Source organism: Sphingomonas kaistensis, from assembly GCF_011927725.1.
Classification (GTDB): domain Bacteria; phylum Pseudomonadota; class Alphaproteobacteria; order Sphingomonadales; family Sphingomonadaceae; genus Sphingomicrobium; species Sphingomicrobium kaistense.
This window is the reverse complement of record NZ_JAATJC010000001.1, coordinates 1,226,003-1,332,528: the sequence shown is the minus strand read 5'-3', so window position 1 is coordinate 1,332,528 and position 106,526 is coordinate 1,226,003. Positions and strand designations below refer to the sequence as shown.

At 66.9% G+C, this 106,526-nt stretch carries 124 protein-coding genes, 3 tRNA genes and 3 pseudogenes (2 of these 130 running past the window's edge); 62 read left to right on the top strand and 68 right to left on the bottom strand.

All coding sequences use genetic code 11. The features are described 5' to 3' along the window. Positions 1–592 carry the 3' end of a geranylgeranyl diphosphate reductase gene (locus GGQ97_RS06695; RefSeq protein ID WP_168068217.1) on the top strand. It extends 596 nt beyond the left edge of the window, so 592 of the gene's 1,188 nt are visible here — the last part of the coding sequence; the start codon falls outside the window, past its left edge; the stop codon is at positions 590–592. Positions 593–779: 187 nt separating this feature from the next. Here the strand turns inward: GGQ97_RS06695 and GGQ97_RS06690 are convergent, their stop codons facing one another. Continuing rightward, on the bottom strand, positions 780–1,307 hold the full coding sequence (locus tag GGQ97_RS06690; RefSeq protein ID WP_168068216.1) for a c-type cytochrome: 528 nt from the start codon (positions 1,305–1,307) through the stop codon (positions 780–782). Positions 1,308–1,440: 133 nt separating this feature from the next. Here GGQ97_RS06690 and GGQ97_RS06685 point away from each other — a divergent pair, with 133 nt between their 5' ends. Beyond that, entirely contained in the window at positions 1,441–2,682 is a 1,242-nt protein-coding gene (locus GGQ97_RS06685; protein ID WP_168068215.1) for a DUF3422 family protein, read from the top strand. A gap of 3 nt (positions 2,683–2,685) precedes the next feature. On the opposite strand, the gene GGQ97_RS06680 is transcribed toward GGQ97_RS06685, so the two are convergent. The 7 genes from GGQ97_RS06680 to cyoA are packed head-to-tail and all read right to left on the bottom strand — an operon-like array spanning position 2,686 to position 9,417. After that, positions 2,686–3,219 carry a response regulator transcription factor gene (locus tag GGQ97_RS06680; RefSeq protein WP_168068214.1) on the bottom strand — a complete coding sequence of 178 codons (534 nt, stop codon included), beginning with the start codon at positions 3,217–3,219 and terminating at the stop codon, positions 2,686–2,688. Then, on the bottom strand, positions 3,216–4,523 hold the full coding sequence (locus tag GGQ97_RS06675) for an ATP-binding protein (protein WP_168068213.1): 1,308 nt from the start codon (positions 4,521–4,523) through the stop codon (positions 3,216–3,218). Before GGQ97_RS06675 ends, GGQ97_RS06680 begins: the two co-directional genes overlap by 4 nt. Continuing rightward, entirely contained in the window at positions 4,523–5,218 is a 696-nt protein-coding gene (locus GGQ97_RS06670) for an SURF1 family protein (protein WP_342448464.1), read from the bottom strand. Before GGQ97_RS06670 ends, GGQ97_RS06675 begins: the two co-directional genes overlap by 1 nt. Further along, on the bottom strand, positions 5,215–5,592 hold the full coding sequence (gene cyoD, locus GGQ97_RS06665; protein WP_168068211.1) for a cytochrome o ubiquinol oxidase subunit IV: 378 nt from the start codon (positions 5,590–5,592) through the stop codon (positions 5,215–5,217). The genes GGQ97_RS06670 and cyoD overlap by 4 nt, the downstream gene beginning before the upstream one ends. Further along, on the bottom strand, positions 5,589–6,230 hold the full coding sequence (gene cyoC / locus GGQ97_RS06660; RefSeq protein ID WP_168068210.1) for a cytochrome o ubiquinol oxidase subunit III: 642 nt from the start codon (positions 6,228–6,230) through the stop codon (positions 5,589–5,591). The genes cyoD and cyoC overlap by 4 nt, the downstream gene beginning before the upstream one ends. A gap of 6 nt (positions 6,231–6,236) precedes the next feature. Continuing rightward, the gene (gene cyoB / locus GGQ97_RS06655) at positions 6,237–8,285 is read right to left on the bottom strand and encodes a cytochrome o ubiquinol oxidase subunit I (protein WP_168068209.1); all 2,049 of its coding nucleotides are present in this window, start codon (positions 8,283–8,285) and stop codon (positions 6,237–6,239) included. Positions 8,286–8,307: 22 nt separating this feature from the next. Then, positions 8,308–9,417 carry a ubiquinol oxidase subunit II gene (gene cyoA, locus GGQ97_RS06650; protein ID WP_168068208.1) on the bottom strand — a complete coding sequence of 370 codons (1,110 nt, stop codon included), beginning with the start codon at positions 9,415–9,417 and terminating at the stop codon, positions 8,308–8,310. Between the two features lie 144 nt (positions 9,418–9,561). Between cyoA and GGQ97_RS06645 the strand changes: the two genes are divergently transcribed. Then, complete coding sequence (locus GGQ97_RS06645) at positions 9,562–10,920, top strand: MFS transporter (protein WP_168068207.1); 1,359 nt, start codon at positions 9,562–9,564, stop codon at positions 10,918–10,920. On the opposite strand, the gene GGQ97_RS06640 is transcribed toward GGQ97_RS06645, so the two are convergent. Both GGQ97_RS06640 and GGQ97_RS06635 read right to left on the bottom strand, forming a co-directional pair. Then, positions 10,917–14,057, bottom strand: coding sequence for a helicase-related protein (locus GGQ97_RS06640; RefSeq protein ID WP_168068206.1), 3,141 nt, complete (start codon positions 14,055–14,057; stop codon positions 10,917–10,919). The two genes, GGQ97_RS06645 and GGQ97_RS06640, sit on opposite strands and share 4 nt — an antisense overlap. A gap of 42 nt (positions 14,058–14,099) precedes the next feature. Beyond that, the gene (locus tag GGQ97_RS06635; RefSeq protein ID WP_168068205.1) at positions 14,100–15,494 is read right to left on the bottom strand and encodes an FAD-binding oxidoreductase; all 1,395 of its coding nucleotides are present in this window, start codon (positions 15,492–15,494) and stop codon (positions 14,100–14,102) included. Between the two features lie 169 nt (positions 15,495–15,663). Between GGQ97_RS06635 and GGQ97_RS06630 the strand changes: the two genes are divergently transcribed. Genes GGQ97_RS06630 through GGQ97_RS06620 form a run of 3 tightly spaced genes read left to right on the top strand, consistent with a single transcriptional unit; the run spans position 15,664 to position 17,014 of the window. After that, complete coding sequence (locus tag GGQ97_RS06630; protein WP_168068204.1) at positions 15,664–16,302, top strand: methyltransferase domain-containing protein; 639 nt, start codon at positions 15,664–15,666, stop codon at positions 16,300–16,302. After that, positions 16,287–16,535 carry a hypothetical protein gene (locus tag GGQ97_RS06625; RefSeq protein WP_168068203.1) on the top strand — a complete coding sequence of 83 codons (249 nt, stop codon included), beginning with the start codon at positions 16,287–16,289 and terminating at the stop codon, positions 16,533–16,535. The genes GGQ97_RS06630 and GGQ97_RS06625 overlap by 16 nt, the downstream gene beginning before the upstream one ends. Further along, positions 16,532–17,014 carry a dihydrofolate reductase gene (locus GGQ97_RS06620; RefSeq protein ID WP_168068202.1) on the top strand — a complete coding sequence of 161 codons (483 nt, stop codon included), beginning with the start codon at positions 16,532–16,534 and terminating at the stop codon, positions 17,012–17,014. Before GGQ97_RS06625 ends, GGQ97_RS06620 begins: the two co-directional genes overlap by 4 nt. Here the strand turns inward: GGQ97_RS06620 and GGQ97_RS06615 are convergent. The 36 genes from GGQ97_RS06615 to GGQ97_RS06440 form a co-directional block, all read right to left on the bottom strand. Next, positions 17,011–17,544, bottom strand: a complete 534-nt coding sequence (locus tag GGQ97_RS06615; protein WP_168068201.1) for an ATPase — start codon at positions 17,542–17,544, stop codon at positions 17,011–17,013. The two genes, GGQ97_RS06620 and GGQ97_RS06615, sit on opposite strands and share 4 nt — an antisense overlap. Before the next feature lie 40 nt (positions 17,545–17,584). Continuing rightward, positions 17,585–18,235 (bottom strand): adenylate kinase, encoded by a 651-nt coding sequence (locus tag GGQ97_RS06610; RefSeq protein ID WP_168068200.1) that lies wholly within the window; start codon positions 18,233–18,235, stop codon positions 17,585–17,587. A gap of 63 nt (positions 18,236–18,298) precedes the next feature. Next, complete coding sequence (secY, locus tag GGQ97_RS06605) at positions 18,299–19,669, bottom strand: preprotein translocase subunit SecY (protein ID WP_168068199.1); 1,371 nt, start codon at positions 19,667–19,669, stop codon at positions 18,299–18,301. Between the two features lie 145 nt (positions 19,670–19,814). Then, a complete protein-coding gene (gene rplO, locus GGQ97_RS06600; protein WP_168070792.1) occupies positions 19,815–20,375 on the bottom strand; it encodes a 50S ribosomal protein L15 in 561 nt (186 codons plus the stop codon). A gap of 120 nt (positions 20,376–20,495) precedes the next feature. Next, positions 20,496–20,672, bottom strand: coding sequence for a 50S ribosomal protein L30 (gene rpmD, locus GGQ97_RS06595; protein ID WP_168068198.1), 177 nt, complete (start codon positions 20,670–20,672; stop codon positions 20,496–20,498). A 5-nt stretch (positions 20,673–20,677) separates the two neighbouring features. Further along, positions 20,678–21,466, bottom strand: coding sequence for a 30S ribosomal protein S5 (gene rpsE, locus GGQ97_RS06590; RefSeq protein WP_168068197.1), 789 nt, complete (start codon positions 21,464–21,466; stop codon positions 20,678–20,680). A 2-nt stretch (positions 21,467–21,468) separates the two neighbouring features. Continuing rightward, positions 21,469–21,822: a 50S ribosomal protein L18 gene (rplR, locus tag GGQ97_RS06585; protein WP_168068196.1), complete on the bottom strand. Its 354-nt coding sequence runs from the start codon at positions 21,820–21,822 to the stop codon at positions 21,469–21,471. Beyond that, positions 21,822–22,358: a 50S ribosomal protein L6 gene (gene rplF, locus GGQ97_RS06580; RefSeq protein ID WP_168068195.1), complete on the bottom strand. Its 537-nt coding sequence runs from the start codon at positions 22,356–22,358 to the stop codon at positions 21,822–21,824. The genes rplR and rplF overlap by 1 nt, the downstream gene beginning before the upstream one ends. A 1-nt stretch (position 22,359) precedes the next feature. Continuing rightward, entirely contained in the window at positions 22,360–22,755 is a 396-nt protein-coding gene (rpsH, locus tag GGQ97_RS06575; RefSeq protein ID WP_168068194.1) for a 30S ribosomal protein S8, read from the bottom strand. A 12-nt stretch (positions 22,756–22,767) separates the two neighbouring features. Further along, positions 22,768–23,073, bottom strand: a complete 306-nt coding sequence (gene rpsN, locus GGQ97_RS06570; RefSeq protein ID WP_168068193.1) for a 30S ribosomal protein S14 — start codon at positions 23,071–23,073, stop codon at positions 22,768–22,770. A 21-nt stretch (positions 23,074–23,094) separates the two neighbouring features. Continuing rightward, a complete protein-coding gene (rplE, locus tag GGQ97_RS06565) occupies positions 23,095–23,679 on the bottom strand; it encodes a 50S ribosomal protein L5 (RefSeq protein ID WP_168068192.1) in 585 nt (194 codons plus the stop codon). Continuing rightward, positions 23,672–23,992 carry a 50S ribosomal protein L24 gene (gene rplX / locus GGQ97_RS06560; protein WP_168068191.1) on the bottom strand — a complete coding sequence of 107 codons (321 nt, stop codon included), beginning with the start codon at positions 23,990–23,992 and terminating at the stop codon, positions 23,672–23,674. Before rplX ends, rplE begins: the two co-directional genes overlap by 8 nt. Then, on the bottom strand, positions 23,992–24,360 hold the full coding sequence (rplN, locus tag GGQ97_RS06555; protein ID WP_168068190.1) for a 50S ribosomal protein L14: 369 nt from the start codon (positions 24,358–24,360) through the stop codon (positions 23,992–23,994). The genes rplX and rplN overlap by 1 nt, the downstream gene beginning before the upstream one ends. A 28-nt stretch (positions 24,361–24,388) precedes the next feature. After that, positions 24,389–24,664 carry a 30S ribosomal protein S17 gene (gene rpsQ, locus GGQ97_RS06550; RefSeq protein WP_168068189.1) on the bottom strand — a complete coding sequence of 92 codons (276 nt, stop codon included), beginning with the start codon at positions 24,662–24,664 and terminating at the stop codon, positions 24,389–24,391. Positions 24,665–24,675: 11 nt separating this feature from the next. Further along, positions 24,676–24,885 carry a 50S ribosomal protein L29 gene (gene rpmC / locus GGQ97_RS06545; RefSeq protein ID WP_168068188.1) on the bottom strand — a complete coding sequence of 70 codons (210 nt, stop codon included), beginning with the start codon at positions 24,883–24,885 and terminating at the stop codon, positions 24,676–24,678. Positions 24,886–24,887: 2 nt separating this feature from the next. Continuing rightward, on the bottom strand, positions 24,888–25,319 hold the full coding sequence (rplP, locus tag GGQ97_RS06540; RefSeq protein ID WP_168068187.1) for a 50S ribosomal protein L16: 432 nt from the start codon (positions 25,317–25,319) through the stop codon (positions 24,888–24,890). Positions 25,320–25,331: 12 nt separating this feature from the next. Then, positions 25,332–26,045: a 30S ribosomal protein S3 gene (rpsC, locus tag GGQ97_RS06535; protein ID WP_168068186.1), complete on the bottom strand. Its 714-nt coding sequence runs from the start codon at positions 26,043–26,045 to the stop codon at positions 25,332–25,334. Further along, entirely contained in the window at positions 26,045–26,422 is a 378-nt protein-coding gene (rplV, locus tag GGQ97_RS06530; protein ID WP_168068185.1) for a 50S ribosomal protein L22, read from the bottom strand. Before rplV ends, rpsC begins: the two co-directional genes overlap by 1 nt. Beyond that, positions 26,422–26,697, bottom strand: coding sequence for a 30S ribosomal protein S19 (rpsS, locus tag GGQ97_RS06525; RefSeq protein WP_168068184.1), 276 nt, complete (start codon positions 26,695–26,697; stop codon positions 26,422–26,424). Before rpsS ends, rplV begins: the two co-directional genes overlap by 1 nt. A gap of 3 nt (positions 26,698–26,700) precedes the next feature. Next, positions 26,701–27,537 (bottom strand): 50S ribosomal protein L2, encoded by an 837-nt coding sequence (gene rplB / locus GGQ97_RS06520; RefSeq protein WP_168068183.1) that lies wholly within the window; start codon positions 27,535–27,537, stop codon positions 26,701–26,703. A 7-nt stretch (positions 27,538–27,544) separates the two neighbouring features. Next, a complete protein-coding gene (locus GGQ97_RS06515) occupies positions 27,545–27,862 on the bottom strand; it encodes a 50S ribosomal protein L23 (RefSeq protein ID WP_168068182.1) in 318 nt (105 codons plus the stop codon). Continuing rightward, the gene (gene rplD / locus GGQ97_RS06510; protein WP_168068181.1) at positions 27,855–28,481 is read right to left on the bottom strand and encodes a 50S ribosomal protein L4; all 627 of its coding nucleotides are present in this window, start codon (positions 28,479–28,481) and stop codon (positions 27,855–27,857) included. The genes GGQ97_RS06515 and rplD overlap by 8 nt, the downstream gene beginning before the upstream one ends. A 3-nt stretch (positions 28,482–28,484) precedes the next feature. Then, positions 28,485–29,234, bottom strand: coding sequence for a 50S ribosomal protein L3 (rplC, locus tag GGQ97_RS06505; protein ID WP_168068180.1), 750 nt, complete (start codon positions 29,232–29,234; stop codon positions 28,485–28,487). A gap of 211 nt (positions 29,235–29,445) precedes the next feature. After that, a complete protein-coding gene (gene rpsJ / locus GGQ97_RS06500; protein ID WP_028969184.1) occupies positions 29,446–29,757 on the bottom strand; it encodes a 30S ribosomal protein S10 in 312 nt (103 codons plus the stop codon). 224 nt (positions 29,758–29,981) lie between these two features. After that, positions 29,982–31,016, bottom strand: coding sequence for an NERD domain-containing protein (locus GGQ97_RS06495; protein WP_168068179.1), 1,035 nt, complete (start codon positions 31,014–31,016; stop codon positions 29,982–29,984). 201 nt (positions 31,017–31,217) lie between these two features. Continuing rightward, the gene (gene tuf, locus GGQ97_RS06490; protein ID WP_168068178.1) at positions 31,218–32,408 is read right to left on the bottom strand and encodes an elongation factor Tu; all 1,191 of its coding nucleotides are present in this window, start codon (positions 32,406–32,408) and stop codon (positions 31,218–31,220) included. 71 nt (positions 32,409–32,479) lie between these two features. Next, a complete protein-coding gene (gene fusA, locus GGQ97_RS06485) occupies positions 32,480–34,573 on the bottom strand; it encodes an elongation factor G (RefSeq protein ID WP_168068177.1) in 2,094 nt (697 codons plus the stop codon). A 66-nt stretch (positions 34,574–34,639) separates the two neighbouring features. Then, a complete protein-coding gene (gene rpsG / locus GGQ97_RS06480; protein WP_168068176.1) occupies positions 34,640–35,110 on the bottom strand; it encodes a 30S ribosomal protein S7 in 471 nt (156 codons plus the stop codon). Between the two features lie 62 nt (positions 35,111–35,172). Continuing rightward, the gene (gene rpsL, locus GGQ97_RS06475) at positions 35,173–35,544 is read right to left on the bottom strand and encodes a 30S ribosomal protein S12 (protein WP_168068175.1); all 372 of its coding nucleotides are present in this window, start codon (positions 35,542–35,544) and stop codon (positions 35,173–35,175) included. Positions 35,545–35,768: 224 nt separating this feature from the next. After that, positions 35,769–37,043, bottom strand: a complete 1,275-nt coding sequence (locus GGQ97_RS06470; protein WP_168068174.1) for a metal-dependent hydrolase family protein — start codon at positions 37,041–37,043, stop codon at positions 35,769–35,771. Positions 37,044–37,103: 60 nt separating this feature from the next. Further along, complete coding sequence (locus GGQ97_RS06465) at positions 37,104–37,526, bottom strand: cupin domain-containing protein (RefSeq protein WP_168068173.1); 423 nt, start codon at positions 37,524–37,526, stop codon at positions 37,104–37,106. Then, on the bottom strand, positions 37,523–38,104 hold the full coding sequence (locus GGQ97_RS06460) for a DUF4142 domain-containing protein (protein WP_168068172.1): 582 nt from the start codon (positions 38,102–38,104) through the stop codon (positions 37,523–37,525). The genes GGQ97_RS06465 and GGQ97_RS06460 overlap by 4 nt, the downstream gene beginning before the upstream one ends. A 64-nt stretch (positions 38,105–38,168) precedes the next feature. Beyond that, the gene (locus GGQ97_RS06455) at positions 38,169–39,455 is read right to left on the bottom strand and encodes a Xaa-Pro dipeptidase (protein WP_168068171.1); all 1,287 of its coding nucleotides are present in this window, start codon (positions 39,453–39,455) and stop codon (positions 38,169–38,171) included. A gap of 25 nt (positions 39,456–39,480) precedes the next feature. After that, entirely contained in the window at positions 39,481–40,893 is a 1,413-nt protein-coding gene (lpdA, locus tag GGQ97_RS06450; protein ID WP_168068170.1) for a dihydrolipoyl dehydrogenase, read from the bottom strand. After that, positions 40,886–41,269, bottom strand: coding sequence for an acyl-CoA thioesterase (locus GGQ97_RS06445; protein ID WP_168068169.1), 384 nt, complete (start codon positions 41,267–41,269; stop codon positions 40,886–40,888). The genes lpdA and GGQ97_RS06445 overlap by 8 nt, the downstream gene beginning before the upstream one ends. Position 41,270: 1 nt before the next feature. Further along, complete coding sequence (locus GGQ97_RS06440; RefSeq protein WP_168068168.1) at positions 41,271–42,581, bottom strand: pyruvate dehydrogenase complex dihydrolipoamide acetyltransferase; 1,311 nt, start codon at positions 42,579–42,581, stop codon at positions 41,271–41,273. Between the two features lie 94 nt (positions 42,582–42,675). On the opposite strand from GGQ97_RS06440, the gene GGQ97_RS06435 reads away from it, so the two are divergent. Both GGQ97_RS06435 and GGQ97_RS06430 read left to right on the top strand, forming a co-directional pair. Further along, positions 42,676–43,146, top strand: a complete 471-nt coding sequence (locus tag GGQ97_RS06435) for a universal stress protein (RefSeq protein ID WP_168068167.1) — start codon at positions 42,676–42,678, stop codon at positions 43,144–43,146. Between the two features lie 121 nt (positions 43,147–43,267). Beyond that, entirely contained in the window at positions 43,268–43,765 is a 498-nt protein-coding gene (locus GGQ97_RS06430) for a hypothetical protein (RefSeq protein ID WP_168068166.1), read from the top strand. A gap of 20 nt (positions 43,766–43,785) precedes the next feature. Here GGQ97_RS06430 and GGQ97_RS06425 read toward each other — a convergent pair whose 3' ends face one another. Genes GGQ97_RS06425 through GGQ97_RS06415 form a run of 3 tightly spaced genes read right to left on the bottom strand, consistent with a single transcriptional unit; the run spans position 43,786 to position 46,234 of the window. Continuing rightward, complete coding sequence (locus GGQ97_RS06425) at positions 43,786–44,265, bottom strand: GAF domain-containing protein (protein WP_168068165.1); 480 nt, start codon at positions 44,263–44,265, stop codon at positions 43,786–43,788. A 23-nt stretch (positions 44,266–44,288) separates the two neighbouring features. Then, on the bottom strand, positions 44,289–44,711 hold the full coding sequence (locus GGQ97_RS06420) for a DUF4112 domain-containing protein (RefSeq protein WP_168068164.1): 423 nt from the start codon (positions 44,709–44,711) through the stop codon (positions 44,289–44,291). A 5-nt stretch (positions 44,712–44,716) separates the two neighbouring features. Then, entirely contained in the window at positions 44,717–46,234 is a 1,518-nt protein-coding gene (locus tag GGQ97_RS06415) for an ABC transporter substrate-binding protein (RefSeq protein WP_168068163.1), read from the bottom strand. A 115-nt stretch (positions 46,235–46,349) separates the two neighbouring features. Between GGQ97_RS06415 and GGQ97_RS06410 the strand changes: the two genes are divergently transcribed. From GGQ97_RS06410 to GGQ97_RS06395, 4 genes are all read left to right on the top strand, one after another. Beyond that, a complete protein-coding gene (locus GGQ97_RS06410; protein ID WP_245197903.1) occupies positions 46,350–48,512 on the top strand; it encodes a transglycosylase domain-containing protein in 2,163 nt (720 codons plus the stop codon). Between the two features lie 150 nt (positions 48,513–48,662). Next, positions 48,663–48,833, top strand: a complete 171-nt coding sequence (locus GGQ97_RS06405; protein ID WP_168068162.1) for a Flp family type IVb pilin — start codon at positions 48,663–48,665, stop codon at positions 48,831–48,833. A gap of 206 nt (positions 48,834–49,039) precedes the next feature. Further along, entirely contained in the window at positions 49,040–49,210 is a 171-nt protein-coding gene (locus GGQ97_RS06400) for a Flp family type IVb pilin (RefSeq protein ID WP_168068161.1), read from the top strand. 140 nt (positions 49,211–49,350) lie between these two features. Beyond that, a tRNA-Ala gene (locus GGQ97_RS06395) sits at positions 49,351–49,426 on the top strand. A gap of 127 nt (positions 49,427–49,553) precedes the next feature. On the opposite strand, the gene GGQ97_RS06390 is transcribed toward GGQ97_RS06395, so the two are convergent. Beyond that, complete coding sequence (locus tag GGQ97_RS06390) at positions 49,554–49,880, bottom strand: TIGR02300 family protein (protein WP_168068160.1); 327 nt, start codon at positions 49,878–49,880, stop codon at positions 49,554–49,556. A 100-nt stretch (positions 49,881–49,980) separates the two neighbouring features. Here GGQ97_RS06390 and cmk point away from each other — a divergent pair, with 100 nt between their 5' ends. The 4 genes from cmk (at position 49,981) to GGQ97_RS06370 (ending at position 54,935) form a co-directional block, all read left to right on the top strand. Next, complete coding sequence (cmk, locus tag GGQ97_RS06385; RefSeq protein WP_168068159.1) at positions 49,981–50,619, top strand: (d)CMP kinase; 639 nt, start codon at positions 49,981–49,983, stop codon at positions 50,617–50,619. 10 nt (positions 50,620–50,629) lie between these two features. Continuing rightward, positions 50,630–52,300, top strand: a complete 1,671-nt coding sequence (locus GGQ97_RS06380) for a thiamine pyrophosphate-binding protein (RefSeq protein ID WP_168068158.1) — start codon at positions 50,630–50,632, stop codon at positions 52,298–52,300. A gap of 19 nt (positions 52,301–52,319) precedes the next feature. Then, positions 52,320–53,651 (top strand): M24 family metallopeptidase, encoded by a 1,332-nt coding sequence (locus GGQ97_RS06375; RefSeq protein WP_168068157.1) that lies wholly within the window; start codon positions 52,320–52,322, stop codon positions 53,649–53,651. Between the two features lie 201 nt (positions 53,652–53,852). Beyond that, positions 53,853–54,935: a M24 family metallopeptidase gene (locus GGQ97_RS06370; RefSeq protein ID WP_342448463.1), complete on the top strand. Its 1,083-nt coding sequence runs from the start codon at positions 53,853–53,855 to the stop codon at positions 54,933–54,935. 10 nt (positions 54,936–54,945) lie between these two features. On the opposite strand, the pseudogene GGQ97_RS06365 reads toward GGQ97_RS06370, so the two are convergent. Continuing rightward, positions 54,946–55,710: pseudogene (locus tag GGQ97_RS06365) on the bottom strand (sulfur carrier protein ThiS); the annotation flags it as partial. 70 nt (positions 55,711–55,780) lie between these two features. Here GGQ97_RS06365 and GGQ97_RS06360 point away from each other — a divergent pair. After that, a complete protein-coding gene (locus tag GGQ97_RS06360; RefSeq protein ID WP_168068155.1) occupies positions 55,781–56,176 on the top strand; it encodes a hypothetical protein in 396 nt (131 codons plus the stop codon). 3 nt (positions 56,177–56,179) lie between these two features. On the opposite strand, the pseudogene thiS reads toward GGQ97_RS06360, so the two are convergent. Then, a pseudogene (gene thiS / locus GGQ97_RS06355) lies at positions 56,180–56,395 on the bottom strand (sulfur carrier protein ThiS); the annotation flags it as partial. Positions 56,396–56,433: 38 nt separating this feature from the next. On the opposite strand from thiS, the gene aroQ reads away from it, so the two are divergent. Genes aroQ through aat form a run of 4 tightly spaced genes read left to right on the top strand, consistent with a single transcriptional unit; the run spans position 56,434 to position 59,480 of the window. Further along, positions 56,434–56,865 carry a type II 3-dehydroquinate dehydratase gene (gene aroQ / locus GGQ97_RS06350; RefSeq protein WP_168068154.1) on the top strand — a complete coding sequence of 144 codons (432 nt, stop codon included), beginning with the start codon at positions 56,434–56,436 and terminating at the stop codon, positions 56,863–56,865. A gap of 35 nt (positions 56,866–56,900) precedes the next feature. After that, on the top strand, positions 56,901–57,386 hold the full coding sequence (gene accB, locus GGQ97_RS06345; RefSeq protein ID WP_168068153.1) for an acetyl-CoA carboxylase biotin carboxyl carrier protein: 486 nt from the start codon (positions 56,901–56,903) through the stop codon (positions 57,384–57,386). Between the two features lies 1 nt (position 57,387). Then, positions 57,388–58,743, top strand: a complete 1,356-nt coding sequence (accC, locus tag GGQ97_RS06340; RefSeq protein ID WP_168068152.1) for an acetyl-CoA carboxylase biotin carboxylase subunit — start codon at positions 57,388–57,390, stop codon at positions 58,741–58,743. A 47-nt stretch (positions 58,744–58,790) separates the two neighbouring features. Next, the gene (gene aat, locus GGQ97_RS06335) at positions 58,791–59,480 is read left to right on the top strand and encodes a leucyl/phenylalanyl-tRNA--protein transferase (protein ID WP_168068151.1); all 690 of its coding nucleotides are present in this window, start codon (positions 58,791–58,793) and stop codon (positions 59,478–59,480) included. 35 nt (positions 59,481–59,515) lie between these two features. Here the strand turns inward: aat and GGQ97_RS14640 are convergent. The 5 genes and pseudogenes from GGQ97_RS14640 to GGQ97_RS06310 form a co-directional block, all read right to left on the bottom strand. Next, positions 59,516–59,749, bottom strand: a pseudogene (locus GGQ97_RS14640) (DUF2155 domain-containing protein); the annotation flags it as partial. Between the two features lie 142 nt (positions 59,750–59,891). Continuing rightward, on the bottom strand, positions 59,892–60,275 hold the full coding sequence (locus GGQ97_RS06325; RefSeq protein WP_168068150.1) for an NADH:ubiquinone oxidoreductase subunit NDUFA12: 384 nt from the start codon (positions 60,273–60,275) through the stop codon (positions 59,892–59,894). 41 nt (positions 60,276–60,316) lie between these two features. Further along, positions 60,317–60,811: a DUF192 domain-containing protein gene (locus GGQ97_RS06320; protein ID WP_168068149.1), complete on the bottom strand. Its 495-nt coding sequence runs from the start codon at positions 60,809–60,811 to the stop codon at positions 60,317–60,319. Continuing rightward, entirely contained in the window at positions 60,808–61,425 is a 618-nt protein-coding gene (locus GGQ97_RS06315) for a cold-shock protein (RefSeq protein ID WP_342448462.1), read from the bottom strand. Before GGQ97_RS06315 ends, GGQ97_RS06320 begins: the two co-directional genes overlap by 4 nt. Positions 61,426–61,490: 65 nt before the next feature. Continuing rightward, complete coding sequence (locus GGQ97_RS06310) at positions 61,491–62,054, bottom strand: regulatory protein RecX (RefSeq protein ID WP_342448461.1); 564 nt, start codon at positions 62,052–62,054, stop codon at positions 61,491–61,493. A 139-nt stretch (positions 62,055–62,193) separates the two neighbouring features. On the opposite strand from GGQ97_RS06310, the gene GGQ97_RS06305 reads away from it, so the two are divergent. Further along, on the top strand, positions 62,194–63,960 hold the full coding sequence (locus tag GGQ97_RS06305; protein ID WP_342448460.1) for a fatty acyl-AMP ligase: 1,767 nt from the start codon (positions 62,194–62,196) through the stop codon (positions 63,958–63,960). Positions 63,961–63,994: 34 nt separating this feature from the next. Here the strand turns inward: GGQ97_RS06305 and GGQ97_RS06300 are convergent, their stop codons facing one another. After that, a complete protein-coding gene (locus GGQ97_RS06300) occupies positions 63,995–64,498 on the bottom strand; it encodes a helix-turn-helix domain-containing protein (RefSeq protein WP_168068147.1) in 504 nt (167 codons plus the stop codon). Between the two features lie 180 nt (positions 64,499–64,678). Here GGQ97_RS06300 and GGQ97_RS06295 point away from each other — a divergent pair, with 180 nt between their 5' ends. The 5 genes from GGQ97_RS06295 (at position 64,679) to nusG (ending at position 66,726) form a co-directional block, all read left to right on the top strand. Continuing rightward, entirely contained in the window at positions 64,679–64,837 is a 159-nt protein-coding gene (locus tag GGQ97_RS06295; RefSeq protein WP_168068146.1) for a hypothetical protein, read from the top strand. Between the two features lie 93 nt (positions 64,838–64,930). Next, positions 64,931–65,758, top strand: coding sequence for a sterol desaturase family protein (locus GGQ97_RS06290; protein WP_168068145.1), 828 nt, complete (start codon positions 64,931–64,933; stop codon positions 65,756–65,758). Continuing rightward, a tRNA-Trp gene (locus tag GGQ97_RS06285) sits at positions 65,749–65,824 on the top strand. Before GGQ97_RS06290 ends, GGQ97_RS06285 begins: the two co-directional genes overlap by 10 nt. 152 nt (positions 65,825–65,976) lie before the next feature. After that, a complete protein-coding gene (secE, locus tag GGQ97_RS06280) occupies positions 65,977–66,174 on the top strand; it encodes a preprotein translocase subunit SecE (protein WP_168068144.1) in 198 nt (65 codons plus the stop codon). A 12-nt stretch (positions 66,175–66,186) separates the two neighbouring features. Continuing rightward, on the top strand, positions 66,187–66,726 hold the full coding sequence (gene nusG / locus GGQ97_RS06275) for a transcription termination/antitermination protein NusG (protein ID WP_168068143.1): 540 nt from the start codon (positions 66,187–66,189) through the stop codon (positions 66,724–66,726). Positions 66,727–66,855: 129 nt separating this feature from the next. Here the strand turns inward: nusG and GGQ97_RS06270 are convergent, their stop codons facing one another. Then, the gene (locus tag GGQ97_RS06270; RefSeq protein WP_245197902.1) at positions 66,856–67,629 is read right to left on the bottom strand and encodes an alpha/beta fold hydrolase; all 774 of its coding nucleotides are present in this window, start codon (positions 67,627–67,629) and stop codon (positions 66,856–66,858) included. Positions 67,630–68,038: 409 nt separating this feature from the next. On the opposite strand from GGQ97_RS06270, the gene rplK reads away from it, so the two are divergent. The 11 genes from rplK (at position 68,039) to rplL (ending at position 76,577) form a co-directional block, all read left to right on the top strand. Next, positions 68,039–68,470: a 50S ribosomal protein L11 gene (gene rplK / locus GGQ97_RS06265; protein ID WP_168068142.1), complete on the top strand. Its 432-nt coding sequence runs from the start codon at positions 68,039–68,041 to the stop codon at positions 68,468–68,470. A gap of 4 nt (positions 68,471–68,474) precedes the next feature. Next, positions 68,475–69,170, top strand: a complete 696-nt coding sequence (gene rplA / locus GGQ97_RS06260; protein ID WP_168068141.1) for a 50S ribosomal protein L1 — start codon at positions 68,475–68,477, stop codon at positions 69,168–69,170. 87 nt (positions 69,171–69,257) lie between these two features. Next, on the top strand, positions 69,258–69,518 hold the full coding sequence (locus GGQ97_RS06255) for a hypothetical protein (RefSeq protein WP_168068140.1): 261 nt from the start codon (positions 69,258–69,260) through the stop codon (positions 69,516–69,518). A gap of 80 nt (positions 69,519–69,598) precedes the next feature. Continuing rightward, on the top strand, positions 69,599–70,780 hold the full coding sequence (locus GGQ97_RS06250; RefSeq protein WP_168068139.1) for a BaiN/RdsA family NAD(P)/FAD-dependent oxidoreductase: 1,182 nt from the start codon (positions 69,599–69,601) through the stop codon (positions 70,778–70,780). 76 nt (positions 70,781–70,856) lie between these two features. Further along, positions 70,857–71,354 (top strand): hypothetical protein, encoded by a 498-nt coding sequence (locus GGQ97_RS14180; RefSeq protein WP_209022799.1) that lies wholly within the window; start codon positions 70,857–70,859, stop codon positions 71,352–71,354. Positions 71,355–71,559: 205 nt separating this feature from the next. Next, entirely contained in the window at positions 71,560–71,985 is a 426-nt protein-coding gene (locus tag GGQ97_RS06240; protein WP_168068138.1) for a UrcA family protein, read from the top strand. Positions 71,986–72,257: 272 nt separating this feature from the next. After that, positions 72,258–73,271 carry a 3-deoxy-7-phosphoheptulonate synthase gene (gene aroF / locus GGQ97_RS06235; protein ID WP_168068137.1) on the top strand — a complete coding sequence of 338 codons (1,014 nt, stop codon included), beginning with the start codon at positions 72,258–72,260 and terminating at the stop codon, positions 73,269–73,271. Beyond that, positions 73,268–74,767, top strand: coding sequence for an anthranilate synthase component 1 (locus GGQ97_RS14635; protein WP_168068136.1), 1,500 nt, complete (start codon positions 73,268–73,270; stop codon positions 74,765–74,767). Before aroF ends, GGQ97_RS14635 begins: the two co-directional genes overlap by 4 nt. After that, positions 74,764–75,336, top strand: coding sequence for an anthranilate synthase component II (locus GGQ97_RS06225; RefSeq protein ID WP_168068135.1), 573 nt, complete (start codon positions 74,764–74,766; stop codon positions 75,334–75,336). Before GGQ97_RS14635 ends, GGQ97_RS06225 begins: the two co-directional genes overlap by 4 nt. Before the next feature lie 290 nt (positions 75,337–75,626). After that, positions 75,627–76,142 (top strand): 50S ribosomal protein L10, encoded by a 516-nt coding sequence (rplJ, locus tag GGQ97_RS06220; RefSeq protein WP_168068134.1) that lies wholly within the window; start codon positions 75,627–75,629, stop codon positions 76,140–76,142. Positions 76,143–76,205: 63 nt separating this feature from the next. Then, a complete protein-coding gene (rplL, locus tag GGQ97_RS06215) occupies positions 76,206–76,577 on the top strand; it encodes a 50S ribosomal protein L7/L12 (protein ID WP_168068133.1) in 372 nt (123 codons plus the stop codon). Positions 76,578–76,766: 189 nt separating this feature from the next. Here the strand turns inward: rplL and GGQ97_RS06210 are convergent, their stop codons facing one another. The 5 genes from GGQ97_RS06210 to GGQ97_RS06190 all read right to left on the bottom strand — a co-directional run bounded on the left by GGQ97_RS06210 (position 76,767) and on the right by GGQ97_RS06190 (position 80,162). Further along, on the bottom strand, positions 76,767–77,561 hold the full coding sequence (locus tag GGQ97_RS06210; protein ID WP_168068132.1) for a hypothetical protein: 795 nt from the start codon (positions 77,559–77,561) through the stop codon (positions 76,767–76,769). After that, positions 77,558–77,788 carry a helix-turn-helix domain-containing protein gene (locus GGQ97_RS06205; RefSeq protein ID WP_168068131.1) on the bottom strand — a complete coding sequence of 77 codons (231 nt, stop codon included), beginning with the start codon at positions 77,786–77,788 and terminating at the stop codon, positions 77,558–77,560. The genes GGQ97_RS06210 and GGQ97_RS06205 overlap by 4 nt, the downstream gene beginning before the upstream one ends. Next, positions 77,788–78,294, bottom strand: coding sequence for a DUF2975 domain-containing protein (locus GGQ97_RS06200; RefSeq protein WP_168068130.1), 507 nt, complete (start codon positions 78,292–78,294; stop codon positions 77,788–77,790). Before GGQ97_RS06200 ends, GGQ97_RS06205 begins: the two co-directional genes overlap by 1 nt. 59 nt (positions 78,295–78,353) lie before the next feature. After that, positions 78,354–79,826, bottom strand: coding sequence for a hypothetical protein (locus GGQ97_RS06195; RefSeq protein WP_168068129.1), 1,473 nt, complete (start codon positions 79,824–79,826; stop codon positions 78,354–78,356). 75 nt (positions 79,827–79,901) lie between these two features. Then, the gene (locus tag GGQ97_RS06190; protein ID WP_168068128.1) at positions 79,902–80,162 is read right to left on the bottom strand and encodes a hypothetical protein; all 261 of its coding nucleotides are present in this window, start codon (positions 80,160–80,162) and stop codon (positions 79,902–79,904) included. A 328-nt stretch (positions 80,163–80,490) separates the two neighbouring features. On the opposite strand from GGQ97_RS06190, the gene rpoB reads away from it, so the two are divergent. The 3 genes from rpoB (at position 80,491) to GGQ97_RS06175 (ending at position 90,420) form a co-directional block, all read left to right on the top strand. Next, positions 80,491–84,660, top strand: coding sequence for a DNA-directed RNA polymerase subunit beta (gene rpoB / locus GGQ97_RS06185; protein WP_168068127.1), 4,170 nt, complete (start codon positions 80,491–80,493; stop codon positions 84,658–84,660). Between the two features lie 68 nt (positions 84,661–84,728). After that, positions 84,729–89,000: a DNA-directed RNA polymerase subunit beta' gene (gene rpoC / locus GGQ97_RS06180; RefSeq protein ID WP_168068126.1), complete on the top strand. Its 4,272-nt coding sequence runs from the start codon at positions 84,729–84,731 to the stop codon at positions 88,998–89,000. A 112-nt stretch (positions 89,001–89,112) separates the two neighbouring features. Further along, entirely contained in the window at positions 89,113–90,420 is a 1,308-nt protein-coding gene (locus GGQ97_RS06175; protein WP_168068125.1) for a DUF5691 domain-containing protein, read from the top strand. Between the two features lie 36 nt (positions 90,421–90,456). Here GGQ97_RS06175 and GGQ97_RS06170 read toward each other — a convergent pair whose 3' ends face one another. After that, positions 90,457–90,594 carry an entericidin EcnA/B family protein gene (locus GGQ97_RS06170; RefSeq protein ID WP_168068124.1) on the bottom strand — a complete coding sequence of 46 codons (138 nt, stop codon included), beginning with the start codon at positions 90,592–90,594 and terminating at the stop codon, positions 90,457–90,459. Between the two features lie 42 nt (positions 90,595–90,636). After that, positions 90,637–90,762, bottom strand: coding sequence for an entericidin EcnA/B family protein (locus GGQ97_RS06165; RefSeq protein WP_168068123.1), 126 nt, complete (start codon positions 90,760–90,762; stop codon positions 90,637–90,639). Between the two features lie 134 nt (positions 90,763–90,896). Here GGQ97_RS06165 and GGQ97_RS06160 point away from each other — a divergent pair. The 3 genes from GGQ97_RS06160 (at position 90,897) to GGQ97_RS06150 (ending at position 92,970) form a co-directional block, all read left to right on the top strand. Continuing rightward, positions 90,897–90,982 (top strand) — tRNA-Leu (locus tag GGQ97_RS06160). Positions 90,983–91,125: 143 nt separating this feature from the next. Then, a complete protein-coding gene (locus GGQ97_RS06155) occupies positions 91,126–92,664 on the top strand; it encodes an EAL domain-containing protein (RefSeq protein WP_168068122.1) in 1,539 nt (512 codons plus the stop codon). Positions 92,665–92,775: 111 nt separating this feature from the next. Beyond that, on the top strand, positions 92,776–92,970 hold the full coding sequence (locus GGQ97_RS06150) for a hypothetical protein (protein WP_168068121.1): 195 nt from the start codon (positions 92,776–92,778) through the stop codon (positions 92,968–92,970). Between the two features lie 7 nt (positions 92,971–92,977). Here GGQ97_RS06150 and GGQ97_RS06145 read toward each other — a convergent pair whose 3' ends face one another. Then, complete coding sequence (locus GGQ97_RS06145; RefSeq protein ID WP_342448549.1) at positions 92,978–94,315, bottom strand: MFS transporter; 1,338 nt, start codon at positions 94,313–94,315, stop codon at positions 92,978–92,980. Positions 94,316–94,433: 118 nt separating this feature from the next. Between GGQ97_RS06145 and pgsA the strand changes: the two genes are divergently transcribed. From pgsA to GGQ97_RS06130, 3 genes are all read left to right on the top strand, one after another. Then, on the top strand, positions 94,434–95,000 hold the full coding sequence (gene pgsA / locus GGQ97_RS06140) for a CDP-diacylglycerol--glycerol-3-phosphate 3-phosphatidyltransferase (protein WP_168068120.1): 567 nt from the start codon (positions 94,434–94,436) through the stop codon (positions 94,998–95,000). A gap of 68 nt (positions 95,001–95,068) precedes the next feature. After that, complete coding sequence (locus GGQ97_RS06135; protein ID WP_168068119.1) at positions 95,069–95,368, top strand: SCP2 sterol-binding domain-containing protein; 300 nt, start codon at positions 95,069–95,071, stop codon at positions 95,366–95,368. Positions 95,369–95,452: 84 nt separating this feature from the next. Then, the gene (locus GGQ97_RS06130; RefSeq protein ID WP_168068118.1) at positions 95,453–96,091 is read left to right on the top strand and encodes a glutathione S-transferase family protein; all 639 of its coding nucleotides are present in this window, start codon (positions 95,453–95,455) and stop codon (positions 96,089–96,091) included. Positions 96,092–96,137: 46 nt separating this feature from the next. On the opposite strand, the gene GGQ97_RS06125 is transcribed toward GGQ97_RS06130, so the two are convergent. Then, entirely contained in the window at positions 96,138–96,530 is a 393-nt protein-coding gene (locus tag GGQ97_RS06125; RefSeq protein ID WP_168068117.1) for a hypothetical protein, read from the bottom strand. 112 nt (positions 96,531–96,642) lie between these two features. On the opposite strand from GGQ97_RS06125, the gene GGQ97_RS06120 reads away from it, so the two are divergent. The 15 genes from GGQ97_RS06120 to GGQ97_RS06050 form a co-directional block, all read left to right on the top strand. Continuing rightward, on the top strand, positions 96,643–97,440 hold the full coding sequence (locus GGQ97_RS06120) for a helix-turn-helix domain-containing protein (protein WP_168068116.1): 798 nt from the start codon (positions 96,643–96,645) through the stop codon (positions 97,438–97,440). Between the two features lie 104 nt (positions 97,441–97,544). Beyond that, positions 97,545–97,943, top strand: coding sequence for a hypothetical protein (locus GGQ97_RS06115; protein ID WP_168067053.1), 399 nt, complete (start codon positions 97,545–97,547; stop codon positions 97,941–97,943). A 108-nt stretch (positions 97,944–98,051) separates the two neighbouring features. Next, positions 98,052–98,774: a CoA transferase subunit A gene (locus GGQ97_RS06110; protein ID WP_168068115.1), complete on the top strand. Its 723-nt coding sequence runs from the start codon at positions 98,052–98,054 to the stop codon at positions 98,772–98,774. Then, positions 98,771–99,307 carry a Cif family virulence factor gene (locus GGQ97_RS06105; RefSeq protein WP_168068114.1) on the top strand — a complete coding sequence of 179 codons (537 nt, stop codon included), beginning with the start codon at positions 98,771–98,773 and terminating at the stop codon, positions 99,305–99,307. Before GGQ97_RS06110 ends, GGQ97_RS06105 begins: the two co-directional genes overlap by 4 nt. Beyond that, positions 99,307–99,942, top strand: coding sequence for a CoA transferase subunit B (locus GGQ97_RS06100; RefSeq protein ID WP_168068113.1), 636 nt, complete (start codon positions 99,307–99,309; stop codon positions 99,940–99,942). Before GGQ97_RS06105 ends, GGQ97_RS06100 begins: the two co-directional genes overlap by 1 nt. 310 nt (positions 99,943–100,252) lie before the next feature. Beyond that, the gene (locus tag GGQ97_RS06095; RefSeq protein WP_209022798.1) at positions 100,253–101,251 is read left to right on the top strand and encodes an NADPH:quinone oxidoreductase family protein; all 999 of its coding nucleotides are present in this window, start codon (positions 100,253–100,255) and stop codon (positions 101,249–101,251) included. A gap of 3 nt (positions 101,252–101,254) precedes the next feature. Continuing rightward, positions 101,255–101,710, top strand: a complete 456-nt coding sequence (locus GGQ97_RS06090) for an AAC(3)-I family aminoglycoside N-acetyltransferase (protein WP_168068112.1) — start codon at positions 101,255–101,257, stop codon at positions 101,708–101,710. A gap of 95 nt (positions 101,711–101,805) precedes the next feature. Continuing rightward, entirely contained in the window at positions 101,806–102,339 is a 534-nt protein-coding gene (locus GGQ97_RS06085) for a fasciclin domain-containing protein (RefSeq protein WP_168068111.1), read from the top strand. Between the two features lie 123 nt (positions 102,340–102,462). Continuing rightward, the gene (locus tag GGQ97_RS06080; RefSeq protein ID WP_168068110.1) at positions 102,463–102,789 is read left to right on the top strand and encodes a DUF1476 domain-containing protein; all 327 of its coding nucleotides are present in this window, start codon (positions 102,463–102,465) and stop codon (positions 102,787–102,789) included. 4 nt (positions 102,790–102,793) lie between these two features. Continuing rightward, the gene (locus GGQ97_RS06075) at positions 102,794–103,030 is read left to right on the top strand and encodes a BolA family protein (protein ID WP_168068109.1); all 237 of its coding nucleotides are present in this window, start codon (positions 102,794–102,796) and stop codon (positions 103,028–103,030) included. Positions 103,031–103,035: 5 nt separating this feature from the next. After that, positions 103,036–103,350, top strand: coding sequence for a Grx4 family monothiol glutaredoxin (grxD, locus tag GGQ97_RS06070; protein ID WP_168068108.1), 315 nt, complete (start codon positions 103,036–103,038; stop codon positions 103,348–103,350). Positions 103,351–103,591: 241 nt separating this feature from the next. Further along, a complete protein-coding gene (locus GGQ97_RS06065; RefSeq protein WP_168068107.1) occupies positions 103,592–104,860 on the top strand; it encodes a glycosyltransferase in 1,269 nt (422 codons plus the stop codon). A gap of 73 nt (positions 104,861–104,933) precedes the next feature. Further along, positions 104,934–105,434: a hypothetical protein gene (locus GGQ97_RS06060; RefSeq protein WP_168068106.1), complete on the top strand. Its 501-nt coding sequence runs from the start codon at positions 104,934–104,936 to the stop codon at positions 105,432–105,434. A gap of 37 nt (positions 105,435–105,471) precedes the next feature. Next, positions 105,472–106,305 (top strand): MBL fold metallo-hydrolase, encoded by an 834-nt coding sequence (locus tag GGQ97_RS06055; RefSeq protein ID WP_342448459.1) that lies wholly within the window; start codon positions 105,472–105,474, stop codon positions 106,303–106,305. Next, positions 106,293–106,526 carry the 5' portion of a DUF4230 domain-containing protein gene (locus GGQ97_RS06050; protein ID WP_168068105.1) on the top strand. The gene runs 468 nt beyond the window's last position, so 234 of the gene's 702 nt are visible here — the first part of the coding sequence; it begins with the start codon at positions 106,293–106,295; its stop codon lies off the right edge, out of view. The genes GGQ97_RS06055 and GGQ97_RS06050 overlap by 13 nt, the downstream gene beginning before the upstream one ends.

The window sequence follows — 106,526 nt, the reverse complement described above, 5'->3', positions numbered from 1 at the left end:
GTCCCCCGATTTCTACGGCTGGATCTTCCCACATGGCGATACCGCCAGCGTCGGCGTCGGAAGCGCGCACAAGGGCTTCGCTTTGCGCGAAGCGGTGGCCGTCATGCGGGACCGCAACGGGCTGGCCGGATGCGAGACCATCCGCCGCGAGGGCGCGCCGATTCCTCTGAAGCCGCTCAAGCGGTGGGACAATGGCCGCGACGTGGTGGTCGCGGGCGATGCCGCCGGCGTGGTCGCCCCGGCTTCGGGTGAGGGCATTTATTATGCCATGACCTGCGGGCGGATGGCGGGCGAGGCGGTCGCCGAATTCCTCGACACCGGCAATCCGCGCGCGCTCGGACTCGCCCGCCAGCGTTTCATGAAGGCGCACGGCAAGGTGTTCTGGGTGCTGCGGTTGATGCAGTATTTCTGGTACAAGTCCGACAAGCGGCGCGAGCGGTTCGTGCACATGTGCGCGGACAAGGACGTCCAGCACCTGACCTGGCAGGCGTATATGAACAAGCGGCTGGTTAGGGCCAAGCCGGGCGCGCACCTGCGCATTTTCCTCAAGGATACGGCCCACCTGCTCGGGCTGGCAAAGGTCGCTGCCTGAGCGCGCGGCCGCCGCCGTTGTACCGGCGCCCCGCGCGGGCGTCGCATGTCCGCATGACCCTGCCGTGAGGCGGCCGAGGCACAGGATCGTGACCCCGTCCCGCGTTAAGGGGACGAGCGGCACTTGCCGGCAGACAAAGTTAAGGGCGGCGCCCGGTCGATCGACCGGGACGCCGCGAGGGAAAGTCCTACTTCTGGGTCGCGAGCCAAGCGATCAGGTCGGCGCGCTTCTGCGGATCCTGGATGCCGGCAAAGGCCATCTTGGTGCCGGGCACGACGCGCTGCGGATTTTCGAGATACTGGAACAGCTTCTCGGCGGTCCAGGTGATCCCGCTGTTGTGGTTGGCTTCCGAATATTGGTAGCCGGCGATGGTGCTCGCCTTGCGGCCGACCACGGCGTGCAGCGACGGGCCGATGCGGTTCACGCCAGCGTCGGTGACGTGGCAGGTCTTGCACTGGATGAAGACCGCCTCGCCCTTGGCGGCGTCGCCGGTGAAGTCGGCGAACTTGGCGCCGCTGACGGTATCGACGTTGTCGGCCGCGGGCGCCGCGGCAGCGGCTGGAGCCGCCGGAGCTGCAGCCGTTTCGGTCGCTGCCGGCGTCGCAGCGGTGTTGGCCGTTTCGCCGCCGCCCTTGTCGCCCCCGCCCCCGCCGCAAGCTGTTACCGAAAGACCGACCAACAGGGCGGAAGCAAGCAAGCTGGAAGAGCGATTCATGGGCGAAAACTCCCTTGTTACGAGCGCGAACTAAGCAGAAACAAATAACATAAGCAAATGAGCCTTAGGTCCAGTGGCACAGGCAAATTCTGCCGCCACACTGGATGCCGGCAAAACCAGAAAAGGGGCGGCCTTGGACTTCCATCCCCAACGCGACTCGCTGCTCGCCGAAGTCCATGCGCGCCCGTCGACTCCGATCAGCGCGCCGATGCTCGTCACCCGCATCGCGGCCCTGTCCGGACCCGAAGGCGCCGCCGCCGACCGCCGCCACATCTCCGATCTCTGCAAGCGTATCGGGGCGCCGCGTGCGGCCGACGATGCGGTATGGTGCGCGGTCGACGGTGGCGACTGGCAATTGCGGTGGGAGAAGCATGGCGAATTTTCCAGCTGGACCTTCCTTGCCAGTCCGGACGGCACGCCGGAGGAAAGCGCCATCGCCGCCGTGCCCAGGGCGTGGCTCGACAGCCTTCCGGGACAGGTGGTGGTGCTGACCACCCTGGTCATCGCCCGCGAGGAGCGTCGCGAGACGGTGCCGGACCCGAAGGAGAAGGTCGGCTCGCGGATCATGGGAGAGACGGCGACCGTGCTGACCGACCTCCGCGCCGACGCCGGCGGCATGACCCGTTTTCGCCTGTTCATGCACGTCGACGATCCGGTACTGACCGGCCGCATCGCGCTCAGCCTCCTCGAGATCGAGAGCTACCGGCTGATGGCCCTGCTCGCCTTCCCGGTGGCGCAGCAGACCGCGGCCAAGCTGGCGGAGATCGAGGCCGAGGCGCGCGAGTTGACCGAGAAGATCGCCACCCACCTCGGCGTCGACGACGATCGCGACCTGCTCGCCAGGCTGGTCGCGCTGTCGGGCCGAATGGAGGCGATGAGCGCCAGCACCAGCTTCCGCTTCGGCGCAGCGCGGGCCTATTACGACCTCGTCCAGGCCCGCATCGCATCGCTCGGCGAGGAGGCGCTGGCCGGGCGGCAAACCATGCGCGACTTCATGGACCGCCGGTTGGGCCCGGCCATGCGCACCTGCCTCAGCATCGCCCAGCGCGAGGCCGAGATGATCTCGCGCATCGCGCGCGCCGGACAGATGCTGAGCACGCGGGTCGAGCTGGTGACGCAGAAGATCAACGCCGACCTTCTCGAATCCATGAACCGCCGCGCCTCGATGCAGTTGAGGCTGCAGCGCACGGTCGAAGGCCTGTCGGTCGCCGCCGTCTCCTATTACGTGGTGTCGCTGCTGCTCATCCCGTTGAAGGCCCTCGACGAGCGGGTGCATGTCGACACCGCACTTCTGACCCTGTTGCTGGTGCCGCTGGTGGTCGCCGGCGTGTGGTGGACGCTGCGCCGCGTGTCGGGCCGGATCGACGACGATTAGCGCCTAGCGGACCGGGCGCTTTTCGAGCTTCCGGGCAAGCGTCCGGCGGTGCATTCCGAGGCGGCGCGCGGTTTCCGAAATGTTGAACCCGGTGGCGATCAGCGTTTCGTTGATCTTCTCCCATTCCAGCGTCCGCAACGACGTCGCCCGGCCGTCCAGTGGAACGTCGGAGTCGCCAGCGGCGCGGCCGAAGGCGGCTTCGATGTCGTCGGTGTTGCTGGGCTTGGGGAGATAGTGGGCCGCCCCGAGCTTGATCGCCTCCACGGCGGTGGCGATGCTGGCGAAACCGGTCAGGACGACGATGCGGGTGGCGGGGTCGGCCTCGGCAATGGCCGCAACGCAAGGCAGCCCCGAATGCGTAGCGAGCTTGAGGTCGACCACCGCGAAATCGAACCCCTGCCCGGCCAGCAGCCGCTCGAGTTCCTGGGGCCCGATCGCAGTGCTGACCGCATAGCCGCGCCGTTCGAACGAACGGGCCAGGGTCCGCGCGAAATCCTCGTCATCCTCGACGATCACCAGGCGCTTGTGCGGGGTCATGCGCTCCGCTCCGAGCCGACCAGCGGCAGGGCGAAACGGACCGAAGCGCCCCCTTCCGGCCGGTTGCCGGCATCGAGCGAACCACCCAGCCGCCGCGCGACGCTGGACGCCAGGAACAGGCCGAGGCCGTGGCCTGCCCCCTTGGCCGAGCGGAGCGCCTGGCCGAGCGCGGCGATCTGTTCGGGCGCGAAGCCGGGGCCGTCGTCGAGAATGTGGACGACCAACTGGTCGCCGGTCGCTTCGGCCCGCATGACGATTCCGCTGGGGCTCGCCTCGCCGGCATTCTCGAGCAGGCTCCACAGCGCCTGGCGAAGCGCCGGCTCGCCCGGAATCCGCGCACCGCGCACCGCGCCGAAGCTGGCGTCGAGCGGGACTTCCTCGTGGAGGGCCGTCCAGTCGGCGACGAGCCCTTCCAGCAACTGTTCGGCGGCGAGGCTCGCCATCGCCTCGCCGCGCGGCAGGCCCGAGGTGTCGAGGATGTCGCTGACGATTTCCCGGCACCGCTCCACCGCACGGCGGGCGTCGGCAAGCTCCTCGCGGAAGTGGGGGTCCGAACCGTAGTCGGCCATCCGCTGCCAGTCGCCCACCAGCACCGACAGCGAGGAAAGGGGCGTGCCCAGCTCGTGCGCGGCGCCGCTTGCGAACAGGCCCATGCGGACGATGCTGTCCTCCTCCGCGGCACGCTGGCGCAGCTCCGCGACATAGGCGTCACGGGCGCGCAGGTTGCGGCTGATCCGGGTGGTGAACAGCACCAGCAGGATCGCCACCATCACAAAGGCGATCTCCTCCCCGATCAGGAACAGGTCGATGTCATCCTTACCCAGCGGCGGCAGGTTCAGCGGCAGGTGGCGCAGCGCAAGGAAGATGAAGGCGGCAATCGACACCCCGACCAGAAGCCAGGCCCGCCCGGCCGGCAGCAGCACGGCGCCGAGCACGATCTGCAGGAGGTAGAGCGAGACGAACGGATTGCGCACGCCGCCGCTGAGGTAGAGCTGGGCGGTCAGCGCGGCCATGTCGAGCAGGAGGGCGAGGAACAGCTCACCCGGCACCACCCAGCGTTCGCGCAGGGTGAAGGTGAAAAGCAGGTTGCCCAGCGCCAGCAGCCCGGCGACGCTCAACATCGCGGCCAGCGGAAGCGTCACGTCTAGCAGCAGGTGTGCGACCAGGATCGCGACCAGCTGCCCCGCCACCGCGATCCAGCGCAGCTGAATCAGCAGGCGCATGTTCTCGATCACCGCTTCCTGCGGCGAGCGGCCGGGCAGCCTCGACGGCTGGTTGGTGAGGGCGAGCAGTGGCACGTCCATCAGCCCCCGTTGTGCGTCGATCGGAGCGTCAGCACCAGCCCGAACAGGCACAGGGCGGCCAGCCCGAACCAGGTCAGCGCATAGACGAGGTGGGCGTTGCGGAAACTGACCACCGTCAGCCCGCCAATCGGCAGGCCGCCCGGATTGGCCGTCGCGTCGGCGTCGATGAAGAAAGGCGCGACATTGTGGAGGCCGCGCGCCGCTGCAATCGCCTGCACGTCGCGCGAATACCAGCGGCCGGCGGATGGCTGGTTGGCGCGCAGGAAACGGCCCTCGGGCTCGGTGAGGCGAACGAGGCCGGTGACGGCCACCTCGCCTGCGACCTGACCTTGGCTTCGGGAGGATGCAGGCGCCCGATCGCTCGGCACGAAGCCGCGATTGACGAGGATCTTCCGATCGGCGGTGACCAGCGGGGTCAGCACCCAAAAGCCCTTGCCGCGCTCGGTCAGTGCATCGACCAATGTCTCGCGCGCATGATCGAAGCGGCCGCTGGCGCGGACCCGGCTATATTCGGGCAAGGATGTTCGCGAGGCCAGGTCGACCGGGGGTGCGGCGAGCCGGGCATCGACCCGGGCGATCAGGTCCCGCTTCCACGCCAGCCGCTCGACCTGCCACACGCCAAGCCCGGCGAACAGCAGCGCCAGGCACGCGCACAGCGCGATCAGCGCGCTACGCTTGGCCCGGCCCCGGCTCACGGGGTGCTGCTGGCCTGTCCGCTCATCATGCCGGGCATCATGTTGCTGTTGAGGTGGACCATGATCCACAGCGACCCGGCGATGGTGATCACCAGCAGCACCGCGGTAAAGACGTAGGCGAGCAGCGTCCAGCCGCCCTCCCCGCTGGTGTTGACGTGGAGGAAGCAGACGGTGTGGACCAGGATCTGCGCCACCGCGAAGAGTATGATCAGGATCGCGACCAGTCCCGGATTCCCGATCGGCTGCGCCATCACCAGCCAGAAGGGGATGAAGGTCAGGATCCCCGACAGCGCGAAGCCGACCAGGTAGCTCTTCTTCGAGCCGTGGCCGTGCTCCGAGCCATGGGCTTGATCGTGGTCGCTGGCGGCGCTCATCGCAGCATCCCCATCAGGTAGACAAAGGTGAAGACGCCGATCCAGATGACGTCGAGGAAGTGCCAGAACATGCTGAGGCAGGTCAGGCGGCGCTTGTTAACGACATTGAGGCCGTGCTTGCCGACCTGGACCAGCATGATCCCGATCCAGATGATGCCGACGGTAACGTGCAGCCCGTGGGTGCCGACCAGGGTGAAGAAGGCGCTGAGGAAGCCCGACCGCTGCGGCGTCGCGCCTTCACCGATCAGCACGCCGAATTCATACAGCTCGATCGACACGAAGCTCATGCCCAGCAGGGCGGTGAGCGCCAGCCAGCCCTGGACCGCCCGTACCCTGCCCTTATCCATCGCCAACATGCCGAAGCCGTAGGTGATGGAGGAGACCAGCAGGATCGCGGTGTTGAGCGCGACCAGTTCCAGCTCGAAGATATCGCGCGGGGCCGGGCCGCCGGCGAAGCTCGACGACAGCACGCCGTAGGTGGCGAACAGCGAGGCGAAGATCAGCGCGTCGCTCATCAGGTAGATCCAGAAGCCGAGCAGGACCGGGCTGGCGTGCGCCTGCCCATGGTCGTGCGAATCCTTCTCGATCAGGTGGAAGGTGTCGCGGTCGGGAACCGCCTCGGATGCGATGGTGGCCATGGTTCCTCAGGCTCCCGCCGGGGCGGCCGCGCCGTGCCTGGGCGTCGGCAGCAGCGCCGGCTCGGGCGCATAGTTGACGTCGAGGAAGGAGATTTCCTCGCGCTCGACGCGGGCGATTTCCTCGGCCGGGATATCGTAATCGCGGTGGTAGTCGAAGCTGTGCCACACGGTGATCGCGACCAGCGCGACAAAGGCCGCCGCGGCCAGCCACCAGATGTACCAGATCATCCCGAAGCCGAGGGCCGCGGCGAGCCCGGCCTGGATGATCGCGGTGCCGGTGTTGCGCGGCATGTGCACCGGCCGGTAGCCGTCGGTCGGACGGGCATAGCCGCGGCTCTTCATGTCATACCAGGCGTCGAGGTCGTGGACGACCGGGGTGAAGGCGAAATTGTAGGCCGGCGGAGGCGAAGTGGTGGACCATTCCAGCGTTCGGCCCTCCCACGGATCGTTGCCGACCTTGAGCTCGGCACGCTTGCGGAAGCTCACCACCAGCCCGATCACGAGGGCGAGGATGCCGACGAGGATGATGGCGGCGCCGATGGCGGCGATGATGAAATAAGGCTGGAGCGCGGGATCATCGAACATCCGGACCCGGCGCGTCGTGCCCATCAGGCCGACGATGTAGATCGGCGTCCAGGCCACCCAGTAGCCAATGACCCAGCCCCAGAAGTGGACCTTGCCCCAGAACTTGTCGAGCTTGAAGCCGAACGCCTTGGGGAACCAGTATTCGATCCCTGCGAACAGCCCGAACACGACGCCGCCGATGATCACGTTGTGGAAGTGGGCGACCAGGAACAGGCTGTTGTGCAGCACGAAGTCGGCCGGGGGCACGGCGAGCAGAACGCCCGTCATGCCGCCGACCACGAAGGTCAGCATGAAGGCCACCACCCACATCATCGGCAGCTCGAAGCGGATCTCGCCCCGGTACATGGTGAACAGCCAGTTGAATATCTTGGCCCCGGTGGGGATGGCGATCACCATCGTCGCGATGCCGAAGAAGCTGTTGACGCTGGCCCCCGACCCCATGGTGAAGAAGTGGTGCAGCCAGACGAGGTAGCTCAAGATGGTGATGACCACCGTCGCGTAGACCATCGACGAATAGCCGAACAGGCGCTTGCCGGTGAAGGTCGAGGTGATCTCGGAATAGATTCCGAACACCGGCAGGATGAGGACGTACACCTCGGGATGGCCCCACAGCCACACCAGGTTCCAGTACATCATCGGGTTGCCACCAAGGTCGTTGGTGAAGAAGTTGGTGCCGACGTAGCGGTCGAGCATCAGCATCGCGAAGGCGCCGGTCAGGACCGGGAAGATGGCGACCGCAAGCACCTGGCTGCAGAAGGCGGTCCAGGTGAACACCGGCATCTTCATCATGGTCATGCCGGGCGCGCGCATCTTGATGACGGTTGTCACCATGTTGAGCGCCGACAGCGTCGTTCCCACGCCCGCGATCTGCAGCGCCCAGAGATAATAGTCGGGGCCGACGCCCGGAGAATTCTGGAGGTTGGCGACCGGCACGTAATTGAGCCAGCCGGCGGTCGAGAATTCGCCGACGAACAGCGACACCATCACCAGACCCGCGCCCGCCGCGGTCAGCCAGAAGCTGAGCGAATTGAGATAGGGAAAGGCCACGTCGCGCGCGCCGATCTGCAGCGGCATGACGAAGTTGATGACGCCCGACACCAAGGGGATCGCCACGAAGAAGATCATGATCGTGCCGTGGGCGGTGAAGACCTGATCGTAATGGTGGGCGTTGAGGTAGCCCTCGCTCCCGCCGAACGCCATCGCCTGCTGGAGGCGCATCATCACCGCATCGGCAAATCCCCGCAGCAGCATGACGATGCCCAGGATGAAGTACATGATGCCGATCTTCTTGTGGTCGACAGTGGTTAACCACTCGCGCCACAGATAGCCCCACAGCTTGAACTTGGTGATTCCGGCCAGCACCGCGAGCCCGCCTAGCGCCACCACCACGAAGGTGACGAGCAGGATCGGCTCGTGGATCGGGAAGCTTTCCAAGCTCAGCCGGCCGAAGATGGTCTTTGCGTCAAACACGGTGTGCAGCTTTCCGCCTGGCTCAGGTCATGTTGCGATTGGCGTCGTCGCCGGGCTTGGTCGTCCCGGGCGCCTTGCGCGTGTCGGTGGGCTTGGTGACATTGGGGCCGGTGCCCTTTTCGTCGTTCGACTTGAACAGCGCGCCCTCGGGCTTGTCGCCGGGCGGCGGGACCGACCCGCGTCCGGGCGGCATCGCGCCGTGGCCAGTACCGCCATGCCCCATGTCCTTGCGCATGACGTCGCCCATGCAGGGCTGGCCGGGCTCGACGCAGCGTTCGAGGATGCGGCGATAGAGGTCCTTGTCGCCTACTGCGAACAGCATCGACGGCACCTTTTCGCTCGGCTTCAGGAGCTGGCGAAAGCTGGCGATGTCGAGCGTCCGGCCGCTTGCCCGGGCCCCGTTCACCCACCCGGCAAACTGCTGTTCCGGAACGCCGCGGATGCGGAAACGCATGCCCGAGAAGCCGGCGCCGCTGTAGTTGCCCGAGTAACCGGTACTGTCCACCGGCCGGTCGAGCGCCGCGTGAAGCGTGCTCTGCATCCCCGGCATGGCGTAGATCATCCCGGCCATCGTGGGCGCGTAGAAGGTGTTCATCATGTTCGACGAGGTGATCTCGAACCGCACTTCGCGGTTGAGCGGCAGGACGAGGTCGTTGACCGTGGCGATGCCGAGGTCCGGATAGATGAACAGCCACTTCCAGTCGAGCGACACCACCTGCACCCGAAGCGCCTGGCTGTCAGCGACCTGCCCCTCAAGCGCGGTCGCCTTGCGGTCGAGCGGGCGGAACGGATCGAGCAGGTGCGTGCTCGACCAGGTCAGCGCGCCAAGTGCGATGATGATCAGCAGCGGGGCCGACCAGATCGCCAGTTCCAGCGTGGTCGAATGGTCGAAATGCGGGTCGTAGGTGCCGCCCTTGCCCTTGCGATAGCGCCAGGCGAAGACCACGATCAGCACCATGACGGGAACGATGATCAGCAGCATCAAACCGGTCGAGATGACGATCAGGTCGCGCTGCTGGCGGGCGATGGTGCCGGCCGGGTCGAACACCGCATGCGAGCAGCCCGCAAGCAGCAACGCCGCGACCAGTGGGACAAAGGTTCGCGCTGACAGGAAAAGGGACCTCGGCTTCATGATGCAGCGGGATAGGCCCGCCGGGGGCGCTGCGACATTGGACAAAATGTCCAATCCCGCGCCGCTCCCTTTGCGGGCATAGGGAATAACCGGGGCGGAGCCGCGTGCGTGATGCGGCCCCCGAGCGAAAGAAATCGAGCCGAGATGACGACCGCCGCCGACAGTGCTTCCTCCACCTCGCTGGAACGTGACGCCCAGGCGATCAACGCCAAGCATGGCGAGGTCCGGCCGGGCGAGATTGCGATCGGGGTGATCATCGGCCGGACCACCGAATTCTTCGATTTCTTCGTCTATGCCATCGCTTCGGTGCTGGTGTTCCCGGCCTTCGTCTTCCCGTATCTCGACCCGCTCGAAGGGACGCTCGCCAGCTTTGCGCTGTTCAGCCTGGCCTTCTTCGGCCGCCCGCTCGGCACCTTCCTGTTCACCTACATCGACCAGCACCACGGGCGCGGGGTGAAGCTGACAATCGCGCTGTTCCTGCTCGGTGGGTCGACCATGGCGATCGCCCTGCTTCCCTCCCATGCGCAGGTCGGCGCGACGAGTGCGTGGCTGCTCGGCCTGTTCCGGCTGCTCCAGGGCGTTGCGCTCGGAGGCGCGTGGGACGGCCTGCCTTCGCTGCTTGCGCTCAACGCGCCGCAGGAGAAGCGTGGCTGGTATTCGATGATCCCGCAGCTCGGCGCGCCGCTCGGCCTCGCGCTGGCCTGCGTGCTGTTCGCCTACTTCCTCGCGCTGCTGGAAACCGCCGACTTCCTCCGCTGGGGCTGGCGCTATCCCTTCTTCGTCGCGCTGGCTCTCAACATCGTCGCGCTGTTCGCCCGGCTGCGGATCGTCGCCACCCCCGAATTCAAGCGCCTGTTCGATAGCCGCGAACTGCAGCCCTCGCCCCCGTTCGAAACGCTGTTCGCGGAATGGCGGACGATCCTGCTCGGCGCCTTCGCGCCGCTGGCGAGCTTTGCGCTATTCCACCTCGTGGCGGTGTTTCCGCTGTCCTACAGCCAGCTGTTCACCACCGACAGCCCGGTCCGCTTCCTGTTGATCGAAGCGCTTGGAGCGATGGTGTTCGTGATGGCCATCCTGCTGTCGGGCATCCTTGCCGACAAGGTCGGCCGCCGCGCGGTGCTCGGCGTCTCGGCGGCCCTGATCGGGACCTTCTGCTTCGCTCCGATGCTGCTCGGCTTCGGCCAGTTTGGCGAGGGGCTGTACCTGCTGCTCGGTTTTGTCCTGCTCGGCCTCGCCTTCGGCCAGGCGGCGGGCGCCGTGAACTCGAGCTTTCGCCAGCAATATCGCTACACCGGTGCGGCGATCGTCTCCAACTCGGCCTGGTTCATCGGGGCCGGCTTCGCCCCGCTGGTCGCATTGTGGCTGACTGCACGGGTCGGCCTGTGGGCCGTCGGACTATACCTGCTGTCGGGTGTCATCTGCACGCTGGGCGCGCTGTTCTTCAACCGCGGCTACGGCAAGCGCGATGACGAGACGTCCGCGCACCCCGCCGTCGCCGACTAGTCTCCCGCCAGCTCGGCAAGCACTGCTTCCAGCTCGACCAGCCGTTCCGACGGCCGCTCGCCCTGCGGGCGGAGTAGCCAGCGTCCGTCCTTGCCTTCCAGCGGCTCGGGGACGTCGGCCGCGGCATCGGCCGGCGTGATAGCAATCGCTGCCGGCCCGGCGTCGATCCGCCGCACGCCGGCCGCCCGCGCCAGATTCCGCACCTGCGCCGACGCAAGCAGCGCCTCGGCTTCCTCGGGCAATTCCCCGAAGCGGTCGGCCATCTCGGCCCGCAGGGAGTCGAGACCGGGGCTGTCCTCGAGGCGTGCAAGCCTGAGGTACAGCGCGAGGCGGACTTCCTCCTCCGGGATCCACTCGGCGGGAAGCTGCCCGGCGGTGTCGAGCCGAAGCTCGGGCTCGGGCGTGCTGACGTCCTCCCCGCGGGCATGGCGCAGGGCCTTGCCCAGCAGGTTCTGGTAAAGGTCGATCCCGATCAGCTTGAGGTGGCCCGACTGTTCTTCGCCGAGCAGGTCCCCTGCCCCGCGCAGGTCGAGGTCGCGCGCGCTGATGGCGAAGCCCGCGCCGAGCCGGTCGAACGCCGCAAGCGTGTTGAGGCGGTCGAGCGTGCGCTTGGGAATGTCGGCCTTGCCGGTCATCAGCAGGATATGCCCGCGCCGAGCACCGCGCCCGACCCGGCCGCGAAGCTGGTGCAACTGCGCAAGACCGAAATTCTCCGCCCGCATGACCACCATGGTGTTGGCGCGCGGCACGTCGAGGCCCGCCTCGATGATGTTGGTCGCGAGCAGCACGTCGCCGTCGCCGCTGGCGAAGCCGACCATCGATTCGTCGATCTCGGCCGCCGGCATCTTGCCGTGCGCGCGGACCACCGACAGTTCGGGCACCAGCCGGGCGAGCGTGTCGCCAAGCGGGTCCATGTCCTCGATACGGGGCACGACCACGAAGCTCTGGCCGCCGCGCGAGCGCTCCCGCATCAGCGCGGTGCGCAGCTTGGCCTCGTCCAGCCCGCCGACCTCAGTCCTGATCGGCTGACGCCGGGCCGGGGGCGTGGCGAGGATGCTGACTGGCTGAAGCCCGACCAGCGCCGACTGCAGCGTGCGCGGGATCGGGGTGGCGGTGAGGCTCAGCGCATGCGGCGCGCCAAGCCCGCGCAACTTGTCCTTGTCCTTGGCGCCGAAGCGCTGCTCCTCGTCGATGATGACGAGGCCGAGGTTTTTGTAGACCGCGCCCTTGCCCGCGACGGCTCCGGTCCCGACCACGATCGCGATGCTTCCGTCGGCAAGGCCGGCGAGGACCTTCTTCTTGTCGGCCGGCGACACCAGCCGCGACAGCATCGCCACCTCGATGCCGAGTTCGCCGAAGCGCGAACGGAAGGTTTCGAGATGCTGGCGCGCAAGCACCGTGGTCGGCGCTGCCATCGCGACCTGCTTGCCCGCGAACACCGCCATCGCCGCCGCGCGCAACGCGACCTCGGTCTTGCCGAAGCCGACGTCGCCGACGACCAGCCGGTCCATCGGCCGGGCCGACGCCAGGTCGCTGCGGATTGCCGAGATGGCTTTTTGCTGGTCGGCGGTTTCGGTGAAGGGGAAGCTTGCCACCAGTTGTTCGAAGCGGGCGGCATCGGGCTCGATCGCAGGGGCCTCCGCTTCTGCCCGCTCGGCCGCCAGCGCGACCAGCCCACGCGCGGTTTCGGCAACGGCGGCCAGCACTTCGCCGCGCCGCTTTTCCCACGACGAGCCGTCGAGCTTGTCGAGCGTGACGCTGTCTTCGTCCGAACCGTAGCGCCACAGCTTTCCGGCGTCGGCGACCGGCACCAACCGGCGTGCGTCGCCGGCGAAGCGCAGCACGATCGCGTCGCCGCCATCCTCCGGCAATTCGGTCAGGCCGGTGACGGCGGCCAGTCCGTGATCCTCGTGGATGACGATGTCGCCGGGGCGGATTTCGGGTGCCGCGAACAGTTCGCCCGGGACCGACGCCGCTCCGGCCTCCTGCACCGCGCGCGAGCCGATGAGGTCACCCGCCGCGATCGCGACCAGCTGGCCGTGGGTAAAGCCGCGCGGCACCGCCATCGTCAGCGCGACGACCGAGCCGGGCGATGCCGCCACCACCTCGTTCCAGCTGTCGACGCAATCGACCTCGGTCTTGAGCGCACGCGCGACCCGCGGGCAGAGGAAGCGGACGTCACGTGCCGAGCCGAGAATGGCGACGATCCGTCCCTCGCTGAGCACCGCCTTGGCAAAGCGGACAAAGGCCCGTTCGGGAGCGCGCTGTTCGACGAAACGCGGCGGCGCCTCCTGCTGGCCCTTGGCGAGGTCGATCGTGTCGAAACTGGCGATGGCGTCCTGCCAGCGCTTTTCGTCGCAGATGTCGGCGGTGGCACGGGCCGGGCGGCGCCTGGCGGTGTCGGCCGCAAGCGCGAGGAACAGCTTGCGGCGGCCATCGGCGCCGGGGTCCTGCGCAAGGACGGCGCCCGGGAGATGGTCGGCCAGCGTGACCCCCTCGGCGACGCGTGGTTCGGCGACGATTCCGACCTCCACCCGTTCCAGTTCGTCGCAGGTCAGTTGGGTCAGCGGATCGAAGCTGCGGATGGCGGCTATCGCTCCGTCGACGACCTCGATCCTGACGGGTTGCTGGCGATCGCCGGGATACAGGTCGGCGACGCTTCCGCGCACGGCCACTTCGCCGGGTTCATCGACCCGGTCGTCGTCCTGATAGCCAAGTGCGCGGGCAGTCTCGGAGAAGCTTTCGAGGTCGAGCGGTTCGCCGGGGCGGAGCATCGGGGGCTTGGCGGAATAGGCCGAGGGAGGCGCGAGCAGGCGTCCGGCGGCTTCCCCGCTGCTGACCAGCAGGACCCGGCGCCCCTCGCCCAGCGCTTCGGCGAGGTGGCGCAGCGCGGCCGTCCGCTGCCCCGAGATGCTGGCCGAGGTCGGTGCATCGTCGCCGGGCAGTACGTCCGACGCCGGCAGGTGAAGCACCAGCCGGTCGCCCGCCCCCTGCGTGGCGGCGCGGGCGATGCTGTCGGCCCTGACCTCGTCGCGGGCGAGGAACAGCAGCCGCGACGCCTCCGCCGTCAGCAGCGCCGCTACCACTTCGCCGATTTCGAGTTCGGCTGCCTTTGTCTTTTCGTCGCCCCTGGCCATGCCCCCGCAACGGGCCGCCGCTGCGCCTGTTCCTACGGTCCTTCAGACCAGCTTGCCGGGATTGAAGATCCCGTGGGGGTCCATCGCCGACTTGATCGCGCGCAGCGCCTGCATCCGCGCCGGCGAGGCAAGGCGGGCAAGCTCGTCCTTTTTCATCTGGCCGATGCCATGTTCGGCAGAGATCGACCCGCCCGCCCGGGTGACGAGGTCGTGGACCAATGCGCTGACCGCCTTGCCCTCCGGTCCATCGGCCCAGTCCCGCGGCGCACCGGCGGCAGCACGGACGTGAAAGTGGACATTGCCGTCGCCAAGGTGGCCGTAGCCGGTCGCCTCGGTGCCGGAAAAGCGCCGTTCGATCAGCCGCGCTTCCTCGGTCAGGAATGCCGGAACATGGTCGATCGGAAGCGAGATGTCGTGCTGGGCGGCGGGGCCGTCGGTGCGCTCGGCCTCCGAGATCGAATGACGGATGCGCCACATGGCTTCGGTATGCGCGTCGCTCTGCGCGATCACCGCGTCACCGATGGGCGCATCGCCGAGCAACTGTTCGAGCAGCTGCTGCGGCGGCTCGTCGGCGGCGCTGACGACCGCTTCCACCAGCACGTGCCACGGCCACGAACCGGCCAGCGGCGCGCGGGTCTGCGGGATGTGGCGCAGGACCCGCTGCAGGCTTGCATCCGGGATCAGCTCAAACGCCTCGATCCTGTCGGTCGCCGCCTCGAGCCGCCGCAGCAGCGCCAGCGCCTGGTGCGGATCGTCGAGTCCGATCCACGCCGCCGCCCGCTGCACTTTCCCCGGCACCAGCCGCAGCCGAAGCGCGGTGATGACGCCAAGCGTCCCCTCGGCCCCGATCAGCAGATGGTCGAGGCTGACCCCGCGATTGTCCTTCTTGAGGCCGGACAGGCTGTCGTGGATCAGTCCGCCAGACAGCACCGCTTCCATGCCGAGCACCTGCGCGCGCATGGTCCCGAAGCGAAGCACCTGGGTTCCCCCGGCATTGGTGGAGGCCAGTCCACCGACCGTCGCCGACCCCCGCGCGCCAAGGTCGAGCGGGAAGCGCGCGCCCTCCTCCGCCGCGGCGTTCTGGAGCGTTTCCAGGATCACGCCCGCCTCGACCACCGCATGATCGGGGCCGAGCGCACGGATGCAGTTCATGCGCCGCAGCGACAGCAGCACGGCCGACCCATCGGCCGGAGGCGTGGCGCCGCCGACCATTGAGCTGTTGCCGCCCTGCGGGACCAGCGCGACCCCATGCGCCTTCGCCGCCTGGACGATTGCGGCGACGTCGGCCGTGGTGGAAGGCTGCAGCAAGGCCGGGGAGGCTCCCGTCCAGCGCCCGCGCCAGTCGGTCAGCCACGGTGCGATGGCGTCGGCGTCGGTCACGATCGCGTTTGCCGGGATGCGCGCCTGAAGGGTGTCGAGAAAGGTGGCGACGGTCATGGCGCGACGGCGACGTTGACACTTCGTCCACTTCGGCCGGCGCGGGCGGGGTGCGGGAAGAGGAGACGGTGGCGGCGCATCGCCATACGGCGATGGCAAACGCTTCCCTATTGTTCAAGCCGAAGCGATGGGCGAAGCTGGGCGCGGGCGGGTTGATCGGGGAACGGCAGTGGGCACGTTGGCTTGGGGGCTGGTGTTGGTGGTGGCCGCCACGGCGGCGATCGCGATGGCCGGACGCGCGTTCCAGCGGCGGCTGCGGAGGATGCGCGACGACCACCGCCTGCGGCCGACGCTGTGGAACCGCTTCTACGCGCTGAACTGGGGCGAGACGGCCACCAACAACTACGGCTTTGCGCCCAGCAGCGACGACCCCGCCCCCGACCGCTATCAGCGCCAGATGTATCGCGAATTGTTCAAGACGCTGGAAGCGAGCGGCAAGACGCTGGCCCCCGGGGCACGCCTGCTGGAGGTCAGTTGCGGGCGCGGCGGCGGGCTGGATGCCTTTCTGGAGGCGGCCGGCCCTGGCGCCTTCGAGGCGACCGGACTAGACGTGGCGGGCAGCGCGGTCAGCTTCTGCCAGAAGCAATGGACCCGCCGCGGCGGCGTCACTTTTGTCGAGGGCTGCGCGATGAACCTCCCCTTCCCCGACGACAGCATCGACGTGCTGCTGAATGTCGAGGCGTCGAACGATTATCCCGATCGCTCCCGCTTCTTCGCCGAGGTCCGGCGGGTGCTGAAGCCGGATGGCGTGTTCCTTATACCGACACCGAGAAGGCCAGGCACGAGGGGCGCATGGCGCGCGAGCTGACGGCGGCCGGTTTCCGCTTCGAACTGCGCGAGATCACCCCGCACGTGGTCGAGGCGTGCCGGGCCGACAGCCCGCGCCGACGTGCGGTGATCGCCGCCAGCGCACCGCTCCCGGCCCGCCTCTTCCTTCGCAGGGAGCTCGCCAATTACGCCGCGATCGAGGGCAGCGAGAAATTCCATCATTTCGAGAGCGGCCAGCGCCGCTATCACCTCACGGCAGCGCGGCCGGCATGATCCAGCTGATGGTGGCACGCGCCCGCAACGGGGTGATCGGCCGTGACGGGACCCTGCCCTGGCATCTTCCCGAAGACCTCAGGCGCTTCAAGCGGCTGACGCTGGGCACTGCCATGGTGATGGGGCGCAAGACGTTCGACAGCCTGCCCGGGCTGCTTCCGAAGCGCCGGCATATCGTGGTGACCCGCGACCGCGACTGGCAGGCGCCCGGGGCTGAGGTCGCCCACTCGCTACCCGACGCCTTCGCGCTGGCGGCACCCGACGATGTCAGCATCATCGGCGGCGCCGAAATCTTCGGGCTGGCGCTGGCCTTTGCCGAGCGGGTCGAGCTGACCGAGGTGCTGGCCGATGTGGCAGGCGATACCGTGATGCCCGATCCGCGCGACAGCGGATATTGGCGCCAGACCTTTCGCGAGGAGCATGCGGCGACGGACGACGGCGGCCTGCCCTTTGCGTTCGTGACGCTGGAGCGGGCCTAGCGGCTTGGCGCGAGATCCTCAGCGGTCTTGCGGAGACGGGTCATCTGCTCGCCCAGGACACCGTCGACCGCAGGCGCAAGCGGCGCGACCTTGTCGGCGCTCATGCCGCCGACCTTGTAGTTCATCACCAGCGTCGAACCCCGCCCCTTGGGCGTGATCGTCCAGTTCATGGCGCCCGCTTTCGCAACGGTGGAGAGTGGCCCGAGCAGCCCGATCAGCAACAGGCGGCGGCCCGGCTGGGTGATGCCGACCCGCAGATGCGTGACGACCTTGCCGTCGGGCATTCTCTCGCACCAGCAACCCATCGGCACGAGGTCGACCGACAGGTTGGCGGCCTTGCCCGAATAGGTGTGGGCGTCCGACCACCACCGCGCGGGCTGCCCGATAAGGGCGTAGAGAGCGCCGGGCGGGAGGGCGCTGTCGATGCGATGTTCGATCTCGAACCGGTCAGGCCCAGTCGAGCGGACCTCGGCGGCGGTAGGAACCGTCCACGCGGCCGCAGCCGCGCCGATCGCCAATGCTCGTTTCATGCTGCCTCCCCTGCCCTCGATCGGGCCGAGGATGCGCCGGTCAGGCGGCGCCGTCCAGAACCGCGTCGATCTGGCGGGTGACCTCGTCCATCTTGGCCATGCCGTCGACCCGGGAAACCAGCCCGCGCGCCTCGTAATAGGGCAGGATCGGCGCGGTCTTGGCGCGATACTCGGCCATCCGGGTCCGCACCGTCTGCTCATTGTCGTCGGGACGGCGCTTGAACTCATGCCCGCCGCAGACGTCGCACTGGTCCTGCACCGCGGTCGGCTTGAACCGGTCGTGGTAGGGCGCGCTGCAGGTGGCGCAGGTGAAGCGGCCGGTGATGCGCTCGACCAGCGCTTCCTCGTCGACCTCGAGCTCGATCACATGGGCGAGGTTGCGGCCGCGCTCGTCGAGCAGGATGTCGAGCGCCTCGGCCTGGTTCTGGGTGCGCGGGAAGCCGTCGAAGATGGCGCCCTGGGTCCGGCTCTGGTCGAGATGCTCGCCGATCAGCGCGGACACGATCGCGTCGCTGACCAGTTCGCCCGCGTCCATGATCGCCTTGGCCTTGAGCCCGACCGGCGTGCCGGCGCGAACCGCGGCGCGGAGCATGTCGCCGGTCGACAGCTGAACCATGCCACGCGAGTCGACCAGTCGCTGGGACTGGGTACCCTTGCCCGCGCCCGGCGGCCCCAAGAGGATGATATCCAAGGCTGAAACTTCCCCTCGTTGGTCAAGCTTGCTTGTCACGGGCCCGGCTGGACCCGTCAAGCGTCAGCGGCGCGCCGGCCGCCCGCCCTTCAGCTTCGCCTTCTTGATGAGGTCACCATATTGGTGCGCGATCAAGTGGCCCTGGATCTGGCTCACCGTGTCCATCGTCACGTTGACGACGATCAGCAGGCTGGTGCCGCCAAGGTAGAAGGGGATGCCGGCCTGGGTGAACATGATTTCCGGCACCAGGCAGATCAGCGTCAGGTAGCCGGCGCCGATCACCGTCAGGCGCGCGAGCAGATAGTCGAAATAGCTTTCGGTGGCCTTGCCCGGGCGGACACCCGGGATGAAGCCGCCATGCTTCTTGAGGTTGTCGGCGGTCTCTTCCGAATTGAACTGCACCGAAGTGTAGAAGAAGCAGAAGAAGATGATGCCAAGCCCGTAGAGGGTCATGAACACCGGGCTGCCGTGCTGCAGGTAGGTGCTGAGCGTGATCAGCCATTCCGATCCGCCTTCGCTGCCCGGAGTCGCGCCGGCCATCTGGATGACGGTCAGCGGCATCAGCAGCAGCGAGGAAGCGAAGATCGGCGGGATGACGCCGGCGGTGTTGATCTTGATCGGCAGGTGCGACCGCTCCTGCGCCATCATGCCCCGCGCGGTGGCGCGCTTGGGATATTGGATCAGGACGCGGCGCTGGGCGCGCTCCATGAAGCAGATGAACAGGATCAGGCCGACCACCAGCGCTATAACCAGCAGGATGATCAGCGGGTCGATGGTGTTGCTGCGGCCGCCTTCGAACAATTGCGCCAGGGTTCGCGGCAAGGTCGCGACGATGCCGGCCATGATGATCAGGCTGACGCCGTTGCCGATGCCGCGGCTGGTGATCTGCTCACCGATCCACATCAGGAACAGCGTGCCGCCGACAAGGCTGATGGTGGCCGCGACGCGGAACATGATGCCCGGTTCGACTACCGCCGGGATGCCCTGCGTCGCGCCGAGCCCTTCCAGGCCGACCGCGATGAAATAACCCTGCACGGTGGTCAGCAGGACGGTCAGGTAGCGGGTATATTGATTGAGCCGCTTGCGCCCGGTCTCGCCCTCTTTCTTGAGGGCCATCAGCGGGGCGTACATGGTAGCGCCGAGCTGCACCACGATCGAGGCGGTGATGTAGGGCATGACGCCGAGCGCGATGATGCTCATCCGCTCCAGGCTGCCGCCCGAGAAGGTGTTGAAGAAATCGAGGACGCCGCCGCGCTGGGTGTTGAACAGCTGCGCCATGGCGCGCGGGTCGATACCCGGCATCGGCACGTGGCTGAGCAAACGGAACAGGATCAGCGCACCGATGGTGAACCAGATCCTCTTCTTGAGCTCGGTCGCCTTGCCAAAATTGGCGAGGCTGATGTTCGAAGCCAGTTGTTCGGCCTGCGATGCCATGTTGTTTGTTCGTCCCTACCCGAAGGGGCCCATATAGGCGGTGCCGCCACGGATGAAAGCCGTTCTCCTGCGAAGGCGGGAGCCCAGTTCCTTCATCACATGCGGAGAGGAAGACACTGGGCCCCAGCCTGCGCCGGGGAACAGGTTACTTGGCCGCCTTGGCCGCGTCCTGCTTGGCCGACTTGTCGGCGATACGCGCCTCACGAGCCTTGCCCTTCTTGGCCTTGGCCAGCTCGGCCGAGTCGCGGCGCTCGATCACCTCGACGCTGCCGCCGGCAGCCTCGATCGCGCTCTTCGCGCCGGCGCTGACGCCGTGCACGCGGAAGGTCAGCTTGGACGAGAAATCGCCCTTGCCGAGGATCCGCACGCCGTCCTTGCCGCCACGGCCGACGCCGGCCGCCTTGAGCGCGTCATGATCGATCGTGCCGTTGGCGTCGATCGAGCCGGCATCGACCAGCTTCTGGATCGCGCCGAGGTTCACTTCGGCAAAGTCCTTGGCGAAGATGTTGTTGAAGCCGCGCTTTGGCAGCCGCATGTGGAGCGGCATCTGGCCGCCCTCGAAGCCCTTGATCGAGACACCCGAGCGGCTCTTCTGGCCCTTCTGGCCGCGGCCGCCGGTCTTGCCGACGCCCGAACCGATGCCGCGGCCGACGCGAACGCGGCTCTTGCGGGCACCAGGATTGTCGCGGAGTTCGTTGAGCTTGATGGTCATTTCGTGCACTCGCTTTCGCTTTTGTCGCGCATCCGGACCCCTGCATGGCAGGAGCCCGGTCACTTCTTTATGAAGGAACGGGCCCCTACGCAGCGCAGGGGCCCGGGTCCAGTTTTACTTTTCGACGCTCAGAAGGTGCGCCACCTTGCGGATCTGGCCGAGAACCTCGGGGGTCTCCTCCACTTCCACGGTGCGGTGCATCTTGTTGAGGCCGAGACCGACCAGCGTTGCGCGCTGGGTCTTGTCGCGGCGGATCGGCGAACCGGTCTGCGTGATCTTGATGGTCGCCACGTCTGTTACTCCGTGATGCTGTCGGCGGTGGCCTCAGCCTCCGCCTGGCTCACGCCACCGCGGCCGAGCAGGTCGGCGACCTTCTTGCCGCGACGCTGCGCCACCGAACGGGGGCTGGTCTGTTCCTTGAGCGCCTCGAAAGTCGCCCGGATCATGTTGTACGGGTTGGAAGTGCCGACCGACTTGGTCACCACGTCCGCAACACCCAGGCTCTCGAAGATGGCGCGCATCGGGCCGCCGGCGATGATGCCGGTGCCGCTCGGAGCCGAGCGAAGGGTCACCTTGCCCGCACCGAAGTGGCCGTTGCCATCGTGATGCAGGGTGCGGCCGTCGCGCAGCGGAACGCGGATCATGGCCTTCTTGGCCGCCGCGGTCGCCTTGCTGATGGCTTCCGGCACTTCGCGGGCCTTGCCGTGGCCGAAGCCTGCACGACCCTTGCCGTCGCCGACCACGACCAGCGCGGCGAAGCCGAAGCGCTTACCACCCTTCACGGTCTTGGAGACGCGGTTGATGTGGACCAGCTTCTCGATCAGCTCCTCGCCGCCATCGTCGTCGCCGCCACGGCCGCCACGGCGATCGTCACGACGTCCGCCGCCACGGTTGCCACCGCGACCGCCGTCACGGCCACCGCCGCGACCGCCGCGATTGCCGCCGGGACCACCAGGGCCGCGCGGGCCCCGATTGTCCTGCTGCTGCGGAGCCTGCTGCGCCGGAGCGCTGGTTTCGGCAGCCTCGGCCGCCGGAGCCGCGTCCGGAGCGCCGGCCTGGGTCTGGGTTTCGGTTTCGTCAGCCATCATCAGAACTCCAGCCCGCCTTCACGGGCGGCATCGGCCAGGGCCTTGACCCGGCCATGGAACAGGAAGCCGCCGCGATCGAACACGACGTTGGTGACGCCGGCCGCCTTGGCCCGCTCCGCCAGCGTCTTGCCGACCTGCTTGGCGCCTTCGGCAGTGGCGCTCGACTTGCCGCGCAGATCCTTGTCGAGGGTCGACGCCGACACGAGGGTACGGCCCTCGGCATCGTCGATCACCTGGGCGTAGATGTGACGGCCCGAACGGTGCACCGACAGGCGGGGCTTGCCGCCAGCGCGGGCACGCAGCGCCGTGCGCACGCGGCGACGGCGACGGTCGAAGAGGGAAAGCTTGGCCATTACTTCTTCTTCCCTTCCTTGCGGAAGATGAACTCGCCGCGATACTTGATGCCCTTGCCCTTGTAGGGCTCGGGCTTCCGCCAGCGCCGGATCTCGGCCGCAACCTGCCCGACCTTCTGCTTGTCGATGCCGGTGATCTCGACCGTGTTGGGGTCGGGAGTCTTGACTTCGATGCCCTCGGGGATCGCGTAATTGACGTCGTGGCTGTAGCCGAGCTGCAGGCGCAGGTTCTTGCCCTGGGCCGCGGCACGATAACCGACGCCGGTGATCTCGAGCACCTTGGTGAAGCCCTCGGTCACGCCGGTGACCAGGTTCGACACGTTGGTGCGCTGCATGCCCCACGCAGCCCGCGAACGCTGGCTGTCGTTGACCGGCTGCACGCTGATCTGACCGTCCTCGACCGAGGTACGGACCAGGTCATCGAGGACCTTCATCGAAAGGGTGCCCTTGGGGCCCTTGACGCTCAGCGTCTGGCCTTCGAGGTTCGCCGTCACCCCGGTCGGAACCGGGACCGGCTTCTTGCCGATACGGGACATCTTAGAACACCTCCGCCAGAACCTCGCCGCCGACGTTCTGCTCACGTGCTTCCGCGTCGGAAAGCACGCCGCGAGGCGTCGAGACGATGGTCATGCCAAGACCGTTGCGGACCCGGGGCAGGTCGCGGGAGCCCGAATAGACCCGGCGACCGGGCTTCGAGACACGCGCCAGATGCTGGATCGCAGGCTGGCCTTCAAAATACTTGAGTTCGATCCGGAGGCCCTTCTGGCCCGCCAGTTCTTCCTCGGAGTAACCACGGATATAGCCTTCACGCTGAAGCACGTCGAGGACGTGAGCGCGCAGCTTGGAAGCCGGCGTCAGGACGCTGTCCTTCTTCGCCTGCTGGCCATTGCGAATACGGGTGAGCATATCACCCAGGGGATCGGTCATCGCCATCTTGCGGTGTCCTTACCAGCTCGACTTCGTGAGGCCCGGGATCAGGCCCTTGTTGCCCATTTCCCGCAGCATGATGCGCGAGAGACGGAACTTGCGGTACACAGCGCGGGACCGGCCCGTCAGCTCACACCGATTGCGGATACGGGTCGGATTGCCGTTACGGGGCAGTTCCGCCATCTTCAGACGCGCGATCAGACGCTCGGTCTCGTCGAGGCTCTCGTCATTCGCGAGGGCCTTCAGCTTGGCGTACTTGGCCGCCTGCTTCACGACGAGCTTCTTGCGACGCTCGTTCTTGTTGATGGAACTCAGTTTCGCCATGACTTAAGTTCTCCTAACCGCTTACGCGGCAGCCTTTTGCTGTTCAGCGTCTGCGGGGAACGGGAAGTTGAAGAGGCGGAGCAGCTCGCGCGCTTCCTCGTCGGTCTTCGCCGTGGTGGTGACGATGATGTCCATGCCCCGGACCTTGTCGATCTGGTCATAGTTGATCTCCGGGAACACGATCTGTTCCTTGAGACCCATCGCGTAGTTGCCGCGCCCGTCGAAGCTCTTCGGGTTGAGTCCGCGGAAATCGCGGACCCGGGGAAGAGCGATCGTGACCAGGCGGTCGAGGAACTCGAACATGCGCTCGCGGCGAAGGGTGACCTTGCAACCGATCGGCATGCCCTCACGCAGCTTGAACTGCGCGATCGAGGTCTTGGCCTTGGTGATCACCGGCTTCTGACCGGCGATCTGCTGCATTTCGGCAGCGGCCGCTTCGACCTTCTTCTTGTCCTGGGTCGCCTCGCCGACGCCCATGTTGATGACGATCTTGTCGAGCCGCGGAACCTCCATGTGGTTCTTGTAGCCGAACTTCTCGGTCATCGCCTTGACGATGCGCTCGTCATAATCCTTCCGCAGCCGCGGAACGTAGTTGGCTTCAGCCATTGATCAGCTCCCCGGACTTGACCGCGACCCGGACCTTCTTGCCGTCGCGTTCCTCGAAGCGGACGCGGGTGGCCGCGCCGGACTTCGGATCAGCGAGCGCCACGTTGGACACGTGAAGCGGCGCTTCCTTGGTGACCTTGCCGCCTTCTGGGCTGGCCTGGGTCGGCTTGATGTGGCGCGTGGCGACGTTGATGCCGCTTACGACCACCTTGTTTTCCTTCGGCAGGGAGCGGACGACCTCACCGGTCTTGCCCTTATCCTTGCCGGCGAGGACGACGACCTTGTCGCCCTTCTTGATCTTCGCGGTGGCCATTACAGCACCTCCGGCGCAAGGCTGATGATCTTCATGTGCTTCTTGGCGCGCAGTTCACGCACCACCGGCCCGAAGATACGGGTGCCGATCGGCTCCTCGTTCTTGTTGACCAGCACGGCGGCATTGCTGTCGAAGCGGATCACCGAACCGTCCGGACGGCGAATGTCCTTGGCGGTGCGAACGATGACGGCGCGATGCACGTCACCCTTCTTCACGCGGCCCTTCGGAGCGGCTTCCTTGACGGAAACGACGATGATGTCGCCGACGCTCGCGGTGCGGCGCTTGGAGCCACCGAGCACCTTGATGCACATGACGCGCTTGGCACCGCTGTTGTCAGCGACGTCCAGGTTGGATTGCATCTGGATCATGGGTCTATCCTATCCTTGACCAGAGCGCTCAAACGTTGGCCGCTTCAGCCAGGTCGGAGGCGCGAGCCTCACCCACCAAGCCGGCAACGGTCCAGGTCTTGAGCTTCGAAAGCGGAGCGCATTCTTCAATGCGAACCTGCTGACCCACGCTGTAGGCATTCGCCTCGTCGTGGGCATGGTACTTCTTCGACAGCTTGATGATCTTGCCGTACAGCGGGTGCTTCACCCGCCGCTCGACACGGACCACCACGGTCTTGTCACCCTTGTCGGACACCACGGTGCCGGTGAGGACGCGCTTTGGCATCTGGTCTCTCCTCAGCCCTGCGCCGAAGCGCTGTTCGAGCGCTGGCCTTGCAGGGTCTTGATGCGGGCGATGGTCCGGCGGACCTCACGCACGCGGCTCGGCTTCTCAAGCTGGTTGGTGGCCGCCTGGAAGCGCAGGTTGAACTGCTCGCGCTTCAGCTCACCGAGCTGAGTCGACAGTTGGTCGTCGGTCTTCACCGACAGGTCTTCACGCTTCGCCATGATCAATCGGCCTCGACCAGGGTTTCGCCAAGGCGGGCAACCACCTTGACCTTGATGGGCAGCTTTTCCGCCGCACGCTCGAAAGCGGTCTTGGCGAGCGGCCCGGGGACACCGTCCAGCTCGAACAGGATACGGCCGGGCTTGACCCGGGCGACCCAGAATTCGGGCGAGCCCTTGCCCTTACCCATGCGGACTTCGGCAGGCTTGCTCGACACCGGCAGGTCCGGGAAAATCCGGATCCACAAACGCCCCTGGCGCTTGATGTGACGGGTGATCGCGCGGCGGGCCGCTTCGATCTGGCGGGCGGTGATCCGCTCCGGCTCCATGGCCTTGAGGCCGAAGGCGCCGAAGTTGAGCTCGGTTCCGCCCTTGGCATTGCCATGGATGCGGCCCTTGAAGGCCTTGCGGAACTTGGTGCGCTTTGGTTGCAGCATGATCTCTGTTCCTTACCGGCGACGATCGTCGTCGCGCGCGGGGCGCACGCCGGAGGTCTGCGCTTCCATCATCAGCCGGTCCTGGGCCATCGGGTCGTGACCGAGGATCTCGCCCTTGAACACCCAAACCTTGACCCCGCACACGCCATAAGCGGTGTGGGCCTGGGCTTCGGCATAATCGACGTTGCCGCGCAGGGTGTGAAGCGGCACGCGGCCTTCACGATAACGCTCGGAGCGAGCGATTTCGGCACCGCCAAGACGGCCGCCGCACTCGATACGAATGCCTTCCGCGCCGAGGCGAAGGGCCGACTGAACGGCGCGCTTCATGGCCCGGCGGAACGCGATGCGGCGCTCCAGCTGGTCGGCGATGCCCTGCGCCACGAGGCGCGCATCGACTTCCGGCTTGCGGATCTCGACGATGTTGAGGCTGACTTCCGAACCCGTCATCTTGGACAGGGTCTTCTTCAGCTTCTCGATGTCGGTGCCCTTCTTGCCGATGATCACGCCGGGGCGCGCAGCATAGACGGACACGCGGCACAGCTTGGCCGGACGCTCGATGACAACCTTGGAGATCGCGGCCTGCGGCAGCGTCTTCATGATGTACTGGCGGATCTTCAGATCCTCGAGCAGCATGCGGCCGTAGTCCTGGCCTTCCGCGAACCAGCGGCTGTCCCAGGTACGGTTGATCTGCAGCCGAAGCCCGATCGGATTGCTCTTCTGACCCATTAGGCTTCTTCCTGCTCGGACACGACGACGCGAAGGCGGCTGAACGGCTTGACGATGCGGCTCGACCGACCGCGGGCGCGGGTGGCGAAACGCTTCATCGAGATCGACTTGCCGACGCTCGCCTCGGTGACGATCAGCGCGTCGACGTCGAGGTTGTGGTTGTTCTCGGCATTGGCGACGGCCGATGCGAGGACCTTGTACACGTCCTCGGCCATGCCCTTGGGGCTGAACTTCAGGATGTTCAGCGCTTCCTCGACCTTGCGGCCGCGGATCAGCTGAGCAACCAGGTTCAGCTTGCGCGCCGAGCCACGGATGGTGTTGCCAACGGCAAGCGCTTCCTTGTCGCCCACCTTGCGGGGTGATGCAGCCTTGCCCATTACCGCTTGCCCTTCTTGTCGGCGGCGTGACCCGGGAAGTACCGGGTCGGCGCGAACTCGCCGAGCTTCATGCCGACCATGTCCTCGTTGACCGACACCGGCACGAACTTGCGGCCGTTGTAGACATTGAAGGTCAGGCCGACGAACTGCGGCAGGATGGTGGAACGGCGCGACCAGGTCTTGATCGGCGCGCGAGCACCGGCGTCCTGGGCGGTTTCGGCCTTCTTGAGGAGCGACAGCTCCACGAACGGACCCTTCCAGACGGAGCGAGCCATCTCTTAGCCCTTCTTCTTGGCGTGACGGCTACGGATGATCATTTTGTCCGTTGCCTTGTTGTGACGGGTGCGGGCACCCTTGGTCGGCTTGCCCCACGGGGTGACCGGGTGACGGCCGCCCGAGGTCCGGCCTTCACCACCGCCGTGCGGGTGGTCGACCGGGTTCTTGGCGACGCCGCGGGTCAGCGGGCGCTTGCCCAGCCAGCGGGTACGGCCGGCCTTGGCGAGGGTGGTGTTGCCATTGTCCGGGTTGGACACGGCACCGACGGTGGCCATGCAGTCCGAGCGGATATAGCGCTGCTCGCCCGAGTTGAGGCGAACGATAACCATGCCCTTGTCGCGACCGACGACCTGAACGTAGGTGCCGGCGGCACGAGCGATCTGGCCGCCCTTGCCGGGCTTCATCTCGACGTTGTGGACAATGGTGCCGACCGGCATCTGGCCGATCTCCATCGCATTGCCCGGCTTCACGTCGACCTTCTTGCCGGCGACGACCTTGTCGCCCGGAGCGAGACGCTGCGGAGCGAGGATATAGGCCTGCTCACCGCCTTCGTAGGTGACGAGCGCGATGAACGCCGACCGGTTGGGGTCGTACTCGAGCCGCTCGACGGTGGCAGCAACGTCCCAGGTCCGACGCTTGAAGTCGATGATCCGGTACTTCTGCTTGTGGCCGCCCGCGATGCCGCGGCTGGTCACATGGCCCTTGTTGTTGCGGCCACCAGTCTTGTGCTTGCCTTCGGTGAGCGCCTTGACGGGCTTGCCCTTCCACAGCGCGCTCTTGTCGACGAGGATCAGGCCGCGGCGGGCCGGGCTCGTCGGCTTATATGCTTTGAGTGCCATCGGTCCCTCAGATCCCGCTCGTGACGTCGATCGGGTCCTGGCCCGGGGCCAGGGTCACGATCGCCTTCTTCTCGTCCGACCGCTGGTAGGCCTTGCCCTTCCAGCGCTTCGACTTGCCCTTGGTGACAAGCGTGTTCACGTTGACGACCTTGCGGTCGAACAGTGCTTCCACCGCCGCCTTGATTTCCGGCTTGCTGGCATCGCCCGCCACCTTGAAGACCACCGCATTGAACTCGGAGAGCTGCGTGGACTTCTCGGTGATGTGCGGCCCGCGGATCACGTCGTAGTGACGGATGTCCACAGCCTTGGTTTCAGCCTTAGCCATTGAAGCGGCCCTCCAGCTTCTCGACCGCGGCCCGGGTCAGGACCAGGGTCTCGTGGCGCATGATGTCATAGACGTTGGCACCGACCGCCGGGATCAGGTTCAGACCCGGCAGGTTGGACGAAGCGTGCGCGAAGCTGACGTTCAGCGCGTCGCCGTCGATCACCAGCGCGGTCTTGCCGAAGCCCAGCTTGCCGAGCTTCTCGACCAGGGTGCGGGTCTTGCCTTCGGCCACGTCGAGGTTGTCGACGATGACCAGCTGGCCGCCCTGCGCCTTGGCGCTGAGCGCCATCTTCAGGCCGAGCGCGCGAACCTTCTTGTTCAGCGACAGCGTGAACAGGCGGGCACGCGGGCCGTGGGCCTTGCCGCCGCCGATGAAGATCGGGGCGCGGCGATCGCCGTGACGAGCCGTACCGCCGCCCTTCTGGCGACCGAACTTCTTGCCGGTGCGGGCAACGTCCGACCGCTCACGAGCGGCGCGAGCCATGCCGCGGCGGTTGGCGAGCTGCCAGGTGACGACGCGATGCAGGATGTCGGCGCGGGGCTCGACACCGAACACGGCGTCATTGAGCTCGACCTCGCCGGATCCGGCAGCGTCGAGGGTCTTGACTTCGACCTTCATCGCTTAGCCTTCCGTGCTCTCGTCGGTGGCGGGCGCATTGTCCGTCACCTGAGCGTCGTTGTTCTGGGGAGCCGCGGCGGCGGTACGAAGACCGGCCGGATACGGCGCATTCTCGTTGCGGGCGATCTTCACGCTGTCCTTGACGGTCAGCCAGCTGCCCTTGTGACCGGGCACGGAGCCCTTCACGAACAGCAGGCCGCGCTCGACGTCGGTGCGGACGATCTCGAGGTTCTGCTGGGTGCGGTTGCGGGCGCCCATGTGGCCGGCCATCTTCTTGTTCTTGAAGACGCGGCCCGGGTCCTGGCGGTTACCGGTCGAACCGTGCGAGCGGTGCGAGACCGAGACGCCGTGGGTGGCGCGAAGACCACCGAAGCCCCAGCGCTTCATGGCGCCGGCAAAGCCCTTACCCTGGGTGACACCGGAGATGTCGACCATCTGGCCTTCGACGAAGTGATCGGCCGAGATTTCCGAACCGACGTCGAGGAGCGCATCCTCGGCGACCCGGAACTCGACCAGGCGAGCCTTGAGCTCGACCTCGGCCTTGCCGAAGAGACCGCGCTGCGGCTTGTTGACATTCTTTGCCTTGGCCGAGCCGGCACCGAGCTGAACGGCGGTATAGCCGTCCTTCTCGTTTTCGCGGCGGCTGACAACCTGGACGCCATCGAGCTGGAGAACCGTCACGGGAACGTGACGCCCGTCCGCCTGAAACAGGCGGGTCATTCCAACCTTCTTGGCGATCACGCCAGTGCGCATGATCTTGCACTCCTCACAGAGGCCTGTCCCGTTACCGGAAGAGGCATGCAGCCCGTGAATAAATGCATCGCCCCGCCTGGGCTATTCCTGCCGAGGCAGGAAGCGGGGGACGCAGGCCGGGCAACCTCCTTGTGAGAGGCCTCCCGCGGTATCCCTTGTAGTTCTGCGCAGCAGGATCGCTTGGAGCGATTCAACCGCCGCGCCGCAGCCCTTAGGCCAGTTTGATCTCCACGTCTACACCTGCCGCGAGGTCGAGCTTCATTAGTGCATCGACGGTCTGCGGGGTCGGCTGCACGATATCGAGCAGACGCTTGTAGGTGCGCACCTCGAACTGCTCGCGCGACTTCTTGTCGACGTGCGGCGAACGGTTGACGGTGAACTTCTCGATGCGGGTCGGGAGCGGAATGGGACCACGGATCAGCGCGCCGGTACGGCGAGCAGTGTCAGCGATGTCGCCAGTGGCCTGATCGAGCACGCGGTGATCGAAGGCTTTCAGGCGAATCCGGATATTCTGAGTTTCCATGAGTTCCACTACCGATTGCAAAGAGCCGCTGGACGGTCACCCGCCCAAGAAAACAAGAGGCCGCACCCGACTAGTCCCGGTTGCCCGGGTCGGCGTGACCCCTACGCTGAAACTTGTGTGACAGGGACGAATCCCCGTCGGAAGTGGCGCCTCTATAGAGGTGGGCGGTGGAGATCAAGCCCTGCCGGCTCGCTCCAAACAGCTTGCAGACAGTTGGAGGGCGTTTAACGCAGTGCGGCAGGCTCCGATGTCGAGCGTCCCGCAAGTAGCTCCAGCACTTCTGGAAGCCTTTCCCCCGTCACCAACCAGTTGCGATATCGAGGGACCCATTGCGCCTTGCCGCGACAGGCCGCCTTGACCAGGTCGATCAATTGCTCGTCGGGCGTATTCCGGATCGAGAAGCGGCCATCCGGGATGCGCGCAATCGTGATGCGCCCATGCGGCGTCTCGACAACTTCGGTTATGCCCAGCGACTTGTCTGGCTTTGCAGCTGGTTGTTCTTCAAGGCTTGGTTGCTGGCTATCGCCCTCGTCTTTCCGGGCATCGACAGCGATTCCAAATTTTGCCGCCCAATCGCGGGTGGCGGGGACATGCGCTCCCACCAGACGGCCACCAAGGTCTCGCAGGTTTGCCTCGGACATGCCCTTCACCGCATGACGAACAAGCATTTTCAGGGCTGCGCCATCACCGATGCCTTCCCATTGCTCGCGTAGCCATGTCGAAAAATGGTCCGACTTTACGATCGAAGCTCCTTTGGGACTGATCCGTCGATCCACACTCGATTTCGGTGAGACGAGTACCACTGGCCTGACCTCGCGGATCCAGCCCATCCCATGTTGCTCGAGCCAGCGCTCAAGCGCACGGCATTGGCGCTCGGCTTGGGCGACCGGCGAAGGCACCGGTCGCGGCTTACCGCTGTACCACACGGTCCAGTCACCGTGCTCATTGCAGCTCAGTCGCCCTGAGTAGTTTTTCGTCTCCAGAACCCATGCAGTCGCCTGCAACCGATGGATGAGAAGGTGATCGATCTGCGCAAAGTCATCATCCGTGCCGATCCGCAGGTCATGGATGATGGCAAGCCTCTCACTCCTGCCAAACTCTCGATTGATGAAGTGCGCTGCGCTCTCTTCGCCTGAAGCCCCAGAGCGGATGTTGCGGATCTCCCGCTCGATCGCCTTGGCAGCTTTGGGAGCGAGACCCTTGAGACGCTCGAGTTCGGCAATCTCCGCCGAATGGTCGTCAGCTTCTTTGAAAATCACGGTACGCAGACTCCGCCTTGCACATCCAAGAAGTGGCTCGGTTCTCGTGACGACCGCGGCACTCTTCGGCTGATCGGAACTTGCGGGTTCGAACGTTAAGATTCGGCAAGTGCAGGTGGAGAAACAAGAAAAGCCCGGAGCCTCTTTCGAGACCCCGGGCCTTTCTCGTCAGTTCCTCAGCGCCCGGAGGCGCCAAGAAGCTTACTTGGTGATGTTGCCGACCACACCGGCGCCGACGGTACGACCGCCTTCACGAATGGCGAAGCGCAGGCCCTGGTCCATCGCGATCGGGGCGATGAGCTTGACACCCAGGGTCACGTTGTCGCCCGGCATGACCATCTCGGTGCCCTCGGGGAGGGTCACTTCGCCGGTCACGTCGGTGGTGCGGAAGTAGAACTGCGGACGATAGTTGGCGAAGAACGGCGTGTGACGGCCGCCCTCGTCCTTCGACAGCACGTAGACTTCGGCGGTGAAGTCGGTGTGCGGGGTGATCGAGCCCGGCTTGCAGAGGACCTGACCACGCTCCACGTCGTCGCGGGCGACGCCACGGATCAGCGCGCCGATGTTGTCTCCGGCCTGGCCCTGGTCGAGCAGCTTGCGGAACATCTCAACGCCGGTGACGACGGTCTTCTTGGTGTCCTTGATGCCGACGATCTCGACTTCCTCGCCAACCTTGACGATGCCGGTCTCGACGCGGCCGGTCACGACGGTGCCGCGGCCCGAGATCGAGAACACGTCTTCGATCGGCATCAGGAACGGCTTGTCGAGCGGACGCTCGGGCTGCGGGATCCAGCTGTCGACGGCTTCCATCAGCTTGAGGATCGCCTTGTCGCCGATCTCCTCGTTGCTGTCCTCGAGGACGGCGAGCGCCGAACCGGCGACGATCGGAATGTTGTCGCCGTCGAAGCCGCGCTTGGAAAGCTCCTCGCGGATTTCCAGCTCGACGAGCTCGAGCAGCTCGGGGTCATCGACCTGGTCGACCTTGTTGAGGAAGACGACCATGGTCGGAACGCCGACCTGCGCCGCGAGCAGGATGTGCTCCTTGGTCTGCGGCATCGGGCCGTCGGCGGCCGACACGACCAGGATCGCGCCGTCCATCTGCGCGGCGCCGGTGATCATGTTCTTCACATAATCGGCGTGGCCCGGGCAATCGACGTGCGCGTAGTGGCGGGCAGCGGTCTCATACTCGACGTGCGCGGTCGAGATGGTGATGCCGCGCTCGCGCTCTTCCGGAGCCTTGTCGATGTTGGCGAAGTCAACCGCAACGCCGCCGCCGCTCTTGGCCAGGACCTTGGTGATCGCCGCGGTCAGCGACGTCTTGCCATGGTCGACGTGACCGATGGTGCCAATGTTCACGTGCGGCTTGTTCCGCTCGAATTTCGCCTTCGCCATGTTACGCCTCTTCTTGGGTTATCAGGACCGCTCGCCCGATTGCGAGCGCGCCCTTAGCGTCTAAATTCAGGTTACGCCAGCTTCGCCTTGACCTCGTCCGCAACGTTCTGCGGAACTTCGTCATAGTGCGAGAACTGCATCGAGTACTGGGCCCGGCCCTGGGTGAACGAGCGGAGCTGGTTCACGTAGCCGAACATGTTCGCCAGCGGGACCATGGCTTCGACCACCTGGGCGTTGCCCCGGCTGTCGGTGCCCTGGATCTGGCCACGGCGGCTGTTGATGTCGCCGATCACGTCGCCGAGATAATCCTCGGGGGTGACCACCTCGACCTTCATCACCGGCTCGAGCAGCGTGATGCCGGCCTTCTGGGCGGCTTCACGCATTGCACCGCGAGCAGTGATTTCGAACGCCAGCGCCGACGAGTCGACGTCGTGGTAGGCACCGTCATACAGCACGATGTCGAAATCGATGATCGGGAAGCCGACCAGCGAGCCCGTGGCCGCCGTCTCACGGAAGCCCTTTTCGATCGCGGGGATATATTCCTTGGGAATATTACCGCCCTTGATCTCGTCCTTGAAGACGATGCCCGCGCCGCGCTCGCCCGGGGTCAGCTTGACCTTGACGCGACCGAACTGGCCGGTGCCGCCCGACTGCTTCTTGTGGGTGTAGTCGATGTCGACCGGCTTCTTCAGATATTCGCGATACGCGACCTGCGGAGCGCCGACATTGGCTTCGACCTTGAACTCACGCTTCATGCGATCGACCAGGATCTCGAGGTGGAGCTCGCCCATCCCCTTAATGATGGTCTGGCCGCTCTCGTGGTCGGTGGTGACGCGGAACGAGGGATCCTCGGCGGCCAGGCGGTTGAGGGCAACGCCCATCTTCTCCTGGTCAGCCTTGGTCTTCGGCTCCACCGCGACCTCGATGACGGGCTCGGGGAACTCCATGCGCTCGAGCACGATCGGCTTGGCCGGATCGCACAGCGTGTCGCCGGTGGTGGTTTCCTTCAGGCCCGCGATCGCGACGATGTCGCCCGCACGTGCCTCGTCGATGTCCTCACGCGAGTTGGCATGCATGAGGAGCATGCGGCCGATCTTTTCCTTCTTGTCCTTCACCGAGTTCAGGTAGCTGCCCTTGGTCAGCGTGCCCGAGTAGATGCGGGTGAAGGTGAGCGAGCCGACGAACGGATCGTTCATGATCTTGAACGCCAGCGCCGAGAACGGCACGTCGTCCGACGCTTCGCGGGTGTCGGCTTCCTCGGTGCCCGGCTTGACGCCGTCGACCGGCGGAATGTCGAGCGGGCTCGGCAGGTAGTCGACCACGGCGTCGAGCAGGGGCTGGACGCCCTTGTTCTTGAACGCCGAGCCGCAGACAATCGGAACAAAGTCCATCGCCAGCGTGCCCTTACGGATCAGCCTCTTGAGCGTCGCAGTGTCGGGCTCGTTGCCCTCCAGATAAGCTTCCATCGCCTCGTCGTCCTGCTCGACGGCGAGTTCGATCAGGTCGCTGCGATACTTGGCGGCCTTTTCCTTCAGGTCATCGGGGATGTCCTGATATTCGAACTTCGCGCCCAGCGATTCTTCGAGCCAGATGATCGCGCGGTTGTTGACCAGGTCGACCAGGCCCTTGAAGCCGCCTTCCATGCCGATCGGCAGGTACAGCACGGCCGGGCGGGCGCCCAGGCGCTCGATGATCGTGTCGACGCAATAATAGAAATCGGCACCGGTGCGGTCGAGCTTGTTGACGAAGCACATCCGCGGAACCTTGTACTTGTCCGCTTGGCGCCACACGGTTTCCGACTGCGGCTCGACGCCGGCAACGCCGTCGAAGCAGGCAACCGCGCCGTCAAGCACGCGCAGCGAACGCTCGACTTCGATGGTGAAGTCGACGTGGCCCGGGGTGTCGATGATGTTGATCAGATGCTCTTCGCCCTCACCATCCTCGGCCTTCCACTTGCAGGTGGTGGCAGCCGACGTGATCGTGATCCCGCGCTCCTGCTCCTGCTCCATCCAGTCCATGGTCGCGGTGCCCTCGTGGACCTCGCCGATCTTGTAGGACTTGCCGGTGTAATAAAGGATGCGCTCGGTCGTCGTCGTCTTGCCGGCGTCGATGTGCGCCATGATGCCGATATTACGGTAACGCTCGAGCGGATGGCTGCGGGCCATGGTCGTCAGTTCCTTAGCAATGTGGGGAAAGGCCAACGGCCCTCCCCCACGATATAGGTGTTTGTTTTACCAGCGGTAGTGGCTGAAGGCGCGGTTCGCTTCGGCCATGCGGTGGGTGTCTTCGCGCTTCTTCACCGCGTTGCCGCGATTCTGGGAGGCGTCCATCAGCTCACCCGACAGGCGGGCGGCCATGGTCTTCTCCGAGCGGGCACGCGCGGCGGTGATCAGCCAGCGGATCGCAAGCGCCTGGGCGCGGACGTCGCGGACTTCGACCGGGACCTGGTAGGTCGCACCGCCGACGCGGCGGCTGCGGACCTCGATGCCCGGACGGACATTGGCGAGCGCCTCGTGGAACACGCCGAGCGGGTCCTTCTTGAGACGGGTTTCGACCACGTCGAGGGCACCGTACACGATGCTCTCGGCGACCGACTTCTTGCCATCGAGCATGACCGAATTCATGAACTTCGACAGGGTGATGTCACCGAACTTCGGGTCCGGCAGGATCTCGCGCTTTTCTGGGCGACGACGACGGGACATAGATTATTCCTTCTTCGAGCGGCGCGCCTGCGACTTTCACGCGGCGCGGCCAACACACCAGCTTACTTCGGGCGCTTGGCGCCGTACTTCGAGCGCGACTGACGGCGGTCCTTGACACCCTGGGTGTCGAGCACGCCGCGAAGCACGTGATAGCGGACACCCGGAAGGTCGCGCACACGGCCGCCACGGATCAACACAACGCTGTGCTCCTGGAGGTTGTGGCCTTCGCCCGGGATGTAGCTGATGACTTCGCGCTGGTTGGTCAGGCGGACCTTGGCAACCTTGCGCAACGCCGAGTTCGGCTTCTTCGGAGTGGTCGTGTAGACCCGGGTGCAGACGCCGCGCTTTTGCGGGTTCTGGTCCATCGCAGGGACCTTGCTCTTGGCCTTCTGCGGCTCGCGACCCTTGCGGATCAGCTGGTTGATCGTTGGCATGAAGCCCTTCACCTTGTTGTTACCGGAAGACCCGGCGGTTACTTTGGCTGTTCAAGCGAGAAAACCGGCCAACCCGAAGGCCGCCGGCCAATCCTGCGCACAAACAAACGCAATGTTCAGCTCTGTCCCTCGCCAGGCAAGCCCGGAGCGGACGAGCGGCCCATTAGCGGGTCGGCGATTGGGGGTCAACCAGTGGCGGGCAGTCCGCCCCTCGCGCGCGGCGGCTAGTTCGTGACCACCGCGCCGCGCGCCATGACGAAGGAAATCGTCTTCAGCGCCCGGACGTCGGCCAGCGGGTCGCCGGCCACTGCGATGATGTCGGCGCTCTTGCCGGGCTCGATGGTCCCTATCTCGCTCGCCAGCCCGAGCAGTTCGGCATTGTTGACCGTGGCCGCCTTGATCGCCTGCGCCGCCGGCATGCCGTGCTTCACCATCCATTCGAACTCGTCGGCGTTGCGGCCGTGCTTGGACACGCCGGCATCGGTCCCGAAGCAGATCTTCACGCCGGCCGGATAGGCCTTTTCCAGGCTCTTTCCGGTGATCCCGATCCGCCAGTCGATCTGCTTCTTGACCGCCGGGGGATAGGCGTTGGGGTCCTTGGCCAACCGCTCGAGATAGCCGTTCACGGTCGACAGGGTGGGCACGTAGCAGGCGCCCGCCTGCTTGAAGAGCCGCACCGTTTCGTCGTCCATGTCGGTGCCATGCTCGATCGAATCGGCGCCGTTGCGCAGCGCGAGCTTGGTTCCGTCGCGGCCGTGCGAGTGGACCGCGACCTTCTTGCCGTAGGAATGGGCGGTGCGGATCAGGGCCTGCGCCTCATCCTCCTCCATCCGTGTCATCAGGCCGGTGCCGCTGTTGACCCCGCCGGTGGTGGCGATCTTGATCACGTCGGCGCCGCGGCTGACCTGCAGGCGCACCGCGCGGCGGCAATCGGCCGGCCCGTCGCACAGGTGATGGGTGGCGCTATGGGCATCGACCTCGTCGTTGGTGCCGTTGCGCCCGTCCATGTGGCCGCCGGTGGTCGAGATGCTCTGCCCGGCCGAAACGATGCGCGGCCCCTGCACCCAGCCGCGGGCAATGGCGTCGCGATAGGCGAGGCTCGCCCCGCTGTCGCCATCGCCGAGGTTGCGGACGGTGGTGAAGCCCGCACGCAGCGTCTTCATCCCGTTCCACTGGGCTTCGAATGCGCGCAAGGGCACGCTTTCGGTGAATTCGGCAAGCTGGCCTTCATTGCCGGCGCGGTCGCTGTCGATGTGGACGTGGGCGTCGATCAGGCCCGGCAGAACCGTCTTGTCGCGCAGGTCGATCAGCTGGCCGGACGCGGGCTGATAGCCGGCGGTGACGCTGACGATCCGGCCATTGTCGACGACGATGGTGGACGGCCCGCGCACCGCCTGCCCCGGCACTGCCATCAGCCGGCCGGCGTGGATCGTCACCGGCGCAGCGAGCGCCCCGCTTGCGCCAAGCATCGCAGCCCCAGCCAGCAACCGTCCGATCATCCCGTCCCCCCTCAACCTGCGTTTCGCGCAGCCTAGAGCGGACGGGGCGTCAGGCAAGCCTCACTCGGTGGCCTTGCCGTCCCATTCGTCATTATCGTGGTCGGCCTCGGCCTGCGCCTTGGTCTTGTGGATGACCTGGTCCTTGTGCTCGGGTGGACCGTAGATCGAATAGAATTGCAGCGGCTCCTCGCCGGTGTTCTTCACATTGTGGCAAGCGCCCGCCGGAACGATCACCGCGAAGTCGTCCTCGACCTTGTTCTCGACGCCGTCGATGACCACGACGCCCTGCCCTTCCTCGAAGCGGAAGAACTGGTCGCGGTCCTCGTGGGTCTCCTCACCGATCTCCTCGCCCGGGGCGAGACTCATCAGCACCAGTTGCAGGTGCTCGCCGGTGTAGAGGACGCGGCGGAAGTCGTTGTTGGCGATGGTCGCTTCTTCGATATCGGCGCAATAGCCGCGCTTGGTCGTGGTGGTGTCGCTCACTTGATCTTCTCCAGGGAATTGAGGTGCTTCTGGACGACGCCGGTGACCTTGGCCGCATGGTCCTTGAGCGGCCCGGCCGGCGCCGAGGCGAGATACGCATTCACCTTGGCCAGCGTGTCCTGGTGGCCGGCGCACTGGTCGGCAAGATACTGGCGATCGAACGCGGCCCCGCTGAGCCCCTTCAGCGCCTCCAGCTTGGCCGCCTGCTCGGCAGGCATGGCGATACGCCCCGTAAGCTTGCCCTGCACGACCGCTGCCATCAGTTCATTCGACGACTTGGTGTGTTCGTCGATCATCATCTGCGCGTAGGTCTTGATGGAGGGCAGCGTCGCCTTCTCGAGCGCAAGCTTGCTGGACTCGATCTCGAAGATGTCGCTGGCGGCGGCATTGTTGACGTAGGTCTGGTCGGCCGACGGATTGGCCGACGTGCTCCGGTTGCTGGCGGCAGCGGCGCTGTTCTCGACCGCCGCTTCGTCGGTCATGCCCTGCGTCTGGTTGTTGGAGATGCTGGTGCCCTCCTGCTTGCAGGCAGACAGGGCCAGCGTACCGACGGCGGCAGCGACGAGATATCTGTTCATGATCGTTGGCACCCTGATGACCTGTTCGTGGGTGCCAACCCGGTAGAGGCCGCCTGCGTTCCGCTCAGCCTTTGGCCGGTATCGCGGCGCCGACCAGCTGCCCGCCCTTGATCACGGCATCGGGCCGCTCCAGCACGCGGACGTCGGCCAGCGGATCGCCGGTGACCGCCACCATGTCGCCATAGCGACCGACCGCGATGGCGCCGACGTCGCCCGGCTTGCCGAGCGCCTCGGCCGCGTTGAGCGTGGCGGCGCGGATCGCCTGCAGCGGAGTCATCCCAAAGCGCACCATCACCGCGAACTGCCGCGCACCAAGGCCGGCCGGATAGACCCCGACATCGGTTCCGAACACGTGCCGCGCGCCAAGCTGGACCGAGCGCCGGAAGCTTTCGCGCTGGCGGCCGCCGACGATCCGCTCCTTGGCGAGATTCTCCTCCAGAACGCCGGCCCTGGCGCCCTCGGTCAGCGTCCATTCGGTGTTGTAGATGTCCATCGACAGCCAGGTGCCGCGTTCCTTGGCCAGGCGGATCGCCTCGTCGTCGAGGAAGCTTGCATGTTCGATCGTGTCGATCCCGGCGCGAATGGCGGCCTTGATGCCGTCGGTGCCGTGGGCGTGGGCGGCGACCTTCATGCCCAGCATGTGGGCTTCGTCGGCCGCCATCTTGAGCTCTTCGAAGGTCATCTGCTGCGCGCCGGGCTCGGTGTTGCGCGAGAAGACGCCGCCGGTGGCGCAGACCTTGATCAGCTGGGCGCCAAGCTTGCGCAGCTCGCGGACCTTCTTGCGGACCTCGTCGGGGCCGTCGGCAACGCCCCTGTTGGTCCGCGCGAGCGAAGGACGGTTGGTGTTGCTGTCGCAATGCCCGCCGGTCGCGCCGATCGGATTGGTGGCGGCGGTGATCCGCGGCCCCTCGATCTCGCCCAGCTCGACCGCCTGCCGGATCGCGACGTCGGTGTAATTGCCCGACCCGACCGAGCGGACCGAGGTGAATCCCGCATCGAGCAGCCGCTTCGCGTTGGGCACGCCCATCACGATGTCGAAGCTGTCGGTAAATTCGAGCGAGCGGTAACCCTTGACCTTGCTGCTCCCCTCGAGGTGCACATGCATGTCGATCAGGCCAGGAACCAAGGTCTTGCCCGGCAGCGCGATGTGGCGGACGTCCGACCCCCAGCGCACCGTGCGCGCATCGGCGACCGACGTGATCCGTCCGTCGTCACCGATGAAGACGGCGGGATGTTCGACCATCCGGCCGGACTGGACGTCGAGCATGCGGTCGGCGGTCACCACCACCTTCCCGGCGGCAGCGGGAGCGGCGACCACAAGCGCGGCCGCCGCCAACAGATAAGCCCTCATCACGTCACCCCGTTCGGTTGTCAGCTTACATGTGCAGCACGCGCCCGTCCGCGGCGAGGATGCTTTCGTGCATCATCTCGCTCAAGGTCGGGTGCGGGAAGACGGTGCGCGCGAAATCCTCGTCGATCAGTTCGGCGGTCTTGCCGACCGTATAGCCCTGGATCAGCTCGGTGACCTCGGCCCCGATCATGTGCGCGCCCAGCAGTTCGCCGGTCTTGGCGTCGACCACCGTCTTGATGAAGCCCTCGGTTTCGCCCAGCGCGATCGCCTTGCCGTTGCCGATGAAGGGGAACTTGCCGACCTTCACCTCGTGGCCAAGCTCCTTCGCCTTGGCTTCGGTCAGGCCGACGCTGGCGACCTGCGGGTGGCAATAGGTGCAGCCCGGGATGTTCGATCGGTCGAGGACGTGCGGGTGCACCTCCTTGTTGCCGAGTTCCTGCGCGATCGCCTCGGCGGCGGTGACGCCCTCGTGGCTCGCCTTGTGCGCCAGCCACGGCCCCGGCGTGCAATCGCCGATCGCCCACAGGCCCTTGGCCTTGGTCCGGCCGTAGGGATCAATCTGGATGAAGCCGCGGTCCATCTCGACCAGTTTGTCGATCCCGACCTTCTCGGTATTGGGGACGATCCCGACCGCGACGATGCAGTGGCTGAAGTCCTGCTCGGTGACCTTGCCGTCCTTGCCCTTGATCTTGGCCTTCACGCCCGAGGCTGACGTCGCAATCGATTCGACCCCCGCACCGGTCATGATCGTCATACCCTGCCGGGTCAGGCTCTTCTCGAGCAGGGCCGAGACCTCGGCATCCTCGACGGGAACGATCCGGTCCAGCATCTCGACCACGGTCACCTCCGCGCCCATGTCGTTGTAGAAGCTCGCGAACTCGATCCCGATCGCGCCCGATCCGATGACCAGCAGCCTGGTCGGCATTTCGGGCGGGGTCATCGCATGGCGATAGGTCCAGATCCGCTGCCCGTCGGCCGGCGCGAACGGCAGGTCGCGCGCCCGGGCGCCGAGTGCGAGGATGACGTGCTTGGCCGACAGCTGCTCCTCGCCCTTATCGCTCTTCACGGTCATCGTGGTCGGGCCGATCATCGTGCCGGTGCCCATGTGCACGGTGATCTTGTTCTTCTTCATCAGGTGCGTAACGCCCTGATTGAGCTGCTTGGCGACGCCGCGGCTGCGCTTCACCACGGCCGCGAGGTCGGCCTCGATCTTGCCGGCGAGCGTCAGGCCGTAATCCTGCGCATGCTGCGCATAATGCAGGATCTCGGCCGAGCGAAGCAGCGCCTTGGTCGGGATGCAGCCCCAGTTGAGGCAGATGCCGCCAAGGCTCTCGCGCTCGACGATTGCGGTCTTGAGGCCCAGCTGCGCCGCCCGGATCGCCGCGACATAGCCGCCCGGCCCCGAGCCCAGCACGATGAGGTCGTAATTGTCAGCCATTGGTATCATCCTTCGCCGCGATCGGCCGCGGCCTGTTGTTTTCGTCCAGCGCGACGAAAGTGAACTGACCTTCCGCCACCAACGTTTCCGCGTCGCCGTCCCGCGCCCGCGCGATCCCCTCGGCCCGCAGCAGCAGCGAGGTGCGGCCCTGCCTCACCAGCGCGACATAGACGCTGAGCTCATCGCCCACCGCCATCATGCCCGGGAATTTGAGCTTCTCCGCCCCGACCAGGATCGCCTTCCCCGCGCACTGCCGAGAGGCGAAGCTCCCGCAAGCGAGGCCCATCTGTCCCATCAACCAGCCGCCGAACACGCCGCCATAAGGGTTGGTGTCGGCCGGCATCGCCGTGGTGCGGATAAGCGCCTCGCGCGCCATGTCAGGCAACGAGGCCGAGCGGGCTTTCGATCAGTTCCTTGAGCGTCTTCATCAGTCGTGCGCCGTCTGCGCCGTCGATGGCGCGGTGGTCGAAGCTGCCGGTGATGCTCATCACGGTGGCGACGGTTAGCTCGTCGCCATCGACCCACGGACGCTTCTCGCCCGCGCCGACCGCGAGGATCATCGCCTGGGGCGGGTTGATGACGGCGTCGAACTGCTTGATCCCGAACATGCCCATGTTCGACAGGCTCGCGGTGCCGCCCTGATATTCGTGCGGCTGCAGCTTGCCTTCCTTGGCACGGCCCGCAAGCTCGGTGACTTCCTGGCTGATCTTGCTGACCGACTTGGCCGCCGCATCGGTGACGATCGGGGTGATCAGGCCGCCCGGGATGCTGACGGCGACCGAAATGTCGGAGCGCTTGTACATGATCAGCTGGTCGGGGGTGAAGCTGACGTTGCACTCGGGAACGGCTTCCAGCGCTACCGCCAGCGCCTTGATCAGCAGATCGTTGACGCTGAGCTTGATCTTGCGGCCAGCGAGGCCCGTGTTCAGCTCGGAACGCAGCTTGAGCAGCGCGTCGAGGCGGACGTCGACCGTCAGATAGATGTGCGGAATGTCGCGCTTCGCTTCGCTCAGGCGGCGGGCGATGGTCTTGCGCATGTTGCTGAGCTTGACGGCTTCATGCGGAATGTCGGTGCTGAACGGCTGGGCCGGGGCAGCGGCAGCGGGCGCCGAAGCGGCAGGCGCGGCGGCCTGCGCTTGTGGCTGGGCAGCGGCACCGCCAGCCGCCGTGCCGAGGTCGGCGCGGACGATCCGCCCGCCCGGGCCCGAGCCCTGCAGCGTCGACAAGTCGATGCCCTGCGCTTCAGCCAGCTTGCGGGCGAGCGGGCTCGCCTTGACGCGCTCACCATCGGCCTTGGCCGGGGCGGCGGGCTTGGCGGGCGCGGCGGGGGTCTCGACCGGCGCCGGGGCGGGCGCGGCGGCTTCGGCCTTGGGGGCCGGAGCGGGCGCCTTTTCCTCGGCCGGCGTGGCGGCGGCCGCAGGAGCAGGAGCAGTCGAGGCCTCCTCTCCTTCCCCGCCGATGAGCGCGATCGGGGTTCCGACCTTCACCCCGTCGGTGCCTTCAGGCACGAGGATCTTTGACACGACGCCTTCGTCGACGGCTTCGAACTCCATGGTCGCCTTGTCAGTCTCGATCTCGGCCAGGATGTCGCCGCTCGACACCGTGTCCCCTTCCTTCACCAGCCATTTGGCCAGCGTCCCTTCTTCCATCGTGGGGGACAAAGCGGGCATCTTGAGTTCGATCGCCATGGGGGACCTTCGGGCAAACGGGGGAGACGGGTTCGTGCCCCTGAAAGACGATACACCCCTTGCCCGTCAAGCAGCCGCGAGGCACTGATCGGTCATGAGCACGCCGAAGCGCACGTATCTGGTGGTAATGGACGACAGCGGAGAGGCCCGCGCCGCCCTTCGCTTCGCCGCCCGCCGAGCGGCCAAGACCGGCGGCGGACTGGAAGTGCTGGCGATCACCGCGAGCCAGGATTTCGTTCAGTGGGGCGGGGTCCAGGCCGCGATCGAGGAAGAGCAGCAGCTCCGCATCGAGGCGGAAGTGGCCGAGGCGCTGGGCGAATTGCCCGGAACCGAAGCGCTCCGCCCCGGCGCCATCCTGATCCGCTCTGGCGAGCCGGTCGCACTCGTCCGAGACCTGCTCGGAGAGCGCGACGATATCGCCGCCCTGGTCCTCGGCACCGCGCCCGCCGGCGATCCCGGCCCGCTGGTGGCGGCCTTTACCGGCAGCGACTCGGGCAAGCTCCCCTGCCCCGTGATGCTGATCCCGGGCGGAATCAGCGACGAACGGCTGGAAGCGCTGAGCTGAGGCAACAAGGCCACAAGCGGCGGCATTTCGACCCCCGTTAACCTCTTGTTTGTTGCCAGTTTCCGCTCGGGCGGAAACAACGGCCTCGGCTCGGAAAGCCTAGTAACAAGGGGGAAGTTTCATGATTCACATCGTTCGCGCCGGCCTCGGCGCTGCGGCGCTCTGCCTCGCGTCGGCCAGCCTGGCGCAAGCCGTCGGCACCTCGGCGATGGCCAGCACCGCGCCCGTCATGGTCCGTGCCGGCACCATGGTCGCCATGACTCCGATGGCCGAGATCGCCAGCTCCAAGGTCAAAGTCGGCGATTCGTTCGAATTCACCGTGGTCAACGACGTCGTTGAGAACGGCGTGGTCGCGGTTCCGCGCGGCGCCAAGGCGCTGGGCATGATCAAGTGGAAGACCGGCAAGGCCATCGGCGGCAAGTCGGGCAAGTTCGAGATCGAATTCAAGCAGCTCACCGTCAACGGCAAGGTCGTGCCGCTCAGCGGTGTTCACCGCCAGGAAGGCAAGGGCAACACCGTCGGCGCGCTGCTTGGCTCGATCTGGATCAGCGGCCGGTCGGCGATCATGACCCCCGGCCAGATCGTCAACGCGATGGTCGCCGAAAACACCGTCGTCTGAAGTCTCTTGGCGGGGCGGCGCTAGAGCCGCTCCGCCAGCAACCTGCAGATCGCGACACAGCCCGCTTCGTCCTCGGCGTCGAAGCGGGCTTTTTCCGGCGCGTCGAGGTCGAGCACGGCTAGCAACTCGCCGTTGCGGACGATCGGCACCACCAACTCGCTCTGGCTTGCCGCGTCGCAGGCGATGTGGCCGGGGAAGGCGTGGACGTCCTCGACCCGTTGCACCGCCAGCGACTCGGCCGCCGCCCCGCACACGCCCCGCCCGAACGGGATCCGGATGCAGGCCGGGCGGCCCTGGAACGGTCCCAGCACCAGTTCACCGCCAACGTTTCGGTAGAAACCGGCCCAGTTGATTCCCGGCAGCGTTTCCCACAGCAGTGCTGCGGCATTGGCCATGTTGGCGATCGCGTCGGGCTCTCCAGCGGTCAGCCCGTCGAGCGCGGCAAGGAGGTCGGCATAGAGCGCCGCCTTGTCGGCGGCCGCGATCTTGAAGTCGTACATGCGAAAAATTCCTGGAGGGCGCCCTAGCGCAGCGGAGCGGCGTCGATGGTCCGCGCCGCGGGATGATGCTTGTCGAGATGCTTCTTGATGATCCGCAGGTTGCGCGTGTTCGACCGGAAGAAATAATCGGGGATCGCGCCGACGAACGGGATCAGGCCGAGCAGCCAGTCAATTCCGATATTCTTGCCCATCCGCGCAATCTGCCACTTACTCATGCCAAGGTTGCGGCCTTCCCACGCCAGATAGGCGCCAAGGCCCGCGCCGACCGTCGGGCCGATGCCGGGAATGAAGTCGAGCAGCACGTCGAGTCCGACGCGCTTGCTGGTGCCGGGAATGGGCAGCGCCCGCTCAAGCAGATGCTCTAGAGCCTCCAGCCGCTGGCGCACATGGCGCGGCTCGGTCCCGAGTGGCAGGTCACGAACATGGCGGCGGGTTTGCGTGGTCATGCGGCCTAATTTCGTGCGTTCGGCGCCATCCGCAAGTCCGTCAGCGTGTGGCGGCCGAAGCGGTTCTCGGCAAAGCCCTGCACGTCGCGCCCGGCAAGCGACCAGCGGACCGGTGCAGCGATCGGCAGGAACAGCACCTCCTCGCGCATGATCCGTTCGGCATCTATGAAGAAACGCGCGCGCTGCGGGGGGAAGCCGGTCAGCCGCGCGGCATCGAGAAGCTGGTCGGCCTGGGCCGAGCAGATGGCCGCGAACTCGCAGCGGAAGCGGCGCAGGAACCAGGCCGGAGAGCTCGAGGGAGCGACCTCGTCGATGAAGCGGAAGTCGGCCGGATCGTCGCCCGCCGCGACCACCTGCACGCCAAGCGGCTCCCAATCGGCTTTGAGGCGGCGCAGGATGATCTCTCCGCCGGGCCCCCCGGGAAGGGCGATGCGGATCACCGGGCGTTCGCCGGGCGTGGCTTCCCCGGCCTGCGCAGGGGCTGCGACCGGGAAGATCGCCTGGGCCCGGGCCAGCAGGTCGGGTCGGCGCTGTTCGAGGGTCAGCGGCGCCCAGGCGGGCTGTGCGGGGCTCGCGGCGAGGTCCAGTCCCGGCTGAAGCAGGCTCAAGCGCGGTTGCAGCCCCGGCACCGCAAGCGCGGCGATCAGCGCATCGCGGTCGATCGCCTCGTCCAGCAGGGCGCGGGTTTCGAGGTCGGCAGCGGGTCCGTCCTTGCGCGCGGGCACCAGGCCGAACAGCCCCAGCACTGGATCGATTCGCAGGGTGTTGCGCGGCAGCTTGGCCGCGCTGGCGAGCGGGAAATCGACCACTGTTCCGCCCAGCACCAGCTCGCTGTCCCCCGACACGAACAGGTCGATCGCGCGCTGGGCCGGCGCGGCGGTAAGGCGCACCCGTTGCTGCTGCGCTTCGTCGCCGTCGAAGCCGGGCAGCACCCGGACCAGGTCGACCACCTCCCCTTCGGTGGTGGCCGTGAAGGGTCCCGTTCCGCTTCGGCCGCGGACCAGCCCGAACTCCGGCTGGGCGAGCAATTGCAGGAGATGCGGCCGCGGGGCGTTCAGCTCCACCGCGATGACTCGGTCGGTCATCGCCACCACCTCGCGCACCGCGCCGATGGTATCGAACAGCGAATTGCGACTGCGGCGGGCAAGCTGGCGCTCGATCAGGCGAACGACGTCGCGCGCCCGGACCCGCCGACCGTCGCTCCACGACGCGGTGCGCAGGCGGAAGACGTAGCTCAGCCCGTCGTCGCTGACCGCCCACCGCTCGGCAAGGCCGGGCGCGATGTCGCCCGAGGCATCGAACCTTACCAGCCCCTGGGCGACGTTGCCGACCAGCAGCAGGTCGGCCGGCGCAAGGTCGGCGGCAAGCGGATCGGCCAGCCGCGGCGGGCGCTCGGCGATGACCACCGCGTCCACCGCGCCGCCCTCGGCCTTGCGGCATCCGTTAAGCCCCGTGACAGCGGCCACCAGCAAAAGGGCGGCAAGGCCAGGCTTCAGCCGGGAAGGAATGTTGCGACAACTCACCCGCCCCCTCTAGCCGAGCGTCGCCGCACAGACCAAGAGCGGCCAACCCAACGAATCCCTAGCCTTGGCCTGCGAGCTGTATTAGGGCAGTAGATCACTTCAACGAGTTTGGTGCATGGCGGATCGCGACTCACCCTGGCAGCGAGACGGTCGCAATGTGGAGGATCTGCCCGATCCCTTCGCTGCCCCGCTGTTCGGCGGTGCGCCGAAGGTCCGCAAGCAGCGCTGGTGGCAACGCGCCGGGCAGCGTCCTGCCGCCTCCAGGCCGGTCGACGACGCACCCTCCATGACCTGGCTCGAGCGATCCGAACAGGCGGCGCGCCATCGCTCCGCAGGCCTCGGGTCCGACGCGCCGATCGTGCCCGAAGCGCCCGCCGAGCCCGCCGGCGGCGCCCCGCGCCGTCCGTGGCTGCGCTGGGGACTGATGGGCTTTGCCGCCCTCACACTTATCACCTTGCTGTGGCTGATCATCACCGCGCCGCTCGGCCGCGCGCTGGAGCCGCTCCCCAACCCCGCCATGCTGATCGTGTCGAGCGAGGGCCGCCCGATCGCGCGGCGCGGCGCGATCAAGGAGGCACCGGTCGAGATCGCCAAGCTGAAGCCCTATACCCCGGCCGCCTTTGTCGCGATCGAGGACCGCCGCTTCTATCGCCACTGGGGGATCGACCCGCGCGCCATCGGCCGCGCGATGGTCGCCAATTTCCAGGCCGGCGGGGTCCGCCAGGGCGGCTCGACCCTGACCCAGCAGCTTGCCAAAACCAGCTTCCTGTCGTCCGACCGCGCCTTGAAGCGCAAGGCGCAGGAAGTGATCATCGCCTTCTGGCTGGAAGGCTGGCTGACCAAGGACGAGATCCTCGCCCGTTACCTGTCGTCGGTCTACTTTGGCGACGGCGTCTACGGCTTGCGCGCCGCGTCGCGCCATTATTTCGGCAAGCAGCCCGAACAGCTGACCCTTGCCCAGTCGGCGATGCTGGCCGGGCTGGTGCAGGCGCCGAGCCGGCTTGCACCGACCCGCAACCTTGCCGGTGCCCGCAAGCGCGCCGGAATGGTGCTGGCGGCGATGCGCGACACCGGCGTGGCCACACCGGCGCAGGTCCGCGCCGCCCTCGCGGCGCCCGCCCGGCCGATCCGCCGCACCCAGAAGATTCCAACCGGCACCTATTTCGCCGACTGGATGGCACCGCAGGCGGCCGACGCCTTCGAAACCGACTTCGGCGAAGTGAAGGTGACCAGCACGCTCGACGCCGACCTGCAGCGGCTTGCGGCGCGGGCGGTCGGCAATGCCGCGCTTGCGCCCGGGGTGCAGGCGGCTCTGGTGGCGATGCGCCCCGACGGCCGGGTGGTCGCGATGGTCGGCGGCCGCTCGTACAAGGATTCCACCTTCAACCGTGCAACCCAGGCCCGCCGCCAGCCTGGCTCGGCATTCAAGCTGTTCGTCTATCTCGCCGCCCTGCGCGCGGGCTATCGCACCGATTCGGTGATCCAGGACAGCCCGCTCACCATCGACGGGTGGAGCCCGGCCAACAGTGACGGCGTGTTCCGCGGTCCCGTCACCCTGCAGCAGGCCTTTGCCCGTTCCAGCAACGCCGCCACCGTTCGCCTGTCCGAGGACGTCGGCCGGGCAAATGTCCTGCGCACCGCGCGCGAGCTCGGCATCTCGACCCCGCTTCCCGATTCGCCCAGCGTCGCGCTTGGAACCGCCGGGGTCAGCCTGCTCGAGCTCACCGCCGCTTATGCCGCGGTCGCGGGCGGCCGTTATCCGGTCAAGGCCAGCGGTCTTCCGCCGGCCGGCGCGGGGATCGAGACGCAGGATTTCGCCGCCACCCTGTTCGGCCGCGGCGGACGGATGGACGAGCGGCGCGACTGGCGCCCGATGCTCGACCTGCTGTGGGCCGCAGCCAACGAAGGCACCGGGCGCAAGGCGGCGCTGGCCACCGCCACCTTCGGCAAGACCGGGACCAGCCAGGACAATCGCGATGCCCTGTTCGTGGGCTTCGCGGGCGACCTGGTGGTCGGCGTGTGGGTCGGCCGCGACGACAACAAGTCGCTCGGCAAGTCGGTCTCGGGCGGAACGCTTCCGGCGCAGATCTGGCGCAGCTTCATGGCCCCCGCGCTCAGCGTGGACGGACGCAGCGCGTCGGCGCTCCCCGCCGGCTATCGCATCCCGCAGCGGGCATCGGGCCCGACCGGCCAGGAAGCGCCTATAATGGACGGTATCGGCGAGTGGGTCGATCGACTGTCCGCCATGGCCAACAGCATCATGTCCGAGGAACGCTGAAACTTTTGTTTGGTGAACATCCGTTTACCCGGCGGTTCAACCACTCCTTAACTCCTTGCCTCGTAGAACCATTCTCGACCGACGGGCTGATTGGACGTCTGACGGTGCCGGGGCCGCCCCCGGGGGACAAGTGGAACTAGGAGACCGGACATGACCAATTTCATCAAGATGCTGAACAACGAAGACGGCGCCACCGCGATTGAGTACGGCCTGATCGCCGCCCTCATCGCCGTTGCCGCGATCACCGCGCTGACCAGCATCGGTGGCAACCTCAACAAGACCTTCACCAACGTCGCTGGCAACCTCAACAAGACGAGCTAAGCCTCGTCCGGTTGAAGCCGGTACAGCAGGGCCCCGTCGCCGCCTCTTCAAGAGGCAGCGGCGGGGCCTTTCGCTTGTCCGCGCCTCCCGCACGGAAAGGCGGTTTTTCACCAAATACTAACCTTTTCGGCCGAGGGTCGGGGTTCCAGGGCGTAGCTTCAGACTTTTTGGAGCTCCGGGTTCAGGATTCATCGGGGGAACCGACAATGACAACTTTCACGAAGATGCTGACCAACGAAGACGGCGCCACTGCGATCGAGTACGGCCTGATCGCCGCTCTGATCGCCGTTGCCGCGATCACCGCGCTGACCAGCATCGGTGGCAACCTCAACAAGACCTTCACCAACGTCGGCGACAACCTCAACAAGACGAGCTAATCGCCGCGCTTGGGTTCAAGCGCTTGAGGAAAAGGGCATCGGGAAACCGGTGCCCTTTTTCTTTTTAGAGCCCTTGATGCGAATCCGGGCAACAAAGGGGTTGGCAGCGCCGGAGAACGCCCTTAAAGGCGCGCTCACAAGGGGCCGTAGCTCAGCTGGGAGAGCGTCGCGATGGCATTGCGAAGGTCTGGGGTTCGATCCCCCACGGCTCCACCATCATTCTAAAAGGCCGCCCACCAGGGCGGCCTTTTTCTTTGCCCGGCGCGCGCGCCACCGACAACGAAAAAGGGCGGAGCCGAAGCCCCGCCCTTTCCGGTAGACAATCAAGCGGCGTGTCGCCGGCTCAGTTATTGTCCTCGTCCTCGTTCTTGGTCTCGACGCCCAGGTCGTCGTCGCCGGTCGACAGATCGACCTCGTCGTCGGCGCTGGGCTCCTCGTCCTCGTCCGGCAGCGCCAGGTCCTCGGCACCGAGATCGGAATCGGGAGCGGCCGACGGCGCGGCCACCGACACCTGCTCGAACGGCATCGGCTGCTTGGACTTCAGAACCGGCTCAGGCACGAAGGTGTTGCCGCATTCGATGCAGGTCACCGGATCGTCCTTGCCGAGATCGTAGAAACGGGTCGCACACTTGGGGCAGGTGCGCTTGGCGCCCCACTCGGGCTTCACCATGGCTGGGCTCTCCACTGAAAAAGGGGCCGGCGGCATCGCTGCCTCGGCTGATCGGCGCGCGCCTTGCCATAGCGGGGGGTGGCTGTCAAAGCCCGCGCCCATGGCTACAACTCCTCTCGTCATCGCCGTCGACGGCCCCGCGGCGAGCGGCAAGGGCACCGTCGCCCGCGGCCTCGCGCAGCATTACGGCCTGCCCCATCTCGACACCGGCAAGCTCTATCGCGCGGTAGCCTTGTCGCTGCTGCGCTGGGGCGGCGACCCCGAAAGCGAATTTGCCGCGCTTCGGGCCTGCGAGGACATCAGCAGCCTGATGGACGACCCCGAACTCAAGAGCGAGATGGTCGGCGGGATCGCCAGCCGGGTCAGCGCCTACCCCGCCGTCCGCGCCGCCCTGCTCGAACGGCAGCGCGAATTTGCCGGCAGTCCCGCTGGCGCGGTGCTCGACGGCCGCGACATCGGAACAGTGATCGCGCCCGACGCCACCGCCAAGCTGTTCGTCACCGCCGGCATTGAGGAACGCGCCCGCCGCCGACACGCCGAACTGACCGGCGCCGGTCTTCCGGTCCACCTTGAGGACATCTTGATCGACCTGCGCGCCCGTGACGAGCGTGATTCCCACCGCTCCGCAGCGCCGCTCGAGATGGCCGCGGACGCGCTGCTGCTCGACACCAGCAGCATGAGCGCCGACGAGGCACTCAGCGAAGCGATCCGGCTGGTCGAAGGCCGCCGCCGCCCGTAAGGGTCGAGGCATGACTGCGACCAATCTCCGCACCGGCGGCCGCCTCCTCGTCGACCAGCTCCGAATCCAGGGCTGCGACCGCCTGTTCACCGTCCCCGGCGAAAGCTTTCTCGCCGTCCTCGACGCCCTTCACGACGTGCCCGAAATCGACGTCGTGGTGTGCCGCCAGGAAGGCGGCGTCGCTTACATGGCCGAGGCCGACGGCAAGCTGACCGGCCGCCCCGGGATCGCCTTTGTCACTCGCGGGCCGGGCGCCACCAACGCCACCCCCGGAGTCCACGTCGCCTTCCAGGATTCGACCCCGATGATCCTGTTCGTCGGCGACCTCGACCGCCGCGACAAGGACCGCGAAGGCTTCCAGGAAATCGACTTCCCAGCCTTTTTCGGCCCGATTGCCAAATGGGCCGCCCGCATCGACGACGCCCGCCGGATTCCCGAATATGTCGCCCGCGCCTGGCGCGTCGCTACCGCCGGACGGCCCGGCCCGGTCGTCCTCGCCCTCCCCGAGGACATGCTGCGCGATGAGGTGGAGGCGCTCGATCGTCCGGCGATGCCTCCGGTGGTCGAACATCCCGATCCCAGCGCCATCGCCACGCTTCACGAACTGCTGAAGGACGCTGCCGCGCCCGTCGCCATCGTCGGCGGCGCGGACTGGAGCCCGTGCGCTGCGCACCATTTCAGCGCCTGGGCCGCCCGCGTCGGAATCCCCGTCGCCGCCGCCTTCCGCCGCCAGGACGCGGTCGCCAACGATTGCCCGGTCTATGCCGGCAACCTCGGCTACGGCCCCAATCCGAAGCTGGTGCAACGGGTCAAGGACGCCGACCTGCTGCTGGTGGTCGGCGCCCGCCTCGGTGAAGCGACCACCGACGGCTATACGTTGATCACCCCCGACCACCCCGGCCAGACGATCATCCACGTCCACCCCGATCCCAACGAGCTCGGCCGGGTCTATCATGCCGACCTGCCGATCTGCTCTGACATGGGCGAATTCAGCCAGGACCTCGACGCATGGGAGGATGACGACCTGCTGCCGTTCGGCGCGGGCAAGGAGGCCCATGCCGATTTTCTCGCATGGAGCGAACCCGCCCCCCGCGACGGGGTGACGCTCGATCTCGGCCCCTGCGTCGCCTTGCTTCGCGACAAGCTCCCGGCCGACACCATCGTCTGCAACGGCGCCGGCAATTTCTCGGGCTGGGTGCATCGCTACTGGCGCTATGCCGCGACTCCCTGCCAGCTTGCGCCGACCAGCGGCACCATGGGCTACGGCCTGCCCGCTGCCGTCGCTGCGTCGCTTCGCTTCCGCGACCGCCAGGTGCTCTGCGTCGCTGGCGACGGCGACTTCCTGATGAACGGGCAGGAACTTGCGACCGCGGCCCAGCACGGCGCCGACCTGCTGGTGATCGTCGTCGACAACGGCAGCTACGGCACCATCCGAATGCACCAGGAACGCGACTATCCGGCGCGCCTGTCCGCCACCACGCTCTCCAATCCCGATTTCGCCGCGCTCGGTCGCGCGTTCGGGGCATGGGCGGCAACGGTGGAGACGACCGCCGACTTCGGCCCGGCGCTGGACGAGGCGATGGGCCGCAAGGGCATCCGCCTCCTTCACCTCCGGACCGACGTCGAGGTGATCACCAACCAGACCACCATCTCGGCGCTGCGGGACAAGGCGCGGGGCTGAACTCGCCACAGGGGGACTCATGACCAATTATCTCGGCCTTGCTGCCTGCCTGCTGGCCGGCACCGCCGCGCCGGCCGCCGCCGCGGCGCAGCCCTCGACGACCCCGACCGTCCTTTCCCTGCGTGAGCGCGCCACGCTGGAGGATCGGCTTCTGGCCGGGCGGCTCGACACGGTCGTCCCAGCGCTGATGCGCGAGCATAAGATCGACATGTGGGTGCTGATCGCCCGCGAATATGTCGAGGATCCGGTCGTCATGACCATGCTCGACGCCGAAAATATGCACGCCCGCCGCCGCACGATCCTGGTTTTCTTCGACCCCGGCGCGGGCAAGCCGGTCGAGCGCCTGACCGTCAGCCGCTACGGCCTTGCCAGGCTGTTCCAGCCGGCCTGGAACCCGGAGGCCGAACCCGACCAGTGGAAGGCGCTCGGCAAGCTGGTCGCCGCCCGCAATCCCAAGCGCATCGCCATCAACAGCTCGGCGCTCAGCCAGTTCGCCGATGGCCTCACCCTCAGCCAGTATGAGGGCCTCGTCGCCGCCCTCCCCGCCCCCTACCGCGACCGCCTCGTGCGGACCGACGAGCTTGCGGTCGGCTGGATGGAAACCCGCACCGGGCAAGAAATGCAGGTCTATCCGCAGCTTCTCCAGGTCACCCATGCGATCATCGCCGAAGCGCTCAGCGACAAGGTCATCACGCCAGGCAAGACCACCGCCAACGACGTCCGATGGTGGATGCGCGAAAAGGTCAGCAGCCTTGGCATGCAGGTGTGGTTCCACCCCTCGCTGTCGATCTTCCGCCAGGGCCAGGCCGCCGCGCTCCAGGAAGACGAGGTGATCCGCAAGGGCGACATGCTGTGGACCGACTTCGGAATCACCTACCTCGGCCTCAACAGCGACGTGCAGCAGCTCGGCTATGTCCTGAAGGACGGCGAACGCGAGGCACCCAAGGGCCTGCGCGACGGCCTCGCCGCCGCCAACCGCGTGCAGGACGCGCTGACTTCCAGCTTCCGCACCGGCCTCACCGGCAACCAGATCCTGGCAGCCGCCCGCGCCAAAGCCATCGCCGCCGGGCTCACGCCCTCCATCTATTCGCACCCGATCGGCTTCCACGGTCACGGCGCGGGCAGCAGCATCGGCTTCTGGGACAACCAGAACCCCGACCCGCGCGGCGAGCGGCCCCTGCGTCCCGCCACCGCCTGGTCGATCGAGCTCAACGCCAAGGTCAAAGTGCCCGAATGGAACGGGCAGGAAATTAACTTCCGGCAGGAAGAAAATGCCTTTTTCGATGGCCGGACGGTGCACTATCTCGATGGCCGGCAGACCCGCTTCCACCTCATCGGAACGCGCCAGTAAGCAGCAGCAGGGAGTGAAGCTTGTGACCAAGGCCGCCATTCACCGCCGATCGTTCCTGGCCGGCACGGGCGCGCTGGGCGCGGCGATTGCCATGCCCGCCCGCGGGTTTGCCGCAACGGTCGCGGAGCAGGTCGTCCGGCGCCCCTGCCGCCGCCGATCAGCGCGGCCGAGCGGATCGCTCACCTTCGCCGCGCGCAGCAATTGCTCCGCGCCAACCGCCTCGGCGCCATGCTGGTCGAGTCGGGGGCCAGCCTCGACTATTACACCGGAGTCCAGTGGTGGCGCAGCGAGCGGCTGACCGGGGTCGTCATTCCCGCCGAGGGCGACCCGATCATGGTCACCCCCTTCTTCGAGCAGCCCAGCATCGCCGAGCAGCTCGAGGTGCCCGCCGAAATCCGCACCTGGCAGGAAGACGACGAACCGCTGAAGCTCGTCGCCGATTTCCTGCGCGAACGGAAAGTCGCCGGCCAGCCCGTCGCCTTTGAAGAAACCAACCGCTTCTTCCTCGGCGATCGCCTCGCCGCGCAGCTGCCTTCCGCCCGGATCGTCAGCGCCAATGCCGTCGTCCGCGCCCAGCGGATGATCAAGTCGCCGGCCGAGCTCGCCCTGATGCAGGCCGCCAGCGACATCACCATCGCCGCCTTCCGCACCGCCCTCGCCAACCTCAAGCCCGGCATGAGCGGCGGCGACATCAGCGCGGCCATCGTTGCGGCCACCAAGGCGCTGGGCGGTGACGCCGACGGCAACCTCGTCCTCATCAACGAAGCCTCGGCCCTCCCCCACGGCTCCAAGAAGCCGCACACCCTGGCGCGGGGCGATCTCGTGCTGGTCGACGGCGGGTGCAGCGTGCACGGCTATCAGTCGGACATCAGCCGCACCTTCATCTTCGCCGGCAAGCCCAGCCCCGAGCAGCGCAAGGTCTGGGGACAGGTCCACCGCGGCCAGCAGATCGCGCTCGCCGCCGCACGGGTCGGCGCATCGGCCGGAAGCGTCGATGACGCGGTCCGCAAGGCCTACACGAGCTGGGGCTACGGCCCCGACTACAAGCTCCCCGGCCTGTCCCACCGCACCGGCCACGGAATTGGGATGGAAGGCCACGAACCCGTCAACCTCGTCCGCGGCGAAACTACTAGGCTCGCCCCCGGCATGTGCTTCTCGAACGAGCCCGGACTCTATCTCCCCGGGCGCTTCGGGGTGCGGCTGGAGGATTGCTTCCACATGACGCCAAGCGGACCGAAGTGGTTCACCACCCCGCCGCCCAGCATCGACCAGCCGCTGGGCTGATCGCCGCCCCTCAGATCAGCCCGGCCAGCGGGCTCGACGGGTCGGCGTACATCCGCTTGCCCATGCGCCCGGCGCGATAGGCGAGGCGGCCGCTCTCGACCGCCGCCTTCATCGCGCGAGCCATCAGGATCGGGTCCTTGGCCTCGGCGATAGCGGTATTCATCAGCACGCCGTCGCAACCCAGCTCCATCGCATAGGCCGCGTCGCTGGCGGTGCCGACCCCGGCATCGACCAGCACGGGGACCTTCGCTCCCTCGACGATCAGGCGGATGGTCACGGGGTTCTGCACGCCCAACCCCGAACCGATCGGCGCGCCCAGCGGCATGATCGCCACGGCGCCGGCCTCCTCGCAGCGGCGGGCCATGATCGGATCGTCGGTGCAATAGACCATCACCTCGAACCCTTCCTTGGTCAGCAACTCGGTCGCGCGGACGGTCTCGATCATGTCGGGGTAGAGCGTCTTGGCCTCGGCCAGCACCTCCAGCTTGACCAGCTTCCACCCGCCCGCTTCGCGCGCCAGGCGCAGGGTGCGGATCGCCTCCTCGGCGGTGAAGCAGCCGGCCGTATTCGGCAGGTAGGTCGTGACCTTGGGATCGATATAGTCGGTCAGCTTGGGCGCATTGGGGTCGGTCAGGTTGACCCGCCGCACCGCCACCGTGACGATCTCCGCCCCGCTCGCAGCCACCGCCGCCGCATTCTGTTCGAGGCTCTTGTACTTGCCGGTGCCGACGATCAGCCGCGAGGAAAAGGTGCGCCCGGCGACGCTCCAGCTATCGGCATCGGTCGGGGCGGCGGAGGAAGTGACTGGAAGACTGGCCATGGGCGCTGATATGAGCGCTTGGCCGATGCTTGCAACGTTGCTTTTCCTGGCGGTCGCCGAGCCCGACCTGGTGGTCACCCGTTCCGCCGCGATTCCGGCGATCGAACGCATCCTTAAAGCCGACAACCTCGACCTGGATTCGCTGGCCCCGCAAGAGATCGCCGCGCGGATGCGCGAGATACGGCAAGGCGCCGCACCGAATGATTTCTGGAGCGCCTACCAGGCGCATGTCGCGGCATGGAGCGACTATGCCGCCGCGATCGACGCCGCGGCGAAGAGAGCGCCGGGCGAGCCCGCCCCGGCCGGCAGCGAATGGGCGGTCGGCGAAGCGCGGACCCGAATCAATGCGTCCTTTGACGAGGTGGAACGGCTTGCCCGCCGCCGCGGCGCGACCATTCCCCTGCCACGCACTCGGATCTGATCAGCCGCCACCAACAAAGTGAACCACCTCGTAATCGTCGCCGTCCTCGACCAGCACTTGCGCCAGGGTCGAGCGCGGCACGATCTCGAGATTGCGCTCCACCGCGACCCGCGCGGGGTCGAGCCCGAGCTCGCCGACCAGGCCGGCGACGGTGGTTCCGGCGGCCACCCGGCGGTGTTCGCCGTTGACCGTGACGCTGTGGGTTTCGGTTTCGCTCATTTGACCTTGGCATCTAGGTGGCGGATGAAGCGGCGGCAATGCGCACCATCCTCGTCCTGAACGGTCCCAACCTCAACCGCCTCGGTACCCGCGAGCCGGAGGTCTATGGCTCCGACACGCTCGACGACATCGCCGCCGGGCTGCACCAGCAGGCCTCCGGGCTCAATGTGCAGGTCGACGTCCGGCAGTCCAATCACGAGGGCCACCTGATCGACTGGCTGCACGAGGCGGCGGACAGCGGAGTCGATGCCGTGATCCTCAACGCGGGCGGCCTGACCCACACCTCCGTCGCGCTGCGCGACGCCGTTGCGGCCATCCCGACGCCGGTCATCGAGATCCATCTCAGCAACCCGCACGCCCGCGAACGCTTCCGCCATCGCAGCCTCATCGCCGGTGTCTGCGTTGGGTCCATCAGCGGCTTCGGCGCCAGCTCCTACACGCTGGCACTGGACGCCGCCGCCCGGCTCTGACAGAGCGCGCGGCGACAGATTACAGGAATTTTCTCATGTCTGACGAGCATAAACAGATGCGCATCGATGCCGGTCTGGTCCGCGAACTCGCCGAATTGCTGAGCGCCAACGAATTGTCCGAGATCGAGGTCGAGGACGGTGATCGCAAGATCCGGGTCAAGCGCGAGCTGACCGTTGCCGCCGCTCCGGTCCAGCACGTCGTGGCCGCGCCGCAAGCCGCTTCCCCGGCCGCCGCTGCACCGACCGCCTCCGCCGCCGACACCGCATCCACTCCGATGGAGCAGGCCGGCGAACTGGTTCGCTCGCCGATGGTCGGCACCTGCTACCTGTCCGCCGAACCCGGCGCCCCGGCCTTCGTCGGCATCGGCGACACGGTGAAGCAGGGCGACACCCTGCTGATCGTCGAGGCGATGAAGGTGATGAACCCGATCGTTGCTCCCCGCGCCGGCAAGATCACTCAGCTGCTCGTCGCCAACGCCCAGCCGGTCGAATTCGATCAGCCGCTGGTGGTCATCGAGTAAGATGCGCCCGATCAACAAGCTGCTGATCGCCAATCGCGGCGAGATTGCGCTCCGCATCCTGCGCGCCGCCAAGGAACATGGCATCCGCACGGTTGCGGTGCACTCGACCGCGGACGCCGACGCCATGCACGTCCGTCTGGCCGACGAGGCGGTGTGCATCGGGCCGCCCGCGGCGCGTGACAGCTACCTCAACATTCCCAACATCATTTCGGCGGCCGAGATCGTCCACGCCGACGCGATCCACCCCGGCTACGGCTTCCTGTCCGAAAACGCCCAGTTCGCCGAGATCGTCGAGCTGCACAACATCATCTGGGTCGGCCCCAAGCCCGAGCATATCCGGGTGATGGGCGACAAGGTCGAGGCCAAGCGCACCGCCGCCAAGCTCGGCTTGCCGCTGGTCCCCGGTTCGCCGGGCCCGATCAGCGACCTCGACGAGGCCAAGGCGATTGCCGAGGAGATCGGCTATCCGGTGCTGATCAAGGCCGCGTCGGGCGGCGGCGGCCGCGGCATGAAGGTGGTGCCGGACCCCGACCAACTCGAAACCCTGATGGCGCAGGCTTCGTCGGAGGCGAATGCCGCCTTCGGTGACCCGACCGTCTACATGGAAAAGTATCTCGGCGACCCCAAGCACATCGAATATCAGATCTTCGGTGACGGCGAGGGCGGCGCGATCCACCTCGGCGAGCGCGACTGTTCGGTCCAGCGTCGCCACCAGAAGGTGATCGAGGAGGCCCCCTCCCCGGTCGTCTCCGCCGCCCAGCGCGCCGAGATGGGCGAGCGGGTCCGCAAGGCGATGGCCGACATGGGCTATCGCGGCGCCGGGACCATCGAGTTCCTCTACGAGAACGGCGAATTCTACTTCATCGAGATGAATACCCGGCTGCAGGTCGAGCATCCGGTGACCGAGATGATCAGCGGCCTCGATCTCGTCGCCGAACAGCTTCGCATCGCCGAAGGCCGCGGCCTGTCGGTCACGCAGGATCAGGTCGTGCTGAAGGGCCATTCGATCGAATGCCGGATCAACGCCGAGGATCCCGTGACCTTCGCCCCCTCGCCGGGGCTGGTGAAGAACTTCGTCGCGCCCGGCGGCTTTCAGACCCGCGTCGATAGTGGCCTCTATTCGGGCTATAAGGTGCCGCCCTACTACGACAGCATGATCGGCAAGCTGATCGTGTGGGGCGAGGACCGCGATGCCGCCATCTGCCGCCTCCGCCGCGCGCTCGAGGAGTTCGTGATCGACGGTCCCAAGACCAACGTGCCGCTCCATCAGCGCATCCTCAAGGAACCGGCGTTCGCGTCCGGCGACTATACGATCAAGTGGCTGGAGCGCTGGCTGGAGGAGCAACGGGAGGCCTGAGCGCCTCCCGGTAGCGGCAGGCGCCCCGGCACGTTACACCCGCTGCGATGAGCCTTCCGCTCGACCCTGATCTCGTCCTGCGCGGCTATGCCGCCGGGATCTTCCCGATGGCCGACGACCGCGCCAGCGACGAGCTGTTCTGGGTGGAGCCGCGGACCCGGGCGCTCCTCCAGCCGGACAATTTCCACCTGTCGCGCAGCCTCGCCAAGCGGCTTCGGTCGGGGCGCTACAGGGTCACTGCCGACCGCGAGTTCGCCGGGGTCCTGCTCGGCTGCGCGGACCGCCCGCAGACCTGGATCAACGGCCCCATCGAAGCCGCCATGCTGGCCCTCCACGCCCGCGGGCAGGCCCATTCGGTCGAAGTCTGGCAGGACGATACGCTGGTCGGCGGGGTGTACGGCGTGGTGCTGGGCCGCGCCTTCTTCGCCGAAAGCATGTTCAGCCGCGCGCGCGACGCGTCAAAGGTGGCGCTGGCCTTTTTGATGGCGCGGCTGCGGGTCGGCCATTTCACCCTGTGCGACTGCCAGTTCCTGACCGAACATCTCGCCTCGCTCGGCGCGGTGGAGATCCCGCGCCGGACCTACGTCGGGTTGCTCGGCGAAGCGTTGCGCTCGGCCGGGGATCCGCCGCGGCCCGACTGGGGCTCGCTCGACGGGCTGCTGTCGTCCGCAAGCGCGCCGGCCTGCTCGGGCGCGCCGGGGAAGCTCATCGTGCAGCTCTTGGGCCAGACGTCGTAGACGCGGTTCTCGACCACGTTCAGCGACGGGCTTTCCTTGTACAGCCAGCCGGAAAATACCCGGCTGAAGCCGCCGTCGGGCTGCTGCACGTCGACCTGGACGAAGGCGCCGGTCAGCTGGTCGAATTCCCACGGCGGGGTGGTCTCGCAGGCGCGGAGGCGGACGATCACGTCCTTGATCCTGACCGCCTGGCCCGGCTTCAACCGGATGTCGCGCGAGATGCCGTTGCGCTTGTTGAGGATGCCCAGCACCGCCACCCGCTCGTTCATCGGGGTGGTGCCCGGCGCCAGCGGCTCGGCCTTGGCGCTGGCCGTGGCCTTTTCCGGCTGCTGTTCGCCGCGCCCGGGCAGCCGGTCGCACCCGGCCACCGTCAGGCCCAGCATCACCAGCGCCGCAGCAGGCCTCAGCACCTCAGTCCGGGGTCCAGGCCTGGTAATCGCCGGTCGCCGCCGGCCGCTTGCCGCCACGCGACAGCGATCCCGCGGGGCGGTAGGTCCCGTCGCTGCCTGACAGGTTGGGCAGGCCCGGCTTCTGGAACTTGCGCGCAGGCGGAAGCGACTTGTCCGGCACGTCGCCAAGCTGGCCGCGAAGCCAGCTCTGCCATTGCGGCGGCGCCCGGCTGGCGTCGTTCGAGCCGTTGTAGATCACCCACCGCCGGTTCGGATCCTTGCGGTGCTCGAAATAGACGTTGCCGGCCTCGTCGCGCCCGACCTCACGGCCGTGGCGGCGCGTGAAGATCGAGGTGCCGAGGGTAGCGCCGTTCCACCAGGTGAAGATGCTCGCCAAGATTCCCATGGCTTGCGCCCCTAGCGGTTCCGGGAGGGCTGGAGCAAGCGCTACTGCGCCGCGGCCGTGTGCACCCACTCGACTTTGTCGCCGGCCTTGATGCCCAGCTCGGCCGTCCGCCCGCCGGCCAGCTCCAGCACCGCCCCGACCGCTTCCAGCGAGGCGACCGGTTCGAGGCTCAGCGGCACGGTATTCTCGGCGATGTTGACGATCGTGCCGTCGGGCCGGACGAAGATGATGTCGAGCGGGATCAGCGTATTCTTCATCCAGAAGCTCGCCATCCGCGGCGGCTCGTGCGGGAAGATCATGCCGCGGTCGGGCGCGAGGCTCGGCCGGTTCATCAGGCCCATCTGCTGCTCTTCGGGCGTGCTTGCGACCTCGACCGTGAAATTATGCACGGCACCGGCGGCGGTCCGGACGGTCAAGGGCACTTGCTGGAGTCCTGCTGCGGAGCGTTCGAGCTGGGGGCTTGCGCCACCGGTCGGCTGGCAGGCCGCGGCGGTCAGGGAAAGCGGCAGCGCGGCCAGCAGCGCCAGCCGGCTCAATCCGCGCGGAGGTCGACTGCGGTCAGTCCCTTGCTGCCCTCGGCAATCCTGGCCTGCAACCGGTCGCCCGGCTGAAGGTCGTTCAGCGCCGCCCGGCGTACCGTTTCCATGTGCAGGAAGATGTCCTGCTCGGGCTGATCCACCCGAACGACGAAGCCATAGCCTTTGACGCGATTGAACCACTTGACCTCCACCGGCTCGAACGGCCCAGCGCCGTCCAGCAAGGCAGTCCGGTTCGATCGTTCTTCCGACGCGCCGCTGGTGCTTCGAACCACCACCGCCTGCGCAAGATCGATGTCGATCACGCGGACCGCCTGCAGTCCGCGATCCTGCCGCACCACGTCGCAAGTCACAACCGCTCCTTCGGGCAGGGACCGGCGGGCATGGTCGCGAAGAACCGAAAAATGCACCAGGACGTCGCCGTCAATCGCTTCGCTGACGAGGAATCCGAACCCGCGGGTGGCGTCGAACCACTTGATCCGGCCGGTGACCCGCTGCCCCGTTTCCCCGGTTGAAGTTTCGGCCGGATCCGAGTCGAGCGAGCGTGTGGAGGGAGCCGGAGCGACCTCCTGCCCAAGTTCGTCTTGCGACGTAGACGCATACTCACGTTGCACGATGCTACGTATAGCACCCTTCAAACCAATCTGAAAGGTTACAGCACCATAACGATCACTGGTTTTCAGCCGTTGTCCGAAAGATTTTCGAATGCCCCGGGAGCGGTTCCGACGATGCGCCGCGCAAGGTCCATCGGATGGCCTGCGCGAAGCATGGCGGCAAGCGCCCGCTGCCGCCCGGCCGGGTCGGCCTGGGCAAGGGCATAGGGACCGATCTTGCGCCGCTCGGCGAACCGCAGGGCGGCCGCCAGGCTCTGCTCGTCGGCATGGGCGAGCGCCTCGCTTCCGTCCTCGGCCGCGATCCCGCTTTGTGCCAGCGCGATCCTGACCCGGCCCTTGCCATAGCCGCGGCGGGTCAGGCTTGCCGCCTTCATGCCCGCAAAGGCCGCATCGTCGATGAAGCCCAAATCCACCACCTTGTCGACGACGGCCTGGGTGTCGGGCTCGGCGGCCCCGTTCCAGCCGCGCTCGCGCAGCTTGCGGACCAGGTAGGAATGCAGCTTGGCGCGGCTGGTCGCGAAGCGGGCGACATAACCGAAGGCAAGCTCCTGCAGCGCGGCCTGGTCCAGCGGTCGCGGACGCCGTTCGCGCCGGCCGGAATGCCGCTCCCCGCTGCCCTCGCCGTTCACGCCCCGTCTTTCCCGCTGATCGTGCCGGCCTTCTTTGTGCCACAGTCGAACGCGAACAACCACGGCGCAAAGAAGTGTGCTTGCACTGCCGTTAACCGCAGCGGCCCAACCCGAAGACCACAGCCAGGACAGGACCAGCGTGCCGGACGCCACAACACAGACCGATCTGCTGGCACCGCCGGGGGCAACGCCGACCATCGACGCGCTGCCGCGGCGCCTGGCCGACTTCGACACCCTTGGCGAGGCGCTCGATTACGCCGCCACCGGTGCGCGCGGGCTGAATTTCCACGATCCGCGCGGCACGCTGAAGCTGTCTTATTCCTACGCCGAGCTGCGCGCCGCCGCGCTCGACCACGCCCGCCGCTTGCTGGCGCTCGGTTTCGCCAAGGGTGAGCGCGTCGCCCTGGTCGCCGAAACCGGCCCCGAATTCGCCGCCGGCTTCTTCGGCGCGGTCTATGCCGGCCTGTGGCCCGTCCCGCTTCCGCTTCCGACCAGCTTCGGCGGCCGCGAGGCTTATGTCGAACAGCTGGCGGTGATGCTCGGCAGTTCGGACCCGGCGCTTTTCCTGTATCCTGCCGAACTGGCCGATTTCTGCATCGAGGCGGGCACCCGCCGCACCGTCAGGGCGATGAGCTGGGACGAGCTCGACGCCACCAGCTTCGATAACGGTGCCGCACTTCCGGAAGCGCAGTCCGGCGACATCGCCTATCTCCAGTACAGCAGCGGCTCGACCCGCTTCCCGCACGGCGTCGCGGTCACCCACCGTGCCCTGCTCGACAACCTGCGCGCGCACAGCCTCGGCCTCAAGGTCGAGGAAACCGATCGCTGCATCAGCTGGCTGCCCTGGTACCACGACATGGGGCTGGTCGGCTGCCTCCTGTCGCCGCTCGCGAACCAGATCAGCGTCGACTATATGAAGACGGAGGACTTCGCCCGCCGTCCGCTCGCCTGGCTCGACCTCATCAGCCGCAACCCTGGCACCACCCTCTCCTATTCCCCGACCTTCGGCTACGACATCTGCGCCCGCCGCATGAGCTCGCAGATCAAGGCCGGCGAACGGTTCGACCTGTCGCGCTGGCGGATCGCCGGCAACGGCGCGGACATGATCCGTCCCGACGTCATGCAGGCCTTCGTCGACGCCTTCGCCGACGCGGGTTTCCAGGCCAGCGCCTTCTGTCCGTCCTACGGCCTCGCCGAAGCGACGCTTGCGGTCAGCCTGATGCCGCCGGGCGAAGGCATCCGTCTCGAACTGGTCGAGGAAAGCCAGCTCAGCGGCGCCGCCGCCGAGGACGGCGAGGACCGGCCCAAGCGCTACCGCGCCATCGTCAATTGCGGCCGCGCGGTCGAAGGCATGGAAATCGAGGTCCGCGACGGCGACGGCACGATCCTCGCCGACCGCGAGATCGGCAAGGTGTGGGTGCGCGGTTCCAGCATCATGGTCGGCTATTATCGCGACCAGGAATCCACCGACGCCTGCATGGTCGGCGGCTGGCTCGACACCGGCGACATGGGCTATTTGTCCGGCGGCTACATCTTCATCGTCGGCCGCGCCAAGGACATGATCATCATCAACGGCCGCAACCACTGGCCGCAGGATATCGAATGGGCGGTGGAGCAGCTGCCCGGCTTCAAGTCCGGCGATATCGCCGCCTTCGCCATCACCGGCCCGTCGGGAGAGGAACAGCCGGCCGTGCTGGTCCACTGCCGCGTTTCCGATCTCCAGGAGCGCAGCCGCCTGCGCGACGACATCAAGGAGCGGGTCCGCGCCATCATCGGGATGAGCCCGGTGGTCGAACTTATCCCGCCGCGCAGCCTGCCGCGCACCAGTTCGGGCAAGTTGAGCCGCACCAAGGCCCGCAACCTCTATCTGTCGGGCGAGATCGTCCCCCTCGACATCGCCGCCTGACCGAACCCGCCAGGCGGGTCGGCAGGGTCGGAGGTCAGAGGGTGTCGATCAGGCTCTCGAAGTAGCTGACCATCATGGTTCGCCCGCGCTCGCTCAGTTCGACGAAATACTTGCGACGGTCCACCTCGCATTGCTGGCGAACGATCAGCCGCTGGCTTTCCAGGTAGTCGAGCCAGCGGATCGCGGTGGTCAGCTGTGCGTCGCCATATTCGGCGAGGCGGGTGACCGACAGGCGCTCCTCGTTGCGGTTGCCGTAAATGAACAGGACCAGCAACATGTCCCATGCCGGTTCGCTGAACAGGACAGGTCCGAAATGCTCGCTGCGGCGGCGACGGGCGTGATGGACCGAGCGCGCCAGTTCGACGGCGCTTTGCTCGCGGCGGACTGCGGCTGCCGGGTCGGCGGAGAGGCTGACGATGCTGGTGACCAGCTTGGATAGGATCGACCGCGCCAAGGCGGTTTCTTCCGCTGACAGCGCAACAACGGAACCATCCTCGCGACCAAACAACAAGTTCTTGTCGGTGCGCTGATAACTCATAACCCACTTGATCCTTCGAGTTCAGCCCATTGTCGTGGCGGACATGCGGCCCATGGCGCTCGGCAGTCATCAAAGACAGCAGGGCGATGGCGCGCGTCAAATCCAAGACGGCAGCGTTTACTGTCGTCTTGGCAGTATTAATTAGTTGATATTCAAGGTGTTTCTGATCTTGTAGACGTTATGGACATTTCGCCCCGAACTCTCTGGCCCTGGACTTCGACTGGTTTGCGCCGGCTCGATCTCAGCGCCAGCGAATTGCGTCGTTTATTTCCAGATGCGCCGCAGTCGGTGCTCGATCGCGCGGCGCGGCGCGGCGTCGTTGCGGCGGCGGCGCGCTAACCACTTCCTAACCATGCGCGGTCCAAGCCTGCTGCCGACAAGCGGACGAACGGACACGTGGGCGGAACACTGTTTTCTCAGATCAGCGGAGCGGTGCTCGCGACCGCCTTCGTGCTGGCGCTGTGCACCGTGGTGGAACGGCTCGCCAGCCGCGGCACGTTTCGCTGGGGCGAACGTTGGCCTGGCGTGCTGTTCGGCCTGCTCAACCCGGTGTTCGCGATCCTGATCGCCATTCCGCTCAAGTTGCTGTGGGCAAAGGTCGGGGTCGCGCCGGTTGTGCACCTGTCCCCGCTCGGCCTGGGGGTGGTTGGAACCACTCTCCTGACCCTGCTCGCGACCGACTTCCTGATGTACTGGGAGCATCGCTTCGAGCATCGCTTCATGTGGCCGGTCCATGCTGTCCACCATTCGGTCGAACATCTCAGCGCTGCCAACAGCTTCAGCCATCCGGCGCAGTTCGTTCCGATGTTCGCGATCATCTCGGTGCCGCTGTCGCTGGTCGACTTCGGCTCGGTGGCGGTTCCGGCGCTGGTTTCCACCACCGTCTTCTTCCTCCAGCTGTTCATCCACTCCCCGGTGAAGCTCGGCCTCGGACCCTTGCGACATATATTCGTCGATCCCCCCTTCCACCGCATCCACCACAGCCTCGAGGAACGGCATTTCGACCGCAATTTCTCGATCCTGTTTTCGTTCTGGGACCGGGTGTTCGGAACGCAGGTCATGCCCGCAAAGGATCAATGGCCCGAAGTCGGGATCCACGAGGCTCGTTCGCCCCGCAGCGTGGCCGAACTGCTGACCTTTCCGCTCCGTCTGTGGGGGGTACTGCCGCCCCTCGCCGCTGCCACGAGCGAACCGGACGAGACGAGCGCCTTGCCAGAACCGGACGCCGCCGCTAACCGGCACTCGGCCTTAGGGGTATAGCTCAGTTGGTAGAGCATCGGTCTCCAAAACCGAGGGTCGTGGGTTCGAGTCCCCCTGCCCCTGCCAGGCCCAAAGTTGGCGCCACGCGTACCTAAGCCGCGGTGAGGGCCCGCTTGAAGCAAGCGCCACTCCGCGCTACATGGCGCTTCAATCGAGGTCCGGCGGAGCCATCCGCGGACCTCGTTTTTCTATCACTCGAACAGGCAGAGCGTCCGCCCATGGCCAAGACATCCCCCGGCGAATTCATCCGCCAGGTCCGCGTCGAAGCGGGCAAGGTCGTGTGGCCGACCGGCAAGGAAACCTGGGTGACTGCCGTGATGGTATTCATCCTGACGTCGCTCCTGGCGCTGTTCTTCTTCGCCGTGGACAGTGGCTTTGCCGCGATCGTCCAGTTCCTCCTCGGCCTGCTCGCTTAAGGTTTAGAACCCATGTCCCGCTGGTACATCATCCACGCCTACTCGGGCTTCGAGAACAAGGTTCGCGAGTCGATCCTGTCGGAAGCCAAGCGCCTCAACCTCGAGGGCCTGGTCGAATCGGTCGAAGTCCCGACCGAGAAGATCACCGAGATCCGTCGCGGCAAGAAGGTCACCAGCGACCGCAAGTTCTTCCCGGGTTACGTGCTTGCCAAGCTCGGCATGAACGACGACGTCTACCACCTCGTCAAGAACACGCCCAAGGTGACCGGCTTCCTCGGCCCGAACGGCAAGCCGCAGGCGATCAGCGAAGCCGAAGCCGCGCGCATCCTCAACACCAAGGAGGAAGCTGCCGCTGCTGCGCCCAAGGCCAAGATCAATGTCGATTATGAGATCGGCGACAGCGTCAAGGTGCTGGACGGCCCGTTCGCCAGCTTCAACGGCGTGGTCGAGGAACTCGATTTCGATCGTGGCCGGGTCAAGGTCGGCGTATCGATCTTCGGCCGCGCGACCCCGGTCGAGCTCGAGTTCGAACAGGTCGAACTGGTCAAGTAAGAGCCGCCGAGCGCAAGCAAACGGATGCACCAGCATCCGTGGGCTTGCGCTGAGAGCCGGCGATACCCGGACGGCCTGCCGCGTAGCGGACAGGACCGACGTCACGAATTCACTTCGTGACGTCGCTCGCTACCCGCATACCTCCGCAATCAGCTTCACCGTCTCGCGGGGCTCGTCCCATAGAGGGAAGTGGCCGCTATGCTCGAACCAGTGCAGCTTCGCGCTCGGGAACTTGCTCGCCGCCCGCTTGGCCTGGACCGGCAGGCACAGGCGATCGTGGCGGCCCCAGCCGATCGCCAACCGGCCCCTGGTCTGCGCAATGCCCTCCTGCCCCGGCCCGTAGCCGAGATCCTTGACCAGCGACGGCACGGTCGCCGTATCGGCCAGCGCGCGCAGTTCCTCGGCCACGAACGCCCCATCGAGCGCCCACGGCCGTGCCGACAGCTGCGCCAGCAGCGCCGAGCGGCTGACCCGATTGGCCGCCAGCGTAGGAAGCGCGGACCTGAGCCCCTTCACCAGCCCGCGCGAAGCGGTCAGCGTGCTGACCAGCCATTTGCGCTCCCACCCTTCCCAGAAGCCGCCCGGGTCGAGCGCCACCACATTGCCGGCAAGCCCGCGCCGGGCGAGTTCCAGCACCAGCCGCGCGCCCATCGAGCTGCCGACCATGTCGACCCCGGTCATGCCCGTCTCGTTGAGCCACGCCGCAACCGACCGTACCAAGCCGTCGAAGGTACCGCTGTCGGCCTCCGCCGGGGTCGCGCCGTGACCGGGCAGGTCGATCACCATCACCCGGCGTGCCTGGGCAAGCGGTTCGATAATCGGCTCCCAGGCATGGCCGCTGCTGCCAAGCCCATGCACCAGAAGCAGCGGCTTGCCCCGCCCGTGATCGACATGTTTCATCATGAGCCCGCCAACGAGCCGCCCACCGGTTCGGGCCCGTCGCCATCGCCGCCCCCACGGCCGGCTCGCTCCTTGCCCGCCGATTGCAATGTAGGATTTCAGCTGATCTACTCGGTTGGGTGACGCCTCTCCTTGCCCCCCGCAGCGCGCCTGGCCCCGGCGTCCGGAAGCTACGCAAGGCCCGGGCGGAGGTGGGATCGCCGACTACCTGCCGCCCTATGTGACCTTTGTGACCTTTGTGACCTTTGTGACCTTCGCGGCTCCGCTTCCCGGCCTGTCTGGCTTGCCGCTCGCACCCCCTTCTGCTAGGGGGCGCGCCTTCCAGCATCACTGGAGCCACTGCGGGAGGATGTCCTCGGGCGTCCGCTAACACCGCTCGACTGAACGGGCCCCGTGCCCAGAAGAGAGTGACATGGCCAAGAAGATTACCGGCTATATCAAGTTGCAGGTGCCCGCCGGCGCCGCCAATCCGTCTCCGCCGATCGGCCCTGCGCTGGGTCAGCGCGGCGTCAACATCATGGAATTCTGCAAGGCGTTCAACGCCTCGACGCAGGAAATGGAAAAGGGCATGCCGATCCCGACGGTGATCACCGTCTATGCGGATCGCAGCTTCTCCTTCGCCACCAAGACCCCGCCCGCCTCGTTCCTGATCAAGAAGGCCGCTGGCCTCAAGTCGGGTTCGAAGGAGCCGGGCAAGGTCTCCGCGGGCAAGATCAAGCGCAGCCAGCTGAGCGAGATCGCCGAGCAGAAGATGAAGGATCTCAACGCCAACGACATCGAGGCCGCGACCAAGATCATCGAAGGCAGCGCCCGCGCGATGGGCCTCGAAGTGGTGGAGGGCTAAGAACATGGCCAAGCTGACCAAGAAGCAGAAGAGCCTGGAAACCCAGGTCGACCGCGAGAAGCTGTATGGCGTCGATGAAGCCATCGCCCTCGCCAAGTCGCTCGCCACCGCCAAGTTCGACGAGTCGATCGAAGTCGCGCTGAACCTCGGCGTCGATCCGCGTCACGCCGACCAGATGGTCCGCGGCGTGGTCAACCTGCCCAAGGGCACCGGCAAGACCGTCCGCGTGGCGGTGTTCGCCAAGGGCGCCAAGGCCGAGGAAGCCACCAAGGCGGGCGCCGACGTGGTCGGGGCCGAAGACCTGATGGAGCAGATCCAGAACGGCCAGATCGACTTCGAGCGCGTCATCGCCACCCCCGACATGATGGGCCTCGTCGGCCGTCTCGGTAAGGTGCTCGGTCCCAAGGGGCTGATGCCGAATCCGAAGCTCGGCACCGTAACCATGGACGTCACCAAGGCTGTCACCGACGCCAAGGCCGGCCAGATCGAGTTCCGCGTCGAGAAGGCGGGGATCATCCACGCCGGCATCGGCAAGGCCAGCTTCCCGGCCGAAGACCTCAAGGCCAATTACGACGCCTTCGTCGACGCCATCACCAAGGCGAAGCCGGCGGGCGCCAAGGGCAAGTACCTGAAGAAGGCGGCGATCAGCTCGTCGATGGGCCCGGGCATCAAGGTCCAGCTCGAAGAGGGCGTGGCGTAAGCCTCACTCTTTCGGAAAGTGCACGATCGAGGGCCGCGGCGGAAACGTCGCGGCCCTTTGTCGTTAGGCTTCCGAAGGAGCCACTCCATGATCGACACCCCCCGCGAAGACACCGACGCCCAGATCGACGCCGAAGACACCGAATTCAGCAACGAGCATCCCCTCGCCTCGCCCAATGAACTGGCTGGTGATGCGATGAGCGGGGTCGAGATGGAGTTCGCCGCGCGCGAGCTGGCCGAGGCCGAAGCGGGCGCCCTGCCGCTCGGCACCGACGCCACCGGAGCGGCATCGGGCATGGCGCTCGACGACGAGGGCCAGGAGGATACGCTTCCGCTCGAGGGCAACTAACCGATCGCGACGGGCGATGTCGGGGGCCTGAGACCTCGACATCGCTCGGCACGGGCGCGGCGAACTGCTAGCGGCAGCCCATGCCTGTCCCAGCCTCCTACGATGCGATCATTCTCGGCGCCGGCGGTGCCGGGCTGATGTGCGCCGCGATTGCTGCCGGGCGCGGACGCCAGGTGCTGGTGATCGACCACGCCCCGGAGCCCGGCCGCAAGATCCTGATCTCGGGTGGAGGGCGCTGCAACTTCACCAACATTGGCGCCGCGCCGGACCGCTACCTCAGCGCCAATCCGCACTTCGCGCGTTCGGCGCTGGCCCGCTACACCCCGCAGGACTTCCTCGAACTGGTCGCGAAGCACCGTATCGCCTGGCACGAGAAGACGCTTGGTCAATTGTTCTGCGACGGCTCGGCCCGCCAGATCGTCGCCATGCTGCTCGACGAGTGCGCGGCCGGCGGCGCGACCATCCGCTGCAACGCTCCGATCCACTCGGTCGACCATGCCGATGGCCGCTTCCGGGTTTCCGCCGGTGAGATGGAGGCGGAAGCCCCGGCGCTGGTCGTCGCGACCGGGGGACCCTCCATCCCCAAGCTGGGCGCGACCGGTTTCGCCTACGACCTCGCCCGTCGCTTCGGGCTCAAGGTGGTCGAGCCCCGCCCAGCCCTTGTGCCCCTGACGCTGGGCGGCGAGGAAGCCCTGTTCCGCTCGCTGTCGGGAGTCGCCGCTCCGGTGGAGGCGCGCTGCGAGGACGCGGCTTTCCGCGAGGCGGCGCTGTTCACCCACAAGGGGCTGAGCGGTCCCGCGATCCTGCAGGTGTCGAGCTATTGGCGCCACGGCCAGGCGGTGCTGATCGACTTCCTCCCCGAAGTAGCCCCCGGCTGGCTGCGCGAAGCCAAGCGCCAGCGCCCGCGCGTGCGCCTCCCTGCCCTCCTCGGCGAACGATTGCCGGCCCGCCTCGCCGACACGCTGGCCGAGCGGATCGGCATCGCGGTCGAACTCGGCAACGCGCCCGACCGCAAGCTGGAGGAGGCCGAACGGCTGCTCGCCGGCTGGTCGTTTGCACCGAGCGGCACCGAAGGCTTTGCCAAGGCCGAGGTGACCGTGGGCGGGATCAGCACCGCCGACCTGTCACAGCAGACGATGGAAGCCAGGAAGCTCCCTGGCCTGTTCGCGATCGGCGAAGCGGTGGACGTCACCGGCTGGCTCGGCGGCTATAATTTCCAGTGGGCGTGGGCATCGGGCGTCGCGGCGGGCCAGGCGCTCTGACCCTGCGGCCAATGCGCCGCCCGCGCGTTTCACTGGCGAGCCGGGAGTCCGGCACCACCCAGTGGAGGAACAAGCGATGGAAAACAGCCAGACTAAAGGTGACCAGGGCGCCGGCACCGGCACCCGCGACGTGACCTACGATCTTACCGCCGTGCTCTACCACGCGCTTCAGGGCGTCGAGAATTGCCAGATCTACAGCGGTGACGCGGCCGGCAAGCCGGAGCATCGCCAGTTTTTCGAGCAGGCCATGCAGGCGCAAAAGCAGCTGGCCGAGCAGGCCAAGCAATTGCTTCATGACTGCCTGATGCAGGAAACCCAGGGAAGCACATCCGGCAATCCGGCTACCGGTGCGGCGGGACGGCAGGGCATGAGCGACGGCACCGCCGGCATGGGCAGCGAGATCGCTGCGAGGCAGACCCACAGTTTCGAGGAAGCCCGCGACGACGGCAGCGCCTTCCGCTTCGCTAGCGGCCAGACCGAAGGCGGCACCGACCAGTTCGAAGGCGCCGGACGCGATCGGCAGGGCACCACGCACGACACGACGACCGACGGCGGTGCTCCCACCCGCTTCTGATTGCAGGATAATCGGGCGGCGGAAAGGCGGCTTGAGCCCGCTTTTTCGCCGTCTGCCGACCAGTCGAGGGTCCGTGGCGGTCTGCCGCTGCATCGACCCGCGCAGCCGCGCGGTAGAAGCGGGCGGGCGATGACGTCGGGCCGGGTCTAATCCCAGGATCGGCCGCACGAAATGATTTCGTGGGGCCGGTCCAAGGGGATTGAACATGACCAGTCGACTGAAAAGTAGCGGCATTGCCGCCTTGTCCTTCACGCTGTCAGCGGGGATCCTCGCGCTGGCGCTTACCCCGGCCATGGCGCAGGCCTCCGGCACCGAGGCCGAACCGATCGACCTGACCGCGACCGCCGACCGCGACCGCGAGGTGCGGACCCGCATCGTCGATGCCAGCGACGTCGACTTCACCAGCGCGGCCGACCTCAAGCGGCTGAACTCGCGCATCAATGGCGCGGTCAACGATGTCTGCCGCGACCAGGGGGACGGACGCGCCACCATCGGCAGCGGACGCTGCTACGTGGAGGCCCGGCTGTCGGCCAACCGGCAGGTCGCCGCGCTGCGCAACTCCGCCACCCTGCTCGCCGCCGCCGGCAGCGTGAAGGGCGCCCGCCTGGTCACGATCGTCGCGTCGCGGTGAGGAAGGCCGAGGGACGGCGCGCGCTTTCGCCCCCGTGCGCCGTCCCGACATACCGGCTTGACCTGTTGGAGAGTTTCCGCTCTCTGGTCGCCATGCAGATCCCCGCCGCCCAAACCGTCTTCGCTGCCCGCTGGTGGCGCTGGAACGTTGAAGGCGGCGTGCCGATCGAGCGCTAGCAGGGCTTTCATCCGCCCAAGCGCTTGCCGACCCGCCCTCACCCGGCGGGTTTTTTATTGTCCTGCCGGCCTTTCCCCTCACCGTCAGGAACAATCATGATCATCGTTCTGAAGCCCGAAGCCCCCGCCGACTCCGCCGAGCGCCTGCTCAGGAAGATCGAGGATGCGGGCCTGAAGCCGCTCCACATGCCCGGCGCCGAGCGGGTGGTGCTGGGCGCGCTCGGCGACGAACGGGTGCTTGCCGAACTGGCGCTCGACGGCGATCCCGCGGTGGAAAGCGTCAAGCCGATCCTTGCTCCCTACAAGCTCGTCAGCCGAGAGTTGCAGGCGCACGACACGGTGGTCGATGTCGGCGGGGTGAGCATCGGCGGCGACCGGCTGGCCGTGATCGCCGGGCCCTGCGCGGTCGAAAGCCCCGAGCAGCTGCACGAGACCGCGGCGGCGGTGAAGGCCGCCGGCGCCACCCTGCTCCGCGCCGGTGCCTACAAGCCGCGCACCAGTCCCTACGGCTTCGCCGGGCACGGAATCGAGGGGCTCAAGGTCTTGCGCGAGGTCGGCGACGACCTTGGCCTGCCGATCGTCACCGAGGTCATGGACACCGCCGACGTCGCCCATGTCGCCGAAGCCGCCGACTGCCTTCAGATCGGCGCACGCAACATGCAGAATTATGCGCTGTTGCGCGCGGTCGGCGCGGCGGGGCGGCCCGTCCTGCTGAAGCGCGGGCTCAGTGCCACCATCCAGGAATGGCTCCTCGCCGCCGAATATCTAATGGCCGCGGGCAATCCCAACGTCATCCTGTGCGAGCGCGGCATCCGCACCTTCGAGCCTGCCACCCGCAATACCCTCGACCTCAACGCCGTGCCCTACGTCAAGGGCAAGACGCACCTGCCGGTCGTGGTCGATCCGAGCCATGGCACCGGCGCCCGCGACCTGGTCCCGGCGATGAGCCTGGCGGCGGTCGCGGCCGGCGCCGACGGACTGATGATCGAGGTTCACCGCGATCCCTCGCGCGCCTGGTCCGACGGCGCCCAGTCGCTCTATCCCGCCCAATTCGAGCAGCTGATGGGCTCGATCGGCGCGGTTGCGGCGGCGGTCGGCCGGCAGCTGTGAAGGTCGAAGCGCGGGTCCTCGCCCGGCGCCTGCCCGCCGGGCTCGATCCCCTTGCCGCCTACCGCGCGCTGGGTGGGGGCACGGCGGGGACCGGCCTGTTCGAGGCACCGGACGGGCAGCGCCTGATCATGGGCCGGGCCTGCGTCCGGGCCGAGGCGCATGGAGGCAGCGTGGCGCTGGACGCGCTCAACGCCAATGGCGAAGCGCTTCTCGCCTCGCTCGACGCGCCCTGCGTCAGCGAGCGCCGTGCCGACCGGCTGCTGCTGACCTTCGCCCGTCCGCGAAGCGAGGATGCCTCCGAACGGCTGCTCGGGCCCCAGCCGCTGCACGCCCTGCGCGCGCTCCTCGATGCGGCGGCAGCCCCCCGCGGCGAGCCGTTCGGCGCCTTGCTGCTGGGGGTCGCCGGGTTCGACCTTGCGGCGTGGGGCGAGGACTTGCCCGCCGCGCCGGCGCCCGACTTTCCCGACTTCGTCTTTTTCGTGCCCGACACGCTGCTGACCATCGCTCCTGGCGGCGCGGCGCGCCTGCTGTGCACCGCCTTCGGACCAGACGAGCGGCACGTGAACGATGCGGCGCGGCGTCTGGAAGAAGGCTTGGCGGCGCTCGCCAACCCCATGCCCGCCGAGCATACCTCCAGCGGCGAACGCCCCGGGGCCCGCGCGGGCACTGCATTTGAGCCCGACCTTTCCGACCCCGACTTCATTGCCCTCGTCGCCCGCTTGAAGCAGGAAATCGCCGCCGGCGAAGTGTATCAGATCGTGCCCAGCCGCACCTTCACCGGCCCCTGCCCCGACCCGCTCGCCGCTTATGCCCGGCTGCGGCTGGCCGAACCGGCGAGCTATCGCTTCTTCCTGGCCGACTCCGGCTGGACCCTGCTCGGAGCGAGTCCCGAGACCAGCGTCCGCCTGTCGCCTGGTGGCCCGAGCGGCCGCACGGTAGAGGTCAAGCCGATCGCCGGCACCCGCCCGCGCGGGGCAAGCCCCGACGCCGACGACCGGCTGGAGGCGGAGATGCGGCTGGACGGCAAGGAACTGGCCGAGCACATGATGCTGGTCGACCTTGCCCGCAACGACGTCGCGCGGGTCTCGCTTCCGGGCACGCGGCGGGTGGCGAAGCTGCTGACGGTGGAGCGTTTCGCCCGAGTCATGCACCTCGTCTCCTCGGTCACCGGGACGCTTCGCCCCGGCCTCGACGCGTTCGATGCGCTGGCGGCCTGCCTCAATGTCGGCACCCTGGTCGGCGCGCCCAAGATCCGTGCCATGCAATTGCTGCGCGCCGCCGAAGCCAGGCGCCGCGGGCCTTATGGTGGAGCAATCGGGTGGATCGGCGGCGACGGGCGGATGGATACGGCGGTGGTGATCCGCTCGGCACTGGTGCGCGATGGGCTAGCCGAGGTCCGGTCGGGCGCCGGCGTGGTCCACGACAGCGTGCCGCAGGCCGAGGCTGACGAGACCCGCGCCAAGGCCTCGGCCCTGCTGGGGGTGCTCGGCGCATGAGGCCTGTCCTCCTGATCGACAATCTCGACAGCTTCACCTTTAACCTGGTCGAGAGCCTCGAGCGGATCGGGGTCGAGGTCCACGTCCGCCGCAACGGTATCGCCGCCGCCGCCGCACTGGCGGAAGCCGAGGCGAAGGGCGCGATCCTGATGATCTCGCCCGGCCCAGGCACCCCGCAAGGCTCGGGCTGCTGCCTCGAGTTGATCGCGCTTGCCAGGGGCCGCGTGCCGCTGCTCGGCATTTGCCTTGGTCACCAGGCGATCGTCGAGGAGGCCGGCGGCACCGTCACCCGAGCGCCCGAACCGGTGCACGGCAAGTCGCTGCTGCTCGAGCATGACGGCGCCGGTCCCTTCGCCGGGCTCCCCAGCCCCGTCCGCGTCGCCCGCTACCACAGCCTGTGCACCCGCGACCTGCCGCCGCGCTTCACCGTCCACGCGCAGGTGGAGGGCATGGCGATGGCCTTCAGCGACCCCCAGGCGCTTCAGGCCGGGCTTCAGTTCCACCCCGAAAGCATGCTCACCACCCATGGCGACATCATGCTGCGCAACCTGCTGGCGATGTTCGGCTGAGCCGTGCGGGTTGATTGCGGGGCGCTTTCTGCTATTGGCCCGCTCGTCCCCGGCTCGCCGGGGCGCCGTCCGAGACAGTTGGTGCCTCTTGCAGGCTTAATTTCCAGCCGAGACGGGGAAGAGAGTTTCTCGCGAAAGGTGTAAGGCTTTTCGCGTTGTCGTGCGGAGACACCGCACGCGCCTCCCAGCCCCACGGACATGAGCTCCTGCCAGTGCCTTGCGCTCTGGCGGGTCATGAAGCCGGTCGCCGGTGCCTTCGGGTATCCAGCGGCCATTTGTTTGGAGTTGGCATGGATCGCAACGAAAAGGCGGATCTGGTTGCCGAACTGAAGCAGGTCCTGACCGAGACCAGCGTGGTGGTTGTCACCCGCAATCTCGGCCTGACGGTGGCCCAGTCCACCGATCTTCGCCTGCGGATGCGCGACGCCGGAGCCCAGTTCAAGGTTGCGAAGAACCGCCTCGCCCTCATCGCGCTCGATGGCACCCGCTATCAGCCGATCGGCGAGCTGCTCAAGGGCCCGACGGCCCTCGCCACGTCCATCGACCCGGTCGCCGCCGCCAAGGTTGCGATCGATTTCGCCAAGACCACCGACAAGTTCGAGGTTCTGGGCGGAGCGATGGGTGACACCGTCCTCGACCTCAATGGGGTCAAGGCGCTGGCGGAGCTGCCGAGCCTCGACGAACTTCGCGCGACCCTCATCGGCACCATCATGGCGCCGGCGAGCAAGATCGCCCGGACCGTCGCAGAGCCGGGCGCAATGCTCGCACGGGTGTTCGGCGCTTACGCAGCGCAGGAAGCTGCCTGAGGTTCTTCGTTTTTCTTTCGCACGACAAATCAGGGGCCGATGAGCCCCGCCAAGGAGTAAGAAATGGCTGACATCAACAACATCGTCGACCAGCTGTCGGCGCTCACCGTCCTCGAGGCCGCCGAGCTGGCCAAGGCTCTCGAAGAGAAGTGGGGCGTTTCGGCCGCCGCTGCCGTCGCCGCTCCGGCTGCTGCCGGCGCTGCCGCTCCGGCCGCTGAAGAGAAGACCGAGTTCGACGTGATCCTCACCGGCGACGGTGGCAAGAAGATCAACGTCATCAAGGAAGTCCGCGTCATCACCGGCCTGGGCCTCGGCGAAGCCAAGGCGCTCGTCGAGAGCGCTCCGAAGGCCCTCAAGGAAGGCGTCAACAAGGACGAGGCCGAGAAGATCAAGAAGCAGATCGAGGAAGCCGGCGGCACCGTCGAGCTCAAGTAAGCTTCTGAATCAGTTTCGCCGGTGTCTTGAAGCGCCGGTGATTGGGAAGGGCGGCTCCGCAAGGGGTCGCCCTTTTCCGTGTCGCCATGGGCGGAGGCGACCGTCCCCCGGACGGCAGCCCGCTTCCGCCCATCTTGAAGCGCCCGTAGACGGAAGGGGCGACCCCGCGAGAGGTCGCCTCTTCTTGCGTCAGGCCACTGCAGCGGTCCCGACCGGCTCCACATTGGCCGATCGCGTCAGGTCCACGCCCTTCCGATCGGCCGCAGTGCGGGCGGCGACCGCGTTGGCGGCGAACATGGTCAGGGCGAGGAAGCCCACGACCAGGCTGTCGAAGACCATGAGGGCCCAGACCAGCGGCTCGGGCCGGCCGATCGCCAGCAGGCCGGCATAATGGAGCACCATCAGCGGCACCACGCCGGCGATGATCAGCGCCACCGTGCGCCAGAAGCTGCCGCTCATGATCCGGATCGACGCGAGCGGCCCGATCGCGGCATTGCCCTGCGACCAGGCGACCAGCCAGGCGGTGAGATAGATGCCGGCGACGGTCTGAATCAGGGTCGAAGCCCATTTGGCGATCGACTCCGCCTGCCCTTCAAGACCGGTCACTTGTCCGAGCGGCGGTCCAAACAAGGCCAGCCATTGCAGGCCCATGACCAGCGGCACGAACAGCAGCGCCCACAGCAGCACCGCCCTCGGCTCGAAGCGCCGGGCGTAAGCGGCGTCGCGGCCACTCACGACATAACGGTACATCCAGTAGCTCGGCAGCGAGATGGCGAGCGTCTTCCAGTAGCCGAACAACATCCGCGACGGGTCGTTCTCGGCCAGCCGCGCCGCCTCGATCGATCGGTACAGCCCGCTCTGTATCTCGACCACGTGCTGAGCGAATTCGAACAGGACCGGGATCAGGAACAGGATCGGACAGGCGAGCGCGAAGCCCCAGGTGCTGCCGTAGATGTCGCGCACGTCGCGCCACAGACTGGTCATTGATCGTCCCCTTCGTCGTCGGCGCCGGCTTCCCAGCGCAGGATGTCGCCCGGCTGGCAGCCGAGTTCGCGGCAGATCGCGGACAGGGTCGAGAAGCGGATCGCCTTCGCCTTGCCGGTCTTGAGTACATTGAGGTTGGGCGCAGTGATGCCGATGCGGGTGGCAAGCTCCGCCTGGGTCATGCGCTGCCGTGCCAGCAGCGCGTCGAGGTCGATGCGGATCGGCATCAGATGGTCAGTTCGGCGTCGTCGCGCAGGCGGCTGCCTTCGCGGAACACGCGGGCAAGGACGAAGACCAGCAGCACCGCGATCCAGCCGGTCAGTCCCGGCGACCAGCCGCTGATCCGCTCGCCCGCCGCGGCGTCCATGATCGCGCCCGCGACACCGAAGGCGACGTCGCACAGCTGGATGCCGAGCAGGTACCAGGCGACCAGCCGGAGCCGGTCGGCATTGGCCGGGACAAACGGGTCACCCGCTTCGACCGTATCGAGCATCTGGAGCAAGGCGCGGAACAGGAGGTGCGCGAGGATCATCACCGGCGCGACAATCGCGAGGATGAAGCGCGTGCCGGTTAACAGACGCTCGACGTTTACTCCGGGGAATTGCGCCACCGCCGCGGCGGCAAAGCGCTGCTCCTCAACGAACGACCAGCCGAGCAGCCCCAACAGAAGGAGCCCGACCAGGATGTTGAGCACCAGCAGCGCCCGCAACACCCACCGCGCAATAGACAGCATCGGACGACTCCTTACCGAATATCGGTAAGATGCCTTGTCGTTTTTCGATAAGCAAGCGCTCAGTTCGTGCGGACGAAGATCGCCGCATGCTTGTCCTCGGCGAACTTGCGCCAGCCGGGCTCGCGCTCAAGCCTGGGCTTCAGGCCGTCGTCATACTCCACCACCGCCCAGCGGATGCCGTAGCGCGCCACGTCCTCGCGAAACTTGACGATGTCGCCGCGATTGATGGCGCGCGAGCGGAAGGTAAAGTCGTCGCCGTACATGTCGGCGCGGCCGTCGATGTACGGGCGGATGCCGAGCATCACCAGCGGCCCGCCCTGGCTATATTCGTTGTAGACCGGTTGGCGGCGGATCTCCTCCGGTACCTTGGCGAGGAGGGTCAGCGGATAACTGCTGTGCTCCTGGAAATGATAGGGCACCGCCAACCGCACCGCGACCAGCAGCGCCACCGCCGGCCAGAACCAGGGCACGCGGACGAGGTGGCCGCGCGGCTCCCGGCCGTGGCTCAGCAGCGGCAGGACCACCAGCACGCCGACGATCGCGAACAGCATCTGGTGGCGGGCATGGAGGATCGCCATCGCCGAAAGCCCGACCAACAAAAGCAGGCGCAGCGGCGGGACCGTGCGCCATTTCCGCGCGACCAGCACCGCCAGGCCGGCGAGGCACAGGTAGAAGAGGTTGTCCGCCGGGATCGTCGACCGGCGCCATTCGCCGATCACCGACAGGGCCTCCATGCCGCTGACCTGGAAGGGATAGAGGAAGTCGCTCGGGCCGAACGGGGTAACCAGCGCCGCCGCCGCCAGCGCCGCGAGGCCGAAGGCGAACCAGCGGCCGAGCAGCGCGCGATTGCGCGGGTTCTCGATCAAAGATTCGAGCGCGAACAGTCCGGCGAGGCCGAATCCGAAAATGTAGCTGGCATGGAGGTTGGCCCACACCACCATCAAGAGGGCGGCGGCGAGCGGCGGCGCACGGCGCTGCTCGCGGGCCCGCAGCAGGATCACCGTCCAGGCGGCGAGCAGGGTCCAGGCCAGCATGTGCGGACGAGCCAGCGCAAAGGGGAACAGCAGGCCGGCGGTGGTGCCGACCGCGGCCACCGCCCAGCGCGCGGGAAGGTGGCGGAACGCTTCGCGCGCAAGCAGCCAGAAAGTGGTCGCCGCCGACAGCGCGAACAGCGCCGCAAGCCCGCCCCACCCTGCCAGCCGGTCGGCACCGACCATCAGCACCTCGGCAAGCCATTCGTGCGCGGTCCACGCCTTGCCCGGCATGGTGTGGCTGAACGGGTCGGCAGTCGGAACGGCTGCGTTGGCAATGATCCACTTGCCGGCACCAAGGTGCCAGCCGGTATCCCCATCCATGTAAATCTGGACCGCGAAAGCGATTAGCCCGGCGAACAGCAAGGGCATGGCGGCCTGGAGCGTACGGGCGTGAGCGTCGAGCCCGTCGGGCGCGAAATGGTCGGTCCGTGCCCCCTCGTCCCGCATCGCGGCCCGGGCCCGTTGCCACCAGCCGCCTGTCGCCGCCGCACTCGTCATCCGTTCGGGTCCCCGCGCCCGCGCCAAATCGCGGGATTGCCGGGCCAGTGCTAGCGGGAGAGCGTCACGAGATGGTTAACGCGGCCCGTCGGCCGGCGGCGTAGTGCCATCCTTCCGGTCGGCGGCGCTGGGCTCGTTCGCGAAGGTGGCGGCCTCACCCCCGATTGCCAGCGCGTTCTGCGGATCGACGCCCTGCGCGGTCGCATTCTCGACCGCCGAGGCGGCTGCCGGGTCCATCTGCGCGGTCGCGTTCATGATGTTCTGGTCGGGGTCGTTGGTACCCGACCCGCAGGCGGCGAGCAGGACGAAAGCGGGCGAAACGAGCAACAGGCGCATGTACGACCCCTCGAAACGTGGCGGGAAATGACTGCGCGCACCAATGCCCGCCGCACGGCTTTGGTTGCTTTCCCCTCTTGCGAAGGCCGCTCACGAGGCTATATGCAGTCCTCATCCGACAAACATAACGGCTCCGCCGCACGTCTACGCGTGCGCCTGGGGCCTTTCCTGCCCTCTCCGGGACAGGGTCCGAACAGCGCGCGGGCCGAACGAAGTGGAGAGACCAGCGGGAGCAGCGCTCCACATATTACCACCCCCGGCCGCATGCCGGGGAGCGGCGGGAGCGCAGGCCAGACCTGTGCCTTCGCCCCAAGCGCAGGGACTTCGCATGGCCACCAAGTCGATCGACATTCCGCACAACACCTCTTCGGGGCGCTTCACCAAGCAGCGCCGCATTCGCAAGATCTTCGGCAACATCCATGAGATCAGCGAGATGCCGAACCTCATCGAGGTTCAGCGCGAGAGCTACGAGCAGTTCCTGCGGTCCGATCCGGCGACCGGCTATGTCTCGGGCCTCGAAAAGACGCTGCGTTCGGTGTTTCCGATCCAGGATTTCGCCGGCACCGCGCACCTCGACTTCGACCATTATGTCCTCGAGGACCCGAAGTTCGACACCGACGAGTGCCGCCAGCGCGGGCTGACCTATGCCGCGCCGATGCGCGTCACCCTGCGCCTTACTTCGTTCGAGATCGATCCCGATACCGAGGCCAAGTCGGTGATCGATATCAAGGAGCAGGACGTCTACATGGGCGACATGCCGCTCATGACGGGGAACGGCACCTTCATCGTCAACGGCACCGAGCGCGTCATCGTGTCGCAGATGCACCGCTCGCCGGGCGTCCTGTTCGACCATGACCGCGGCAAGACCCACGCGTCGGGCAAGTACCTCTTCGCCGCCCGGGTCATTCCGTATCGCGGCTCGTGGCTCGACTTCGAGTTCGACGCCAAGGACATCGTCAACGTCCGCATCGACCGCAAGCGCAAGCTGCCGGTCACCGCGCTGCTGCACGCGCTGGGCCTGACCTCGGAAGAGATCCTCAACGAATTCTACGGCCGCGTGGTCTACCTGCGCGGGCCGAACGGCTGGCAGATCCCCTACGTCGGCGAGAACTGGCGCGGCCAGAAGCCGATGTTCGACATCGTCAACGCCGACACCGGCGAAGTGGCATTCAAGGCCGGCGAGAAAATCACCCCGCGCCGCGCCAACCAGGCCGGCAAGGAAGGCCTCGCCAATCTGATCATCCCGACCGAGACCATCTTCGGTCGCTTTTCGGCTTACGACCTCATCAACGAGTCGACCGGCCAGATCTACGTCGAGGCCGGTGACGAGATCACCCCCGAGAACCTCGAGGCGCTCGACAAGGCCGGCATCGACCGGCTCGAGCTGCTCGACATCGATTACGTCAACACCGGTCCCTGGATCCGCAACACGCTCAAGGCCGACAAGTCGGAAGATGGCGATCAGGCGCTGAGCGACATCTATCGCGTCATGCGCCCCGGCGAGCCGCCGACGCGCGAAACCGCCGATGCGCTGTTCTACGGCCTGTTCTTCGATTCCGAGCGCTACGACCTGTCGGCCGTCGGCCGGGTCAAGCTCAACATGCGCCTTGGCCTCGATGCCGAGGACACCGTCACCACCCTGCGCCGCGAGGACATCCTGGCGGTGGTCAAGGAGCTGGTGAACCTCAAGGACGGCAAGGGCGAGATCGACGACATCGACAACCTCGCCAACCGCCGCGTGCGTTCGGTCGGCGAGCTGCTCGAGAACCAGTATCGCGTTGGCCTTCTGCGCATGGAGCGCGCGGTCAAGGAGCGCATGAGCTCGGTCGACGTATCGACCGTGATGCCGAACGACCTCATCAACGCCAAGCCGGCGGTGGCCGCGGTGCGTGAATTCTTCGGCAGCAGCCAGCTGTCGCAGTTCATGGACCAGACCAACCCGCTGTCCGAAGTGACCCACAAGCGTCGCGTTTCGGCCCTCGGGCCGGGCGGTCTGACCCGTGAGCGCGCGGGCTTCGAAGTCCGCGACGTTCACCCGACCCACTATGGCCGCATCTGCCCGATCGAAACGCCGGAAGGCCCGAACATCGGTCTGATCAACAGCCTCGCGTCGTTCAGCCGCGTCAACAAGTACGGCTTCATCGAGACGCCGTACCGCGTCGTCACCGACCACAAGGTCACCGACCAGGTGGTCTATCTGTCGGCGATGGAAGAGGCCAAGCACACGATCGCGCAGGCCAATGCCGAGATCAACGAGGACGGCACCTTCGCCGAGGAGATCATCTCGTCGCGGCGCAACGGCGACTTCCTGATCGCCCCGCGTGATCAGATTACCCTGATGGACGTCAGCCCCAAGCAGCTGGTGTCGGTCGCGGCCTCGCTCATCCCGTTCCTCGAGAACGATGACGCCAACCGCGCGCTGATGGGCTCGAACATGCAGCGCCAGGCCGTCCCTCTGCTGCAGGCGGACGCTCCGCTGGTCGGCACGGGTATGGAAGAGACCGTCGCTCGCGACTCCGGCGCCGCCATCGGTGCGCGCCGGGCCGGCATCGTCGATCAGGTCGACGCCACCCGCATCGTCATCCGCGTCACGTCCGAGCTTCGCCCGGGCGAGAGCGGCGTCGACATCTACAGCCTGATGAAGTTCCAGCGTTCGAACCAGTCGACCTGCATCAACCAGCGTCCGTTGGTGAAGGTCGGCGACGTGGTCGAGGCCGGCGAGATCATCGCCGATGGTCCCTCGACCCAGTTCGGTGAACTGGCGCTCGGCCGTAACGTGCTCGTCGCGTTCATGCCGTGGAATGGCTACAACTACGAAGACTCGATCCTGATTTCCGAGCGGATCGTGAAGGACGACGTCTTCACCTCGATCCACATCGAGGAGTTCGAGGTCATGGCCCGCGACACCAAGCTCGGGCCGGAAGACATCACCCGCGACATCCCGAACGTCGGCGAGGAAGCGCTTCGCAACCTCGACGAGGCCGGCATCGTCTACATCGGCGCCGAGGTCGAGCCGGGCGACATCCTGTGCGGCAAGATCACGCCCAAGGGCGAAAGCCCGATGACGCCGGAGGAAAAGCTCCTCCGCGCCATCTTCGGTGAAAAGGCCTCTGACGTCCGCGACACCTCGCTGCGCCTGCCGCCGGGCGTCACCGGGACGATCGTCGACGTGCGCGTCTTCAACCGTCACGGCATCGACATTGACGACCGTACCCGCGCCATCCAGGCCGAGGACAAGGATCGCCTCAAGGGCGACGCCGAGTCCGAGCGCCGGATCCTCAACCGGGCGACCTTCGCCCGTCTGCAGGAAATGCTGGTCGGCCAGGTCGCGACCGCCGCGCCCAAGACGATCAAGAAGGGCGCGACGCTCGACGTCGAGATGCTCGAAGGCACCGACAAGCACGACTGGTGGAAGATCGCCGTCAAGGACGACAGCCGCCAGGCCGACATCGAGGCGCTGAAGGGTCAGTATGACGAGGCCGAGGCGGCCATCCGCCGCAAGCTCGAGGATCGCGTCGGCAAGGTCGAAGCGGGCGACGAGCTGGCCCCGGGCGTGCTGAAGATGGTCAAGGTCTTCGTGGCGGTGAAGCGCAAGCTTCAGCCGGGCGACAAGATGGCCGGCCGTCACGGCAACAAGGGCGTCATCAGCCGCATCCTGCCGATCGAGGACATGCCGTTCCTCGAGGACGGGACGCATGCCGACATCGTGCTCAACCCGTTGGGCGTGCCGTCGCGCATGAACGTCGGGCAGATCTTCGAAACCCACCTTGGCTGGGCCGCCCGCGGCCTTGGCAAGCAGATCGGGGACATGCTCGAGGAGATGCACCATCGCGGGTCGGACTTCGCCGGCAAGGACATTGCGGCGATCCGCCAGCAGCTGAAGACCATGTACGGTTCGCAGTATGACGGCGACATTGATGCCCGCACCGACGAGCAGGCGCTTGAACTCGCCCGCAACCTGGTCGGCGGCCTGCCGATGGGTACGCCGGTGTTCGACGGCGCCCGCGAGCCGGACGTGTCGGCGATGCTGACCCAGGCCGGCCTCGACACGTCGGGCCAGTCGACCCTGTACGATGGCCGCACCGGTGAGCCGTTCGACCGCAAGGTCACGATGGGCATCATCTACATGCTCAAGCTGCACCACCTGGTGGACGACAAGATCCACGCCCGTTCGATCGGGCCGTACAGCCTCGTCACCCAGCAGCCGCTGGGCGGCAAGGCCCAGTTCGGCGGACAGCGCTTCGGCGAAATGGAGGTCTGGGCGCTCCAGGCCTACGGCGCCGCCTACACGCTGCAGGAGATGCTGACGGTCAAGTCGGACGACGTGATCGGCCGGACCAAGGTCTACGAGGCGATCGTCAAGGGCGACGACACGTTCGAGGCCGGCATTCCGGAAAGCTTCAACGTGCTGGTCAAGGAAATGCGCTCGCTCGGCCTCAACGTCGAACTCGACAGCGTCGACAACCTCGACGAGCCGCCGGCGCTCGCGGCGGAGTGAGGGCTTCGGCCCTCCTCCTTCCGCCACTTGAATTGAACTCGAAGCCCCTCGGGGCTCAGGAGTAACTGATGAACGAGCTGACCAACTTCGCGAACCCGGTGGCCAAGCCGGAGACCTTCGACCAGATCAAGATCGGCATCGCGTCCCCGGACAAGATCCGTTCGTGGTCGTTCGGTGAGATCAAGAAGCCCGAAACGATCAACTATCGCACGTTCAAGCCTGAGCGTGACGGCCTGTTCTGCGCGCGCATCTTCGGTCCGATCAAGGACTACGAGTGCCTGTGCGGCAAGTACAAGCGCATGAAGTACAAGGGCATCGTCTGCGAGAAGTGCGGCGTCGAAGTCACCGTCTCGAAGGTCCGCCGCGAGCGGATGGGCCACATCGAGCTGGCCGCGCCGGTCGCCCACATCTGGTTCCTGAAGTCGCTGCCGTCGCGCATCGGCCTCCTGCTCGACATGCAGCTCAAGCAGCTCGAGCGGATCCTCTACTTCGAATCCTATGTGGTCATCGAGCCGGGCCTGACCCCGCTCGAAAAGTATCAGCTGCTGACCGAAGACGAGCTTCTCGAGGCGCAGGACGAGCATGGCGAGGACGCCTTCTCGGCTGGCATCGGCGCCGAAGCCGTCAAGATCATGCTGATGGACCTCGACCTCGAGGGTGAGAAGAAGCAGCTCCTCGAGGAGCTCGCGGTCACCAAGTCCGAACTGAAGCCCAAGAAGATCATCAAGCGGCTCAAGGTAGTCGAGAGCTTCCTGGAATCGGGCAACCGTCCCGAGTGGATGATCCTGGACGTCGTTCCGGTCATCCCGCCCGAGCTTCGCCCGCTGGTGCCGCTCGACGGCGGCCGCTTCGCGACGTCGGATCTCAACGACCTGTATCGCCGCGTCATCAACCGCAACAACCGCCTGAAGCGTCTGATCGAGCTGCGCGCGCCGGACATCATCGTCCGCAATGAAAAGCGCATGCTCCAGGAAGCCGTCGACGCGCTGTTCGACAACGGCCGCCGCGGCCGCACCATCACCGGCGCCAACAAGCGTCCGCTCAAGTCGCTGTCCGACATGCTCAAGGGCAAGCAGGGCCGCTTCCGCCAGAACCTGCTCGGCAAGCGCGTCGACTATTCGGGCCGTTCGGTCATCGTGACGGGTCCGGAGCTCAAGCTCCATCAGTGCGGCCTGCCCAAGAAGATGGCGCTCGAGCTGTTCAAGCCGTTCATCTACTCGCGCCTTGACGCCAAGGGTCTGTCGATGACCCTGAAGCAGGCCAAGAAGTGGGTCGAGAAGGAGCGCAAGGAAGTCTGGGACATCCTGGACGAGGTCATCCGCGAGCACCCGGTCCTCCTCAACCGCGCGCCGACGCTCCACCGTCTCGGCATCCAGGCATTCGAGCCGGTGCTGATCGAGGGCAAGGCGATCCAGCTTCACCCGCTGGTCTGCGCCGCGTTCAACGCCGACTTCGACGGCGACCAGATGGCGGTCCACGTGCCGCTGAGCCTGGAAGCGCAGCTCGAGGCTCGCGTGCTCATGATGAGCACCAACAACATCCTCTCGCCCGCCAACGGCAAGCCGATCATCGTTCCGTCGCAGGACATGGTGCTCGGGCTCTATTACCTGTCGATCGAAAAGGACGGGGAGCCCGGCCAGGGTTCGATGCTCGCCGACATGACCGAGGTCCACCAGGCCCTCGCCGCCGGCGTCGTGACCCTGCACACCAAGATCGTCAGCCGCGTCCCGCAGACGGACGAGGCCGGCAATCAGTATCTGAAGCGCTTCGAGACGACGCCGGGCCGCATGCTGCTCGGCGAAACCCTCCCGAAGAGCCACAAGGTGCCGTTCGAGACCGTCAACCGACTTCTCACCAAGAAGGACATCGGCGACGTGATCGACGAGGTCTATCGTCACACCGGCCAGAAGGACACGGTCCTGTTCGCCGACGCGATCATGGGCCTCGGCTTCCGCCACGCGTTCAAGGCCGGCATCAGCTTCGGCAAGGACGACATGGTCATTCCGCAGGCCAAGGAGCCCCTCGTCGAGGAAACCCGCGCCCTGGTGAAGGACTATGAGCAGCAGTATCAGGACGGCCTGATCACCCAGCAGGAAAAGTACAACAAGGTGATCGACGCCTGGTCGCGTTGCGGTGACCGCGTTGCGCAGGAGATGATGAAGGAAATCTCCGCCACGCCGAAGGGCGACGACGGCCGCGAGATTCCGGTGAACTCCATCTACATGATGGCCCACTCCGGTGCCCGTGGTTCGCAGGCTCAGATCAAGCAGCTAGCCGGCATGCGCGGCCTGATGGCCAAGCCGTCGGGCGAGATCATCGAAACCCCGATCATCTCGAACTTCAAGGAAGGCCTGACCGTCCTTGAATATTTCAACTCGACCCACGGCGCCCGCAAGGGCCTGGCCGACACCGCGCTCAAGACTGCGAACTCGGGTTACCTGACCCGCCGCCTGGTCGACGTGTCCCAGGACGCCGTGATCATCGAGGAGGATTGCGGAACGGACCAGGCGCTCGAAATGCGCGCTATCGTCCAGGGCGGTTCGGTCATCGCGTCGCTTGGCGATCGCGTGCTTGGCCGCACCACCGCCGAGGACGTGGTCGATCCCAAGACCGGCGAAATGCTGATCGAGGAAGGCGTCCTGCTCGACGAGGCGATGGTCGCCAAGCTCGAGGCCGCCAACCTGCAGGGCCTCAAGATCCGCTCGCCGCTGGTCTGCGCCAGCCGCCAGGGCGTGTGCGGCAAGTGCTACGGGCGTGACCTTGCTCGCGGTACCCCGGTCAACATCGGTGAAGCGGTCGGCGTCATCGCCGCCCAGTCGATCGGTGAGCCGGGCACTCAGCTGACGATGCGGACCTTCCACATCGGCGGCGCCGCCCAGCTCAACGAGCAGTCGAACCTCGAGGCGCCGGTCGACGGCACCATCGAGCTGCGCGACATGCCGACGATCACCGATCCGCGCGGTCGGCACATCTCGCTGTCGCGTTCGGGCGAAATTGCGATCCTCGACATGGACGGCCGCGAACTGTCGACCCACCGCATCCCGTACGGCGCGCATCTGCTGTGCGAGGGCGGCCACATCGTCAGCAAGGGCGAGCGCATCGCCGAGTGGGACCCGAGCTTCAGCCCGGTGATCACCGAGAAGGCGGGTTCGATCAAGTATCAGGACCTGACCGAAAACCGCACGATGACCGAGCAGACCGACGAATCGACCGGCATCAGCCAGCGCGTCGTCACCGAGGACATGGCCAAGTCGAAGAAGGAAGATCTTCGTCCGCGCCTGACCCTGCTTGGCGACAATGCGCAGGAAGCGGGCGTCTATCGCCTTGCAGCCGGCGCGATCGTCGCGGTCGAGGACGGTGCCACCGTGGAAGCCGGCGAAGTGCTCGCCCGCATGCCGCGTGAAGCCGCCAAGACCCGCGACATCACCGGCGGTCTGCCGCGCGTCGCCGAGCTGTTCGAGGCCCGCACGCCCAAGGACAAGGCGATCATCGCCCGCGTCTCGGGTCGTGTGCAGTTCCTCAAGGACTACAAGGCCAAGCGCAAGATCGCGATCGTCCCCGATGACGGCAGCGATCCGCACGAGGAGCTGGTCCCCAAGAGCCGCGTCATCGACGTGCAGGAAGGCGATTACGTCAAGCGGGGCGATAATCTCGTCGGCGGTTCGCCCGATCCGCACGACATCCTCGAAGCGCTCGGCGTCGTTGCCCTGGCCGAATATCTCGTCACCGAGATCCAGGAAGTCTATCGACTGCAGGGCGTGAAGATCAACGACAAGCACATCGAGGTGATCGTTCGCCAGATGCTGCAGAAGGTCGAGATCACCGACGACGGCGACACCACCCTCCTCAAGGGTGAGCAGGTCGATCGCGAGGAGATGGACGAGATCAACTCCAAGCTCGGCAAGAATGAGCGTCCGGCAGTCGGCAAGCCGATCCTTCTTGGGATCACCAAGGCCTCGCTCCAGACCCGGTCGTTCATCTCGGCGGCGTCCTTCCAGGAAACCACCCGGGTGCTCACCGAGGCTTCGGTCCAGGGCAAGATCGATACGCTGAACGGTCTCAAGGAGAACGTCATCGTCGGTCGCCTCATCCCCGCCGGCACCGGCGCGGGCATGAACCGGATGCGGGTTGCGGCCACCAGCCGCGATGCCTCGCTTCGTGCGGCACAGCGCAAGCTCGCCGATGCCCTGGTCGCTCCGGACAGCGCGGCCGAGCTGCGTGCGGCCGAACTGGCCCAGAGCACCCGCGACGCCTCGGCCTCGGGTCCCGACCCGCTGGGCGAAGTCGTCACCAGCGGTACTGGCACCGATGCCGACGCTGGTGACTATCTGCAGGACTAGTCCTGCGGAAAGCTGAGTAACATCGAGAACCCCGTCGGTCCCGGCCGGCGGGGTTTTTCGTTGGCGTCGGCCGCGGCGATGAAGCAGTCTCCCTCGTGGGGGAGTTTCGCGTATGCCGGTAGGGTCGTTACAGACGGTCAAGCACCGCAGCACCGGGTTCGGGCCCGGCATCCACTATTTCGCCGACGACGAGCTGGCCGCCCGCATGCCAGCGCTTGCGCTGCCGCCGATGCCGGAGGGGGCCCGACCCGCCTTCCGGGCCGCCATCGCCTTCCTGCGCCCGACCGGCAATGGCTGCCTCGCCCACCTGCTCGGCCTCGCCCAGGCCCGCGGATACAGCGCCGACCCGCGAGACTGGGTGCCTGATGCCAAGCTGTTCGACCGCTTCCCAGCCCTTTACCAGCCGTGGGTCGACTTCTTTTCGGAAGAGGGTTTCACGCCCTTCAACGTGGGCAACCGGCTCACCGCCGACAATTGGAAGCGATGGAAGCCGCAACCGCGAAACGTCGCCCTCTCCCGCATGGTCGCCCACGATCCCGCTGCCTTCACCAGCTTTGTCGCCACTGTCGGCCCGACCCTGTCGCCCGCCGATAGGCTGAGCCTGCTCAATCACCTCGGCGCGGGGGCGTCGCATAGCGGGATCTTCCCGTGGCAGGTGCCGCTGATCCGCCGCTTCCTTGATGATCCCGCGGCCAAGATCCGTGAACGGGCGCAGGCCAGGCTCGATTCCATGGGCGGAGTCGAAACCGAGGCCGACCATGCCACCATCCTCGCGCGTCACCTGACGGTCGAAAACGGCCGCGTGCGTTATGCCGAGCGCCCCGAACCCCACTCCCAGCCCTTCATTCCTCACTGGAGAAGCACGAGCTTCGCGGCGCTGGCGACCGCGCTCGGCCTGACGCCCGTCCAGCTGATGCGTGGGGCGGAGCTGGACCTTCTCGACGGCAGCTCCTCCATGCTCGCCGTGCTCACCGGCGATCGCGACGTGAAGGACATCCTGGCGAAGCGCGAGCTGGCCGAGGAGCGGCCGGCCGCGCTGCACATCTCGCTGTTCACGGACGCCGATCCCGGCCTTCGCCGCCGTGGCCTCGAGGCGCTGTTCGGGTCGCCTTACTGGAACAATGTGCAGGAGTTGCTGGATCCCGACTACGGCAGCCTTCCGCCGTCGGATATGCATCTTATGTCTGCTTTCGCGGCTCTCGAACCGTCGGTCGTCCGTGAGCGCAAGGAGCGCAAGCTGCCGGTGAACACCAGGCTACGACCCGCTCTGTGCCATCGCTTATTCGATCAACCGGGACGCGGCGCAGGAAGCGCTCGATCTCGCGCTCGCTGCCGGGATGAAGCCCGACAACTGGCGCCTCTCGCTGCTCCGCTTCAACCTGGCGCTCGGACAGGCATGAAAAACCCCGCCGGTTCGTGACCGGCGGGGTTCCTCATTCCAGACCTGGCCGTTGGCTTAGCAGCGGCCGCCGTTGATGGTGTTCTCGGTGCAGTTCGCAGCCGAGTTCAGATCATTGGCGGCACCGCGAACGGTGTTGCAGGCCACCAGGGCCAGCGAGCTGCCGATCAGGGCCAGGGTCACGATCTTGCGCATGGGTCATCTCCGTTGTGAAACCGGAATGACCCATGCCCCGGATCAAAGGCTGTTGTCGACCGCGTTGGCGGCCGAGTTCACGTCGGCGGCCGCACCGCGAACGGTGTTGCACGCTGCGATGCTCATCGAACCGGCGATCAGGGCCAGGGTCATTACCTTGCGAATCATGGCTTGTGCTCCTTGTCTTGCGGCTGAACGAACGCGAGACTGGCGCTGCGGGTCCATGACGGAGCCGTTATTTTCTCGAGCACCGATCCGCTTGACCCGTGCGACCTGTGCGGGGCAAGTCCGCCGGGCCCCATGCGGACGTGGCGGAATGGTAGACGCTGCCGACTTAAAATCGGCTTTCGGTAACGAAGTGCGGGTTCAAGTCCCGCCGTCCGCACCAGCGCTGGCGATCGGTTGCAGCGAATGAACCGAAATGGAGGGAAACTTTAACGGGTATGCGTGCATGACCGGGTGATGCTCGCTTCTGTGCCTGTACATTCCTCTCTTCAACGTAGCCGGTGGCCCGCAAGGGCAGAGCTACCGGTGATCCTTCTGCTCCTGTGCGCCATGGGCGCTTTCATCTGGAACGGCAGCGGACTGCTGCAGCTGGTTGCCAGCGAAAAGGCCAGCGGGCTCGACCCCAGCGTCCAGGTCGCCGCAGCGGCGCTGGTGCTGAACGTGGCGCTGATCCTGTTCGGCTATCGCCGTTATGCCGACCTGCAACAGGAAGCGGCCCTGCGCGCCGAGGGCGAACGCCGCGCCGCGCTTCAGGAAGCGACCGACAGCATCACCGGCCTCGCCAATCGCAAGGGCTTCGCCGAGGGCGTCGATGCCCTGTGCAAGGCGAAGATCGACGCCGATCATTGCCTGGTCATCATTTCGCTCCAGATGCAGCGGTTCAAGCGGATCAACGATCGCTTCGGCTACGAGATGGGCGACGCCCTGCTGAAGCGGATCGGCGAGGCGATGTGTGCCGACGTGCCCGCCGATGCGGTGGTCGCACGCCTGTCCGGCGACGAGTTCGGGATCGCGATGGCGGTCGACAAGGACGACCTCGCCTCCGCCGAGCGCCTCGCCGAAGCCCTGCTTCGCGACGTCAGCCGGACCTATGACATCGCCGGTACCTATGTGCAGGTGGGCGCCGTTTCCGGCATTGCCAGCGCCCCTCCGGGCACAGCCTGCCGCGCCGCCGACATTTTGCGCCGGGCCGATATCGCGCTGGACGACGCCCGGAGCGCCCGCGCAGCGCGACCGACATGGTTCGACAGCGGCATGGAAAAGGCGCTGATCGAGCGCAGCGAGCTCGAGGAGGCGATCCGCATCGCCATCGAGCATCGCCAGTTCATTCCGTACTTCGAGCCGCAGGTCGACCTCGTCACCGGCGCGCTGACCGGGTTTGAGGTACTGGCTCGCTGGCAGCATCCCAATCGCGGCCTGCTTAGCCCCGAGCTGTTCATTCCGGTGTCCGAGGAGATCGGCCTGATCGGGCCCTTGAGCGAGCTGGTCGTCGACCAGGCGCTGGACGCCGCCAAGGCGTGGGACGGCGACTTCAGCCTGTCGATCAACATCTCGCCCGCGCAAATGTCCGACCTGTGGCTGGCGCAGCGGCTGGTGCGGCTGATCACCGAACATGGCTTCCCGGCCGACCGGCTGATCGTCGAGCTGACGGAAAGCTCGCTGTTCGCGGACATCGACCTTGCCCGCAACTTGGTGGTCAGCCTCAAGAACCAGGGCGTCCGCCTCGCGCTGGACGATTTCGGCACCGGCTTCTCCAGCCTGTCACATTTGCGCATGCTGCCGCTGGACATGATCAAGATCGATCGCAGCTTCATGGCGACCGTCCATGTCGATCGCGAAAGCGCCGCCATTATCAAGGCGGTGACGACCCTCGCCCAGGCGCTGGGCATTCCGGTTACCGCCGAGGGCCTCGAGGATGCGATCACCTATGAAAAGGCCGCGGCGCTCGGCGCGCATACCGGCCAGGGCTGGTTCGTCGGCAAGCCGATGAACGCCGACGGGGTGGCCGACCTGCTCCGCCGCCGCTCGGTCGAAGGCGAGATGCCGCTGCGGCACACTGCCTGAAGGCTGCCCCGGGGCCGGCTTGTCCCACAACTGAACACCCCGAGCGAGGACGGAAACGGATTTCCCGCGCGCCCCGTTTCAGCATGGTAAAAACCACGTTAAGGTGTTGCCATGCGTCGCGTCCGGGCCGTCGCCCTGCCCTATTCCGTCCGCCTCGGCGGTCCGCATCCGCTGAATTTCGGCGTCGGCCGGCGCTGGCTGCTGCAGCTTGCGCGCCGGATGCCCGAAGGCCTCAGTCCCGACGCAAGGCTGTTCGCGACCGCTTACGCCGCCGGCTTCCTCGCCATCAGCCTGTTCATCGCCTGAACGGGGCCTAGGGGCAGCCCGCTGCCACGCACGCCTGGTGCAGCTTGCGGCCAAGGAACGCCGACACGACTGTGCCCGCCGCGACCAGCAACAAGGTTTCTTGCACCGACACGCCAAGCTGGACCAGGCAGAACAGGATCACGGTCGCGCCGACCATGGCGCCTGAATTGACGATGTTGTTGGCGGCCACCGTCCGCGCCGTTTCCGACTTGGGGACCGTGGTGGTCAGATAGGCGTAGAGCGGGACCACGAACATGCCCCCGAACGTGGCCACGCCGAACAGGCTCGCCACCACCGGCCAGCCCGACGGCTCGGCCAGGAAGGTCTTGATCCCGGCCAGTTCGGGGAACGGCGTCCAGGTGCGGCTGAAGAGGTAGAGCGCAAGCACGCACAGCCCCATCAGGAGCGCGGAGACGGGGGCGAAGCGGGCCGACACCTGTCCGTTGAGCAGCCGGTTGATGATCAGCGAACCGGTCGCCACCCCGACCGAGAAGATGGCGAGGAACAGGGTCGCGACGCTCTGGTCGCCGCCGAACACGTTCTTGACCAGCGGCGGGAATTGCGCGGCCAGCACCGCCCCCATCGCCCAGAAAAAGCTGATCGCCATGATCGCCACGAACAGGCGCGGCACGTGCATGGTCGCCTTCACCAGCCGGATCGAGGCGCGCAGGATGTGCCAGTCGAGCCCCGGCCGCGGCAGGTCGGGGTCGTTCTCCGTCCCGCTATCCTCTGTCGAAGGCGGCGCCGGGGGCACGAAATGCCCCGCGACCCGCCCCGCCACTGCGACCAGCAGCACCGCCGCCGCCGCATATTCGGCATGATAGCGTCCGTCCGGATCCTGCACGACCAGCAGTCCGCCGAGGATCGTCCCGCCGAGGATCGCGATATAGGTCCCGGCCTCGACCAGCCCGGTCCCGCCCAGAACTTCGTCATTTTCCAAGTGCTGCGGAAGGATGGCGTATTTGATCGGTCCGAAGAAGGTCGAGTGGACGCCCATCGCGGTCAGTGCGACCAGCATCAGCGGCACGTTGAGCAGCAGCAATCCGGCCGCCCCGAACACCATGATCCCGATCTCGGCGGTCTTCACCGCGCGGATGATGCGGGTCTTGTCGATCGCATCGGCCAGTTGCCCGGACAGTGCCGAGAGCAGGAAGAAGGGCAGGATGAACAGGCCCCCGGCAAGCGCCGAGAAGGCCGCTTCCTGCGCTTCCGATTTGTAGATGCCGTAGATCACCAGCATCACCATCGCGGTGCGGAACAGGTTGTCGTTGAAGGCGCCGAGGAACTGCGTGACGAACAACGGCACGAAGCGCCGGGTCCTCAGCAGGTGCGAAACATTCTGGATCAAGCTCGAAGCGCCTTACGCAGTGTGCAGGTTCGCCAGTGGCTTAGCGGTGGTTGGGGCCATCGCCAACAAGCCCCTTTGGCGTTCTGCCACGCTTGTCCTAAGACGGGCCGGAACGATGCTCTCGCTGCCCAACCTCCTGACCCTGTCGCGCATCTTCGCGGTGCCGATCCTGGTGTTCCTGCTGTGGCGGCCGCAGCCGATCGACTATCTGGTCACCTTCATCCTCTACTGCCTGGTCGGGATCACCGATTATTTCGACGGCTACCTGGCCCGCGCCCACGGGCAGATCAGCCGGCTCGGCCAGTTCCTCGACCCGATCGCCGACAAGATCATGGTCGCCGCGGTGATCCTGATGCTCATCTCCAGCCGCCAGCCCGATGCGCAGCCGATCATCCATGGCCTGCACCTACTGCCCGCCGGGATCATCCTGCTGCGCGAGCTCATCGTCTCGGGCCTGCGCGAATTCCTTGCCCCGCTGCATGTCTCCATGCCGGTCTCCAGGCTCGCCAAGTGGAAGACCACCTTCCAGCTCGTCGCGCTTGGGGCGCTGATCCTGGCCGGCGCCACCCCGGACGTCTGGTGGGTCCATTCCACCGGCCTCGTCAGCCTGTGGGCGGCCGCGATCCTGACCGGAATCACCGGCTGGGATTATCTCAGGATCGGCATCAAGCACATGGATTGACGCTGGCCTTGCCCAGCAAAAGGCCGCTCGCTACGAGCTTACCTACAATTTTGTCAGGAGGATTGACGATGACCAAGCAGGAACTGGTGGCCAAGATGCAGGACGCCCAGGCGTTCGTTCCCGGCAAGAAGGTGCGCCTGCACTTCGGCGACGAGGGCGCGATCCTGCTCGACGGTCAGGCCAACCAGGTCACCGAAGATGCCGAAACCCCGGCCGACACCACGCTCAAGGTCAGCTGGGCCGACTGGGAATCGATGGCCGCCGGCCAGCTCGACGGGATGACCGCCTTCATGACCGGCAAGCTCAAGGTCGAGGGCGACATGTCCAACGCGATGCAGCTCCAGGGCGTCCTCGCCAAGCTGCGCTGAGCGCAAAATAAGGTTGAGCCTCAGGCAGCGGCGAGCGCGTTTGCTGCCTGAGGCTCCGGTTTCCGCCGGGGCGACGGAGACACCATGCTGAAACTCTTCTATTCGCCCGGCGCGTGCAGCCTCGTCACCCACATCGCCCTACATGAGGCAGAGGCCGAGCACGGAGCGGTGCGGATCGACTTCGCTGCGGGCGAGCAGCGCACCCCCGATTATCTCGCGGTCAACCCGCATGGCCGTGTCCCCGCGCTGGTCACCGACGAAGGCACCATTACCGAGAACCTCGCGATCCTCGGCTATCTCGCCGACCGATTCGGCGCGCCGGGTTCGGTGCCGCGCGGCGACGCCTTCAAAACCGCCAAGGCCATGCAGATGCTGAGCTGGCTGAGCGGCACCGTCCACGCCACCGCCTTTGCCGCGCTGTTCCGCCCGGCCCGCTTCACCGCCGACGAAAGCTTCCACCAGGGCATCAAGGACGGCGCCCATGCCGCGCTGACGAGCCATTTCGTCGAGCTCGACGACTTGTGCGGCGACGGCTGGCTGGCGGGCGACGAGTACACCGCCGCCGACAGCTATGCCGCGGTCTTCTACCGTTGGGCCCGGGCCGCCAAGTTCGACCTGACGCTGTACCCGCGCTGGACCGGGCTCGTCTCGCGCGTGGTCGAGCGGCCGGCAGTGGTCCGCGCCATCGCCCATGAAGGCCTCAAGATCGAGCAGTTCGCCTGAAGGTAAGAGGGAGCCCGCCGCACCGGCCGGCTCCCCCACTCCCTAGTCAGCGCGCCGAAGCCCAGGCGGACTCGCGTACCCCGCGCCATTCCAGCGCCGCGAACAGCAGCACCGCCGCCGCCTGGCCCACCACCGCGGCAAGCCCGAGGCCGGCGACCACCGGCAGCATGGTCAGGGCGGCGACGCTTGCCAGCGCCCAGCCGATGTTGCCGATCACCACCACCCACGCCAGCACCGGCGCCGTCTCCTCGCGGGTGCCGAGCCACAGGATGTACAGCCCGACGATCGCCAGCAACACGCCGCTTTCGAACAGAAAGGCGGCCGGCAGCCCGAGCGGCTGGCTGAGCACCCTGGAGCCTCCGGCCAGCGCCGCCGACATCAGCAGGCAGCTGGCGGCATCGAGCTTCAGGACGGTGCGCAGGAACGAAGAAAGTTGCATGATCGATCTCCCTGACAATTGGTGTCCGGGCCAGGATCGATGCAGGCGCAGCGCCAGTCGATTACCTGGGAGGTAATGGCTTTCGGGTGTGGGCACGGCGAGAAGACTAGGCATGACAGCACATGATTCAGCGCTCGGGACCAGCCTCCGCGAATGGCGGCAGCGCCGGCGGCTGAGCCAGCTCGACCTCGCCGCCGAGGCCGAGATCAGCAGCCGCCACCTGAGCTTCATCGAGACCGGGCGCACCGCCCCGTCGCGCGCCATGGTGCTACGGATCGCCGACACGCTCGACCTTCCGCTGCGGGAGCGCAACGCGCTGCTGCTGGCGGCTGGCTTCGCCCCCGACCATGGCGAGCGGAGCCTCGACGATCCGGCGCTTGACGCCGCGCGTGCCGCAGTCGAGCGGATCATCGACTGCCACATGCCCTTTCCGGCTCTGGCGGTGGACCGCTGCTGGAACCTGCTTCACGCCAACCCGGCGGTGCTTCGGCTGCTGGACGGCGCCGCCGACCACCTGCTCGGCGCCGGCCTCAACGTACTCCGCCTCAGCCTGCATCCGGAAGGACTGGCGCCGCGGATCGTCAACCTCGCGCAGTGGAAGGCACATCTGCTGCATCGCCTCGGCCAGCAGCTTCGCGCCAGTGCGGACCCCCGGCTCGACCTTTTGCTGCAGGAATTACGGTCCTACCCCGCGCCGGCCTCCGAACGTCCGCCATCGGCGTCGGACTTCGTATCGCCGCTGGTTCTGGAGACGCCGGCCGGACGATTGTCGCTCCTCTCCACGACCACCATCTTCGGCACCGCCAACGATGTGACCCTGTCGGAAATCACCATTGAGAGCTTCTTCCCGGTGAACGAAGCGAGTGCCGCGATCCTCCGGTCGCTCGGATCGGGCGCCCAGCCCGGCTAAACCGCCCCTGGGCTTTGACGACCTCCCCCGCGCCTGTAGTGTCTCACCCGAGCAATACAGCCGGGAGCCGAGTCGGCATCCCGCGAGCCAGGAGCACCGAGCCCATGCCCACTTGTCCCAAATGCCGCGGCCAGATGACGCCGGGCTACACCTACGTCTCCGACACCGGTGCCCGGGTGAAATGGGTCGACGGCGAAGTGCCGAGCCTGTGGAAGGCGCTCGCCGCCTCGCTCGGCATCGGAATCCGGGTCTCCGAACTGGTTTCGCGCCGCTGCAGCGAATGTGGCTTTGTCGAGCTGTTCGCCGACCCCAGGGCCGCACCGGTCAAGACGCTGGCATCGATCGACGAGGAAACCACGCAATTGCGCAGCCTGATCGGGACCATGCAGGATCGGCTCGCGGCGCTGGAAACGATCGCGACTGATCCGGCCGAGCGCGTATCGGCCGAGATCGAGGCGCTGCGCAAGCTGCCCGATCCGTCGTCGGTGCCGCCCGAGTACTGAGCCGGGCCCCCTTAACCTCCGCCCACGCACCTTCCGCCGCCAACTCAGGCAAAGTTGAAAACTCTTTCAACTTGTGCCCCGGCGCCTGCCGCGATTATGACCCGCGGCATGGCCAACAAGATTTATCCCGATGCCGCTGCGGCCCTCGACGGGCTGCTCCACGACGGCATGACCATCGCTGCCGGCGGCTTCGGCCTGTGCGGCATTCCCGAGCGGCTGATCGACGCCATCGTTGCCAGCGGCGTGACCGGCCTGACCGTCGCGTCCAACAATGCGGGGATCGACAACGAGGGGCTCGGCAAGCTGCTCCGCACGCGCCAGATCGCCAAGATGATCAGCTCCTACGTCGGCGAGAACAAGGAGTTCGAGCGCCAGTATCTGTCGGGCGAGCTGGAGGTCGAATTCTGCCCCCAGGGCACGCTCGCCGAGCGGATGCGCGCCGGCGGCGCGGGCATCCCCGGCTTTTACACCAAGACCGGCGTCGGCACGAAGGTCGCCGAGGGCAAGGAAGTGAAGAGCTTCGACGGCCCAAATGGACCTGAAGACTATATCCTCGAGCGCGGCATTCGCGCCGACCTTGCGATCATCAAGGGCTGGAAGGCGGACGAAAGCGGCAACCTCGTGTTCCGCAAGACCGCCCGCAACTTCAACCAGCCGGCCGCCACCAGCGGCAAGATCTGCGTCGCCGAAGTGGAGGAGATCGTTCCGGTTGGAAGCCTCGACCCCGATGCCATCCACCTCCCCGGCATCTACGTGAAGCGCCTGATCCTCGGCGCCCCCTACGACAAGAAGATCGAGTTCCGTACCGTACGGACACGCGAGGCCGCATGAGCCTGATCGCCGCCCTTGCGCTCGCCGCGCAGCTTCCGCCGGGCGTTCGCCCGCCTCCGCCCGTGATCACGCACGCGCCCGGCACGCCTGCCCAGCGCGCCGCGACCGCCGACGATATCGCGGTCCGCGCCGCCATCGCCGACGTCTACGCCGTCATCTCGGGTCCAGCAGGTCAGCCGCGCGACTTCGCCCGGATGAAGAGCCTGTTCACCCCCGACGCCCGCCTTTACGCGGTCGGCACACGCGGCCTCCAGGGCGGCTCGCTCGACGATTACATCGCCAAGAACGGCGATTCGCTGGCCAAGGTCGGCTTCACCGAGCGTGAGCTGACCAGCCAGGTCCAGATCTTCGGCAATGTTGCCCAGGTCTGGTCCTCCTATGCCGGCACCAGCACCGATGGCAGCGTCAACGTGCGCGGCATCAACAGCTTCCAGCTTGCGCGCCAGCCCGACGGGCGCTGGCTGGTCCACTCGATCCTCTGGCAGGCCGCGAACCCGCAGCTGCCGCTACCCCCGCATATGGAGCGTCGTTAATGCCCTGGTCCCGTGACGACATGGCCGCCCGCGCCGCCAAGGAATTGCGCGACGGTTTCTACGTGAACCTCGGCATCGGCATTCCGACGTTGGTCGCCAACCACATCCCGCAGGGGCTTGAGGTCACCCTCCAGTCCGAGAACGGCATGCTCGGCATCGGCCCCTTCCCTTATGACGACGAGGTCGACGCCGACCTCATCAACGCGGGCAAGCAGACCATCTCCGAATTGCCCTCGTCGGTCTATTTCAGCTCGGCCGACAGCTTCGCGATGATCCGCGGCGGGCATATCGACCTCACCGTGCTCGGCGCGATGGAGGTCAGCCAGGACGGCGACATCGCCAACTGGATGATCCCGGGCAAGATGATCAAGGGCATGGGCGGCGCGATGGACCTCGTCGCCGGGGTGAAGAAAATCATCGTGGTGATGGAGCATAATGCCAAGGACGGCAGCCCCAAGTTCATCCCCGAATGCACCCTGCCGCTGACCGGCCGCAACGTCGTCGACATGATCATCACCGATCTCGCCGTCTTCCAGCGTCCGGATCACAGCAGCCCGTTCAAGCTGATCGAAGTGGCGCCCGGCGTCACCGCCGACGAAGTGCGCGAAAAGACCACGGCGCAGTACGAGGGATAAGGCGGTTCGCCGCCTGCTGCCCTTTCTCCTGCTTGCCGGCTGCGCGCCCGAGGCGCCGCCCGTCACCATCGATGGTTCTTCGCCCGAACGCTTCGCCGCAACCTCCGCCGCGGCGCGCGAGCAGCTTGATCCGGCCGACCGCGTTGCCTTCGACGGCGCCCTCGGCTCGGTTGGCAGCCGGCGCTATGCGGCCGATCCCGACGCGCTTCTTCGCACCACCTTCGACGGCATGACGGGCAAGGAAGTCGCCGAGGATTATCGCCGCCGCACGCGCTAGTCGGCAGGCCATGGCCGGGCTAGAACCGGCGCCATGAAAGCCCTGCTCAGCACCGCTCCCGGCGGCCCCGACACGCTCCAGCTCTCCGACCTGCCCGAGCCGGTCGCCGGTCCGGGCCAGCTGCTGGTCCGGGTCCACGCCGCCGCGATCAACTTCCCCGACGTGCTGATCATCGAGGACAAATATCAGATGCGCCCGCCGCGCCCGTTCGCGCCGGGCGGCGAGATCGCGGGCGAGGTGCTTGCCGTCGGCGAGGGCGTCAGCGGCTGGGCGGTGGGTGATCGGCTCATCGCGGTTCCGGGCTTCGGCGGCCTGGTCGAGCAGATCGTCATCCCCGCCGCCGCCGCTTTCCGCCTGCCGGACAGCCGCAGCTTCACCGACGGCGCCGCGCTGCTGCTCACCTACGCCACCTCGATCCACGCGCTGTGGGACCGCGGCCAGTTGAAGGCTGGCGAAACCCTGCTGGTGCTGGGCGCGGCTGGCGGCGTCGGACTTGCCGCGGTCGAGCTTGGCAAGTCGCGCGGCGCGCGGGTCATCGCCGCCGTCTCCAGCGAGGAGAAAGCACAAGCCGCCCGCGACGCCGGCGCCGACGAGGCGATCGTCTACCCGCGCGGGCCGTTCGACAAGGACGCCAGCAAGGCGCTTGCCGAGCAGTTCAAGGCCGCGGTCGGCCCCAAGGGCGCGGATGTCATCTACGATCCGGTCGGCGGCGATTATTGCGAGCCCGCGCTGCGCGCCATCGCCTGGGAAGGCCGCTACCTCGTGGTCGGCTTCCCCGCCGGCATCCCGCGCCTGCCGCTCAACCTGACCCTCCTCAAGTCGTGCGATGTGCGCGGCGTGTTCTGGGGCGCCTTCGCTGCGCGCGACCCGGCCGCCAACCAGGCCCATGTCGAGGAGCTGTTCGCCCTGTGGGACGCGGGCAAGATTAACCCGCGGGTCAGCGCCACCTACCCGCTCGACAAGGGCGGCGACGCGATCGCCTCGCTCGCCGCGCGGCAGGTCATCGGCAAGGTGGTGGTGGAGATCGACTGAGCGGTGGAGATCGTTCGCCTCGGCTCCGGCGACATCGCCCGCTTCCGGGCGATGAATCTCCTCTTCTCCGCCGCCTTCGAGGATCGCGATAGCTACGAAGGCGCGCCGCCTCCCGACGATTACGTCCGCGAGCGGCTGGCCGACCCGCGCTTCATCGCGCTGGTCGCGGTCGACGGTGAGGCGATGCTGGGCGCGCTCGCCGCCTATGAACTGCCCAAGTTCGAGCAGGCCCGAAGCGAGCTCTACATCTACGATCTGGCGGTGGACGAAGCGCACCGCCGCCGCGGGATCGCCTCCGCGCTGATCGCCGCGCTGCAGGACCATGCTGCGGCGATCGGCGCCTGGATGATCTTCGTCCAAGCCGATCCGCCCGACGAGCCCGCCGTCGCCCTCTACCGCAAGCTGGGAAGCGAGGAGCGCGTGCTGCACTTCGACATCGCCCCTGCCCCCGCCCGCTAGGACCAAAGGCCATCTGAAAGCGCGGGTATCGACACACCACTTGTGGGGTCCGGCAGCGTTGCCGGAGTGACAACAACTGGAGCTCGCACCCCCCCATGCGCACACCGACCTTCTTCGCCGCCCTTGCCGGCCTGACCCTCGCCGCCACCCCGGCCGCGGCTCTCGATCATCATTCCACGATGCCTGGAAAGACGGTTGTCGAAGTCGCCGTCGGCAATCCGGACTTCTCGACCCTGGTCGCCGCGGTCAAGGCCGCCGACCTCGCCACCACGCTGTCGGGCAAGGGCCCCTTCACCGTGTTCGCCCCGACCAACGCTGCCTTCGCCAAGCTTCCGGCCGGCACCGTCGAGACGCTGGTCCAGCCCGCCAACAAGGCGACGCTGACTTCGATCCTCACCTATCACGTGGTGGCCGGCCGGGTGAACGCCGCCCAGCTGACCAAGCTGATCAAGGACGGCGGCGGCACTGCCACCCTCACCACCGTCCAGGGCGGCACGCTCAAGGCCTCGCTGATGGGCAGCCGCATCATGCTGACCGACGCCAAGGGCGGCATGTCCCATGTCGTCACCGCCAACATCAACGCGTCGAACGGCGTGATCCACGCCATCGACACGGTGGTGATGCCGTAAGCCTCTCTCTGCCGGCAGAGCGGGGTTTGCCTCGCCCTGCCGGCCCCTTCCTGCCGCGGCGCCGCATTGCCACTCGCTACGCCCGCGCCTATCTCCCGGCTGAACCTTTCAGTGGGAGCGGACATGACCACCTTCGACGATCGCGAACGGGCCTTTGAAACCAAGTTCGCGCATGACGAGGAGATGAAGTTCCGGGTCATCGCTCGGCGCAACAAGCTCCTCGGTCACTGGGCCGCCGGGCTGATGAAGCTGTCGGCGGTCGAAGCCGAAGCCTATGCCAAGGACGTCGTTCGCGCCGACTTCGAGGAAGCGGGCGACGAGGACGTCATCCGCAAGATCCTCGGCGACCTCACCGCCGCCGACATCGAAATGGACGAAGCCCAGATCCGCCAGCAGCTCGCCGACAAGACCGTCGAAGCGCGCCGCCAGCTGATGGAAGCGCAGGGCTGATCCCATGCCCATGGCCGCCGAAGACATCGAAACGCTGATCCGCGCCGCCCTCCCCGACGCCCGGATCGAGATCACCGACCTGCGCGGCGACGGCGACCATTATGCCGCCACCGTCACCAGCGCGGCCTTTGCCGGCCTGCCGCGGGTCCGCCAGCATCAACTCGTCTACCGCGCGCTGGGTGGCCGGATGGGGGGCGAACTCCACGCCCTTCAGCTGACCACCGCCGCCCCTCAGGAGTAACAAGCATGAGCAACGCTCACGATCGCATCGACACCCTGGTCAAGAGCAACGACGTCGTGCTCTTCATGAAGGGCACCGCCCTGTTCCCGCAGTGCGGCTTCTCCAGCCGCGCGATCGCCATCCTCGATCACCTCGGCACGCCGTACGAAACCGTCGACGTGCTCCAGGACCAGGAAATCCGCCAGGGCATCAAGGAATATAGCGACTGGCCGACCATCCCCCAGCTCTACGTCAAGGGTGAGTTCGTCGGCGGATCGGACATCATGATGGAGATGTTCGAAAGCGGCGAGCTGAAGACGATGGTTGCAGCCGACGCCTGACCGCCCGCGCGGTGCTACAAAACAAGAAGGGGCGGCGAAGCGGGACCAGAAACCGCTTTGCCGCCCCTCTGTTTGGCGTGGAACCAAAGTGGACAGCTCTACTGATGCAGTGCCCGTGCCAGTTTAGGCAGAGTAGCGGATTTCCGCCAATTCTCTTTCTTGATTGTCGGGCGCGCCACGCCCGAGTGTCAAGCTTTCCGACAGCCAACAGGGCTCTTGGCACTTTAAGTCGGTCGGTGCATTGGCTGGCATCGTGAACGCCGACTTCCTGCCCCCTGCCGCCGACAAGGCGTTGCTGCTGTGTGACCTGACGCAAAGCTGGTCGGCGGTCGGCGGCGGGGTCGGGACCTACCTTCGCGCCAAGCGCGCGCACATCATCGCCAACACGCCCCACACGCACCTGATGATCCTGCCCGGATCGTCGGACGCGATCGAGGAAAGCGACGGCGGCCGCGCGATCACCGTCTGGCTGAAAAGCCCGAGCGTGCCGTTCAGCCCGAATTACCGGCTGCTCCTGCGCAACGGCGCGGTCCGCAAGGCGCTTGCCCGCTACCGGCCCGACGTGATCGAATGCCAGGACGCCTACAATTTGCCGTGGGCCGCGATCCGCCATCGCCGCGATCACCCGGGCACCGCGCTGGTCGCCGGCTATATGACCGACTTTCCCAACGTCTATGTCGAACGGCCCGTCTCCAAGGCCGTCGGAAGCGCGATCGGGTCGCGGGTCGGCAAGCTGTGCTACGATTATTGCGGCAAGCTCTATCGCCAGTTCGACTGCGTCTACGCCTTGTCCGAAGCCGGCGGCGGCCACCTGCTGCGCGCGCTCGGGGTGGAGGACGTCCAGATCCTGCCGCTCGGCGTCGACCTCGCCGATTTCGGCCCTGACCGCCGCGATCCCGAATTGCGCCGCTCGCTCGGGCTGTCCGACGACCAGCCACTGCTGATCTATGTCGGGCGGATGGACATCGAAAAGCGTCCCGACATCATCGTCGAGGCGTTCCGCACCCTTCCCGAAAGCCTCGGCGCGAAGATCGTCCTGCTCGGCCAGGGCCCGCAGAAGGACGAGTTCGAGGCGCTTGGCGATCCGCGGATCATCACGCCGGGCTTCGTCACCGACCGTCCGACCCTTGCCCGCTATCTCGCCAGCGCCGACCTCTACGTCTCGGCCATGCCCAACGAGACGTTCGGCGTGTCGGTGATCGAGGCCCAGGCCTCGGGCCTGCCGGTGGTCGGCGTCAATGGCGGCGCCATGCCCGAACGCGTGCTTCCCGGCATGGGCCTGCTCGGCCCGATCGCCAACGTGCGGGCGATGGCCGCCAACATCCAGGCGGTGCTGGCGTCCGATCATCGCGCGATGGGGGAACGCGGCCGGGCCTACGTGTCGGGTGAATATAGCTGGCCGCACAGCATGGAGAAGCTGTTCGGGACGATCATCCCGCACGCGCTTGCCCGCGCTGCGACCCGCCGCCTGCCCGGCGTCGTCCCTGCCGGATCGTTGGTCGAAGCCTGAACGCCCGTTCACCCTGCGTTTAGCCGGGGCGTGATGATCGTTATGGCGACGCAACCAACCAGGGGGATTGCCCATGCTCGCTACCTTGATCCTCGCCGCCGCCCAGGCCGCCGCGCCCGTTCCGCCGCCGCCGCCCGCCGCCAGCCCCGGCCAGCAGGTCGTCATCCGCGAAATCGTCGTCCACCGCGATGGTGACGCCAAGGCGGCGCCTCCCAAGGGCAAGGAGGAGCGCCGCGAGATCATGATCATCCGCAGCGGCGATCGTGCGGCGGCCGGCAAGGATAGCGAACGCCGCGAGGTCCGCATCCTCCGCGAACCCGGCGCGCCCGGCACAAGGATTGCCATGCTGTCCTGCGACGACGGGGCCAAGGTTGACAGCGAGGCGACCGAGAAGGATGGCAAAAAGACCCGCGTGACGATCTGCGCCAAGGGCAGCAGCAACGTTTCGAGGACCCAGCAACTACGCGACGCGGCCAAGCGGATCGCGGCCGACCCCGATCTGTCGGAGGAGACCCGGACCCGTATCACCCTCGCCATCAACGAGGCGATCGCCAGGCTCCCCGTCAACGAGTGAGTTGCCGCCCCGGCGCTGCTCTGTCATCGCCGGTCCGGTGACCCACGTGCCCGGCATCCTCACTCCCCTTGGGGACGGCCTCGCCCGCCTGCTCGCGCCCAATCCCTCGCCCTTCACCGGCGAGGGGACGTGGGTGCACCTGATCGGCACCGACCGCCTCGCCATCCTCGATCCCGGTCCGGCCGACCCGGCGCACCTCGACGCGCTGGTCGCTGCCATTGACGGGCGGCCGGTCGACGCGATCCTCGTCACCCACACCCACCGCGACCACAGCCCCGCCGCCCTGCCCTTGTCGCAGCGCCTCGGCGCCCCGGTCTGGGGCTGCGCGCCGCTGGTGATCCCGGGCAGCCAGGAAGCGGGCTTCGACACCAGCTACGCTCCCGACCGCATCCTTGCCGATGGCGAAACGGTGAAGGCTGGCGGCGCGACGCTCGAAACCGTCCACACCCCTGGCCACACCTCCAACCACCTGTGCTTCGCCTGGGGCCACCGATTGTTCAGCGGCGACCATGTGATGGGCTGGTCGACCACCGTGGTCATCCCGCCCGACGGCCACATGGGGTCGTACATGGCCAGCCTGCAGAAGCTGCAGCGCCGGTCTGAGACGCTCTACCACCCCGCCCATGGCGAGCCGGTCGAGGACCCCCAGCGCCTCCTGCGCGGAATGCTCACCCACCGCGTCCAGCGCGAGCGCCAGTTGCTGCGCCTTCTGGAGGAAGCCCCCGCCCCGCTCGCCGGGCTGACGCAGCGCGCCTATCCTGCGCTCGACCCCCGCCTGCGCCCCGCCGCCGAAGCCACCGCGCTCGCCCATCTCATCACCCTGGAGGAGCGCGGGGCCGTTACCTGCGTTGGCGGCACATGGAAGGTCTGAAACGCTACTGGCCGCTGCTGCTGATCGCCCTCGGGCTGATCGGCGGCATAATGTGGTGGCAAGACAAGCGTGCCGAGGAGCGCCGGGTCGAGGAGCAACTGGCGCAGGCCCAGGGCATCGTCCGGGTCCTGTCCGCCACCTTCTCGAACAAGGCCGCGCTCAAGGTCGGGGAGATCAACGGCACGCTCGACGTCACCGTGGTCGATCCCGGCGCGGTGCCG

What these genes read in the sequence shown, in the direction of transcription:
- accB (WP_168068153.1), top strand. Translation starts at nt 56,901, where the DNA reads ATGTCTGACGAGCATAAACAGATGCGCATCGATGCCGGTCTGGTCCGC.
- rplX (WP_168068191.1), bottom strand. Translation starts at nt 23,992, where the DNA reads ATGGCCACCGCGAAGATCAAGAAGGGCGACAAGGTCGTCGTCCTCGCC.
- GGQ97_RS06120 (WP_168068116.1), top strand. Translation starts at nt 96,643, where the DNA reads ATGACAGCACATGATTCAGCGCTCGGGACCAGCCTCCGCGAATGGCGG.
- lpdA (WP_168068170.1), bottom strand. Translation starts at nt 40,893, where the DNA reads ATGGCTGACAATTACGACCTCATCGTGCTGGGCTCGGGGCCGGGCGGC.
- GGQ97_RS06360 (WP_168068155.1), top strand. Translation starts at nt 55,781, where the DNA reads ATGCTTGCAACGTTGCTTTTCCTGGCGGTCGCCGAGCCCGACCTGGTG.
- secY (WP_168068199.1), bottom strand. Translation starts at nt 19,669, where the DNA reads ATGGCATCGCAGGCCGAACAACTGGCTTCGAACATCAGCCTCGCCAAT.
- rplN (WP_168068190.1), bottom strand. Translation starts at nt 24,360, where the DNA reads ATGATCCAGATGCAATCCAACCTGGACGTCGCTGACAACAGCGGTGCC.
- GGQ97_RS06620 (WP_168068202.1), top strand. Translation starts at nt 16,532, where the DNA reads ATGATCCAGCTGATGGTGGCACGCGCCCGCAACGGGGTGATCGGCCGT.
- GGQ97_RS06150 (WP_168068121.1), top strand. Translation starts at nt 92,776, where the DNA reads ATGCGTCGCGTCCGGGCCGTCGCCCTGCCCTATTCCGTCCGCCTCGGC.
- GGQ97_RS06690 (WP_168068216.1), bottom strand. Translation starts at nt 1,307, where the DNA reads ATGAATCGCTCTTCCAGCTTGCTTGCTTCCGCCCTGTTGGTCGGTCTT.
- GGQ97_RS06210 (WP_168068132.1), bottom strand. Translation starts at nt 77,561, where the DNA reads ATGACCAGTCTGTGGCGCGACGTGCGCGACATCTACGGCAGCACCTGG.
- rplD (WP_168068181.1), bottom strand. Translation starts at nt 28,481, where the DNA reads ATGAAGGTCGAAGTCAAGACCCTCGACGCTGCCGGATCCGGCGAGGTC.
- GGQ97_RS06515 (WP_168068182.1), bottom strand. Translation starts at nt 27,862, where the DNA reads ATGGCTAAGGCTGAAACCAAGGCTGTGGACATCCGTCACTACGACGTG.
- rplP (WP_168068187.1), bottom strand. Translation starts at nt 25,319, where the DNA reads ATGCTGCAACCAAAGCGCACCAAGTTCCGCAAGGCCTTCAAGGGCCGC.
- rpsJ (WP_028969184.1), bottom strand. Translation starts at nt 29,757, where the DNA reads ATGGAAACTCAGAATATCCGGATTCGCCTGAAAGCCTTCGATCACCGC.
- GGQ97_RS06430 (WP_168068166.1), top strand. Translation starts at nt 43,268, where the DNA reads ATGATTCACATCGTTCGCGCCGGCCTCGGCGCTGCGGCGCTCTGCCTC.
- rplF (WP_168068195.1), bottom strand. Translation starts at nt 22,358, where the DNA reads ATGTCCCGTATCGGCAAGAAGCCGGTCCCGGTTCCGACCGGGGTGACG.
- GGQ97_RS06135 (WP_168068119.1), top strand. Translation starts at nt 95,069, where the DNA reads ATGACCAAGCAGGAACTGGTGGCCAAGATGCAGGACGCCCAGGCGTTC.
- GGQ97_RS06470 (WP_168068174.1), bottom strand. Translation starts at nt 37,043, where the DNA reads ATGATCGGACGGTTGCTGGCTGGGGCTGCGATGCTTGGCGCAAGCGGG.
- tuf (WP_168068178.1), bottom strand. Translation starts at nt 32,408, where the DNA reads ATGGCGAAGGCGAAATTCGAGCGGAACAAGCCGCACGTGAACATTGGC.
- rplA (WP_168068141.1), top strand. Translation starts at nt 68,475, where the DNA reads ATGGCCAAGCTGACCAAGAAGCAGAAGAGCCTGGAAACCCAGGTCGAC.
- rpoC (WP_168068126.1), top strand. Translation starts at nt 84,729, where the DNA reads ATGAACGAGCTGACCAACTTCGCGAACCCGGTGGCCAAGCCGGAGACC.
- GGQ97_RS06325 (WP_168068150.1), bottom strand. Translation starts at nt 60,275, where the DNA reads ATGGGAATCTTGGCGAGCATCTTCACCTGGTGGAACGGCGCTACCCTC.
- GGQ97_RS06675 (WP_168068213.1), bottom strand. Translation starts at nt 4,523, where the DNA reads ATGGACGTGCCACTGCTCGCCCTCACCAACCAGCCGTCGAGGCTGCCC.
- rplC (WP_168068180.1), bottom strand. Translation starts at nt 29,234, where the DNA reads ATGCGCACTGGCGTGATCGCCAAGAAGGTTGGAATGACCCGCCTGTTT.
- GGQ97_RS06125 (WP_168068117.1), bottom strand. Translation starts at nt 96,530, where the DNA reads ATGCAACTTTCTTCGTTCCTGCGCACCGTCCTGAAGCTCGATGCCGCC.
- rpmC (WP_168068188.1), bottom strand. Translation starts at nt 24,885, where the DNA reads ATGGCGAAGCGTGAAGACCTGTCGGTGAAGACCGACGACCAACTGTCG.
- GGQ97_RS06295 (WP_168068146.1), top strand. Translation starts at nt 64,679, where the DNA reads ATGGACATTTCGCCCCGAACTCTCTGGCCCTGGACTTCGACTGGTTTG.
- GGQ97_RS06440 (WP_168068168.1), bottom strand. Translation starts at nt 42,581, where the DNA reads ATGGCGATCGAACTCAAGATGCCCGCTTTGTCCCCCACGATGGAAGAA.
- rplE (WP_168068192.1), bottom strand. Translation starts at nt 23,679, where the DNA reads ATGGCTGAAGCCAACTACGTTCCGCGGCTGCGGAAGGATTATGACGAG.
- GGQ97_RS06270 (WP_245197902.1), bottom strand. Translation starts at nt 67,629, where the DNA reads ATGATGAAACATGTCGATCACGGGCGGGGCAAGCCGCTGCTTCTGGTG.
- GGQ97_RS06460 (WP_168068172.1), bottom strand. Translation starts at nt 38,104, where the DNA reads ATGAACAGATATCTCGTCGCTGCCGCCGTCGGTACGCTGGCCCTGTCT.
- GGQ97_RS06110 (WP_168068115.1), top strand. Translation starts at nt 98,052, where the DNA reads ATGGCCAACAAGATTTATCCCGATGCCGCTGCGGCCCTCGACGGGCTG.
- GGQ97_RS06455 (WP_168068171.1), bottom strand. Translation starts at nt 39,455, where the DNA reads ATGAGGGCTTATCTGTTGGCGGCGGCCGCGCTTGTGGTCGCCGCTCCC.
- rpsH (WP_168068194.1), bottom strand. Translation starts at nt 22,755, where the DNA reads ATGGCGATGACCGATCCCCTGGGTGATATGCTCACCCGTATTCGCAAT.
- fusA (WP_168068177.1), bottom strand. Translation starts at nt 34,573, where the DNA reads ATGGCCCGCAGCCATCCGCTCGAGCGTTACCGTAATATCGGCATCATG.
- GGQ97_RS06410 (WP_245197903.1), top strand. Translation starts at nt 46,350, where the DNA reads ATGGCGGATCGCGACTCACCCTGGCAGCGAGACGGTCGCAATGTGGAG.
- secE (WP_168068144.1), top strand. Translation starts at nt 65,977, where the DNA reads ATGGCCAAGACATCCCCCGGCGAATTCATCCGCCAGGTCCGCGTCGAA.
- accC (WP_168068152.1), top strand. Translation starts at nt 57,388, where the DNA reads ATGCGCCCGATCAACAAGCTGCTGATCGCCAATCGCGGCGAGATTGCG.
- rplL (WP_168068133.1), top strand. Translation starts at nt 76,206, where the DNA reads ATGGCTGACATCAACAACATCGTCGACCAGCTGTCGGCGCTCACCGTC.
- GGQ97_RS06420 (WP_168068164.1), bottom strand. Translation starts at nt 44,711, where the DNA reads ATGACCACGCAAACCCGCCGCCATGTTCGTGACCTGCCACTCGGGACC.
- GGQ97_RS06105 (WP_168068114.1), top strand. Translation starts at nt 98,771, where the DNA reads ATGAGCCTGATCGCCGCCCTTGCGCTCGCCGCGCAGCTTCCGCCGGGC.
- GGQ97_RS06075 (WP_168068109.1), top strand. Translation starts at nt 102,794, where the DNA reads ATGCCCATGGCCGCCGAAGACATCGAAACGCTGATCCGCGCCGCCCTC.
- rplK (WP_168068142.1), top strand. Translation starts at nt 68,039, where the DNA reads ATGGCCAAGAAGATTACCGGCTATATCAAGTTGCAGGTGCCCGCCGGC.
- GGQ97_RS06095 (WP_209022798.1), top strand. Translation starts at nt 100,253, where the DNA reads ATGAAAGCCCTGCTCAGCACCGCTCCCGGCGGCCCCGACACGCTCCAG.
- GGQ97_RS06640 (WP_168068206.1), bottom strand. Translation starts at nt 14,057, where the DNA reads ATGGCCAGGGGCGACGAAAAGACAAAGGCAGCCGAACTCGAAATCGGC.
- GGQ97_RS06390 (WP_168068160.1), bottom strand. Translation starts at nt 49,880, where the DNA reads ATGGTGAAGCCCGAGTGGGGCGCCAAGCGCACCTGCCCCAAGTGTGCG.
- aroQ (WP_168068154.1), top strand. Translation starts at nt 56,434, where the DNA reads ATGCGCACCATCCTCGTCCTGAACGGTCCCAACCTCAACCGCCTCGGT.
- GGQ97_RS06615 (WP_168068201.1), bottom strand. Translation starts at nt 17,544, where the DNA reads ATGAAACGAGCATTGGCGATCGGCGCGGCTGCGGCCGCGTGGACGGTT.
- GGQ97_RS06115 (WP_168067053.1), top strand. Translation starts at nt 97,545, where the DNA reads ATGCCCACTTGTCCCAAATGCCGCGGCCAGATGACGCCGGGCTACACC.
- GGQ97_RS06425 (WP_168068165.1), bottom strand. Translation starts at nt 44,265, where the DNA reads ATGTACGACTTCAAGATCGCGGCCGCCGACAAGGCGGCGCTCTATGCC.
- GGQ97_RS06100 (WP_168068113.1), top strand. Translation starts at nt 99,307, where the DNA reads ATGCCCTGGTCCCGTGACGACATGGCCGCCCGCGCCGCCAAGGAATTG.
- rplJ (WP_168068134.1), top strand. Translation starts at nt 75,627, where the DNA reads ATGGATCGCAACGAAAAGGCGGATCTGGTTGCCGAACTGAAGCAGGTC.
- GGQ97_RS06060 (WP_168068106.1), top strand. Translation starts at nt 104,934, where the DNA reads ATGCTCGCTACCTTGATCCTCGCCGCCGCCCAGGCCGCCGCGCCCGTT.
- rpsL (WP_168068175.1), bottom strand. Translation starts at nt 35,544, where the DNA reads ATGCCAACGATCAACCAGCTGATCCGCAAGGGTCGCGAGCCGCAGAAG.
- cmk (WP_168068159.1), top strand. Translation starts at nt 49,981, where the DNA reads ATGGCTACAACTCCTCTCGTCATCGCCGTCGACGGCCCCGCGGCGAGC.
- GGQ97_RS06085 (WP_168068111.1), top strand. Translation starts at nt 101,806, where the DNA reads ATGCGCACACCGACCTTCTTCGCCGCCCTTGCCGGCCTGACCCTCGCC.
- GGQ97_RS06445 (WP_168068169.1), bottom strand. Translation starts at nt 41,269, where the DNA reads ATGGCGCGCGAGGCGCTTATCCGCACCACGGCGATGCCGGCCGACACC.
- GGQ97_RS06400 (WP_168068161.1), top strand. Translation starts at nt 49,040, where the DNA reads ATGACAACTTTCACGAAGATGCTGACCAACGAAGACGGCGCCACTGCG.
- GGQ97_RS06680 (WP_168068214.1), bottom strand. Translation starts at nt 3,219, where the DNA reads ATGACCCCGCACAAGCGCCTGGTGATCGTCGAGGATGACGAGGATTTC.
- GGQ97_RS06175 (WP_168068125.1), top strand. Translation starts at nt 89,113, where the DNA reads ATGCCGGTAGGGTCGTTACAGACGGTCAAGCACCGCAGCACCGGGTTC.
- rpsS (WP_168068184.1), bottom strand. Translation starts at nt 26,697, where the DNA reads ATGGCTCGCTCCGTCTGGAAGGGTCCGTTCGTGGAGCTGTCGCTCCTC.
- rpsN (WP_168068193.1), bottom strand. Translation starts at nt 23,073, where the DNA reads ATGGCGAAACTGAGTTCCATCAACAAGAACGAGCGTCGCAAGAAGCTC.
- rplB (WP_168068183.1), bottom strand. Translation starts at nt 27,537, where the DNA reads ATGGCACTCAAAGCATATAAGCCGACGAGCCCGGCCCGCCGCGGCCTG.
- rplV (WP_168068185.1), bottom strand. Translation starts at nt 26,422, where the DNA reads ATGGGCAAGGCTGCATCACCCCGCAAGGTGGGCGACAAGGAAGCGCTT.
- aat (WP_168068151.1), top strand. Translation starts at nt 58,791, where the DNA reads ATGAGCCTTCCGCTCGACCCTGATCTCGTCCTGCGCGGCTATGCCGCC.
- nusG (WP_168068143.1), top strand. Translation starts at nt 66,187, where the DNA reads ATGTCCCGCTGGTACATCATCCACGCCTACTCGGGCTTCGAGAACAAG.
- GGQ97_RS06190 (WP_168068128.1), bottom strand. Translation starts at nt 80,162, where the DNA reads ATGCGCCTGTTGCTCGTTTCGCCCGCTTTCGTCCTGCTCGCCGCCTGC.
- GGQ97_RS06205 (WP_168068131.1), bottom strand. Translation starts at nt 77,788, where the DNA reads ATGCCGATCCGCATCGACCTCGACGCGCTGCTGGCACGGCAGCGCATG.
- cyoC (WP_168068210.1), bottom strand. Translation starts at nt 6,230, where the DNA reads ATGGCCACCATCGCATCCGAGGCGGTTCCCGACCGCGACACCTTCCAC.
- GGQ97_RS06240 (WP_168068138.1), top strand. Translation starts at nt 71,560, where the DNA reads ATGACCAGTCGACTGAAAAGTAGCGGCATTGCCGCCTTGTCCTTCACG.
- GGQ97_RS06635 (WP_168068205.1), bottom strand. Translation starts at nt 15,494, where the DNA reads ATGACCGTCGCCACCTTTCTCGACACCCTTCAGGCGCGCATCCCGGCA.
- GGQ97_RS06130 (WP_168068118.1), top strand. Translation starts at nt 95,453, where the DNA reads ATGCTGAAACTCTTCTATTCGCCCGGCGCGTGCAGCCTCGTCACCCAC.
- pgsA (WP_168068120.1), top strand. Translation starts at nt 94,434, where the DNA reads ATGCTCTCGCTGCCCAACCTCCTGACCCTGTCGCGCATCTTCGCGGTG.
- GGQ97_RS06170 (WP_168068124.1), bottom strand. Translation starts at nt 90,594, where the DNA reads ATGCGCAAGATCGTGACCCTGGCCCTGATCGGCAGCTCGCTGGCCCTG.
- rpsQ (WP_168068189.1), bottom strand. Translation starts at nt 24,664, where the DNA reads ATGCCAAAGCGCGTCCTCACCGGCACCGTGGTGTCCGACAAGGGTGAC.
- rpsG (WP_168068176.1), bottom strand. Translation starts at nt 35,110, where the DNA reads ATGTCCCGTCGTCGTCGCCCAGAAAAGCGCGAGATCCTGCCGGACCCG.
- GGQ97_RS06255 (WP_168068140.1), top strand. Translation starts at nt 69,258, where the DNA reads ATGATCGACACCCCCCGCGAAGACACCGACGCCCAGATCGACGCCGAA.
- rpsC (WP_168068186.1), bottom strand. Translation starts at nt 26,045, where the DNA reads ATGGGTCAGAAGAGCAATCCGATCGGGCTTCGGCTGCAGATCAACCGT.
- GGQ97_RS06625 (WP_168068203.1), top strand. Translation starts at nt 16,287, where the DNA reads ATGGCGCGCGAGCTGACGGCGGCCGGTTTCCGCTTCGAACTGCGCGAG.
- cyoD (WP_168068211.1), bottom strand. Translation starts at nt 5,592, where the DNA reads ATGAGCGCCGCCAGCGACCACGATCAAGCCCATGGCTCGGAGCACGGC.
- rpsE (WP_168068197.1), bottom strand. Translation starts at nt 21,466, where the DNA reads ATGGCTGACGAAACCGAAACCCAGACCCAGGCCGGCGCTCCGGACGCG.
- rpoB (WP_168068127.1), top strand. Translation starts at nt 80,491, where the DNA reads ATGGCCACCAAGTCGATCGACATTCCGCACAACACCTCTTCGGGGCGC.
- GGQ97_RS06300 (WP_168068147.1), bottom strand. Translation starts at nt 64,498, where the DNA reads ATGAGTTATCAGCGCACCGACAAGAACTTGTTGTTTGGTCGCGAGGAT.
- GGQ97_RS06375 (WP_168068157.1), top strand. Translation starts at nt 52,320, where the DNA reads ATGACCAATTATCTCGGCCTTGCTGCCTGCCTGCTGGCCGGCACCGCC.
- GGQ97_RS06165 (WP_168068123.1), bottom strand. Translation starts at nt 90,762, where the DNA reads ATGATTCGCAAGGTAATGACCCTGGCCCTGATCGCCGGTTCGATGAGC.
- GGQ97_RS06250 (WP_168068139.1), top strand. Translation starts at nt 69,599, where the DNA reads ATGCCTGTCCCAGCCTCCTACGATGCGATCATTCTCGGCGCCGGCGGT.
- GGQ97_RS06405 (WP_168068162.1), top strand. Translation starts at nt 48,663, where the DNA reads ATGACCAATTTCATCAAGATGCTGAACAACGAAGACGGCGCCACCGCG.
- GGQ97_RS06225 (WP_168068135.1), top strand. Translation starts at nt 74,764, where the DNA reads ATGAGGCCTGTCCTCCTGATCGACAATCTCGACAGCTTCACCTTTAAC.
- GGQ97_RS06645 (WP_168068207.1), top strand. Translation starts at nt 9,562, where the DNA reads ATGACGACCGCCGCCGACAGTGCTTCCTCCACCTCGCTGGAACGTGAC.
- GGQ97_RS06200 (WP_168068130.1), bottom strand. Translation starts at nt 78,294, where the DNA reads ATGCTGTCTATTGCGCGGTGGGTGTTGCGGGCGCTGCTGGTGCTCAAC.
- cyoA (WP_168068208.1), bottom strand. Translation starts at nt 9,417, where the DNA reads ATGAAGCCGAGGTCCCTTTTCCTGTCAGCGCGAACCTTTGTCCCACTG.
- GGQ97_RS06435 (WP_168068167.1), top strand. Translation starts at nt 42,676, where the DNA reads ATGAGCACGCCGAAGCGCACGTATCTGGTGGTAATGGACGACAGCGGA.
- rplR (WP_168068196.1), bottom strand. Translation starts at nt 21,822, where the DNA reads ATGGCCAAGCTTTCCCTCTTCGACCGTCGCCGTCGCCGCGTGCGCACG.
- aroF (WP_168068137.1), top strand. Translation starts at nt 72,258, where the DNA reads ATGATCATCGTTCTGAAGCCCGAAGCCCCCGCCGACTCCGCCGAGCGC.
- GGQ97_RS06080 (WP_168068110.1), top strand. Translation starts at nt 102,463, where the DNA reads ATGACCACCTTCGACGATCGCGAACGGGCCTTTGAAACCAAGTTCGCG.
- GGQ97_RS14180 (WP_209022799.1), top strand. Translation starts at nt 70,857, where the DNA reads ATGGAAAACAGCCAGACTAAAGGTGACCAGGGCGCCGGCACCGGCACC.
- GGQ97_RS06380 (WP_168068158.1), top strand. Translation starts at nt 50,630, where the DNA reads ATGACTGCGACCAATCTCCGCACCGGCGGCCGCCTCCTCGTCGACCAG.
- GGQ97_RS06195 (WP_168068129.1), bottom strand. Translation starts at nt 79,826, where the DNA reads ATGACGAGTGCGGCGGCGACAGGCGGCTGGTGGCAACGGGCCCGGGCC.
- grxD (WP_168068108.1), top strand. Translation starts at nt 103,036, where the DNA reads ATGAGCAACGCTCACGATCGCATCGACACCCTGGTCAAGAGCAACGAC.